111 protein-coding genes and 3 pseudogenes (2 of these 114 only partly in view) are annotated in these 115,343 nt (G+C 37.0%); 95 read left to right on the top strand and 19 right to left on the bottom strand.

Annotation, left to right across the window (positions count from 1 at the left end):
- Both E8M05_RS09645 and E8M05_RS11630 read left to right on the top strand, forming a co-directional pair.
- Positions 1-658 carry the 3' portion of an ROK family protein gene (locus E8M05_RS09645; protein ID WP_003066415.1) on the top strand. The gene continues 236 nt to the left of window position 1, outside the view, so the window shows 658 of its 894 coding nt (coding positions 237-894); the start codon falls outside the window, past its left edge; the stop codon is at positions 656-658.
- Positions 659-1,613: 955 nt separating this feature from the next.
- Positions 1,614-1,883: a DUF3173 family protein gene (locus E8M05_RS11630; protein WP_003066410.1), complete on the top strand. Its 270-nt coding sequence runs from the start codon at positions 1,614-1,616 to the stop codon at positions 1,881-1,883.
- Between the two features lie 697 nt (positions 1,884-2,580).
- Here E8M05_RS11630 and E8M05_RS09630 read toward each other — a convergent pair.
- Positions 2,581-3,627, bottom strand: a complete 1,047-nt coding sequence (locus E8M05_RS09630; protein ID WP_003066409.1) for an AraC family transcriptional regulator — start codon at positions 3,625-3,627, stop codon at positions 2,581-2,583.
- A gap of 173 nt (positions 3,628-3,800) precedes the next feature.
- Here E8M05_RS09630 and E8M05_RS09625 point away from each other — a divergent pair, with 173 nt between their 5' ends.
- From E8M05_RS09625 to E8M05_RS09590, 8 genes are all read left to right on the top strand, one after another.
- Positions 3,801-5,162 (top strand): MFS transporter, encoded by a 1,362-nt coding sequence (locus tag E8M05_RS09625; protein ID WP_003066407.1) that lies wholly within the window; start codon positions 3,801-3,803, stop codon positions 5,160-5,162.
- Positions 5,159-6,418 (top strand): MFS transporter, encoded by a 1,260-nt coding sequence (locus E8M05_RS09620; RefSeq protein WP_003066405.1) that lies wholly within the window; start codon positions 5,159-5,161, stop codon positions 6,416-6,418. The genes E8M05_RS09625 and E8M05_RS09620 overlap by 4 nt, the downstream gene beginning before the upstream one ends.
- A 4-nt stretch (positions 6,419-6,422) precedes the next feature.
- Entirely contained in the window at positions 6,423-8,003 is a 1,581-nt protein-coding gene (locus E8M05_RS09615; RefSeq protein ID WP_003066403.1) for an alpha-L-rhamnosidase-related protein, read from the top strand.
- A 3-nt stretch (positions 8,004-8,006) separates the two neighbouring features.
- Positions 8,007-8,909 (top strand): ROK family protein, encoded by a 903-nt coding sequence (locus tag E8M05_RS09610; protein ID WP_041973383.1) that lies wholly within the window; start codon positions 8,007-8,009, stop codon positions 8,907-8,909.
- 147 nt (positions 8,910-9,056) lie between these two features.
- The gene (locus tag E8M05_RS09605; protein WP_003066397.1) at positions 9,057-9,506 is read left to right on the top strand and encodes a DUF3290 domain-containing protein; all 450 of its coding nucleotides are present in this window, start codon (positions 9,057-9,059) and stop codon (positions 9,504-9,506) included.
- Between the two features lie 3 nt (positions 9,507-9,509).
- The gene (locus E8M05_RS09600) at positions 9,510-10,145 is read left to right on the top strand and encodes a DUF421 domain-containing protein (RefSeq protein ID WP_003066394.1); all 636 of its coding nucleotides are present in this window, start codon (positions 9,510-9,512) and stop codon (positions 10,143-10,145) included.
- 86 nt (positions 10,146-10,231) lie between these two features.
- A complete protein-coding gene (locus E8M05_RS09595; protein ID WP_003066392.1) occupies positions 10,232-10,636 on the top strand; it encodes a hypothetical protein in 405 nt (134 codons plus the stop codon).
- A 122-nt stretch (positions 10,637-10,758) separates the two neighbouring features.
- Complete coding sequence (locus tag E8M05_RS09590; protein ID WP_003066390.1) at positions 10,759-11,187, top strand: YjdF family protein; 429 nt, start codon at positions 10,759-10,761, stop codon at positions 11,185-11,187.
- Positions 11,188-11,379: 192 nt separating this feature from the next.
- Here E8M05_RS09590 and E8M05_RS09585 read toward each other — a convergent pair whose 3' ends face one another.
- Positions 11,380-13,794: a flavocytochrome c gene (locus E8M05_RS09585; RefSeq protein WP_003066388.1), complete on the bottom strand. Its 2,415-nt coding sequence runs from the start codon at positions 13,792-13,794 to the stop codon at positions 11,380-11,382.
- A 13-nt stretch (positions 13,795-13,807) separates the two neighbouring features.
- On the bottom strand, positions 13,808-14,407 hold the full coding sequence (locus E8M05_RS09580) for an NADPH-dependent FMN reductase (protein WP_003066384.1): 600 nt from the start codon (positions 14,405-14,407) through the stop codon (positions 13,808-13,810).
- Positions 14,408-14,642: 235 nt separating this feature from the next.
- Between E8M05_RS09580 and E8M05_RS09575 the strand changes: the two genes are divergently transcribed.
- Positions 14,643-15,848: an L-lactate MFS transporter gene (locus E8M05_RS09575; RefSeq protein WP_003066383.1), complete on the top strand. Its 1,206-nt coding sequence runs from the start codon at positions 14,643-14,645 to the stop codon at positions 15,846-15,848.
- Between the two features lie 354 nt (positions 15,849-16,202).
- Here E8M05_RS09575 and E8M05_RS09565 read toward each other — a convergent pair.
- From E8M05_RS09565 to mutY, 3 genes and pseudogenes are all read right to left on the bottom strand, one after another.
- Positions 16,203-16,475, bottom strand: a pseudogene (locus E8M05_RS09565) (GFA family protein); the annotation flags it as partial.
- 294 nt (positions 16,476-16,769) lie between these two features.
- Positions 16,770-18,431, bottom strand: a complete 1,662-nt coding sequence (locus E8M05_RS09560) for an AbiH family protein (RefSeq protein ID WP_003066378.1) — start codon at positions 18,429-18,431, stop codon at positions 16,770-16,772.
- 6 nt (positions 18,432-18,437) lie between these two features.
- Positions 18,438-19,592 (bottom strand): A/G-specific adenine glycosylase, encoded by a 1,155-nt coding sequence (gene mutY / locus E8M05_RS09555; RefSeq protein WP_003066376.1) that lies wholly within the window; start codon positions 19,590-19,592, stop codon positions 18,438-18,440.
- Between the two features lie 1,588 nt (positions 19,593-21,180).
- On the opposite strand from mutY, the gene E8M05_RS11625 reads away from it, so the two are divergent.
- The 14 genes and pseudogenes from E8M05_RS11625 (at position 21,181) to E8M05_RS09485 (ending at position 30,161) form a co-directional block, all read left to right on the top strand.
- Complete coding sequence (locus tag E8M05_RS11625; RefSeq protein WP_003066374.1) at positions 21,181-21,630, top strand: hypothetical protein; 450 nt, start codon at positions 21,181-21,183, stop codon at positions 21,628-21,630.
- 117 nt (positions 21,631-21,747) lie between these two features.
- Positions 21,748-22,374, top strand: a complete 627-nt coding sequence (locus E8M05_RS09545) for an AMP-binding protein (protein ID WP_003066372.1) — start codon at positions 21,748-21,750, stop codon at positions 22,372-22,374.
- 205 nt (positions 22,375-22,579) lie between these two features.
- The gene (ahpC, locus tag E8M05_RS09540; protein ID WP_003066370.1) at positions 22,580-23,140 is read left to right on the top strand and encodes an alkyl hydroperoxide reductase subunit C; all 561 of its coding nucleotides are present in this window, start codon (positions 22,580-22,582) and stop codon (positions 23,138-23,140) included.
- An 11-nt stretch (positions 23,141-23,151) separates the two neighbouring features.
- On the top strand, positions 23,152-24,690 hold the full coding sequence (gene ahpF, locus E8M05_RS09535) for an alkyl hydroperoxide reductase subunit F (protein WP_003066369.1): 1,539 nt from the start codon (positions 23,152-23,154) through the stop codon (positions 24,688-24,690).
- Positions 24,691-24,965: 275 nt separating this feature from the next.
- Positions 24,966-25,899: pseudogene (gene bioB, locus E8M05_RS09530) on the top strand (biotin synthase BioB).
- Positions 25,892-26,560, top strand: coding sequence for a dethiobiotin synthase (gene bioD, locus E8M05_RS09525; protein WP_003066365.1), 669 nt, complete (start codon positions 25,892-25,894; stop codon positions 26,558-26,560). Before bioB ends, bioD begins: the two are co-directional and overlap by 8 nt.
- Entirely contained in the window at positions 26,560-26,838 is a 279-nt protein-coding gene (locus E8M05_RS11620; protein WP_003066363.1) for a biotin transporter BioY, read from the top strand. Before bioD ends, E8M05_RS11620 begins: the two co-directional genes overlap by 1 nt.
- Before the next feature lie 383 nt (positions 26,839-27,221).
- Complete coding sequence (locus E8M05_RS11615) at positions 27,222-27,479, top strand: hypothetical protein (protein WP_003066361.1); 258 nt, start codon at positions 27,222-27,224, stop codon at positions 27,477-27,479.
- A 242-nt stretch (positions 27,480-27,721) separates the two neighbouring features.
- Positions 27,722-28,012, top strand: a complete 291-nt coding sequence (gene rpsF / locus E8M05_RS09510) for a 30S ribosomal protein S6 (protein ID WP_003066359.1) — start codon at positions 27,722-27,724, stop codon at positions 28,010-28,012.
- 11 nt (positions 28,013-28,023) lie between these two features.
- Entirely contained in the window at positions 28,024-28,539 is a 516-nt protein-coding gene (locus tag E8M05_RS09505) for a single-stranded DNA-binding protein (protein WP_003066357.1), read from the top strand.
- A gap of 60 nt (positions 28,540-28,599) precedes the next feature.
- Positions 28,600-28,839 carry a 30S ribosomal protein S18 gene (gene rpsR, locus E8M05_RS09500; protein WP_000068664.1) on the top strand — a complete coding sequence of 80 codons (240 nt, stop codon included), beginning with the start codon at positions 28,600-28,602 and terminating at the stop codon, positions 28,837-28,839.
- Between the two features lie 134 nt (positions 28,840-28,973).
- Entirely contained in the window at positions 28,974-29,498 is a 525-nt protein-coding gene (locus E8M05_RS09495; protein ID WP_003066354.1) for a DUF2975 domain-containing protein, read from the top strand.
- A 2-nt stretch (positions 29,499-29,500) separates the two neighbouring features.
- Positions 29,501-29,710, top strand: a complete 210-nt coding sequence (locus tag E8M05_RS09490) for a helix-turn-helix domain-containing protein (protein WP_003066353.1) — start codon at positions 29,501-29,503, stop codon at positions 29,708-29,710.
- Position 29,711: 1 nt separating this feature from the next.
- Positions 29,712-30,161: a hypothetical protein gene (locus E8M05_RS09485; RefSeq protein WP_003066351.1), complete on the top strand. Its 450-nt coding sequence runs from the start codon at positions 29,712-29,714 to the stop codon at positions 30,159-30,161.
- Positions 30,162-30,205: 44 nt separating this feature from the next.
- On the opposite strand, the gene E8M05_RS09480 is transcribed toward E8M05_RS09485, so the two are convergent.
- Both E8M05_RS09480 and E8M05_RS09475 read right to left on the bottom strand, forming a co-directional pair.
- Positions 30,206-30,862, bottom strand: a complete 657-nt coding sequence (locus E8M05_RS09480) for a DUF1129 domain-containing protein (RefSeq protein WP_013852223.1) — start codon at positions 30,860-30,862, stop codon at positions 30,206-30,208.
- 302 nt (positions 30,863-31,164) lie between these two features.
- Positions 31,165-32,109, bottom strand: coding sequence for a magnesium transporter CorA family protein (locus E8M05_RS09475; protein ID WP_003066347.1), 945 nt, complete (start codon positions 32,107-32,109; stop codon positions 31,165-31,167).
- Between the two features lie 315 nt (positions 32,110-32,424).
- Between E8M05_RS09475 and uvrA the strand changes: the two genes are divergently transcribed.
- From uvrA to E8M05_RS11605, 5 genes are all read left to right on the top strand, one after another.
- Positions 32,425-35,250, top strand: coding sequence for an excinuclease ABC subunit UvrA (uvrA, locus tag E8M05_RS09470; protein WP_003066345.1), 2,826 nt, complete (start codon positions 32,425-32,427; stop codon positions 35,248-35,250).
- Positions 35,251-35,397: 147 nt separating this feature from the next.
- The gene (locus E8M05_RS09465) at positions 35,398-36,459 is read left to right on the top strand and encodes a M24 family metallopeptidase (protein ID WP_003066343.1); all 1,062 of its coding nucleotides are present in this window, start codon (positions 35,398-35,400) and stop codon (positions 36,457-36,459) included.
- A 21-nt stretch (positions 36,460-36,480) separates the two neighbouring features.
- Entirely contained in the window at positions 36,481-36,945 is a 465-nt protein-coding gene (locus E8M05_RS09460) for a deoxycytidylate deaminase (RefSeq protein WP_009854890.1), read from the top strand.
- Positions 36,946-37,040: 95 nt separating this feature from the next.
- Positions 37,041-37,364, top strand: coding sequence for a hypothetical protein (locus tag E8M05_RS11610; RefSeq protein ID WP_003066339.1), 324 nt, complete (start codon positions 37,041-37,043; stop codon positions 37,362-37,364).
- Entirely contained in the window at positions 37,365-37,691 is a 327-nt protein-coding gene (locus tag E8M05_RS11605) for a hypothetical protein (protein ID WP_003066337.1), read from the top strand.
- Between the two features lie 452 nt (positions 37,692-38,143).
- Here the strand turns inward: E8M05_RS11605 and E8M05_RS11600 are convergent, their stop codons facing one another.
- Positions 38,144-38,299: a hypothetical protein gene (locus E8M05_RS11600; protein WP_003066335.1), complete on the bottom strand. Its 156-nt coding sequence runs from the start codon at positions 38,297-38,299 to the stop codon at positions 38,144-38,146.
- A 168-nt stretch (positions 38,300-38,467) separates the two neighbouring features.
- Between E8M05_RS11600 and efp the strand changes: the two genes are divergently transcribed.
- From efp to nusB, 3 genes are all read left to right on the top strand, one after another.
- On the top strand, positions 38,468-39,028 hold the full coding sequence (efp, locus tag E8M05_RS09445) for an elongation factor P (RefSeq protein WP_003066333.1): 561 nt from the start codon (positions 38,468-38,470) through the stop codon (positions 39,026-39,028).
- 69 nt (positions 39,029-39,097) lie between these two features.
- On the top strand, positions 39,098-39,487 hold the full coding sequence (locus E8M05_RS09440) for an Asp23/Gls24 family envelope stress response protein (RefSeq protein ID WP_012962452.1): 390 nt from the start codon (positions 39,098-39,100) through the stop codon (positions 39,485-39,487).
- Positions 39,480-39,908 carry a transcription antitermination factor NusB gene (gene nusB / locus E8M05_RS09435; protein ID WP_003066329.1) on the top strand — a complete coding sequence of 143 codons (429 nt, stop codon included), beginning with the start codon at positions 39,480-39,482 and terminating at the stop codon, positions 39,906-39,908. The genes E8M05_RS09440 and nusB overlap by 8 nt, the downstream gene beginning before the upstream one ends.
- A gap of 94 nt (positions 39,909-40,002) precedes the next feature.
- On the opposite strand, the gene E8M05_RS09430 is transcribed toward nusB, so the two are convergent.
- Both E8M05_RS09430 and E8M05_RS09425 read right to left on the bottom strand, forming a co-directional pair.
- Entirely contained in the window at positions 40,003-40,965 is a 963-nt protein-coding gene (locus tag E8M05_RS09430) for a LacI family DNA-binding transcriptional regulator (RefSeq protein ID WP_003066326.1), read from the bottom strand.
- A gap of 1 nt (position 40,966) precedes the next feature.
- Positions 40,967-42,406: a sucrose-6-phosphate hydrolase gene (locus E8M05_RS09425; RefSeq protein WP_003066324.1), complete on the bottom strand. Its 1,440-nt coding sequence runs from the start codon at positions 42,404-42,406 to the stop codon at positions 40,967-40,969.
- 187 nt (positions 42,407-42,593) lie between these two features.
- On the opposite strand from E8M05_RS09425, the gene E8M05_RS09420 reads away from it, so the two are divergent.
- Both E8M05_RS09420 and scrK read left to right on the top strand, forming a co-directional pair.
- Positions 42,594-44,531 carry a sucrose-specific PTS transporter subunit IIBC gene (locus tag E8M05_RS09420; protein ID WP_003066321.1) on the top strand — a complete coding sequence of 646 codons (1,938 nt, stop codon included), beginning with the start codon at positions 42,594-42,596 and terminating at the stop codon, positions 44,529-44,531.
- A gap of 152 nt (positions 44,532-44,683) precedes the next feature.
- Positions 44,684-45,565, top strand: a complete 882-nt coding sequence (gene scrK / locus E8M05_RS09415) for a fructokinase ScrK (protein WP_058692431.1) — start codon at positions 44,684-44,686, stop codon at positions 45,563-45,565.
- On the opposite strand, the gene E8M05_RS11320 is transcribed toward scrK, so the two are convergent.
- A complete protein-coding gene (locus tag E8M05_RS11320; RefSeq protein ID WP_152905071.1) occupies positions 45,562-45,798 on the bottom strand; it encodes a hypothetical protein in 237 nt (78 codons plus the stop codon). The genes scrK and E8M05_RS11320 overlap by 4 nt on opposite strands.
- 287 nt (positions 45,799-46,085) lie before the next feature.
- Here E8M05_RS11320 and secA point away from each other — a divergent pair, with 287 nt between their 5' ends.
- The 9 genes from secA (at position 46,086) to E8M05_RS09365 (ending at position 56,085) form a co-directional block, all read left to right on the top strand.
- Positions 46,086-48,614: a preprotein translocase subunit SecA gene (secA, locus tag E8M05_RS09405; RefSeq protein WP_013852217.1), complete on the top strand. Its 2,529-nt coding sequence runs from the start codon at positions 46,086-46,088 to the stop codon at positions 48,612-48,614.
- A gap of 96 nt (positions 48,615-48,710) precedes the next feature.
- On the top strand, positions 48,711-49,742 hold the full coding sequence (locus E8M05_RS09400) for a 3-deoxy-7-phosphoheptulonate synthase (RefSeq protein WP_003066311.1): 1,032 nt from the start codon (positions 48,711-48,713) through the stop codon (positions 49,740-49,742).
- A 3-nt stretch (positions 49,743-49,745) separates the two neighbouring features.
- A complete protein-coding gene (locus E8M05_RS09395) occupies positions 49,746-50,801 on the top strand; it encodes a 3-deoxy-7-phosphoheptulonate synthase (RefSeq protein ID WP_003066308.1) in 1,056 nt (351 codons plus the stop codon).
- Positions 50,802-50,922: 121 nt separating this feature from the next.
- Positions 50,923-51,282 carry a holo-ACP synthase gene (gene acpS / locus E8M05_RS09390; RefSeq protein WP_003066305.1) on the top strand — a complete coding sequence of 120 codons (360 nt, stop codon included), beginning with the start codon at positions 50,923-50,925 and terminating at the stop codon, positions 51,280-51,282.
- Positions 51,283-51,338: 56 nt separating this feature from the next.
- Complete coding sequence (alr, locus tag E8M05_RS09385) at positions 51,339-52,445, top strand: alanine racemase (RefSeq protein WP_003066300.1); 1,107 nt, start codon at positions 51,339-51,341, stop codon at positions 52,443-52,445.
- An 86-nt stretch (positions 52,446-52,531) separates the two neighbouring features.
- A complete protein-coding gene (recG, locus tag E8M05_RS09380; protein WP_136596465.1) occupies positions 52,532-54,547 on the top strand; it encodes an ATP-dependent DNA helicase RecG in 2,016 nt (671 codons plus the stop codon).
- Positions 54,548-54,988: 441 nt separating this feature from the next.
- Entirely contained in the window at positions 54,989-55,339 is a 351-nt protein-coding gene (locus E8M05_RS09375) for a hypothetical protein (RefSeq protein WP_003066291.1), read from the top strand.
- 50 nt (positions 55,340-55,389) lie between these two features.
- A complete protein-coding gene (locus E8M05_RS09370; RefSeq protein WP_003066288.1) occupies positions 55,390-55,869 on the top strand; it encodes a DUF2975 domain-containing protein in 480 nt (159 codons plus the stop codon).
- A gap of 12 nt (positions 55,870-55,881) precedes the next feature.
- Complete coding sequence (locus E8M05_RS09365; protein ID WP_003066286.1) at positions 55,882-56,085, top strand: helix-turn-helix domain-containing protein; 204 nt, start codon at positions 55,882-55,884, stop codon at positions 56,083-56,085.
- Positions 56,086-56,149: 64 nt separating this feature from the next.
- Here E8M05_RS09365 and E8M05_RS09360 read toward each other — a convergent pair whose 3' ends face one another.
- Positions 56,150-57,112 carry an asparaginase gene (locus E8M05_RS09360; RefSeq protein WP_003066282.1) on the bottom strand — a complete coding sequence of 321 codons (963 nt, stop codon included), beginning with the start codon at positions 57,110-57,112 and terminating at the stop codon, positions 56,150-56,152.
- A 70-nt stretch (positions 57,113-57,182) separates the two neighbouring features.
- Here E8M05_RS09360 and E8M05_RS09355 point away from each other — a divergent pair, with 70 nt between their 5' ends.
- Positions 57,183-58,586: an HAD-IIB family hydrolase gene (locus E8M05_RS09355; protein WP_003066280.1), complete on the top strand. Its 1,404-nt coding sequence runs from the start codon at positions 57,183-57,185 to the stop codon at positions 58,584-58,586.
- A gap of 76 nt (positions 58,587-58,662) precedes the next feature.
- Here E8M05_RS09355 and E8M05_RS09350 read toward each other — a convergent pair whose 3' ends face one another.
- Positions 58,663-59,115, bottom strand: coding sequence for a universal stress protein (locus E8M05_RS09350; RefSeq protein WP_003066277.1), 453 nt, complete (start codon positions 59,113-59,115; stop codon positions 58,663-58,665).
- Between the two features lie 323 nt (positions 59,116-59,438).
- Between E8M05_RS09350 and E8M05_RS09345 the strand changes: the two genes are divergently transcribed.
- The 30 genes and pseudogenes from E8M05_RS09345 (at position 59,439) to E8M05_RS09200 (ending at position 87,144) form a co-directional block, all read left to right on the top strand.
- Positions 59,439-61,205 (top strand): glycerophosphoryl diester phosphodiesterase membrane domain-containing protein, encoded by a 1,767-nt coding sequence (locus E8M05_RS09345; protein WP_003066275.1) that lies wholly within the window; start codon positions 59,439-59,441, stop codon positions 61,203-61,205.
- A 36-nt stretch (positions 61,206-61,241) separates the two neighbouring features.
- The gene (locus E8M05_RS09340) at positions 61,242-62,456 is read left to right on the top strand and encodes a pyridoxal phosphate-dependent aminotransferase (RefSeq protein WP_003066271.1); all 1,215 of its coding nucleotides are present in this window, start codon (positions 61,242-61,244) and stop codon (positions 62,454-62,456) included.
- A gap of 213 nt (positions 62,457-62,669) precedes the next feature.
- A complete protein-coding gene (gene codY, locus E8M05_RS09335; protein WP_003066268.1) occupies positions 62,670-63,455 on the top strand; it encodes a GTP-sensing pleiotropic transcriptional regulator CodY in 786 nt (261 codons plus the stop codon).
- Entirely contained in the window at positions 63,455-64,003 is a 549-nt protein-coding gene (locus tag E8M05_RS09330) for a cysteine hydrolase family protein (protein WP_061100166.1), read from the top strand. The genes codY and E8M05_RS09330 overlap by 1 nt, the downstream gene beginning before the upstream one ends.
- 122 nt (positions 64,004-64,125) lie before the next feature.
- Entirely contained in the window at positions 64,126-64,428 is a 303-nt protein-coding gene (gene gatC / locus E8M05_RS09325) for an Asp-tRNA(Asn)/Glu-tRNA(Gln) amidotransferase subunit GatC (protein ID WP_003066263.1), read from the top strand.
- Positions 64,428-65,894 (top strand): Asp-tRNA(Asn)/Glu-tRNA(Gln) amidotransferase subunit GatA, encoded by a 1,467-nt coding sequence (gene gatA / locus E8M05_RS09320; RefSeq protein ID WP_003066261.1) that lies wholly within the window; start codon positions 64,428-64,430, stop codon positions 65,892-65,894. Before gatC ends, gatA begins: the two co-directional genes overlap by 1 nt.
- On the top strand, positions 65,894-67,336 hold the full coding sequence (gatB, locus tag E8M05_RS09315; RefSeq protein ID WP_003066259.1) for an Asp-tRNA(Asn)/Glu-tRNA(Gln) amidotransferase subunit GatB: 1,443 nt from the start codon (positions 65,894-65,896) through the stop codon (positions 67,334-67,336). Before gatA ends, gatB begins: the two co-directional genes overlap by 1 nt.
- Positions 67,337-67,495: 159 nt before the next feature.
- Positions 67,496-68,404 carry a DMT family transporter gene (locus E8M05_RS09310; protein ID WP_041973337.1) on the top strand — a complete coding sequence of 303 codons (909 nt, stop codon included), beginning with the start codon at positions 67,496-67,498 and terminating at the stop codon, positions 68,402-68,404.
- Between the two features lie 145 nt (positions 68,405-68,549).
- On the top strand, positions 68,550-68,966 hold the full coding sequence (locus tag E8M05_RS09305) for a MarR family winged helix-turn-helix transcriptional regulator (RefSeq protein WP_003066255.1): 417 nt from the start codon (positions 68,550-68,552) through the stop codon (positions 68,964-68,966).
- Positions 68,967-68,974: 8 nt separating this feature from the next.
- Positions 68,975-70,363, top strand: coding sequence for an MFS transporter (locus tag E8M05_RS09300; protein ID WP_003066253.1), 1,389 nt, complete (start codon positions 68,975-68,977; stop codon positions 70,361-70,363).
- 125 nt (positions 70,364-70,488) lie between these two features.
- Positions 70,489-71,016: a YqeG family HAD IIIA-type phosphatase gene (locus tag E8M05_RS09295; protein WP_013852205.1), complete on the top strand. Its 528-nt coding sequence runs from the start codon at positions 70,489-70,491 to the stop codon at positions 71,014-71,016.
- A complete protein-coding gene (yqeH, locus tag E8M05_RS09290) occupies positions 71,016-72,134 on the top strand; it encodes a ribosome biogenesis GTPase YqeH (protein WP_003066250.1) in 1,119 nt (372 codons plus the stop codon). Before E8M05_RS09295 ends, yqeH begins: the two co-directional genes overlap by 1 nt.
- 140 nt (positions 72,135-72,274) lie before the next feature.
- Positions 72,275-72,589 (top strand): ribosome assembly RNA-binding protein YhbY, encoded by a 315-nt coding sequence (gene yhbY / locus E8M05_RS09285; protein ID WP_041973355.1) that lies wholly within the window; start codon positions 72,275-72,277, stop codon positions 72,587-72,589.
- Between the two features lie 76 nt (positions 72,590-72,665).
- Positions 72,666-73,304, top strand: a complete 639-nt coding sequence (locus E8M05_RS09280; protein WP_013852203.1) for a nicotinate-nucleotide adenylyltransferase — start codon at positions 72,666-72,668, stop codon at positions 73,302-73,304.
- On the top strand, positions 73,294-73,893 hold the full coding sequence (gene yqeK, locus E8M05_RS09275) for a bis(5'-nucleosyl)-tetraphosphatase (symmetrical) YqeK (RefSeq protein WP_003066245.1): 600 nt from the start codon (positions 73,294-73,296) through the stop codon (positions 73,891-73,893). Before E8M05_RS09280 ends, yqeK begins: the two co-directional genes overlap by 11 nt.
- A pseudogene (locus E8M05_RS09270) lies at positions 73,890-74,388 on the top strand (cysteine hydrolase family protein). Before yqeK ends, E8M05_RS09270 begins: the two are co-directional and overlap by 4 nt.
- Positions 74,389-74,742: a ribosome silencing factor gene (gene rsfS / locus E8M05_RS09265; protein ID WP_003066240.1), complete on the top strand. Its 354-nt coding sequence runs from the start codon at positions 74,389-74,391 to the stop codon at positions 74,740-74,742.
- An 85-nt stretch (positions 74,743-74,827) separates the two neighbouring features.
- A complete protein-coding gene (locus E8M05_RS09260; RefSeq protein WP_003066238.1) occupies positions 74,828-75,565 on the top strand; it encodes a class I SAM-dependent DNA methyltransferase in 738 nt (245 codons plus the stop codon).
- 105 nt (positions 75,566-75,670) lie between these two features.
- On the top strand, positions 75,671-76,765 hold the full coding sequence (locus E8M05_RS09255; RefSeq protein ID WP_003066237.1) for a nucleotidyltransferase: 1,095 nt from the start codon (positions 75,671-75,673) through the stop codon (positions 76,763-76,765).
- An 85-nt stretch (positions 76,766-76,850) separates the two neighbouring features.
- Entirely contained in the window at positions 76,851-77,573 is a 723-nt protein-coding gene (locus E8M05_RS09250) for a MerR family transcriptional regulator (RefSeq protein WP_003066235.1), read from the top strand.
- Positions 77,574-77,690: 117 nt separating this feature from the next.
- Positions 77,691-78,530, top strand: coding sequence for an SDR family oxidoreductase (locus tag E8M05_RS09245; RefSeq protein ID WP_003066233.1), 840 nt, complete (start codon positions 77,691-77,693; stop codon positions 78,528-78,530).
- 231 nt (positions 78,531-78,761) lie between these two features.
- Positions 78,762-79,478 (top strand): YebC/PmpR family DNA-binding transcriptional regulator, encoded by a 717-nt coding sequence (locus tag E8M05_RS09240; protein ID WP_003066231.1) that lies wholly within the window; start codon positions 78,762-78,764, stop codon positions 79,476-79,478.
- Between the two features lie 188 nt (positions 79,479-79,666).
- Complete coding sequence (locus tag E8M05_RS09235; protein WP_003066229.1) at positions 79,667-80,353, top strand: gamma-glutamyl-gamma-aminobutyrate hydrolase family protein; 687 nt, start codon at positions 79,667-79,669, stop codon at positions 80,351-80,353.
- 60 nt (positions 80,354-80,413) lie between these two features.
- The gene (locus tag E8M05_RS09230; RefSeq protein WP_003066227.1) at positions 80,414-80,698 is read left to right on the top strand and encodes a type 2 periplasmic-binding domain-containing protein; all 285 of its coding nucleotides are present in this window, start codon (positions 80,414-80,416) and stop codon (positions 80,696-80,698) included.
- Entirely contained in the window at positions 80,695-81,840 is a 1,146-nt protein-coding gene (locus tag E8M05_RS09225) for an amidohydrolase (RefSeq protein WP_003066225.1), read from the top strand. Before E8M05_RS09230 ends, E8M05_RS09225 begins: the two co-directional genes overlap by 4 nt.
- A 119-nt stretch (positions 81,841-81,959) precedes the next feature.
- Entirely contained in the window at positions 81,960-82,802 is an 843-nt protein-coding gene (locus E8M05_RS09220) for an amino acid ABC transporter substrate-binding protein (RefSeq protein WP_003066223.1), read from the top strand.
- 113 nt (positions 82,803-82,915) lie between these two features.
- Positions 82,916-83,815, top strand: coding sequence for a MetQ/NlpA family ABC transporter substrate-binding protein (locus E8M05_RS09215; RefSeq protein WP_136596464.1), 900 nt, complete (start codon positions 82,916-82,918; stop codon positions 83,813-83,815).
- A 208-nt stretch (positions 83,816-84,023) separates the two neighbouring features.
- Positions 84,024-85,406, top strand: a complete 1,383-nt coding sequence (locus E8M05_RS09210; RefSeq protein WP_003066220.1) for a M20/M25/M40 family metallo-hydrolase — start codon at positions 84,024-84,026, stop codon at positions 85,404-85,406.
- Positions 85,387-86,451 carry a methionine ABC transporter ATP-binding protein gene (locus E8M05_RS09205; protein WP_003066218.1) on the top strand — a complete coding sequence of 355 codons (1,065 nt, stop codon included), beginning with the start codon at positions 85,387-85,389 and terminating at the stop codon, positions 86,449-86,451. Before E8M05_RS09210 ends, E8M05_RS09205 begins: the two co-directional genes overlap by 20 nt.
- The gene (locus E8M05_RS09200) at positions 86,452-87,144 is read left to right on the top strand and encodes a methionine ABC transporter permease (RefSeq protein WP_003066216.1); all 693 of its coding nucleotides are present in this window, start codon (positions 86,452-86,454) and stop codon (positions 87,142-87,144) included.
- Between the two features lie 30 nt (positions 87,145-87,174).
- Here E8M05_RS09200 and E8M05_RS09195 read toward each other — a convergent pair whose 3' ends face one another.
- A complete protein-coding gene (locus tag E8M05_RS09195; protein ID WP_003066214.1) occupies positions 87,175-87,615 on the bottom strand; it encodes an Rrf2 family transcriptional regulator in 441 nt (146 codons plus the stop codon).
- Between the two features lie 181 nt (positions 87,616-87,796).
- On the opposite strand from E8M05_RS09195, the gene E8M05_RS09190 reads away from it, so the two are divergent.
- Positions 87,797-88,426 (top strand): NAD(P)-dependent oxidoreductase, encoded by a 630-nt coding sequence (locus E8M05_RS09190; RefSeq protein WP_003066212.1) that lies wholly within the window; start codon positions 87,797-87,799, stop codon positions 88,424-88,426.
- Between the two features lie 59 nt (positions 88,427-88,485).
- Here the strand turns inward: E8M05_RS09190 and brnQ are convergent, their stop codons facing one another.
- On the bottom strand, positions 88,486-89,859 hold the full coding sequence (gene brnQ / locus E8M05_RS09185) for a branched-chain amino acid transport system II carrier protein (protein ID WP_003066210.1): 1,374 nt from the start codon (positions 89,857-89,859) through the stop codon (positions 88,486-88,488).
- A 335-nt stretch (positions 89,860-90,194) separates the two neighbouring features.
- Between brnQ and sstT the strand changes: the two genes are divergently transcribed.
- The 5 genes from sstT to E8M05_RS09160 all read left to right on the top strand — a co-directional run bounded on the left by sstT (position 90,195) and on the right by E8M05_RS09160 (position 95,526).
- Positions 90,195-91,421, top strand: a complete 1,227-nt coding sequence (gene sstT / locus E8M05_RS09180) for a serine/threonine transporter SstT (RefSeq protein ID WP_003066208.1) — start codon at positions 90,195-90,197, stop codon at positions 91,419-91,421.
- Between the two features lie 150 nt (positions 91,422-91,571).
- Positions 91,572-92,426 carry an SAM hydrolase/SAM-dependent halogenase family protein gene (locus E8M05_RS09175; protein WP_013643373.1) on the top strand — a complete coding sequence of 285 codons (855 nt, stop codon included), beginning with the start codon at positions 91,572-91,574 and terminating at the stop codon, positions 92,424-92,426.
- Positions 92,423-92,971 carry an ECF-type riboflavin transporter substrate-binding protein gene (locus E8M05_RS09170; RefSeq protein ID WP_003066204.1) on the top strand — a complete coding sequence of 183 codons (549 nt, stop codon included), beginning with the start codon at positions 92,423-92,425 and terminating at the stop codon, positions 92,969-92,971. Before E8M05_RS09175 ends, E8M05_RS09170 begins: the two co-directional genes overlap by 4 nt.
- Positions 92,972-93,026: 55 nt before the next feature.
- Positions 93,027-94,703: an ABC transporter ATP-binding protein gene (locus E8M05_RS09165; RefSeq protein ID WP_003066201.1), complete on the top strand. Its 1,677-nt coding sequence runs from the start codon at positions 93,027-93,029 to the stop codon at positions 94,701-94,703.
- Positions 94,696-95,526: an energy-coupling factor transporter transmembrane component T family protein gene (locus E8M05_RS09160; protein ID WP_003066199.1), complete on the top strand. Its 831-nt coding sequence runs from the start codon at positions 94,696-94,698 to the stop codon at positions 95,524-95,526. The genes E8M05_RS09165 and E8M05_RS09160 overlap by 8 nt, the downstream gene beginning before the upstream one ends.
- Positions 95,527-95,579: 53 nt before the next feature.
- On the opposite strand, the gene ktrA is transcribed toward E8M05_RS09160, so the two are convergent.
- From ktrA to rsmG, 3 genes are all read right to left on the bottom strand, one after another.
- The gene (ktrA, locus tag E8M05_RS09155) at positions 95,580-96,251 is read right to left on the bottom strand and encodes a potassium uptake transporter gating subunit KtrA (protein ID WP_003066197.1); all 672 of its coding nucleotides are present in this window, start codon (positions 96,249-96,251) and stop codon (positions 95,580-95,582) included.
- An 11-nt stretch (positions 96,252-96,262) separates the two neighbouring features.
- The gene (locus E8M05_RS09150) at positions 96,263-97,636 is read right to left on the bottom strand and encodes a TrkH family potassium uptake protein (RefSeq protein ID WP_003066196.1); all 1,374 of its coding nucleotides are present in this window, start codon (positions 97,634-97,636) and stop codon (positions 96,263-96,265) included.
- A 69-nt stretch (positions 97,637-97,705) separates the two neighbouring features.
- Positions 97,706-98,419, bottom strand: a complete 714-nt coding sequence (gene rsmG, locus E8M05_RS09145; RefSeq protein WP_041973360.1) for a 16S rRNA (guanine(527)-N(7))-methyltransferase RsmG — start codon at positions 98,417-98,419, stop codon at positions 97,706-97,708.
- Between the two features lie 330 nt (positions 98,420-98,749).
- Between rsmG and E8M05_RS09140 the strand changes: the two genes are divergently transcribed.
- The 14 genes from E8M05_RS09140 to mltG form a co-directional block, all read left to right on the top strand.
- Entirely contained in the window at positions 98,750-99,298 is a 549-nt protein-coding gene (locus E8M05_RS09140) for a LemA family protein (protein WP_013852188.1), read from the top strand.
- 126 nt (positions 99,299-99,424) lie between these two features.
- Positions 99,425-100,324 (top strand): zinc metalloprotease HtpX, encoded by a 900-nt coding sequence (gene htpX / locus E8M05_RS09135; RefSeq protein ID WP_003066190.1) that lies wholly within the window; start codon positions 99,425-99,427, stop codon positions 100,322-100,324.
- Between the two features lie 138 nt (positions 100,325-100,462).
- Positions 100,463-100,999, top strand: a complete 537-nt coding sequence (locus E8M05_RS09130; protein ID WP_013852190.1) for a YceD family protein — start codon at positions 100,463-100,465, stop codon at positions 100,997-100,999.
- Positions 101,000-101,243: 244 nt separating this feature from the next.
- Positions 101,244-101,936 (top strand): response regulator transcription factor, encoded by a 693-nt coding sequence (locus tag E8M05_RS09125; RefSeq protein ID WP_003066186.1) that lies wholly within the window; start codon positions 101,244-101,246, stop codon positions 101,934-101,936.
- Between the two features lie 68 nt (positions 101,937-102,004).
- Complete coding sequence (locus E8M05_RS09120; RefSeq protein ID WP_231557397.1) at positions 102,005-103,420, top strand: HAMP domain-containing sensor histidine kinase; 1,416 nt, start codon at positions 102,005-102,007, stop codon at positions 103,418-103,420.
- Between the two features lie 189 nt (positions 103,421-103,609).
- The gene (nrdR, locus tag E8M05_RS09115; protein WP_003066183.1) at positions 103,610-104,104 is read left to right on the top strand and encodes a transcriptional regulator NrdR; all 495 of its coding nucleotides are present in this window, start codon (positions 103,610-103,612) and stop codon (positions 104,102-104,104) included.
- On the top strand, positions 104,091-105,248 hold the full coding sequence (locus E8M05_RS09110; RefSeq protein ID WP_003066180.1) for a DnaD domain-containing protein: 1,158 nt from the start codon (positions 104,091-104,093) through the stop codon (positions 105,246-105,248). Before nrdR ends, E8M05_RS09110 begins: the two co-directional genes overlap by 14 nt.
- A gap of 10 nt (positions 105,249-105,258) precedes the next feature.
- Positions 105,259-106,161 carry a primosomal protein DnaI gene (dnaI, locus tag E8M05_RS09105; protein WP_013852182.1) on the top strand — a complete coding sequence of 301 codons (903 nt, stop codon included), beginning with the start codon at positions 105,259-105,261 and terminating at the stop codon, positions 106,159-106,161.
- A 154-nt stretch (positions 106,162-106,315) separates the two neighbouring features.
- On the top strand, positions 106,316-107,626 hold the full coding sequence (gene der, locus E8M05_RS09100; RefSeq protein ID WP_003066176.1) for a ribosome biogenesis GTPase Der: 1,311 nt from the start codon (positions 106,316-106,318) through the stop codon (positions 107,624-107,626).
- A 143-nt stretch (positions 107,627-107,769) separates the two neighbouring features.
- Positions 107,770-110,859, top strand: coding sequence for a pilus expression-regulating Snf2 family helicase (locus E8M05_RS09095; protein ID WP_041973349.1), 3,090 nt, complete (start codon positions 107,770-107,772; stop codon positions 110,857-110,859).
- A 257-nt stretch (positions 110,860-111,116) separates the two neighbouring features.
- Positions 111,117-111,713: a divisome accessory protein ZapJ gene (locus tag E8M05_RS09090; protein WP_003066174.1), complete on the top strand. Its 597-nt coding sequence runs from the start codon at positions 111,117-111,119 to the stop codon at positions 111,711-111,713.
- A 33-nt stretch (positions 111,714-111,746) separates the two neighbouring features.
- Positions 111,747-113,078, top strand: a complete 1,332-nt coding sequence (murC, locus tag E8M05_RS09085; RefSeq protein ID WP_003066173.1) for a UDP-N-acetylmuramate--L-alanine ligase — start codon at positions 111,747-111,749, stop codon at positions 113,076-113,078.
- Positions 113,079-113,129: 51 nt separating this feature from the next.
- A complete protein-coding gene (locus E8M05_RS09080; RefSeq protein ID WP_003066172.1) occupies positions 113,130-113,624 on the top strand; it encodes a GNAT family N-acetyltransferase in 495 nt (164 codons plus the stop codon).
- A gap of 98 nt (positions 113,625-113,722) precedes the next feature.
- Positions 113,723-115,343 carry the 5' portion of an endolytic transglycosylase MltG gene (gene mltG, locus E8M05_RS09075; RefSeq protein ID WP_003066171.1) on the top strand. It continues 101 nt past the right edge of the window, so only the first 1,621 of its 1,722 coding nucleotides appear in the window; the start codon lies at positions 113,723-113,725; its stop codon lies off the right edge, out of view.

The raw sequence follows: 115,343 nt of genomic DNA, 5'->3' as shown, positions 1-115,343 counted from the left end.
AAATGGAGTTGCAGTTTTTCAAAACAACATTCCATGGGAGAATTTTCCTGTTGTGAAGCAACTTCAAGAAGAATTTGGAAATATTCCAATAAAAATTGACAATGATGTGAAAGTAGCGGCCTATGCAGAATATAGATTGCTTTCTCTAAAAGCAGAGGATATGTTTGGTTATATTACTATTTCTACAGGTATTGCAGCTACCAATATCATAAATAACACAATTCTAAGAGGCTCTGGCTTTGCGGGCGAAATCGGTTTTATGCCAGTTCGGAGTTTCGGAAGAACAAGTGGTCTAGAAATCTCCTGCTCAGGACCAGCTATTGAACGCCAAGGGAAGCAAATGTATGGTGAAGATTTGTCAACCAAGGCAGTGTTTGATAATTGGCGTAAAGGAGATATTACAGCATCGGCTATTATTGCTAATGCGAGAGATGGTATGGTTCAAGCGATTCATAATATGATTTGTTTACTGGATCCTAAAATAATCGTTTTGGGTGGTAGTGTCGCACAAAATAACCCAGATTTTATAGAAGATATAAAGACCGTTTTGGGATTATCTTTGCATCATGAACAGAAACATATTTTAAATAATATTATCATCTCAAAAATAGATAGTGGAAATAACGGAATAATCGGATCAGCATTCCTAGTTCAATAATAGAGACTAAAATTTCATAAAAAATGAAAGATGGCTCAATCAGAGAATTTGAGAAAGAAATTGGAACCGTTGTGGCAAATCCTTCTACGATCAGTCATGACATTTCTAACATTGGAGCAACAAAATTCAAATCTTTGTAGGGAGGAAATAAAGAGAGTTTCAAGTATGAATAGGATACGGAGCCTTCCAACTGGTCATAAAAGTATATAGCAATTGAGGAATACTATGGAATATTATTTAATTGTATGAGGGCGGAAGATTATTGTTGATAAAACGGTATACAGTGGCTACTGGAATCTAGTAAATCATCAAAATAATTTACGAAGACGTGAGATTTTATTTTCCGTACTTCCGTCTTCATTGTTTGAAAAAGAAAACTTTAGATTGGAAGATATATTGCTTGATTTGACTATAGATAGTGAAAAAATTGTCGAAAAAAATTATATTAGAGCTACTATCAGAATCACTTCCGAGACTGAATGATAGTGAGATGCTTTTGATAGAATCTATATACTTTCAGGAAAAAATATTACGCTAAGTTGCTGAAGAGTTAAAAAACAGTCCATCTAAAAGTTCTAGATTAAGAGATAAAGTTCGTAGTAAGTTAAAAAACATGCTTGAAGATTCGCATAAAGTGTGAAACAGACCGAGAACTTTTTCACTCTATGTATTCTTTAAGTCCTTCGAAAATTGAATAAATCAAGGAGGGACTTGTTTGTCAAGCAGCTGAAACAGATACACGATGGAATGAGCGGGGGAATACCGAATTCAAAAATTGACTGGAAACCAATTTTCCATGACACAAATAATGTTAACGATACTTCTGAATGTTCAGGCTCTAGTCGAAAAAGGAGCAGGTGAGACTCCTATGTTGATTTCCAAATCAACTAATGTCGTGAAACTTAGTTCTGAGTAACATGCATCCGAATAATTTCGGATAGAATAGAGGTATTCTATGAAGACAATAACTTATAAAGAATTAATGAGATTGGGTTTTGCAAAAACTACAGCTAGAAAGATAATACAGCAGGTCAAAAATATTGCAATAAAGAGATTTGAAGTAGCAGACAAAAATAGTATTAATACGGTAAAATTAAGTAAATCCCATTCGATCTTGATATGCCCCCTGTCAAGTAGACAGGTTATATCTAAAAATAGTGTTTGTTTTATAAGGTCAGTCGTACAAATAAATGTGCTACTGACCTTTTTTATGCATACCACTTAGACTTGTACTTTTCAATTCGTTTATTCTTATCGCTTGGATGACATTAACCAAGCCTACAAAGATATGCAAGACCGCAAAACCATTAAATCAATGATTGTCGTGGATTAATCATAGTCAGGAACACTTTGTTTAAAAATGTTTAGTGCAACAATTATTATTGGAGACGAGTCTGAGACAAGAGTAACTCAAAGCAAAAAGCAACAGTTTTGATGCTGTTGCTTTTTGCTTTGTAGCAAGACTATCTCATGTATCTTTACTGTAACACAAATCAAACAAACTTACCATTAGAAATTGCTTCTTGTTTGTCTACTCACAAGGGGTCTTTTCTGGACGGAAAATCGAAAAAATAATGGTTGAAAACTTGGGATGCCCTATCGAACAAGTCAACTTGTCGTCTCTTAGCGGACTATCAATCAATTTCAAGTAGTAGCTGGTATGGAAAGATAAAAGAAAACTTAAACACCGTCAGCTTAAGAAAGCAGTCAGATTTTCGCACAACGCAGAGTTGATGTGGAATCAGTCTTCGGTTAGATAAAGGCTTGTTTGGGTTATAAACGCTGTAACCTACTGAAATACAACAAGAAATTAACTAATAAAAAAGAGAAACTCACACTAAATATGACTCTCTCTTTTTTATTAGCTGAGAATTCTTCTTATCTCAGAAGTGTCTTATTTTCTAGGAAGTTTATGTAAACTATCATAATAACAACTCTTTTCTATATTGCCCAGGGGTTTTTGAGAATTTCTTTTTAAAAAGTCGATTAAAATGTTCAATGTTGTTAAAACCACATTGTGTAGCAATTTGAGAAATAGGGTAAGTAGTTGATTCTAAAAGATTTTTGGCTTTGGTAAATTTGATTGATAGAACAATCTCTGTAAAAGATTCACTAGTTAATTCTTTTATCATTCGAGAACAATAGTTACTAGAAAAATTAAAATGTTCTGCTAGTTGTTTTAGAGTGATGTCTTTAAAGTGATGCTCAATATAGGCAATCATTTGAATGATAATATGATTACCTTGGAATGGTTTATATGGAAATGAAATAGAGTGTTCATAATTTTGTAGAATGAGTGAGAAGACATGAATAATCTGTGCGTTTCTAACAAGCTCATAAAATGGTTTTTGCTCCAGGGTTTGGCCATACATATCTAAAATAATATTTTTGATTTCATTATCCTTGAGGGTGTCTATCAGCATATAACTATTTTGTTCGTAGAGATAAAGTGATTGGTTAAAAAAATCTGAAATAATATTAGACTTTCTCAAAAGATTGTAAAAAATATCTTCAAAAGTTCGTCTCCAAATAATGATATTTAAGACGATACTATCATCAAATACGCCTATACTATGTGTTGTACGAGGAGGAATTAAGCAAAACTGTCCTTCGGTTAACGTAAATTTAAAATCATTTATTTCCTCTTGGCATGAACCGGATACGCAATAAACTAATTCATAAAATGAGTGTTCGTGCTTAAAAGTTGGGGTATATCGAAAATGTTTGAGGACTGTTAGTTCTTTGATAAGGTCCCGTTGATCCATGATTTCCTCATTCATAAAAGTTGGTCTCCAGCTTCCTTTAATATCCGGGACAATAAGGCGTTTTTGATATAATTCGTTAGGGTCAAATTGACTTAAAAATGATTTTTTTGAATTGAGATTTTGTTTAGCAAGATAGTATTCTCTATAAAAAATTTCATGTTCTTCATACGTTTTAAGTTTTTGCATGATTTCCTCACGATTCATATTTCTCTCCTAAATCAAAAATAGACGATACTAACGATGCATCTGCTTACAAATATTATACTCTTTCTTCTTTGAGAAGTCATAATTAATCAATTAAAATTGATATTATATATCATTTTTATTTTTGTTTTTTTATAATATACTGAAACCATCAAAGTGAAAGGGGTTTCAATATGGAGACTGCTACTTGCAAGACTTCAAAAGTTTTTCTCTGGCGACAGAGAGTTGGATATGGTGCTGCTGACTTTGCATGTAATCTTGTATGGCAGATGATATCACTTTATCTTCTTTATTATTATACAGACATTGCTGGTTTATCTGGCTTCCAGATAGCTACTATGTTTGTTATTTGCCGTATTATTGATGGAATTACTGATTTGTTAATTGGATATGCAATTGATAAAACTCAGACAAAGTTTGGAAAATCTCGACCCTATTTTTTGTGGGGTGCAATTCCTTTTTCAGTATTTGCTTATTTAGCGTTTTCTGTGCCATTAGGTTTTAGTGTTACTCATAAATTAATATATTGTTATGTGACTTACATCGGCTTATCATTCATGTATACGGTTGTTAATATTCCAATGGCTTCTATTTTACCTGCACTGGCAGATGATGCACAAGAACGGACCAATCTGGCAACGATAAGACAATTCTTTGGTTTTTTAGGTGCGACGGTTGTGTCATCTTTAGGATTAAAATTAGTTGATTCCTTTGGGCAGGGTGATCAAGCGCTGGGGTTTAGATACGTTATGTTGCTATTTGGAGTAATCAGCACATTAATTTTCTTTTTTACTTTTTTTAGTGTAAGAGAAAATGAAGTGAAGGTAAATAAAAAAATAAGTTTTGGAGCATCTATCCGTGCATTATGGCAAAATAAGCCATGGAAAATTTTTGCTTTGAATATTTTATTTATGTTTGGTGCCTATTATCTTCAATCGGGTGCGTTAGTTTATTATTTTACTTCTGTAGTAGGAGATAAGAAGTTATCAGTAGTAGTAGCAACTATCACATCTATAGTTCCCGTATTATCAAATTTAACAGTTCCATTTCTATCAAAACTAACAATCAAGCGTAATCTATTTATGATTTCGTCTTTAATTCAAGTCTTAGGAATTCTATTAATATTATTTTCTGAAAAAAATAATATCGGTATCATTACTGGAGCAATTATTTCAGGGATAGGTATGGGAATAAAAATGTCAATTTATTTCTCAATGCAAGCTGATCCAGTTGACTATGGAATATGGAAAACAGGAATAGATACTGCTGGAAGTTTATCGGCTATTAATGGTTTTATAGGAAAAGTAGCACAAGCAGTAGCTGGTGGTCTATCAGGAATATTAATTGCTATTGGTGGTTATCAAGGTGGAAGTATGACCCAAACGGATTCAGCGTTGTTTGTAATTTCAAGTATGTATCTTTATATTCCTATGATTATGATTTTAATATCAATGTTGATTATGTCATTCTATAAACTTGACTATCTACATCCACAAATTCAAAAAGAGTTATCAGAAAGGAAGATTGTATTATGAAAGAAAAAACAGTCTCATATTATCGTCCATTACTTTATAGTGCTGGATTTGGTTCAATTTTAGGTTCAGGAATTATTGTTGGAATAGCATCAACGATTACAGTTTGGCAAAAGGTTTTAAATCTAAGTGCGGGTCAAGTAGGTTTGATTTCTAGTTTATTAACATTTTCGATTGCAGCAGGCTCTTTATTAGCAGGAAATATTAGTAAAAAATTTGGTCTTATTCGTGCATTTAACTTTTTAAATATTTTTTTTATTATAGGCACACTTTTAGTTTTATTTGCTAATAATTTTGTGATGCTTGTTTGTGGCACAGTTATTGCAGGGTTTATTTCAGGAGCAGATTTACCTATCTCTTTGACAGTGATTTCTCATGATGCTCCAAATAAAAAAATTAGCGCTGAACTAGTGTCAGGAACTCAAGTGTATTGGACAGTTGGTATGTTGGTTGCAACTATTGTAGCATTTCTCACTTCAACTTTGCCTGGCGCAATGTCTGCACAGATTGTTATGGGAGTTTTGCTTATTATTGCTTGTTTAACACTTTTTATGAGAAACAATAACGCTAAACTTAAAAAGATCCATACTGAAGCACAGTATATAGAAAAGAGTGAAGAAACAGTTAAAGAAAAAGTTTCGGTATTTAAACTTTTGTTTGGAAAAGATAAAAAATATTTAATGTTCTTTATTTGTATTTTAGTGTTTTATTGTGGCTGGAATCTATTAGCTAATACTTTTGGCCAGTTTCAAACATATATGCTAGTTAAGGCTAATGCCTCACAATCTTTTGCTACAGGGTCAGGACTCATTTTAACAATGGTTTGTTTAGTGATTGCAATGATTTTTTCTAAAATTGCTGGTGGGCATCGCAGAAATGTTGCTTTCTTCTGGGGTATTGTCATCATGGTTGCCGCTTTATTAGGTCTTGCAATGAGTGGTAGCAATTTAATAATGATTGTTGTTTGGCTTGCTTTCCAAAATATCGGATCAACGTTTGCTGGTGAAGCCATTTATAAGGTATGGACACAAGAATCTTTTCCAGATAATTACCGATCAGGTATTCAAGGATTTATTAATGGCTTTTCGCGATTATGCTGTGCCGCTTTTGCACTGATTACACCGGTACTTATTTTACCAGAGAATATTCGCAGCACTATGATTGGATTTGCGGTTTTAATTGCCGTTGCTGGCGGATTTGGTTATATACAAATTCGTTTGCAAAAGAAATACGGTTTAAGTGGACAGGAAAAGGAGTAGATATATGGCTTTTACATTTCAAATGAATCATTCAATTAAGTTTAACCATGATGAGGGATTGCTAAAGAAGGCAGAGTTACTAACCCCTCCTCTGATTAACAAAGAAAAAAAGTTGGTAAGATTGGGCGAATTGACTAAAGATATCACAAAATTTGAAGGATGGACTATCAAAACTCTTGATATGAAAATAGATGATAAAGAGTATAAAAAAGATGATAGTTTGATTTTAGATTTTGGAAATCATTATGTGGGACGATTTGCTATTGATATTAACTCTGTAGGATCACCTATGGACGCTCCACTTTATATTCGACTCCGTTTTGCAGAGGTTGCAGCAGAACTATCACATGAGTCGGAAGAATATGATGGGTGGCTAGCTAGAGGTTGGATTCAGGAAGAATTTATTCATTTAGATGAATTACCAACTCTCCTTTCACTTCCTAGACGTTATGCTTTTCGATACGTTGAAATCAAAGTATTGGATACCTCTCCAAAATGGTCAGTTGTCTTTTCTAATCCAAGATTAATAACTGAATCTTGTGTTGATAGTGATAATCTTCCTTTTCCCAAAATTGAGGATATGGAGTTAGCAGCTATTTATCAAGTTGGCTTGAAAACTTTGGAAGATTGCATGACTGATGTTTTTGAAGATGGTCCTAAGCGTGATAGGCGTTTATGGTTGGGTGATCTTCGTTTACAAGCGTTGGCAAATTATGAAAGTTTTAAACAAAATGACTTAGTTAAACGCTGCTTGTATCTTTTTGGAGCTATGACTACAGAAGATGGTCGTATTTCTGCGAATGTTTTTACGAAACCCTATCCTATTCCAGATGACACCTTTTTGTTTGAATACTCGTTATTTTTTATTAGTGTTTTGCACGATTATTTAGCTCAAGAGGATGATGAAGAGTTGTTAGGGGATTTATATCCTATTGCTAAGAAGCAAATAAATACCAGTTTGACGTACATACAAGAGGATGGTAAGGTTTGTGCTGATGAAAGTTATCCTGTTTTTGTAGACTGGTCAACTGAATTTGATAAAACAACTTGTTTACAAGCTATCATGATTTATGTTTTACGACAATTTATAGAGTTAGCTCAAAAAGCAGGAGATTTTGGTATTACTGAGTACTATGAATCTGTTTTAGATAAGCTAGTAAATTATTCTAAAAATAATTTATTTGATTCGGAAAAAAATCTATTCAAGACGGAAAAAGTTGAGTATAATATAGCTAGTCAAGTTTGGATGGTTTTAGCGGGTGTTTTTCCTAAAGAAATGAATCGGAAAATTATGATGACTACAATAGAAAAATTATTCCCAATAAAAAATATTGCGACACCGTATATGTATCATCATGTGACAGAAGCTTTGTTTGTTGCTGGTTTAAAAGAAGAAGCTACTGAGCTAATGAAAAACTATTGGGGACAGATGATTCGTCTAGGTGCAGATACTTTTTGGGAAGCTTTTGATCCGGATAAGCCTGATTATTCACCATATGGTAGTCCGATTATTTCTAGTTATTGCCATGCTTGGAGTTGTACACCGGTTTATCTGATTTCGAAATATTTACATAGGGAGGAATAAGTGATGACAGAATATTTGACAGTAGATGTTGGTGGAACGGATATTAAGTATGGGGTGATGACCGCAGATGGCCATCTAAAAGAGAGTAAGAAGCAATCAACACCAGATAATTTAGCTGAATTCACACAACTTATTCAGTCCTTGATAGATCAATATTATGAGCAAGTTTGTGGCTACGCTTTTAGTGTTCCGGGAAAAATTGATACTAAAACAGAAACGATTTATTTTGGGGGAGCTCTAACTTATTTAGATGGTTTTTGTGTTGAAAGCGAATTAGAAACTTATGGTAAACGCATTTCAGTTCAAAATGATGGTAAAGCAGCAGCATTGGCAGAACTTTGGCTTGGAAATCTTAAAGGAATTGACAACGGTGTGGCAATGATTTTAGGAACTGGTGTCGGTGGAGGAATTATTCTAGACGGTCAACTTCGTATTGGACCACATTTCCAAGCAGGAGAGTTTAGCTTTATGTCATCTGATTATAGTGCTGATGACTATTCATGTGCTGGTTTTACAAGCTCTGCTGTTGGTATGGTTGAGCGTATTAATACTATGCTTGGAAATGATAATATAACAGATGGCAAGGCAGCCTTTGAAGCTATTCATGGTGGTAATAAACAAGCTATTTCAATTTTTGAAGATTATTGCTATGTTATCGCTAATCAAATTCTTTCCATTCAAGGAATCTTGGATGTAAAACGATTTGTTATTGGTGGAGGAATTAGTGCTCAAAAAATTCTGGTTGAAGAAATCAATCGTCAATTTAATACTATTATTAAGTCTAATCCTATCCTAGAAGTTAATATACCAAAAGATATTGAGATTATGGCAACGAAATTTGGTAATGATGCTAATCTCTATGGTGCTCTGTATAATTTTTTGCAAAAAGTAGAAAATCGTTATTAATTAACTGTTAAATACCGAATAAAGCTGGTTTTTAAAATAATTTTAAAAACCGGCTTTATTGTTTAAAAGACAAACATACTTCTTTATTTTGACAATTAGAAATAGTATAATGATGAACTAAGTTAGAGATAGTTAAGGATAAGAAGTATGAATTTTTATAATTTGGAGTATATTACACAAAATCAATCATTTAATCTAGTGTTTCGTTCGGTAGTTTTGATTATGTTACTTGTGATTGTCATGCTTACAAGTCTCCATTATATGCGTAATCGACTTAAGACGCGTTTGCGAGATATTAGTATCGGAATTGTGGTTTTAATGTTAGTTCTTTTAGGTATACAAGTCGAAGACTATATGCAAAATAATCATGATTTTTCACAATCGCAGGTTTTGGTGAAATTTATTGAAAGTGTTGCTACCGATAATGATATTTTGCCAGAAGATATTTTAGTTAATTCTACAGTATTAAAGGATGGTATTATTGTACGTTACAATAAGGAGGACTACACTGTTCATCTTAATAACGATAATAATTCTTATACACTTGAATGCACACATGTGATTGATCATCATGTCTATATTAACGGAGGAAGATAATTGATGAATATGTATCTCTTAGTAAGCATTAAATTTCTTTTGGGGATTCTTGTCATGATTTTACAAATTAACATTTTAGGAAAATATGAATTTTCGGTAAACACTCCACTGAATCAGATTCAAAATTATGTTCTTGGTGGCATTATTGGTGGGGTTATCTATAATAATTCTATTTCAATTTTAACTTTTCTCATTATTTTATTGATTTGGTCGTTGGTAGTAATTATTGTAAAACTGCTAATTAATAATAAAATAATCAAAGCTATTGTCGTTGGAAATCCTGTGATTTTGATAAAAAATGGTAAGGTTAATGTTGAAAATTGTGCTCAAGTTGGCTTATCAGCAGATCAACTGATGCTTCATTTGAGAATGGAAGGTGTGAACTCTACCAAGGATGTTAAAAGTGCTATTATGGAACCAAATGGTAAGTTAACAATTTTAGATAAAAATTCTGAAACTCCTAAATTTCCACTTATCAGTAATGGACGTATTAACTATGATGTTCTTGAATTGATTGACCATGAAGAAGAGTGGTTATTTAAAAAACTTAATAAGCAAGGGATTAAATCCCCAAAGGAGATTTTTTTAGCAGAATATCAAAACAAGGAATTATACTTAGTACCTTATTCAGAAGAATAAACTTACCAAATTTGGTGAGTTTTTCCTCCCGAAATTTTTCGGGAGGTTTTTCTTTCTTTTTTCGAATAAATAGGTAGGAGGGAAAAATGAGAGTAGTGAGTGTGTTGGGGTTGTTACTCCTATCTTTTTTATTTTATTGTGGTGATGTTAAGGCTGAAACGGCTGATAATATTTGTTTTGTTACGCTTGATGCGGTGAAAGAAAAAATGGCGGCTAAAGAGGAATTTTTCCTTTTTGTTGGTCGTTTGGATAATGTGGATACGCAGAGAGGTTTGGAACGGCTTGAGGCTGTAGAACAAACAATTTATTTTCTTGATACTAAGAAAATTGATTATGTTGCTTATAAGAAATTTGCCAAGAAATACAACATCAGAACCATGACACATTTGGGACATTTTAAAGGGAAATATCAATTTGTGGTGGCTAATGTCTTTACGGTAGATTTGCCAAGTTTTCTAGGTTATCAAGGTATTCTCTTTCAAAATCAGTAAAATCTGATATACTAAAGCTGACATAAAAACACATCGCAGTTGGTAGTCTGTGAGTACAACATGTATCAGTAACCTTCCCCTTCCGAGGTCGTCCATTGTCAATTTTTTAAGGAGGGGCTGTTATGAAAATGACAGTATATTTTGATGGGGCATTTTGGTCGGCTTTGATTGAATTTACGGATTCGAAGAAACGTTACAAGGCTTTTCGTTACGTGTTTGGCCAAGAACCAAAGGATGATGATATTCTAAACTTTATTGATGTTTCTTTGGGAAAATGGCTGCGCAGGTATGATAAGGTCGAAGTAAGCTCTGAGTTTTCAGCGCCAGCTATTTCACAGAAAAAACGAAATCCAAAACGAGTGCAACGTGATATCAATAAGGCAAAGTGTAAGCCTGTGGTGTCAACGAAAGCTCAGCTTGCTATGCAGGAAATGCGTGAGGAAGTCAAGAAAGCTCAAAAGTCTAAGCAAAAAGTGAAGCGTGAGCTAGAAAAGGAACGAAAATACTTGCTTAGGCAAGAAAAGCGTCATCAGAAAAAGCGGGGACATTGAAAAGAAAAAAGTTTAAGTTTTCTGTAAGAAAAAATTTAGGTTTAGTTAAGCAAGCGGCTCTATACTATAAACAATCCTAATAAACTTTCTTTTTCATAATCTCCTAGAGAGCCCTAGCTTGAAGAAGCTGGGGTTTTCTTTTGTTATCTGAAAATAAAAAACAAGATGAGAAATTCTCACCTTGTTTTTAGCTTAACCAAGATATTCTACGATAGCGGTGTCGGTTGCGATGCGACCGAATGTGAAAATGTCTGTTAGAGAATTTCCACCGAGGCGGTTACCGGCGTGGAGTCCGCCTGCAACTTCGCCAGCTGCAAAGAGCCCTTTAATCGTTTTCCCGTTTTCGTTAATAACATGGGCTTTGGTATCAATTTTCAAACCACCCATGGTATGGTGAACGGCTGGTTTGCGTGGTGTCGCGTAAAATGGTGCTTTTTCGACTTTGAGGTCGAAGGCACCTTTGTCAAATTCGGGGTCATGACCAGCATCAACGTATGAATTGTAATTGGTGATTGTTTCTACCAGAATGGCTGGGTCAATATTGATTTGCTCTGCTAATTCTTCCAAAGTATCAGCGCGGAAAAGCGTTCCAGCTTCTACTTGAGCATCAATTTTTTCTTGGCTTGTATTATAAGCTGTTTCTTTGATATTTTCATCAGCAATCAAGTAGAAAAGTCCACCATTATCAATTGCCGCTTGGGACAATTGGTCACGGCTGCCGTATTCATCAACGAATCGTTTTCCTTTGGTATTGACCATGATAAAGTTAGCTGGTGGAACTTGGAGACCTGAGAAGAGAGCACCAGTAACTGGGTCTGATACGGGCATCATTTGGCTGAATCCCATTCCAACCAAGTCAGCACCGACGGATTGACCAAGTAAAATGCCGTCACCAGTGGCTGCTGGGGTATTAGACGTGGCAATGTCGTCATCAATTTCTGACCAATAAGTATTGTACTGTTGAAGCATTTTAGTATTTGCCCCAAAACCACCTGTTGTCAGAATGACAGCTTTCCCGTTTACGGTAATGGTTTGACCATTGCGTCCTGTTCCCTTAACACCTGTGACAATATCATCTGTAATAAGCAATTCTTTGACTTGTGTATCTGTTAAAATAATGCCACCATTTTTTAAAACAAAGTCTTTCAAAACAGAAATAAAGGCAACGCCCATTGGAACTTTTGGTTTATGACCGCGGCGCCAGAGAGCTCCAACTGGCATGGTGACTTCGTCACGGACAAATTCAACACCGATATTTTCCAGCCAGCGGACAGATTCGAGAGCTCGCTCGGTTAAAATACTGATTAATTGATAATTTCCGTGAATTTCATTGCCTTTAAGGTCTTTTCGTTTACCGCCAAGATAAGTTTGGATACGGTAGAGTAATTTTGAATCAAAGAGATAAGTGGGGTTTTTGAGGTATTCTTCGATTTCAACTTTTAAAGCACGGAAGTCATCGATAAATTCAGGGTCGATTGTTGCTTCGTCAATGTCATGCAATTCCTGAAGCGTATTAGCTTCACCAGGGTTAGCAGCAAATGTATTTTGCCAAGCAGGGTCAGGAGCATTCATTGGTCCACCGGCACGAACAGTGTTTCCACCAACAGATGGGAATTTTTCAACGACAACTACTTGTTTACCAGCTTGAAGGGCGCGAGCTGCAGCAGCAAGTCCTGCTCCGCCACCACCGACAACAACGAGTTCAGTATTGTAAGTTTTATCTTCTTTATCAAGCGCTGATGGTGCTTTTGGACGTGAGCGGAGCGCATCTGGATTGGCCCCTGCTTGTCGAACAGCACGAGCAACTCCGTCAAGAACACCATTTGATGTCACCGAAGCACCTGACACCGCATCGACATTTAAAGTTTGTCCCTCAATAATTTCACTTGGGATACGAGTAAAGACAACGTCAGCAATTCCACCTGTTTCACCAGAAGAATCAATGTCAATAGCTTCAATACGTTCTTCTGAAAGGGTTACGGACATTGGCAAATCTCCGTTGTGCCCAACTGTCGTGACTTGATAAGTACCAGGTTCAAAACGAACTTCTTCTGGTTCATTGAGTTGATTGGCAATGGTTGCAAAGCGAAGGAATCTGAAGAAACATGATTCTAGAAAATCAATAGTTCCTTGGTCTTTAAGGTCACCATTTTCATCAAAAGCAGTTTGGACACGTCCTAGTAAAAATTCACTTCCTGGCATGACAGTAGCATTAACACCTGGTGCATCCAAAATTTGGCGGAGATGCAATTGCGCACGAGATGAGCCTTGAATGTCATAAGAGGCTCCAACAATCATGGTTGGCTTGCCAGCTAAAGGATGAATGTTGAAAGAAAGCCACTCAAGAAGGCTGTTTAAGCTTGAAGGAATCGTGTGGTTGTGTTCAGGTGTGGCAATGATAACACCGTCCGCTTCTGTGATTTTGCTATTAAATTCTTGGATAATGGCTGACTCGGTCTGGTCATCTGTTTCATTGAACATTGGTACATCTGTGATTTCTAAAATCTCGATGTCTGCCTTTTTGGCAAAATGTCTTGCCATGTATTGTAATAGCAGTCGATTATATGATTTTTTGGCGTTAGTTCCGACAATAGCGACTAATTTCATAACTTGTCACCTCCTATTTGGCTTCCCAAGCAAATGCTCTTTTGCGGTCTGTGTCTGCTTGGCTAACGATTTGATTACTAATCTCAACAAATGATTGGAATTCTTTGAAATTGTCTTCAAGTTCGGCGACTTTTTCAGGGTTATTGAGATTAAAATCATCATCTAAAACTTGTTCAGAATGTCCGAGGAAGAATTCTGTTCCTGGCATGATGCGTGCTTTTAATTCAGGGGCATCAAGGATTTGACGGAGATGAGCTTGTGCGCGTGAAGTACCGAGAGCACCAAGAGAAGCCCCAACAATCATGGTTGGTTTATTGATAAGCACACGGCTAGTGTAGGCAATCCATTCAAGTGCAGAGGCAAGTGGCGCAGGAATCGTATGGTCATATTCTGGAGTTGCGATAATGACACCATCTGCGCTAGCAATTTTTTGAGAAAAATCAGCGACAGGAGCAGGAGCTAGCTTATCTTCTGGTTCGTTGAAAGCTGGCAAGCCCTTGATTTCAAGGATTTCAATATCAGCTGAATCAGAAAAATGCTTCGCCATAAATTTTAATAATTTTCGGTTGGTAGAACGGTCTGAATTCGTTCCAACGATAGCAACTAATTTCATATAGTTTACCTCTTTTACACAAATAATTACCTATATCATACTCCTTTTTTAAACAAAATGTAAACGTTTTTATAGATAACCTATGATAGTATCAGATTTCAATGCTATAATACAATTCTCTGATTTTTTTAGTATTTTAGTATTATTTTTTATAATGTAAGCGTTGACATTTTGAGGCGATTTTGTTATTATCTTTGTCAAAATAAGGCAAATATAATCTAAAAGGAGGTTCCTTATGGATAAAAAAATAAATCGTTGGCTAGTGCTGGTAGCCTCGACTACTATCTTGCTATGTACGGGTGCAGTTTATGCTTTTTCAACTTTTGCGCAGCCTTTGAGTGAACAGACAGGCTGGACAATGCCCCAAATCATGTTAGCTTTTTCCATTAATTCAGCTATTGGTCCGATTCCGATGATTTTAGGCGGATATTTTGCGGATAAAGGCTGGGTGAAGTGGTCAATTGCGATTGGTGCGATTCTTTTTGCTAGTGGTTTTTATCTCACTGGTACGGCAACTAGTTTAGCGCAGTTGTATATTTACTACGGTTTGATTGCAGGGCTCGGTCAAGGTTTTGCTTATTCTGGTTGCTTGTCCAATACCTTACGACTGTTCCCAGATAAGCGTGGCCTAGCTTCTGGGATAATAACAGGCGGTATGGGTTTAGCGGCTGTTTTTGCTTCACCGATTGCTAATAGCTTGATTTTATCTCATGATGCTCAGTACGCCTTTCGGACAATTGGTCTAGCTTATATTGTCATCGTTCTTGTGGCAAGTGTCTTTGTCCAAAAAGCACCTGCAGGATATAAGCCTGACGGTTGGAATCCACCGACTTCGTCAGCGCAAAATGTGGTTAACAAAACATGGATTGACATGCTAAAGACACCAGTTTTTTACGTTGTTATTGCGATGTTTTTTGTCGGAGCTTTTTCAGGACTTATGATTGCTTCAAATGCTCGGACGATTGGCACGTCAATGTTTGGGCTTTCGGCAACGGTCGCCGCTCTTTATGTATCACTCTATTCAATTGCTAATTCGAGTGGACGTTTTATCTGGGGAACTGTTTCAGATAGGATTGGGCGTTCAAATACCCTCTATATTATTTTCACCGTTATTGTCTTAGCGCTCGCGGTTCTGGCATTTGTTCCAGGACAAGCTGGTTTTGCTGTTGGTATTATTGGGCTTGGCATTTGTTTTGGGGGTGTCATGGGAGTTTTTCCGTCAATTGTTATGGAAAATTATGGTCCCGCCAATCAAGGTGTAAACTACGGTATCGTGTTTACAGGATATTCAGTAGCAGCTTATTTTGCACCAAGTATCGCTTCAAATATAGCAGTAGCAAATAATGGCAGCTTCTCAATTGCATTTTACATTGCTATCATATTAGCACTTGCAGGGCTCTTGCTCAATTTCCTATACGGGAAAATTAGCCAAAAAGCTTAAATAAAAATAAGGCTGAGACAAAAAGTGCTCAGCTTCTTTGGTTATATAGTTATTATTTACAAGACGCAGTGGTTGAGTGGGTTCTAATGTGCTAATAAATCAGCTTTTACAACCCTTTTGACATCAAGCTGCACTTGACTTCATTTCCAACCTCAAAAGGTTCCCCAAACCTTTTGAGCCATGCGGGGGTGGGAGTAAAACAGTTCAGTGAACTGTTTTAGGTCAGCAACAAGAAATTAAGACTTGCTGAGAAATCAAGTTTCTGTGAAACTACTGATTCGCTTTTTAATTTTTAGGCTCATGAATAAAGTCTCCACTGGAGATTTTATTTGTTTCACTTCCATTTTGTTTCAATCATTCAAGCCATGGGAATTTCTGGCTGTTGTGAATGTGTTTGCGTTCGAGTAAGGTTAAGTCTTGTTCGCAACGGTCAATTGTTTCCAGTTTTAAAGTAACTTTATCTGGCATATCATCTTTGATGTGGTAAATTTGGCTGTGATAATTCTTGCAATAATAGCGGTATTTTCCTTTAGAGGATTCATAAGTCACAATCTCATCTGCACCAAATAAGATTTGAAAATCTTCAACGTTGACCAAAGAATTAACCGAAAAAGCCGATGCCGAAGCTTTTTGGCAGGCGGTAAGTCAGAAATCTATGATTTCGTTGACACACCCCCGTCAGGATGATTAGGATTGTCATAGTCCAAGGGACGAAGAGAATCCAATCAGCTACGACGTTAAGAACAGTGGCAACAAACGATAGGTCCTAACAGTTTTTTGGTTTGGTAAGTGACAGTGTAACAGAGACAGGAACCAGTAATCATTTTATTTCTCCATTTTCAGATACTCTTTTAACATTTTCTTTTGTGGGGTTGCCATGGGGGATTGTGATAATATTTCGTGAAAAGCGGTGTCAAGGGTCTAGAATGTATTTATTTGGGTGCGCTTTTTAGATTCATATATAATTGTTTCAATTTCGTCCAATTTAGAGGCATCTATAAAATGTACAAGATTGTTAGCAGTTAATTCAATTAACTTATCTTTTCCTAAGATAGCGGATAAATTACGAACTTTTGATTTTAAATCTATAGTAGATTGTATCTCTGTCTTGCCGTAGTGTAGAATGATTATTTCCATACGTAATGGGGATGAGGAAGTGTTTGTAATGTTATCTAATTCATCAAATATTTTTTTGAAAATTTCTTGATCTAACACATCTAGTGAATGACCATAAATTATAACACGAACAAGATTATTAGAATGATCTAAATTGAAAAATGAACGATATTTTGAACCTGTTTTTTTAACGATTCTTTGAAATGTTTTTTGAAAATCTATTAGATCATCATCAATGATATTATGGTCAATATCTTCAATTCCAAGTACCAAGTTTGATGTCTCAATTGTATCTTTAGTGAAATTTAGCTTTCCGTGAATGTAATGAATGTTATTATCTGGAATATTATAAAGTTGTTGAGCAGTATCGGTATAATTAAATGTTAGTATATCATCGACTTGTTCAAAAGGTGATAAAATTTTTGGAATTTCAAATTTACTTTCGTCCTCAATTTTATCAAGGTATGTTAAATATAATTCAAGTAGAAATGTGAAAGAATTTAGCGCTTTAACTAGTTTACTATGATATTCTTCAAAAGCAGTGGTTAGGTTGCTGTGCATAGGCTGTGGTGGCTGATAATTGCTGTTGGGTCTTAAATTGGGATGAAATGTATATCCAATGTCTTTAATTAAAAAGTTGATATGAGTACTGTTTGGCAAAAAAGAAAAGTGTTTTTCAATTTCTTTGGTAAGTGTCTTGAGTTCGTTATCGGTAAGGTAATTGTCAATAAATAGTTTGGTATACTCTTCTTCTAACTCTTCAATTTTTCCTTTTAATTCTACAAAGCCATTAATTAAATGAGAAATATGTTGTTCGAGACTTGACCAGTTATCGAGGGAATCTCTATTGAGCAATATAAAGTCTAAAATAGGATTTTTAAATTTTAAAAAGAATTCATAGTAAGATAAACTGATTATGTAATCGGATTTTGAAGCCATTTTTTTAAATCCACTATTAGTTTCCACTACATCTAAAAGGGCACTAAGGTTAATAGGATTACATTTTTCAATTTCTTTTTGAAGTTTTTCTTCTAGGGATTTTATAAATAACTCTTCAAATGACTCACCTGGTGGGTACTGAATGCCATGTCCGTAAAAGGAGTTATACAAGTTATTAAATGTTTTTTCTCTTCCTTGGAAAGAAACTTCACATTGAAAATATTCGTAGTACTTATCCAAATATTTTAACTTTTCTTCGGTAAGATTACGTAAATTATTTTGTTCACTATATTTTTTTACTAAAAAATTAATAAATTCTAAAACAAGATTTTTTTGAAATAGTTCATATTGATCGATAAAAGATTCTTTACCATATAAGGTATAGTTATCGCACAAAGAATGAGAAATTGATTCATTGGGAAATCCTGTTATTTGACAAGCAAACTTAATAAAATCTTCATAGCTGGTTTTACGCTTGATTGCAAGGTCAAAACCATTACCGATTACTAAAATATTTTTTATTTCCAATTCTGTCTAAGTCTCCTTTCCTAAATACTCTTTTAACATTTTCTTTTGTGGGGTTGCCATGGGGTAGGTGGAAAGTTGGTCTTGTGCGACCCAGCGGAGTTCCTTATCTTTGGTAAATTCATTTGAGTTGACTGAGCCTTCGATGAGTTCGATTGTCCATTTTTGGTGGCTAAAGGTATGCTTGACGTGATTGAAGGTTTTATTTGTCCAAGTTGGGTTTAGTTGATAATCTTCCTTAAATAACGTTTTTTGCGACGTTGTTTTGAGAGTGTTTTTGGCATTATCTGTTTCAAATAAATCAAGCTGTTGCCCAATAAAATCAGTTTCCATGATTGGAAATGACCAGAAACCACCGAGCAAGCGTCCGTCAGTATTCTTTTCTAATAGGAAATCACCTTTGCTGTTGCGAATGATAAAAGCTTGAATTTGCAACGGTTTTGGCTTTTTCTTTGGCAATTTGATAGGGTATTTGTCATAAGTGCCGTGTAAATAAGCTGCGCTGAAAAAGCGAATTGGTGATTCATCTGGGCGAGGATTTTTAGCAGACTCAATATCTGTGCCCAAATCCATAAGTGCTTGATTGAAATCCCCAGGGCGTTCAGGGTCAATGAGCACTTCCATAATAGCTTGAAAAATTTTGCGATTTTTAGGGTCACCAATATCATAATTGACCTCAAAAAGCCTTGCCATAACACGCATGACATTGCCGTCCACAGCTGGTTCGGGAAGGTCAAAAGCAATGCTTGCAATCGCACCAGCCGTATAAGGTCCAATTCCTTTTAAGGAGAGAATATCATCATAAGTGCTAGGAAATTCGCCATTAAAATCGTCCATGATTTCTTGCGCAGCTTTTTGCATATTGCGCACGCGTGAATAATAACCTAAGCCTTCCCACGCTTTAAGTAATTTTTCTTCAGGAGCTTTGGCGAGAGCGTCAACGGTTGGAAACCAAGCTAAAAAGCGTTCATAGTAGGGAATAACAGTAACAACTTGTGTTTGTTGCAACATGATTTCAGACACCCAAATGTGATAAGGATTTTTGGTTCTGCGCCAAGGCAAATCCCGTTTTTCATTGTCATACCAAGCAAGCAGCGTGCGACGAAAAGAAGCAATTTTCTCATCATCCCACATCTCAATGCTATAATCAGTAAAATTAATCATAACTCTATTTTAGCAAAGAATGATTTCTTTGAATAACAAAAACGCTTATTATTTTATTTCATCAAAAATGAGATTTTTGACTATTTTTTAGAAAAATGAGTATTTAGGTATTGACAAAAGTAAGCGGTTACATTATAATAAAGGTGTAAAGAAGGATGACAAAAGTAACGAAGTAAGGAGGTAACAGTTCTTATGATGAAACCACATGTCGCTCGGTACAAAAATGGTGATTGGTCTCCTAGTCGGGGTAAGTAGGCACAGTTGACTTTACGGAGGTGGCGCTTATGTTAGCTTTTAACTTAGGACGCTATAAAGATGGTGATTAAGCATCTTGTTTAGCCTTGAAAACCAAATCTTGTAACAAAGTACATCGGAGGAACGCCTTATGTTGATGTTTAATGTAGGTCGTTACAAAAATGGAGACTAACGACTTGTTGTAGAAAATAGCGATAAAGGAGTGATGTCACATTTTAGGTGAAAAAATATTATTGGAAGTAAGCGGTTAGAAATGGCTAGTGCAAGAAATATTGTCGGTTGATCTTGTTGCTAGTAACAGTAGTAATCGAAAGGGCTTCTAATCATGTTGCTTCCATGTTTAAAAAAAGCTTTTAAAGAAAGTTGTGATAGATATGAAAGCAATCAATGTAGGCCGTTACAAAAATGGAGACTCTAAACAGATATGGCGACGAGCCAGTCGCTGTATCAATCAAACAACAGAAAAATAAATTAAAAATTAGGTGATTATTATCGTTGTTATGTGAGTATTTTCAGATTAATGGAGGTATCTTATGAACGTAGCAAGATATAAAAATGGTGATACCTTAGCTAGTTGCAGAAAATAGCTAAAGGAGTGAAACCAATGTAAAAAGTAGTGATAAAAAAGTCGTGGAGGTATGTACAATGCTGAAAATGAATTTAAGTCGCTATAAAAATGGAGATAATAATCCAACAGCCTAACTCCTTATGAGATTGGTATGTTGGTAAAACATACGCAATATTTTTAAAAGGATCTGGAACACTTAAGTGTTCCAGATTTTTTGTTTTTTCTAGCTTATTTTTAAAGGAAAATTCGTAGTGACTAATATTCTAATCACTTTTTTCTTTTGCCGGGCCTAAGATAGACTTAAGTTTTTAGGTGGATAATGGTTGCCAAGTAAATTTAACAGAAGGAGTAGCTATTTTACCAACAGAAGCGAAAAAAGAAGAGCTATCTTTATGAGGTTGACCTCACGCGCTGTATTTTTATTTTTGGAGTGCTGATTAATCAAGTTAGTTCTCTATTTACCAACGCCGTAAAAGTTCAGGAGCTTATGAATTATTCACTTAGTGCCCCATTTTACACGTATGCGGTTTATGTTTGTCACGGGACTTGTGCGATTTTTAGGAAATTATAAAAGGGCCATTTGGATATTGTACCTTATTTTTGCAATCATGCTTTGGTTGTATAATCAATTTGTGAATCGACGTAACTTTATTATTTCCATTTCAGCACTTATTCAGTGGCTTTTCTTTTTTATATCAAATACATTTTCTCACATTAAGACCATACGAATTGGCTATATTTTTCCCGTTCTTACGGAATGTTTGTTTGGACTTATCAATTTTACTTTATGGCTATTACTTATGTCATTACGATAAAGTCATGACATTTTTGGTGACTTATCAAAAGCGAATTTATGCGATAACCGCTTGTCTAAGTCTGGGGACGATAGGGCTTTATTATTACAATACAAAGATTCTTGGGTTAAGTCGTCATTATGCGCATTTGGTTCATCAGTCTTACATGATGATTTATGCGATTTTCATGATTGTAACGATATTTGCGCTTAGTTTGCATTACGCTAAAAGTCGTGAAAAACCAAGTCTCCAATGGTTACGTCGCTCAGTTGATTTGTCGTCGAAATTATCATTTGGGATTTATCTGACGCAAACAGCCTCTCTTGCCATTTATGGCTTAGTGATTGATTGGATTAATCCGTATTTGAGTGATGTAGTTTTCCATTGGGTTATCTTTTGGTGTTGGGTGGTGCGTGGCTAATTTCTTATTTTTGCTACAAAGTATCGCCGTTTGGCATTTTAATTGGTCGTCCAAATCATATAAAGAAAGGAAATTAAGATATTCATGACATAGTTAGTTGATGATTTAAAGGCACGTTTGTTGGAAAATGCGGAGCGTGACTTTTTTAAAGCTATCTCTCTTAATTACTGGTTTACGGGGCAAGATGTGGAAGATGATATTGCTATTTTTCAAGAGGCTTTTAGGCGGAATGGTCTTGGAAAAGATGATGTCGTTTTTATGGCTCTGGAAAATTCAGCGGTTTATATTCCGATGAATCAGGCAATGTGGCGTTATGGGATTACCGCACATTCTGTAGCAAGTACAACACCGATTGCAGAATTGGTAGCCGATTATGATGAGAATCAGTATCTTGCTATGATTTTCAATCAGGAAAAAGCAGCTGCTTTCAAAGAAAATGCTGAATTGCACTACGAAGTGTCACATCTTAAAACATTTCCAGATTTGGTCTTGCTAAGTCGTAAGGACAATGATAATACGTATAAAGAAATGACACCAACTGAAGATACCTTAGGCTGGATTTTGAATACGTCTGGGACGACAGGAAAGTTTAAGCAAGTTGGACTTTTACACCGTTTTATGCGCTTAGCTGGTGAGGATAATTTTGTGTTGCACCGCATGACAAAAGAAGTTGATGAGCTTTTAAGCCTTGTTGGTTTATCGGATTTTGCGAATCATTCTCCAGATCATTTGTCAGGAGGGTGAAAATATCGATTGATTTTCTCAGTTTTTTGTTTGGAATTGAAATTAATAGATATTTGGTATCACTTATAAAATTGTTATACAACTATAGAACATATTGTTGGACATTGTGCAAAGGTTTACATATAATGTAGGGGATTGAAAGTGTTTAATTATTTTAGACATTTTTAATCAACTATAATGAATAAAATAATAGGAGGACTAGCACATGTCACTTATTGGAAAACCTATCGTTGAATTTTCAGCAGATGCTTATTATAATGGAGAGTTTATCAAGGTATCAAATGATGATTTACAGGGAAAATGGGCGATTTTTTGTTTCTATCCCGCTGATTTCTCATTTGTTTGCCCAACGGAACTTGGTGATTTACAAGAACAATATGCAGAGCTTCAAAAACTTGGTGTTGAAGTGTATTCTGTTTCAACAGATACGCATTTCGTTCATAAAGCTTGGCACGATGATTCTGATGTTGTCGGAACAATCACTTACGCTATGATTGGTGATCCAGCCCATGTTTTATCAGAAGGCTTTGAGGTTCTTGGTGAAGATGGTTTGGCACAGCGCGGCACATTTATCGTGGATCCTGATGGTATTGTTCAAGCCGTTGAAATTAATGCCGATGGCATTGGACGTGATGCAAGTACTCTTTTAGATAAAGTGCGTGCTGCACAATATATCCGAAAACATCCAGGAGAAGTTTGTCCTGCAAAATGGAAAGAAGGAGAAGACACATTAAAACCAAGTTTGGATTTAGTAGGTAAAATCTAAGGAGGTTTTATATGGCATTAGATGCAGAAATCAAAACACAATTGTCGCAATATCTTGCATTAATTGAATCTGATATTGTTTTTCAGGCTAATCTTGGAACAGATGAAAATTCTAAAAAAGTCAGAGATTTCATTGATGAAATCGTCTCAATGAGTGATAAGATTGGTTTTGAATCAAAGAAGCTTAGTCGTATGCCTGCTTTTCGAATTGCTAAAAAAGGACAAGAATCTGGTGTTGAATTTGCCGGCTTACCACTGGGACATGAGTTGACTTCATTGATTCTGGCACTTTTACAGGTTTCTGGACGACCACCAAAAGTAGATGAGGAAGTCATCAACCGAATTAAAGCTATTGATACTCCTCTTCATTTTGAAACTTATGTCAGCCTTAGTTGTCATAATTGTCCGGATGTTGTACAAGCTTTTAATATTATGGCTGTGATTAATCCGAATATTAGCCATACCATGATTGAGGGAGGTATGTTCCAAGATGAGGTCAAGGCTAAGGGGATTATGTCCGTTCCAACCGTTTTTCACAATGATGAAATACTGACTTCAGGACGTACCAACATTGAGCAATTACTTGATTTGATTGCAGGACCAGTGTCAGAAACGACATTTGCAGATAAGGGAATTTTTGATGTCTTGGTTATTGGTGGCGGACCGGCTGGAAATAGCGCAGCTATTTATGCTGCACGAAAAGGAATCAAAACAGGCTTATTAGCTGAAACGTTTGGTGGACAAGTGATGGAAACCGTCGGAATTGAAAATATGATTGGAACACCTTATATAGAGGGACCAGTGCTTATGTCCCAAGTAGAAGAGCATACCAAATCATATGATGTCGATATCATGAAAGCTCAAAAAGCGATAGCTATTCATAAAAAGGATGTTATCGAGGTTACGCTAGCTAATGGTGCGATTCTAAAATCTAAAACAGCCATTCTATCTCTTGGTGCCAAATGGCGTAATATTAATGTTCCGGGAGAAGTTGAATTTAGAAATAAGGGAGTCACTTACTGTCCTCACTGTGATGGACCACTCTTTACAGATAAAAAAGTAGCTGTCATTGGTGGTGGTAATTCAGGGCTTGAAGCTGCCATTGATTTAGCAGGACTTGCTAGCCATGTCTATATTCTTGAATTTTTACCAGAATTAAAAGCTGATAAAGTCTTACAAGATCGTGCAGAAGCACATGATAATATTACTATTTTGAAAAATGTTGCCACAAAAGAAATTTTGGGTGATGAGCAGGTTACTGGACTAATTTATACGGATAGAGAAACTGGCGAGGACAAAACACTTGACTTAGAGGGAGTCTTTGTTCAAATTGGTCTCGTTCCCAATACTGACTGGCTAAAAGATTCTGGAATTGACCTTAATAATCGTGGTGAAATTATTGTGGATAATCAAGGGAGTACAACTGTTTCAGGTATTTTTGCAGCTGGCGACTGTACAGATCAAGCATACAAGCAAATTATTATTTCTATGGGAAGCGGAGCTACTGCAGCCTTAGGGGCATTTGACTACCTTATCAGAATGAATGATTAATTTTTAGGTTGAAGAAAAATCCTATTTTGGATTATTTTCTTCAATCTTTTTTATCTTATAATCAAAAAATATAAACTTTGGCGATATTTCTGTTGTAAGGATTATAAGAATTTTGTTATTGGTAACTAATGTCTACTAGTTTTAAAGGTTTTTATTTTATCATAGTTTAATGTTATAAAAGATTAATAATGTCGCTACAAGATGAAAAGAAAATTTTGTTAGAAAACAGTTAACTCAAATGTCATAATTGATTAACTGTTTTTAGGAGGTTTTCTATGATTTCAAAAAGAGACTGTTTAAATATTTTACAAAGTGACAGAAATTGGTGGGAATATTATGCGCAAGCTATTGTAGTGAAAAAGTAGATCAGGGAATTGGATTAGACTAAATACTCTACTGAATGCTAAAAGTGGTTTGTGCGCTGAGGATTGTGGCTATTGCTCTCAGGCTAAAGGTAGTAAGTCAAACATTGAGCGTTATGGATTATTACCTAAAAATCAAATTATTAGACAAGCTATTATTGCCAAACGAAATAATTCCAGCGTTTTTTGTATTGCATTAAGTGGTACAAGACCAACAGATAAGGAAATTTCTATATTATGTGATGTTATATCGGAAATAAAGCGTATTATGACTATTGAAATTTGTCTATCTATTGGTTTAGTTCGTGATGACCAACTAGTAAAATTAAAAGCAGCTGGTGTTGATAGAATTAATCATAATTTGAATACGCCACGAGATAATTATCCTAAAATTACGACGACACATACTTATCAAGATCGTTTAGATACGCTAGAAGTTTTAAGAAGAAATAATATCAATACTTGTTCGGGATTTATTTGTGGAATGGGAGAAACGGATGAACAGTTAATAGAGTTGGCTTTTGATTTGAAAAGTCAAGAACCTTACTCGGTTCCAGTAAATTTCTTGTTGCCTATTAAAGGAACGAAATTAGAAGGAAGAAATGAATTAACTCCTATGAGGTGTTTAAAGATTCTAGTGATGTTGCGTTTGCTTTTTCCAGATACCGAATTGCGTATTAGCGCTGGTCGTGAATATCACTTAGGGGAGATGCAGCAATTAGCAATATTAATTGTGGATTCTATTTTTCTGGGAAATTATTTGACAGAAAAAGGAGCAAAAATTTCTGAAGATCAAAAACTAATTCAGGGTTTAGGATTAACAGTAGAAGGTGAATGTAATGGATAATCAATTTATAATTTGTGGAATAGATACTGATTGTGGGAAATCCACAGCGTCAGTATTACTACATCAATATTTCAAAGAAAAGTTGAATAAGAATTCTATCATCATTAAACCTCTTCAAACTGGTAAAACTTTAGATACTGATTTTTATACTTCTTGCGGGATTCCACAGGAAAATATTATTAATTTTGAAACCTATAGATCAGAAACTTCACTTCATCTAGCTGCATTGCTTGAGCAAAAAAATATTCAATTAGAACACATTGTTCAACAGATTATAAAACAAGTAGAATCTCATAGTTTATCACCTGTTATTATAGAAATGGCAGGTGGGATAATGTCTCCAATTAATCAAAAACAATCAATGTTAGACATTGTTAAAGCTGTTAATCTTCCTGTTATTTTAGTAGTATCTTCATACCTTGGGTCACTGAATCATACTTTACTAACATTAAAAGTTTTACAATCTGAAGGGATTGATATTTTTGGAATAATATTTAATCAAGTGAGGACAGTAGAAGGGATAATCACAGATAGCAATGAATATATAAAAAATTTAACTGAGTTGCCGATATTAGGATACATACCCTATTTGAACGATTATAAACAAAGAATGAAGTCAGAAAATGACAAGAATAGACTCATAAAAAATTGGAGAGTGTGATGAAAACAAAAAAAGTTGTTTTGATGTCAATTATGCTTGCTTTACTAATAATTAGTTCAAAGCTAATTATTCCATTGCCGTTGTTAGATTTTATTTCAATACAGATAATTATTGTGTATATGTTATATCCTATTTTAGGAAAATACCATAGTTTCTTAACTCTTTTTATTTATCTTTTGTTAGGAATATTCGGCTTACCTGTTTTTGCATCGGGTGGTGGTATATTATATATTTTGAGACTAAGTTTTGGAAATTACCATTTATTCAAGCTGAAGTAGAGAAACTATTAGGAAAGAAAGTAGTAACCTTTGCTAATATGTTTATACAGAATTTGATATGATTGTTATTTATTTACTTATTCGGCTTAACATACAAAACACTTATTCTTTTAGTATCTTATGGAAAATTTGAAGTTTTTCACGATATACTATTTTTTAGTTCACTTGTTGATTTTTTTAGTAGATTCGGATCTAACTGTTATTATAACTTTAATGATGATAAAACTAAGAAACTATCATTTTAATAATTAACTCTTTTAGTTTAAGATGACTTTCATTATAGTCATTCTAGAGTAAGAAGATGTGTTTGATAGAAAATATTACTTTAACAGGAATTTAACTGATTTTCGTGTTATAACACTCAAAAAATATGTTAAAACAATTTGAATATTATATTAAAAGTTAAAGACAAGACAAAATTTTTTTACAATTTATGCTATAATGTATCTCAAACTAGCGAAAAGCGAGGTAGGGATATGTGGGTTGTTCGGAAAATGTATTGGCGTAGTGGTCAACAATATGTACAAGCACAGAAAATGTTTGAAACCCGCGAAGAAGCGGATAATTTTAGAAAAGGCTTAGAGATTGCAACAGAGCTTTATGAAACGAATCTCCCTGTCTCTAATAAAGGTGAATTTTAATTTAATTTTTATATAGAAAGCACGGCTGTGCTTTTTTATTGTCTTATTCTACATAGTAGATAATGTTAATTTTTTAAAATGTCATTTTAACAATGTACATAATGGACAAATAAAATCTTTCTGTAATGCATAAATCTCTTGCGTATTCGCTCTACGTATAGTATAATAATTTATTGTGAGTATCCCTCACTTACTCGTGACGAGGGTCACGGGTCATTAGACCAAAAGGAGGAAAAATATCAATGGCTAAATACGAAATTCTTTATATCATTCGTCCAAACATTGAAGAAGAAGCTAAAAACGCTTTGGTAGCACGCTTTGACTCTATCTTGACAGACAACGGTGCAACTGTTGTTGAATCAAAAGATTGGGAAAAACGTCGTCTTGCGTACGAAATTCAAGATTTCCGTGAAGGACTTTACCACGTTATCAACGTTGAAACAGAAGATGCAACAGCTCTTAATGAGTTTGACCGTCTTTCAAAAATCAACGGTGACATTCTTCGTCACATGATCGTTAAACTTGACGCGTAAGAAGGTATTTTATGATTAATAATGTAGTACTTGTCGGTCGTATGACTCGCGATGCAGAACTCCGTTACACACCATCTAATCAAGCTGTTGCCACATTTACACTTGCTGTAAATCGCAACTTTAAAAATCAAAATGGTGAACGTGAAGCTGATTTTATTAACTGTGTGATTTGGCGCCAACAGGCAGAAAATCTGTCTAATTGGGCTAAAAAAGGCACATTGATTGGTGTTACAGGTCGTATCCAGACTCGTAATTATGAAAATCAACAAGGTCAACGTGTTTACGTAACAGAGATTGTTGCAGATAATTTCCAAATCTTGGAAAGTCGTGCTACACGTGAAGGTCAATCAGGTGGTTCATATAACGGTGGATTCAACAATAACAATTCATCATTTGGTGGCTCATCAAACGACGGTGGTTTCTCATCACAATCTTCACAATCACAAACACCTAACTTTGGTCGTGATGAAAGCCCATTTGGCAATTCAAATCCAATGGACATTTCAGATGACGATCTTCCATTCTAATGGATATGGACAACTCAAGTGAAAAACTTGAAACAACAATAATATAAAGGAGAATAAAACATGGCTCAACAACGTCGTGGCGGATTCAAACGCCGTAAAAAAGTTGATTACATCGCAGCTAACAAAATTGAATATGTTGATTACAAAGATACTGAGCTTCTTAGCCGTTTCGTTTCAGAACGTGGTAAAATTCTTCCACGTCGCGTAACTGGAACTTCAGCTAAAAACCAACGTAAAGTAACAACAGCTATCAAACGCGCTCGCGTTATGGCTCTTATGCCATTCGTAAACGAAGACTAATTCGTTACTTTAAATAAGAAAAAATGACTCCGCGAGGGGTCTTTTTGTGTATGCAAATACTTTACAGAGTAAAATTATTGTTTTATAATAATTTTGAAGAGATAATTATTGTAAAACAATAATCGAGGTGTAAAATGAAACAGATTGTTTTTAAGGTTAGTAGGGAAGTTGTCAAAATTATACGCTATTTAGCAATTATTGGAATTATTGTCATGTTTTTAGGTATTCTAGGTGTTGTTCTTGACGGCTGGAATCAAAATGGAATGTTGACACTAGATTATAACTCGCAAATTGCTCAAGTGCCGATTTGGTTTCCGATGCTTATATTGCTATTAGCGGCTGCTATTTTTTATATGGTCGTTATGATTATGCGAGCGTTAGACAAACTACTAATGAATTTTCAGAAAGACTCTTATTTCAATTCTGAAAATATCACTTATCTTTCTAAAACATTGCGTTGCTTGCTGATTGCGACAGGTATTCAGTTGGCTGTTAACCTTATTTTTAATTTTTTGAATCTTGAACATGTTAGTGATTTATTTGAGCTATCATTGAAAGATTATTGGCTCAACATTGTATTACTTGTTGTCAATTATATTGGTATCCTTGTGATAAAACACGGCGTTCAACTTCAAAAAGATTATGATGAGATTATTTAGCTATGGCAGAAATACAAGTACATTTAGATAAAATGCTCAAGTTGAGAAATATAACCTCCAAAGAATTGGCTGAAAAAATTGGGATAACTGAGGCAAATTTATCGATTTTAAAGACTGGAAAGGCAAAAGGTGTTAGGTTTAATACGTTGATGAATATTTGCCGCGAATTAGACTGTCAACCAGGAGATATTTTAAAATATAGGAGAGACTAAGATGAAAAAGAGAAAATTTTTGCTAGGACTGTCAGTGCTGTTGCTAACTATTTTGGCAGGATGTGGTGCTGATTCAGAATTAACTGATGTGTCGCAAGACATTCAAACGGAGATTAACAAAGATTATTCATCAGAGTTGTCAGAAATGAATATTATGGATATTATTTCAGTTGAGAGCGATGAGGAACAACAATTATCAGCACAGTTTTCGGGTACTCTTTATATCATGGCTACCAAAGAGGACTTGCAGAAGTTATCTTCTGATGTCGATTTTGCTTTAAATGACGTTCCATTTACGGCTGTTAAAGAAAATAGTGACGATGATTTTAACATTAGGTATAACAATAAGACGTATTTTTCGGTTAAGAAAATTGATGTGACAGATATTGATAAGGTGAAAATTACATCAGATTGGTCAAAGAAAATTATCGTGGCATTGCGTAATGCCTAAAAAAGTCCTGCTAGGTTACCTAGCAGGACTTTTAATGTTTGAAATTATTGTTTCGGTGTCATGGCATTAAGGATATTATATTTCTTTTGAAGGAAATGACGTCCAAGAAGTGCAGCTGCACCAATGATTAACATAACGATGGCTGGTAATTGTGGGTTGATAACTGCTGGCAAGAATGCTGTTCCAGTGTAAAGGAGGACCCAACCAAGCATTGCCAAACCAAGCACCAAGATAGTTTTGGTCCAACCTGGACGTTCGCTTTTTGGTTTACCAGAGTGGCGATAGATGAAGTGATAAGTGGCATACATAGCAGCACCACCACCAAAACCAAGGGCAAGCAATGAAAGCAACCCAGAACTTGTTGTCGTTGAATTGAAGAAATCAATGACAGTATTAAGGAGGGCAACAATACCGATGAAAAGAAGTGATGTATCAAGCCACATTAACCAAGGATTGTCATTTTTATCAGTTTGCTCAGCATTCTTATCTGAATCTTTTTCAGTAAATGAAGCAGCCCAAACGGTAGGGGCACCGAAAAGAGCACGTGCAGTCAATCCTTTTTTCTGATTTTCAACAATTGTTGGTAAAACTTCTTCTAAAATCGTTTTGATTTCATCATCAGATTTGCCATCTTGAATTAATTGATTAGTAGCAATGTGAATAAATTCTTGATTCTTTTTAGTAAGTTTAGTTAAATCCATAATATATAGTCTCCTGTTTTTGTGAAATAGAAGTGTTGCTAAGAACATCCAGTAAAGCCCATGATTAAGATGAATTACTAGTGAGAGAAAATAAAACAGTTACTTTCTCTAATTAATAATCACCATAAATACACTGCCGATAAAATATTAAACTTCCGTTACTTAACATATCAAATGTCATAATGCAAAAACATTGGCTTGATAATAGTCACCTTTCAAACTAGTAAGCTGCCTAGGAAGAATCCTAATAGGATTCTTCCGTAATTCTGTTAGCGACCTTAGTCGCAACAGAATTTGGCAGGTTAAAACCACTTCTTCCTAAAGAAATAGATAACAACGAAGGCGCTCATAGCAGCGGCGATAAAAACAATGTACCAAAAGGCGTGTGGTAGACCATTTAGTGGCAACCAGTTATTTTGGAAGTTCATGCCATAAGCTGAGAAGATAACAGTTGGAATATCCAAAGCCATGGTCATCAATGCCAAGGTTTTCATGATTGTATTCTGATTGTTGTTGATGATTGAAGCAGTTGTTTCTGTCATGGCGTTCAAGACATTTTCATAAATGCCAGCCATCTCAATCGCCTGTTGCGTTTCAATCAGAGTGTCTTCAAGCAAATCTTCATCTTCGATATATTTTTTCAAAGAGCTGGTGCTACTTGAAAGCTTTTTAACGATACGTTCGTTGAATTTCAATGAGGCTTTCAAATAGACGATAGATTTTTCCAACTCCATCATGTCAATTAATTGCTCATTACGTGTGGCGTTTTCCAATTCAGCTTCGATTCGGTCGCTTTGGCGGTCGATAGAACGAAGGGCTGTTAGGAATAGTTCTGCATTGCGATAAAGCAATTGGAATACAAAACGTGTTTTCATGAATGTGTAAAAGTTTTTCACACGACGATTGAAAAAATTATCAAAAAGCGTCAATTCTTGCAAACACGTTGTGATAACAGCATTGTCTGTCACGATAATACCGAGCGGAATAGTGACATAGTAACTTTTGTTATTACGTTCTTCGTAGGTTGGCACATCGACGATAATCAATGTATAATCATCTTCAACGGCAATACGTGATGTTTCTTCAAGGTCGAGTGGCGCACGAAGGTCTGTAATATCGATATTGAATTGCTCAGATAATTTGACAGATTCTTCCTGGGAGGGGTTGACCAAATTAATCCAAGCGCCGGGCTCGAATGTATTGATTTCTTTAAATTCTAACGCTGTTGATAGAAACATTTGTTCCATAAAAACAACCCCTCCTTTTACTCTAAGATACAAAATCTAGTTAAACGTATAACATTGGATTTTGTTCCATTTATTTTTGCTGTATGTCATATTAAAATCCTTAGCTTGATATTTTCAAGAGGAGAAAATTTTACATACTAATCTATTATACTACAATTAGCAGTTTTTTGGGATAAAGAATAGTAGAAAATTTGTTATAATAAGGTAAGAATCTTAGAAGTAGCTATGAAGAAAGGACTAGGACATTGGTAAAAAGTGAACCTATCGGATGAAGGATCATCAATATAGGTTATTCATTTTGCTGATGAATAGATTATGCAAGATAAATTAATTATTCGTGGGGCACGTGCCCACAATTTAAAAAATATCAATGTTGACATTCCGCGGGATAAGTTGGTTGTTGTGACTGGTTTGTCTGGTTCGGGAAAGTCAAGTTTGGCATTTGATACGATTTACGCAGAAGGGCAACGTCGTTATGTAGAAAGTTTGTCAGCTTATGCGCGTATGTTTCTTGGTAATATGGAAAAACCAGATGTTGATTCGATTGAAGGTCTCAGCCCTGCTATTTCCATTGACCAAAAAACAACTAGTAAAAATCCTCGCTCTACGGTAGGGACAACGACAGAAATTAACGATTATCTGCGTCTTTTATATGCTCGCGTGGGGACGCCGTATTGTATCAATGGGCATGGTGCCATTACGGCATCATCTGTTGAGCAAATTGTTGACCAAGTTTTGGAATTGCCAGAACGGACGCGAATGCAGATTTTAGCGCCAGTTGTGCGTCGTAAAAAAGGACAACACAAGACGATTTTTGACCGTATTCAAAAAGATGGTTATGTGCGTGTGCGCGTGGATGGCGAGATTTTCGATATTTCAGAAGTTCCTGAGTTATCTAAGAGCAAAATGCACAATATCGAAATCGTTGTTGACCGTTTGATTAATAAAGACGGTATCCGTTCGCGCTTGTTTGATTCGGTGGAAGCTGCGCTTCGATTGGCTGATGGTTATGTGATTATTGATACTATGGATGGTAATGAATTGCTCTTTTCAGAGCATTATTCATGTCCTGTTTGTGGTTTTACCGTTCCAGAATTGGAACCACGTCTTTTTTCATTTAACGCACCGTTTGGTTCATGCCCAACCTGTGATGGCTTGGGAAGCAAATTGGAAGTCGATTTGGATTTGGTGATTCCTGACCGTAGTAAAACGCTTCGTGAAGGGGCTTTAGCACCGTGGAATCCAATCTCATCTAACTATTACCCAGCCATGCTAGAACAAGCCATGACTTCTTTTGGTATTGATATGGATACACCATTTGAAAATTTGACAGAAGAAGAACAAAACTTGGTCTTGTATGGCTCAGGCGAGCGTGAATTCCATTTCCACTATATCAATGACTTTGGTGGTGAACGTAATATCGACCTTCCGTTTGAGGGAGTCGTCAATAATATTGACCGCCGTTATCATGAAACAAATAGTGACTTTACACGTAATGTTATGCGTGGTTACATGAATGAATTGCCATGTGCAACTTGTCATGGTTATCGTTTAAATAATCAAGCACTTTGTGTTCGTGTTGGTGGCGAAAATGGCTTAAATATTGGGCAAGTGTCTGATTTGTCAGTTGCTGACCACTTGGAACTTTTAACTCACCTAGAACTCTCTGAAAATGAAAAGACGATTGCAATGCCGATTGTTAAGGAAATCAAAGACCGTCTGACCTTCTTAAATAATGTTGGCTTGAATTATTTGACCTTGTCGCGTTCTGCGGGGACTTTATCTGGTGGTGAAAGTCAGCGTATTCGCTTGGCAACGCAAATTGGTTCAAACCTATCAGGTGTCCTTTATATTTTGGATGAACCTTCGATTGGGCTTCATCAACGTGACAATGACCGTTTGATTTCAAGCTTGAAAAAAATGCGTGATTTGGGCAATACCTTGATTGTCGTTGAACACGATGAAGATACCATGCGCCAAGCTGATTGGCTCATTGATGTCGGACCAGGTGCAGGTGATTTTGGTGGGCAAATTGTTGCCTCTGGAACGCCAGAAGATGTTGCCAAAAATAAAAAATCAATTACAGGGCAATATTTGTCTGGAGCAAAAGAAATTCCTGTGCCACTAGAACGTCGTAAAGGAAATGGGCGCGTGCTTCGTGTCAAAGGTGCTTCTGAAAATAACCTGCAAAATATTGATGTGACTTTCCCACTTGGTAAATTCATTGCGGTGACAGGTGTTTCGGGTTCTGGAAAATCAACCTTGGTTAACAGTATTTTGAAAAAAGCTGTTGCTCAAAAATTAAATCGCAATTCTGCCAAACCTGGTAAACACAAGGCACTTGAAGGTATTGAGAACATTGAACGCTTGATTGACATTGACCAAAGCCCAATCGGCCGTACTCCGCGTTCAAATCCTGCAACTTACACAGGTGTTTTTGATGATATTCGTGACCTTTTTGCTAAGACCAATGAAGCTAAGATTCGTGGTTACAAAAAAGGACGTTTCTCATTTAACGTCAAAGGTGGACGTTGCGAGGCTTGCTCTGGTGACGGAATTATCAAGATTGAAATGCACTTCTTGCCAGATGTTTACGTACCTTGCGAGGTTTGTCATGGCACACGTTATAATAGTGAAACGCTTGAAGTTCATTACAAAGACAAAAATATCGCTGAAATTCTTGATATGACAGTCAATGATGCGGTTGAATTCTTTGCACCAATCCCTAAAATCGCACGCAAATTGCAAACTATCAAAGACGTTGGACTTGGTTATGTTACTCTCGGACAACCAGCCACAACGCTGTCTGGTGGTGAAGCACAGCGTATGAAATTGGCGAGTGAACTTCACAAACGCTCAACTGGTAAGAGCCTTTATATCCTTGATGAACCAACGACAGGACTTCACACAGATGACATTGCTCGTCTGCTTAAAGTCCTTCAACGCTTCGTGGATGATGGAAATACCGTGCTTGTCATTGAACACAATCTTGATGTGATTAAGACAGCTGACCACATTATCGACCTTGGACCAGAAGGCGGTGTCGGTGGTGGACAAATCGTTGCCACAGGCACACCAGAAGAGGTCGTCAAAGTCAAAGAATCCTTCACAGGACAATATTTAAAAGACAAATTGAAATAAAAAATACACTCCGAAATCTGGTTTTCGGGGTGTTTTTCATCAACTTTCCTTCACCGCTTAAGCTTTTTTGGAAAAAGTCGGTAGAATACGATTGTCTTGGTGTTTTTTTGGTATAATAATTTTAAAATATCTACTAAGGAGAGTTGTATGCTAGCGAGAGTTGAGAGGTTTGAGGCTAAGTTGAATCAATCAGAGGTTGATGCGTTTTTGGTGACTGGTCAAAATAATATTTATTATTTGACAGGGTTCTGGGGAACGTCAGCGACTGTTTTTATTTCTAAAAGTCGTCGGTTGTTTGTGACGGATGCTCGTTATACCTTGATTGCTAAACAGTCTGTTCAAGGATTTGACATCATTGAAAGTAGAGATGCTCTCCAAGAAATTGCTAAGGTGATTCAGGCGGATAATCTAAAGAAAATTGGTTTTGACAGCCAAGTATCTTTTGCTTATTACCAGACTTTACAAGGCGTGTTTGCAGGTTATGATTTGGTAGCTATGACGAATTTTATGGAAGAATTGCGCATGATTAAAGACTCTTCTGAGATTGCAACGATTCGTAAGGCTTGCTCGATTTCCGACCGCGCTTTTGCTGACATGCTTGATTTCATCAAACCAGATCAGACAACAGAATTACAAGTGGCGAATTTCCTTGATTTTCGTATGCGTGAATACGGTGCTTCTGGTGTGTCTTTTGAAACCATTGCAGCTTCTGGTTACCGCTCTGCCATGCCTCACGGCGTAGCCAGTGAGAAAGTCATCCAATCTGGTGAAACTTTGACGCTTGATTTTGGTTGCTACTACAACCACTACGTCAGTGATATGACACGTACCATTCATATTGGTGAGACAACTGATGAAGAGCGTGAAATTTATGACGTGGTTTTACGTGCTAATCAAGCGGTGATTGATTCGGTCAAAGCAGGAATGACACGCCGTGATTACGATAAATTGGCGCGTGATGTGATTGCAAAAGCGGGATATGCTGAGCAATTCACGCACGGTATTGGACACGGCATTGGGCTTGATATTCATGAAATTCCGTTCTTTGGCAATTCAGATGAGTTGGTTGAAGTTGGTATGACTATTACGGATGAACCAGGAATTTACCTTGATAACAAATACGGTGTCCGTATCGAAGATGATTTGGTTGTGACAGAAAATGGCTGCGAAGTCTTAACCTTAGCACCAAAAGAATTGATTGTGTTGTAGAGTTAGATAAGGAGGAAAATGATGACTGATAGACTTTCTTGGCAAGATTATTTTATGGCAAATGCGGAGCTGATTTCCAAGCGTTCGACTTGTGACCGTGCTTTTGTTGGTGCTGTTTTGGTGAAAGATAATCGCATCATCGCGACTGGTTACAACGGTGGTGTGTCAGAAACTGACAATTGTAATGAAGTTGGGCATAAAATGGAGGACGGACATTGTATCCGTACCGTTCATGCTGAAATGAATGCGCTTATTCAGTGTGCTAAGGAAGGTATTTCAACCAAAGGTACAGAAATTTACGTCACACATTTTCCATGTATCAACTGTACCAAGGCGCTGCTTCAAGCGGGAATTAAAAAAATTACTTATAAGACTGCCTATCGCATGCATCCATTTGCTATCGAATTAATGGAACAAAAAGGTGTTGAATACGTTCAACATGACGTTCCAGAAGTTAAATTGGGAATGGATGAATCGGAAGATTAATGAAGTTTAGGGAAAATGATTTATGAAAAATAAGGGAATCATTCTTGCAATATTAGGGATTTTAGTTTTATTCTTTAATCTCTCTCAACCAGTCTATGCAGGAGTTGACAATACTGGAAAGTAGGGGTAGTGTCACGACTGACGGAGGCTTTGGCTCTTTTGGTGGTTTTCGAGTGGTCTCTAGCGTTTCAAGCTCGAGCAGTAGCATGCCAACATCTAGTGGAGACGGCGATTTATTCGGCGTTGTATGTTTACTTGTCATGCTCTATGTATTCAGGAAAACAGGCAATGATGGGAAAGTAGAGCCTGAAAATGACGAGAAAGCCATTGAAGTTATCAAATTGGTTCATCCAGATTTTGAAGAATACGATTTTATTTCATACACTAAAGAATTGTATTTAGAATTGCAAAATGCGTGAATGGACAAAGATTGGGAACGCGTTCGGCATTTAGAAATAGAGAGTCTTTTCCATCAGCATAATATGCAGTTGAAAGAGTACATTGATAATCACATAGCTAATCATTTGGATAGAGTTTGTGTTGACCGAGCTGTCATCAAATCATTTAAGAGGTCAGATGACCATGATGTGATTAAAGTGATTTTGTCATCGTACATGTATGATGACATCAGAAATGATGGCACGGGTGAATTAATTCAAGGTGACTCAACAGCACACCTCTATACTGTTTACAATATGGAATTTATTTATGAAGAAGATGATGTTTCTGACTCAAATCCTTATTAACATTGGAAATGAAATACCTATGAAGTAGTGGACGGAGATGAATTTTATTTGTTAAAAAACGCGCTCATCATTTGAGTGCGTTTTTTAGAGTGTGGACAAACCCACTATTACCTCAAAATAAATTATAAATAATTGTTGACTCTGTTCGATTTTAGATAACACTCCACTGGGCTGTTAGAGCTGCTGAATGGACTTAAGAAACAAATGGATAGTTTGAGGTCCGAACCTATAAATTGAAAAGTGAGGAACCCAGAGGAAGTATCAAAAAGCCTTTTTTCTTCAGCCTAAAAATGAAATTTTTTATCTCAATTTATCATTTAAAATTTTGTCATCAATTTCTGAAGCAGGCCCAACCCTTGCTAGCAAATCGTTGATATAAAAATTATTATATAAAACAGCAAAGGCGATGTTAAGAACAAGACTGGCATTAGCATCAATATTGAGAGTTGTCGTTACAAACCTGCAATGATTGAGTCAATTACAATTTCCAGCCATTTCCAATCCTTGCGAAACAATGGCACAAATAAGAAAAAGAAAAGTGTTGTCCAGATAAAGCCACCTTTGACTTCCTTGATTGGACTGCTTGCATTTTTAAGTCTTACTGTCATCCATAAATCTTCGTTAGAATAAATAATTGATAATTCATTTTAGCAGAGTGAAATTTCTTTGACAAGAAAGATGTAGTAATGCCTTTTCAAAAGATTAAAAACATTTGAGCCATAGCGTATTTTATGGTAGAATGAAGTGATAAATAATTTATAAGAGGTAATTAATAAATGATTGAAGCAAGTAAGCTTAGAGCAGGTATGACCTTTGTAACATCTGATGGAAAACTCATCAAAGTTCTCGAAGCAAGTCACCACAAACCAGGTAAAGGTAATACTGTTATGCGTATGAAACTTCGTGATGTACGTACTGGTTCAACCTTTGATACTACTTATCGTCCAGAAGAAAAATTTGAACAAGCAATCATCGAAACACGTGCTGCACAATATCTTTACAAAATGGATGACACAGCATACTTCATGGATACTGAAAGCTACGAACAGTATGAAATCCCAGTTGTTAACGTAGAACAAGAATTACTTTACATCCTTGAAAACTCTGAAGTTAAAATCCAATTTTACGGTACAGAAGTTATCGGTGTAACTGCTCCTACAACAGTTGAATTGACAGTTACTGATACTCAACCATCTATCAAAGGTGCTACTGTTACTGGTTCAGGTAAACCTGCAACTCTTGAAACAGGTCTTGTTGTTAACGTACCAGACTTTATCGAAATCGGTCAAAAATTGGTGATTAATACGCAAGAAGGTACTTACGTATCACGTGCTTAAGCTTGCTAGTAGAGAGAGCATCGTTCTCTTTGCTTTTATCCTTATATTTTAATTTAGAAAGGAATGCTTATGACAACTGAAAATATCGGTGATATTGTTATTTCACCACGAGTACTAGAAGTTATCACAGGTATTGCTGCAACAAAAGTCGATGGCGTTCATTCACTTCGTAATAAAGCTATGACAGATAGTTTCAGCAAAACAGTTTTAGGTAAAGGAGTTTACCTTCAAACAGAAGAAGACGGCACAGTTAATGCAGACATTTACGTTTATCTTCAATATGGTGTTAATGTTCCTGCTGTCTCAATCGCAATCCAACAAGCTGTGAAAGCAGCTGTTTACGATATGGCAGAAGTAACAATTTCATCTGTTAATATTCACGTTGAAGGTATCGTTCCTGAAAAAACACCAAAACCAGATTTGAAAGCATTATTTGATGAGGATTTCTTGGATGACTAATAATTTTACAAATTCGAGACGAGACCTTCGTGAACGTGCTTTCCAAGCGCTCTTTAGCCTAGAATTTGGTGGAGAATATTTAGCAGCCGCACAGTTTGCCTATACTTATGACAAGACAATCGAAGAAGACGATACTATTGATGTTCCTGTCTTTCTTTTAAATCTTGTTAAAGGCGTACAAGATTTAAAATTTGAAATCGACCAACAAATTGAGACACATTTGAAGTCAGGTTGGTCATTAGAACGTTTGACACTAACTGATAGAGCCTTGCTTCGCTTGGGGCTTTACGAAATCAAATATTTCGAAGAAACTCCAGGACGTGTAGCGGTAAATGAAATCATCGAAATTGCTAAAAAGTATTCAGATGACACTTCAGCAAAATTTGTCAATGGCTTGTTGAGCCAATTTGTCGTAGAATAATAAACAGAGTGAAAGTTATAGGCTTTCGCTCTGTTTCAATAGAAATCATTAGTAAAATCACCAGCTATCTTTGTGATAGTTGGTGATTTTATATCTAAATACTTCCGCCAGGCAGAAGTGATATTGGTAGAATGTAATCTTTGCTCGCCTTTTCGCCTTTGATTTTCTTTAACAGAACATCCACGATTAGGCTTGCAATTTCATCAATCGGTTGTCGAATGGTTGTCAATTGTGGGAAGAAATTCTCAATAAATGATGTCCCGTCATAGCCGATAATTTTTAAGTTATCAGGAATCTTCAGCTCAAGCTGATGTGCAATTTTCATGGTAAGGATTGCTGTTAAGTCATCTGAAACAAAGATGCCATCTGGTTTATTACTTGCAATGATTGACTTGATTTCCATTTCACGACGAATTGTGGATAGGGTGTTAGGAACTTTAAAAATCTTGCCTTCTGGGATTTGGAAAGAAAAACCAAGAGCGCGTAAGCCTGTGGGTGAATCTGTGTTATCATTTCCTGTAATCATAATGATATTTTGGCAGCCATTTTTTTGTAATGTTTTAGCGGCTAATTTACCCCCTTCAAAGTTATCAGAAGAGATAATAGGGATATTGGGAGCTAAATTTCTGTCAAAAGCAATAATAGGAGCTGCAACACGCTCGTAATCATCAATTCCTAAATTATGACTAGATGAGATGATACCATCAACTTGATTAGCTTCAAGCATTTCAATGTATTCACGCTCCTTAGCAGGATCATTTTGGCTGTTACAAATAATCACCTTATAACCATGTTTGAATAATTCAATTTCAAGATATTCAATTAGTTCAGAATAGAAAATGTTGCTGATATTAGGAAAGATAAGTCCAATAAGTTGGGCTGATTTACCTTGAAGTCCGCGAGCTAAATTATTAGGCTTGTAACCCAGAGTCTTCATAGCTTCTTGAACTTTTTGTTTGGTTTTTTCTGATAAATAACCTTTATTATTAATGACACGAGAGACGGTTGTTGGACTTACTCCAGCTAATTCTGCGACATCCGTTAGTTTTGCTATCATGTTAGTATTTTAATTCAAAGTACGTTCCACTTGCTTCGCCTGATTTGATTTTAATACCATTTTGTCCTTCTTCAGGGAACACGCGGCTAGTAAATACTTTTTCTCCTTTGTTGATAAAGATTTCAATAATCGAATTATCTACAAAAATATTAGCACTTGTTTCTTTTGTATCAATCGAACATTCACGACTTGTACCAAATTCTGTAGCATATTGAACACCGGCTTTACTGCGGTCAAGGATAATTTTACCGTCTTTAGTATCTACAGTCAAGCTAAGTCCATTGCCTTTCTCATCTGCAAAAAGAAGAATTTCAGATTTTTGATTTTCGGGGAAAATCAATTCTAACTCATAAGTATTAGTGGTTTCGGATTTGTTAGCAAACGTTTCAGAAGCCGCACGAAGGGACGTGATAGCTTCTACAGGGTACTGATAGAGTTTTCCGTTTTTGATAGAAAGTTCTTTAACAAGACTCATTGCTCCTTGATAATCGTATTTATCTGTTGGATAATCAATATCAGGAAGTCCAATCCAACTAATAATTAAAGCACGTCCATCAGGAGCATTAAATCCTTGAGTGGCATAGGCTTCAAATCCATAATCAAGGTTTTGGATTTCAGAAGCATCAACAAGTTTTGCATGTTTAGTGTCAAACGATTGACATATTTTGTAAGTATTCGGAAAAATATTACTATAATCTAGCTCTGTTTTATCAAGACCTTGTGGACAATAAAGCAGAACAGGTTTATCGTCTACGAAAACAAGGTTTGGGCATTCAATCATATATTCTGAGCCTGTACCACCAAAATCAAGGTTACCAACTTCTTCCCAATTTTCAATATCGTTATTAACAGCTTTATACAATTTAATGAAGCCTGATTCATTAAGATTTTGAGCTCCAAGGATTGCGTAAAATTGACCTTTGTAGTTAAAGAGCTGTGGATCACGGAAGTGATCGGTTACATCATTAGCTTGGTGAATAAGAACATTTTCACACTTTGTAATATTGTAGTCCTTATCCATCCAAGCACCGATTTGAAATGGGTAGCGTACCCAATTTTCGTCACGGACATTTCCAGTGTAGAATAAGAAAAGCTTCCCATCTATTTCATAGGCAGAGCCAGAATAAGCGCCATGGCTATCGCGTTTGGTGTCGGGACGAAGCTCAGTACCAGTTTCATAAAAGTGAACTAAATCATCTGATTCTGTATGAACCCATTCTTTTAAGCCATGAGCCGCTCCAAATGGCCAATTTTGATAGAAGAGTGTGTATTTGCCGTTAAAGAAAGAAAAACCATTAGGGTCATTTAATAATCCAGTTTTAGGTTCAATATGATAGCTAGCATGCCAAGGAGATTGTTTTACATTTTTATTGATTGTTTCTCTCTCCTCTTTGCTCCAATCAGCATAAGCACGATATCGTATTTTTCTAGGTAAATCCATAATTTTCTCCTTTTATTTATCTATATACAAATAATATAGTAAACGTTTTCTTCTTAAAAATCAATCATTTTACACAAAAAAATAAAAAATATGATAAACGCTTGACATATATCTAAAATGTGTTAGAATGTAAATGTAGTTAAGTGAAACGCTTTCACGAAAGAAAATTATAAAAGGAGTTACTGTAATGGATTATGGTAAGGTAGCTTCCGACGTTGTAAAAGCAGTCGGAAAAGACAATCTTGTTGCAGCTGCGCATTGTGCGACACGACTTCGTCTCGTACTAAAGGATGATACAAAAGTTGACCAAAAAGCATTGGATGAAAATCCAGATGTGAAAGGTACATTTAAAATTGATGGCCAATATCAAGTTATTATCGGTGCTGGTGATGTTAACTTTGTTTATGATGAACTTATTAAAGAGACTGGTCTTTCAGAAGTTTCGACGGATGATTTAAAACAAATTGCTAGCAGTGGTAAAAAATTCAATCCAATTATGGCATTGATTAAATTGCTGTCAGATATTTTTGTACCAATCATTCCTGCTCTTGTTGCAGGTGGTCTATTGATGGCATTGCGAAACTTTTTGACATCTGCTGGACTTTTTGGACCTAAGTCAATTGAAGAAATGTATCCTGCTATCAAGGGTATTTCTGCAATGATTCAGCTTATGTCAGCTGCACCTTTCATGTTCTTACCAATCTTAGTTGGAATTTCAGCTGCGAAACGTTTTGGAGCAAATCAATTCCTTGGTGCTGCGATTGGTATGATTATGACAACACCAGATCTTGGTGGTTCGACGGAATATTGGAATATTTTTGGTTATCATGTTGCTCAAACGAATTATGCTTATCAAGTTATTCCAGTGTTAGCCGCTGTTTGGTTGTTATCAGTATTAGAGAAATTCTTCCACAAAAAACTACCGTCATCTGTTGACTTTACATTTACGCCATTATTATCAGTAATGATTACTGGTTTCCTAACTTTCACAGTTATTGGTCCTGTAATGTTATTGGTATCTAATGGAATTACAGATGCAATTGTTTGGTTGTATAATACAACTGGATTTATTGGAATGGGTATCTTTGGTGGTACTTATTCACTTATTGTTATGACTGGGCTTCACCAATCTTTCCCAGCGATTGAAACACAACTGCTTTCAGCATGGACAAATGGTGTGGGATATGGTGATTTCATATTTATAGTTGCTTCTATGGCAAATGTTGCTCAGGGTGCCGCTACATTTGCAATCTGGTTCTTAACTAAAAATTCTAAGACAAAAGGTCTTACTTCATCTGCAGGGGTATCAGCGCTTCTTGGTATCACCGAACCTGCGTTATTTGGGGTTAACTTGAAATATCGTTTCCCATTCTTCTGCGCTTTAATTGGTTCAGGAGTTGCTGCAGCGGTGGCAGGTTTACTTAAGGTAGTTGCTGTCTCACTTGGTTCAGCAGGTTTCCTTGGTTTCCTTTCTATCAATGCAACATCCATTCCATTCTATGTATTGTGTGAATTAATTAGCTTTGCGATTGCTTTTGCAATCACTTACTTCTACGGTAAAACAAAAGCTGCAGGTGTCTTTGAAGCGGAAGCAGCTGCTGAACAAATAGCAGTTGAAACTCCATCCACTAAAGAAGCAGAAGTTGCCGCTGAATCAGCTCAACCTGGTGTGTCTGCTGAAACAATTGTTAGCCCACTCGCTGGTGAAACAGTTCCTCTTACAGCAGTAAATGACCCGGTATTCTCATCAGAAGCTATGGGTAAAGGTATTGCTGTGAAACCAAGCGGAAATACAGTTTACTCTCCAGTTGATGGTATAGTCCAAATCGCTTTTGAAACTGGTCATGCTTATGGTCTTAAATCTGACAATGGTGCTGAAGTTCTTATTCATGTTGGTATCGACACAGTATCAATGAATGGTAAAGGATTTGCACAAAAGGTTACTGCTAATCAAAAAGTTAAAAAAGGCGATGTTCTTGGAACATTTGATACTGCAGCTATTGCAGCAGCGGGTCTTGATGATACAACAATGATTATTGTGACAAATACTGCTGACTATTCAGAAGTGACTTCAGTTACAGAAGGTACAATTGAAGAAGGTGCAGATTTACTTAAAGTCAAATAAATATATATGTATATTTTTGGAGGTGGATATTCACCTCTTTTTATATAGAGAGAAGCTTGATTTTACAAGGTTTTAAGCTGTTTTTACTATTGCGTTATCGCTTTCTTTTGTGTATAATATTGAGTATAAAATTAGTAATTGAGGGAGAAAAAATGACTAAATTATACGGTAGTGTAGAAGCGGGCGGAACCAAATTTGTTTGTGCCGTTGGAGATGAAAATTTCCAAGTTGTTGAAAAAGTACAATTTCCAACAACAACCCCTTATGAAACCATTGACAAAACAGTAGCATTCTTTAAACGTTTTGAAGCTGATTTGGCAGGAATTGCTATTGGTTCTTTTGGTCCAATCGATATTGATGAAAATTCAGAAACTTACGGCTATATCACAACCACTCCAAAACCACATTGGGCTAATGTTGACTTGGTTGGATTGATTTCAAAACACTTTAAGGTGCCAATGTATTTCACAACAGATGTTAACAGCTCTGCTTATGGTGAAACAATTGTTCGTAAAGGTGTTAAGAGCCTTGTCTATTACACAATCGGTACAGGTATCGGTGCTGGTGCAATTCAAAATGGTGAATTCATCGGCGGTATCGGTCATACAGAAGCTGGTCACGTTTATGTGGCTCCACATCCACAAGACGTTGCGAACAACTATACTGGTTTCTGTCCTTTCCACAAAGGTTGTCTAGAAGGCATGGCAGCAGGACCATCACTAGAAGGCCGTACAGGCATTCGTGGTGAATTGATTGAGTTGAATTCAGAAGTTTGGGACGTTCAAGCTTACTATATCGCACAAGCTGCAGTTCAAGCTACTCTTCTTTACCGTCCACAAGTTATTGTCTTTGGTGGTGGTGTTATGGCTCAAGAACACATGTTGAAACGCGTTCGTGATAAATTCACTGCTTTGTTAAATGGTTACGTACCAGTTCCAGATGTAACAGAATATATTGTGACACCAGGTGTTTCTGAAAATGGTTCTGCTACTCTTGGTAACTTTGCTTTGGCTAAAAAAGTATCTGAACGCTAATTATTAATGTCTAATAAACCATTGAGATTGAGGGAATCTAAGGAAGCTTTCTTCAATCTTTTTTTATCTGAAATCTTATGAAGTTGATTTAATGTGTTTTCTTGTTGTTGAGGCAAAAAAAGGGTATAATCGTAGCGAGTCAAAACTGTAAAAATAGGAATCATTAAATTAAGACTAGACAAAGCTACTTTTTTTCCTAAAATACGCTTTAATTTTATATTAATCTCGTTCAATTTTGGGAGCAAAGCGAGCATAAAAAAACAATACTTTTCTGTTGTAGTGAAAGTGGCTGAATACTGCTTAATTCAGCCACACGGAAGTTTTGAGACAAACCTAGTTATGTCCTCCAACAGTCCATTGGACTGTTGGACATGCCGTCTGCATTACTTATAAGGAAAGTATCAAAAAAAGAATTTTTACTGATTTTGAGCCTGTGAGCTCATTGCTTCAACGGTGAATTCTTGAATTCAAGCGCTTTTTGTGTTAAAATGTGATGATAAGTTTATCGAAAGGAATTGGGATGGCAAATATTCTACGGACTGTTATCGAAAACGATAAAGGTGAATTAAGAAAATTAGAAAAAACTGCAAAGAAAGTTGAGTCATATGCTGACGCTATGGCAGCTTTGTCTGATGAAGAATTGCAAGCAAAAACACCAGAATTTAAACAAAGATATCAAAATGGTGAAACATTAGATCAATTATTACCGGAAGCTTTCGCAGTTGTCCGCGAAGCAGCAAAACGTGTATTAGGACTTTATCCATATCGTGTTCAAATCATGGGTGGTATTGTTATGCACAATGGTGACGTTCCTGAAATGCGTACTGGTGAAGGTAAAACATTGACAGCGACAATGCCTGTTTACCTTAATGCCCTTGCTGGCGAAGGAGTACACGTTATCACAGTTAACGAATACCTCGCAACACGTGACGCTACTGAAATGGGTGAAGTTTACAGCTGGCTTGGATTATCTGTTGGTATTAACTTGGCTGCTAAATCACCATATGAAAAACGTGAAGCATACAATTGTGACGTGACCTATTCAACAAACTCAGAAGTTGGTTTTGACTATCTTCGTGACAACATGGTTGTTCGTCAAGAAGATATGGTACAACGTCCATTAAACTTCGCATTGGTCGATGAAGTTGACTCTGTTTTGATTGATGAAGCAAGAACGCCATTGATTGTTTCAGGTCAAGTAAGTTCAGAAACAAGCCAACTTTATATTCGTGCGGATCGCTTTGTAAAAACACTGACAAGTGTTGATTACGCTATTGATGTACCTACAAAAACAATCGGTTTGACTGATTATGGTATTGATAAAGCAGAAGAATACTTCCACTTGGAAAATCTTTATGATTTAGAAAATGTTGCTCTAACGCACTACATTGATAATGCTCTTCGTGCTAATTACATCATGCTTTTAGATATTGATTATGTGGTTAGTCAAATGGGAGAAATCTTGATTGTTGACCAATTTACAGGTCGTACAATGGAAGGACGCCGTTTCTCTGATGGTTTGCACCAAGCTATTGAAGCCAAAGAGGGCGTGGCTATCCAAGAAGAATCTAAAACAAGTGCTTCAATTACTTACCAAAATATGTTCCGTATGTACAAAAAATTGGCTGGTATGACAGGTACTGCAAAAACAGAAGAGGAAGAATTCCGCGAAGTTTACAATATGCGTGTCATTCCAATCCCAACTAACAAACCTGTGGCACGTATTGACCATTCAGACCTTCTATATCCAACACTCGACTCTAAATTTAGAGCTGTTGTTGCGGATGTCAAGGCTCGTCATGAAAAAGGTCAACCGGTCTTGGTTGGTACTGTTGCGGTGGAAACATCAGACCTTATTTCTAAGAAATTAGTTGAAGCTGGTGTGCCACACGAAGTTTTGAATGCGAAAAACCACTTCAAAGAAGCACAAATTATCATGAATGCTGGTCAACGTGGCGCTGTTACAATTGCGACAAATATGGCTGGTCGTGGTACCGATATTAAACTTGGTGAAGGTGTTCGTGAACTTGGTGGGCTTTGTGTCATTGGTACAGAACGTCATGAAAGCCGTCGTATTGATAATCAACTTCGTGGTCGTTCAGGTCGTCAAGGTGACCCAGGTGAATCACAATTTTACCTTTCACTTGAAGATGACTTGATGCGTCGTTTTGGTTCAGACCGCATCAAGGCTTTCCTTGACCGCATGAATCTTGAGGAAGAAGAAGCAGTCATCAAATCTAAAATGTTGACACGCCAAGTTGAATCAGCTCAAAAACGTGTTGAAGGTAATAACTACGATACTCGTAAACAAGTCTTGCAATATGATGACGTGATGCGTGAACAACGTGAAATTATTTATGAAGAACGTCGTGATGTTATCACAGCAGACCGCGACTTAGCTCCTGAAATCAAAGCTATGATTAAACGCACAATCAATCGTGCCGTTGATGCTCACAGTCGTGCAGACCGCGAAGAAGGTATCCGAGCAATCTTGAACTTTGCCAAAGTGAATCTGGTTGCTGAAGATTCAATCAGCTTATCTGATTTAGAAGGTTTGGACTTTGAGGCAATCAAAGAAAATTTGTATGAACGTGCTTTGAAAGTTTACGATACACAAATTGCTAAATTACAAAACCAAGAAGCTGTTATCGAATTCCAAAAAGTTTTGATTTTGATGGTTGTTGATAATAAATGGACTGACCATATCGATGCTCTAGATCAATTGCGTCAATCAGTCGGTTTGCGTGGTTATGCCCAAAATAACCCTGTTGTTGAATACCAAGCTGAAGGTTTCCGTATGTTCCAATCAATGATTGGAGCGATTGAATTTGATGTCACACGTACCATGATGAAAGCTCAAATTCACCAAAAAGAACGTGAACATTCATCACAACGTGCAACAACAATGGCAGAAAAGAATATTGCGGCGCAAACTGTTCGTGCTCAAGCTGATAGCGATATTGATTTTTCTAAAGTTAAACGCAATGACTTGTGTCCTTGCGGTTCTGGTAAAAAATTCAAAAATTGCCACGGTCGTAAACAATTTTAAAAAGTCGATAGAAAATTCTGAAAAATCAATTGAAAACCCACCTGAAAATGGTATAATAGAAAAAATCTAAAGTTTCTATTCAGGAGAGGAAAATTCATGTCATTTAAAGCAACAAGTAAAAAGATTAATTTCGATTCTCTCAAGGAAGAATCTGCCTTAACAGGTGACGTTTTAGTTAAAAAAGAAGCACGGGATCGTGAGCTAGAAGCTATTATTAAAGGTGAAGATGACCGTGTTCTTTTGGTCATCGGTCCTTGCTCATCTGATAATGAAGAGGCTGTTCTTGAATATGCACACCGTTTGGCGAAACTTCAAGAAGAAGTTAAAGATCGTGTCTTTATGGTTATGCGTGTCTATACAGCAAAACCGCGTACAAATGGTGATGGCTACAAAGGCTTGATGCACCAACCTGATACGTCAGAAGCACCAAGCTTGATTAATGGTATCAAAGCTGTACGTAACCTTCATTATCGTGTTATTTCAGAAACAGGATTGACAACAGCGGATGAAATGCTTTATCCTGAAAATCTTCCGTTGGTTGATGACTTAGTTTCTTATATTGCTATTGGCGCGCGTTCTGTTGAGGATCAACAGCACCGTTTTGTAGCATCAGGCATCAGCGTTCCAACAGGAATGAAAAACCCAACATCAGGTAATTTGAATGTTATGTTCAATGGTATCTATGCTGCACAAAACAAGCAATCTTTCCTATTTAATGGCGAAGAAGTTGAAACATCAGGTAACCCATTAGCGCACGTAATCCTTCGTGGTGCAACTAATGAGTATGGTAAAAATGTACCAAATTATTATTATGACAATGTTATCGATACGATTGAGCAATATGAAAACATGGGCTTAGAAAATCCTTTTATCGTTATTGATACAAATCATGATAATTCAGGTAAACAATATTTAGAACAAGTTCGTATCGTCCGCCAAACATTGATTAACCGCGATTGGAATGAAAAAATTAACAAATATGTTCGTGGTTTCATGATCGAATCTTACTTAGAAGACGGTCGTCAAGATTCGCCAGAAGTATTTGGTAAATCTATCACAGACCCATGTCTTGGTTGGGAAAATACAGCACAACTTGTTCACGAAATTTATGACACATTAGGTAAATAATATATGGGAATACATCAAAAAAGTGCAAAAATTGATATTGCACAAGTAAAAGAACTTTCAAAATTAGAAGGTGATTTTCTTGCTAAGAAAGCTGCGCGTGATGCAGAATTGGCAAAAATCATCACAGGTGAGGACAATCGTATCCTTTTGGTTATCGGTCCTTGTTCATCTGATAATGAAGAGGCTGTTCTTGAATACGCTAACCGCTTAGCGAAACTTCAAGAGGAAGTTAAAGACAAAATCTTTATCGTTATGCGTGTTTATACAGCAAAACCACGTACAAATGGTGATGGTTACAAAGGATTGATGCATCAACCTGATACCTCAAAATTGCCTGACCTTATCAATGGTATTGCTGCGGTTCGTCATCTTCATTATCGTGTTATCACGGAAACTGGCTTAACAACAGCGGATGAGATGCTTTACCCAGCAAATCTTCCATTGGTAGATGATTTGGTTTCTTATCATGCTATTGGTGCACGTTCTGTTGAGGATCAAGAACATCGTTTTGTGGCATCAGGTATTGATGTTCCGACAGGTATGAAAAATCCGACTTCAGGTAACTTGAACGTTATGTTTAACGGTATCTATGCCGCACAAAATAAACAAAACTTTATTTATCACAGCGCTGAAGTTGATACTGACGGAAATCCATTGGCACACGCGATTCTTCGTGGAGCAACGAATGAACACGGCGAAAATGAACCGAATTATTATTATGATGATTTGTTGAAAGCTATTGATCTTTATGAGAAAATGAGCTTAGAAAATCCATTTATTGTTGTTGATACAAATCATGATAATTCAGGGAAAAATTATCTTGAACAAATTCGTATCGTTCGTCAAACATTGATTAATCGTGATTGGAATGATAAAATCAATAAGTACGTTCGTGGTTTCATGATTGAATCTTACTTAGAAGATGGTCGTCAAGACGCACCAGAAGTATTTGGTAAATCTATTACAGATCCATGCCTTGGCTGGGAAAAAACAGAACAACTTATTCGTGAAATTCATGCCACACTAAGTCGTGATTCGTTTGAAGAATTGCTATTCTAATAATTGAATAACCTATGGGGCTGGGGAATTTTCTCAGCTCCTTAGTTTTGGAAATCATTAAGTGATTAAGCAGATAAAACGTTTGAATTGGTAAAAAAATCGTTTTTCATAAAGGAGACGTATGATTATTGGTCACGGCATTGATTTGCAGGAAATTGATGCAATCAAGCGAGCCTATGAGAAAAATAACAGATTTGCTAAGCGAGTGTTGACAGACAAAGAGTTCCAATGCTTTTCAGAGCAAAAAAGTACGAAACGGCAGATGGAGTTTTTGGCGGGACGCTGGGCGGCAAAAGAAGCTTTTTCAAAGGCAATGGGGACTGGAATTGGAACACTTGGTTTTAAGGATATTGAAATTTTAAATAACCAATTAGGTGCGCCTGTGATTACCCAGTCACCTTTCTCAGGGAAGTGCTTTATTTCACTTTCTCATACAGGAAACCTTGTTCAAGCCAGTGTTATTTTGGAAGATAATACCTGAACAATGAAATTGAAACAAAAACATTCAAAAAATTTTCTAGCTTTGGAGGAGATAAAATGATTTCAAGTTTACACAGACCAACAAAGGCAGTCATTGATTTAGATGTCATTTGTCAAAATATTGATGCGGTTAAAGCCAATATACCACAAGATAAAAAAGCTTTTGCAGTTGTTAAAGCTAATGCTTATGGGCATGGTGCCACAAATGTAGCGCACGCTATTCATCATCTTGTGGATGGATTCTGTGTGTCAAATATTGATGAAGCTTTGGAATTACGTGAAGCAGGTATTGAGGAAACAATCCTTATTTTAGGTGTTATTATGCCTGATGAGGTGGCTTTGGCGCGTGATTACCATGTTACTTTGACGGTTGCTAGTCAAGAATGGCTTGATTTGGCAAATGAACAAGGTATTAGCTTAGCTGGTTTGGACGTTCACTTGAAAGTGGATTCTGGTATGGGGCGAATCGGTGTGCGCAGTCTTGATGAAGCAGAAAATGTGATTGCGAATTTGAAAAAAGCTGGGGCTAACGTTGCAGGTATCTTTACGCATTTTGCAACAGCAGACGAAGCTGACGATACGAAATTCAATGAACAGTTGGAATTCTTTACGAATTTGGTTGACAATTTAAGTGACAAGCCTGCCATTGTCCATGCCAGTAATTCAGCAACAAGTATTTGGCATAGTGAAACCATTTTTAACCTTGTTCGACTTGGGATTGTCATGTATGGATTGAATCCAAGTGGAACAGAGCTTGACTTGCCTTATCCGCTAAAGCCAGCGCTTAGCTTGGAATCATCATTGGTTCATGTTAAGACGATTCCTGCTGGGGCAACGGTTGGCTACGGTGCTACCTATACTGCTCAAAAAGAGGAATATATCGCGACTGTTCCAATCGGTTACGCAGACGGTTGGACACGTGATTTACAAGGTTTCTCAGTGCTTGTGAATGGCGAATTTTGTGAAATTGTTGGACGCGTGTCAATGGATCAAATTACCATTCGCTTGCCAGAAAAACTTCCAATCGGAACGAAAGTTACTTTGATTGGTCAAGAGAGCGACAAGGTTATTTCAGCGACAGATTTGGCTCAAAAACGTGGCACAATTAATTACGAAGTTCTTTGTCTATTGAGTGACCGTATTCCACGTGTTTATTCAAAATAAATGATAAAAAGATTCTAACTTGCTGTAAGAAACTTGCGGCGATTTAGAATCTATTTTTTGTTATAATAGTAGCAAAGTGAGGTTATATGAATTTACAATCATCAATTGTGGAATTAAAAGGAATAGGGGCTAAGTCGGCGGAAAAATTTTATAAGTTAGATATTTATACCATTGAAGATTTACTGCTGTACTATCCTTTTCGATATGAAGATTTTAAGAGTAAGAGTGTTTCAGAGCTTGCTGATGGGGAAAAAGCTGTCATTACGGGAACGGTTGTGACACCTGCAAATGTGCAATATTATGGTTATAAGCGTAATCGTTTGTCGTTTAAAATCAAGCAGGGCGAAGCGGTTATTGCGATTTCTTTTTTTAACCAGCCTTATTTAGCTGATAAAGTCGAGATTGGCAGCGATATCGCGATTTTTGGAAAATGGGATGCCCTAAAATCAGCGGTGACTGGTATGAAAATTTTAGCGCAAGTTGAAGATGATATGCAGCCAGTTTACCGTGTTGCTCAAGGTATTTCACAAAATGCACTAGTCAAAGCTATCAAATCAGCTTTTGAAATTGGTGCTCAGAATTGGTTGCCTGAAAATTTACCGCAGGTGCTTTTGGACAAGTATCGTTTGTTAGGGCGTGCTCAAGCAACGGCTGCTATGCACTTTCCGAAAGATTTAGCAGAGTATAAACAAGCACTTCGTCGGATAAAATTTGAAGAACTGTTCTATTTTCAAATGAATTTGCAAGCTTTAAAGGCAGACAATAAATCAGAAGCTAATGGTTTGGCGATTGCTTATGATGAGCAAAAAGTTGCTGATAAGATTGCAGCTCTGCCATTTACCTTGACGGGTGGTCAAAGGCGGAGTCTTGATGATATTTTGGCGGATATGCGTTCTGGTGGTCATATGAATCGTCTCTTGCAAGGGGACGTTGGTTCTGGTAAGACGGTTGTGGCTAGTCTTGCCATGTATGCTACTTATACGGCAGGTTTTCAATCAGCTTTGATGGTGCCAACGGAAATTTTGGCGGAGCAGCATTTTGAAAGTTTGACCCAGCTTTTTCCAGATTTGTCCATTGCAATTTTAACATCAGGGATGAAAACAGCAGCCAAACAAGCGGCACTTTCGGCGATTGTGGATGGTTCGGTAGATATGATTGTTGGTACGCATGCGCTGATTCAAGATGCGGTAACTTACCACCGCTTGGGGCTTGTCATTACTGATGAACAACACCGTTTTGGTGTCAATCAACGTCGTGTTTTCCGTGAAAAGGGCGAAAATCCAGATGTGCTCATGATGACTGCAACACCAATTCCACGGACACTTGCTATTACGGCATTTGGTGAAATGGACGTTTCGATTATTGATGAATTGCCTGCAGGACGCAAACCGATTATCACGCGTTGGGTTAAACATGAACAGTTGGAAGTTGTGCTTGATTGGGTCAAAGAAGAATTGCAAAAAGGGGCACAAGCCTATGTGATTTCACCTTTAATTGAAGAATCTGAATCACTTGATTTGAAAAATGCTGTTGCCTTGCACGAGGAATTGTCAGCCTATTTTGCGGATAGTGCAACCGTAGCGCTCATGCATGGTCGCATGAAAAATGACGAAAAAGAAGCTATCATGCAAGATTTCAAGGCACAAAAAAGTCAGGTTTTGGTATCGACAACCGTCATTGAAGTTGGTGTTAATGTCCCAAATGCGACCATTATGATTATTATGGATGCTGACCGATTTGGGCTTAGCCAGTTGCATCAGCTTCGTGGACGAGTTGGGCGTGGAGATAAACAATCTTATGCTATTTTAGTCGCCAATCCCAAAACACAAACAGGAAAAGAGCGCATGAAAATCATGACAGAAACAACGGATGGTTTTGTTTTAGCAGAAGCCGACCTTAAAATGCGTGGTTCAGGTGAGATTTTCGGCACACGCCAATCAGGAATTCCAGAATTCCAAGTGGCAGATATTGTCGAAGATTACAATATTCTCGAGGAAGCTAGACGCGTTGCAAGTCAGATCGTTTCCAAAAAAGATTGGCAAAACAATCCACAATGGCAAATTGTTAGCCAAAATCTCAAAGACAAAGGAACTTTTGATTAAGGTTTATGAAAGTTTTCTGCAAGGATAGGTTAAGCTTTGCTTCTTATAATGGCCCTATCAAATGAAACGAGAGGTAAAGCTTATGACAGTAAAAGTAACCTACAAAAAGTATTTTGCCAAAAAAATTCATGTGAAACCAGCTTACGGAAAGTAAGCTGAAAAAAGAGTACTCTTTTTTGATAAATCGCTATGGCAGTAGGGTAAAATCCCATGATAAGACACATAAGACCATAGAAAATATCGAGCTCAGCTGATGATGGCTGGGCTTTTTGGGTGCTTTTAAAGTTAATTTTTAGCTCAAAAAGGTAAAATCCTGCAAAAAAATAAAAAATATCGAAAAACAATAAAATATTTTCGAAAAAGAATAATTACATATTGTAAAACGGATTTAAAAACTGAGCTCACAATAAATTCAAGAAAACAATTTTTAGGAGATTTATCATGAATACAAAAACTATCGGAAACCTTATCAAAACAGTCGCTAAAGTCGCTATCAATCTTACAACTATCGTTCTAGCTTTAACTATTATTGCTGATTTGGTTTCACATATTTACGGTTATGATACTGTCCACGTTGGTCACTATGGTGTCATTGATTGGTCAATCGGTAAGGAAACAAAGACATGGTTGTTGACTGCTTTAACCATTCTAACAAACAGTGTTATTATCTATGGTCTTGCGCAATTAAAAGCATTTATTTCAGAATTCACTATTAAGGAAGTTTTAGCTGACAAAACAGATTTAGCGACTTTGGCAGTTAAATACTTCCGCACACGTCGTTTAGCTCAATAAAAAAAGATACGATTAAAGGAGAATATCATGAAAAAACAAACTATAAAGTCTTGAAAATTGCTAATATTTTTATCAATATTGTGATTGCTGTTATTGTCATATCAACGATAATCGCTATTGGACTTTCGGTGACTCAATCACATTTAGCTTTGACTAATCAAGTAGGCAATGGCATCGTATTTGATATTAACATTCCAGAAAAACTGTTACATTCGCCAGCTTTTATTGGATTGACCGTTATTGTTTCTGTTCTTTGGATTGCTTTGCTTGTTTGGGTTAAAATGTTCTTTCAAAATATTATTGATAATCGCATTTTTACTCAAGACAATGTTAAACTAGCGCGTTATGTTGAATATAATTTTATCGCTTTGGCATTTTTGGATAGCTGGTTCCAAAGTTTATGTTCTGGTTCGGAGGTGCTTAACCTTGTTAATGTAGCATACTTGGTGGCTGCTTTTGTAGTCTGGGTATTCTCAATGATTTTAAAAGAAGCAAATATCATCGCTGAAGAAAACGAATTTACGATTTAAAGGAGGAAGCATATGATTCGAATTAATCTTGATGTTGAGCTGGCAAAGCGGAAAATGAAATCTGGGGAATTGGCGGAACGTATTGAGATTACGAATGCTAATCTCTCTATTCTTAAAACAGGAAAGGCTAAAGCTGTTCGGTTAACGACTTTAAATGCCATTTGCCGTGAATTGGGTTGCCAGCCTGGGGACATTTTAGAATATATTCCTGATTAATAAAAAATCTGAGACACTGTCTGTCAGTTTGGCAGAATCAATGTTTCAGATCTTTTTGTATTAATTAACCTTCAATGTATTCTTTGAGGGCTTGTCCTTTTAAGCCAGCGTTTAAGGCAATGAGCAATTTCAAGCGTGCTTTTTGGGCGTTGAGTTCTTTGACAAACATGACACCAGCTTTGGCGAGTTGAACACCGCCACCTTCATAAGCATAAACAGGTTCGGCAATACCGTTGAAACAACGTGAAACGAGAACAACAGGTACCCCTTGTTTGATTAAATCAACGATTTCTTGAGCTGCGCGTGGTGGCACATTTCCAGCGCCAAGGGCTTCGACAACAACGCCACAGACATTGCTAGGATTTAGGAAACTGATAATGCCGTCTCCCCCCATACCAGCGTAAGCTTTTACAATAGGAACTGTCCCTGAAATATCCTGCAAATCAAAACGGACACGTGGGTCAGCCGTTCTAAAGAAAAGAATGTCATGTTTTGTAATCAGACCAAGTGGACCGTGAATTGGTGTTTGAAAGGTTGAAACGTTAGTAGTATGCGTTTTTGTGACGTATTTGGCTGCGTGAATTTCATCGTTCATGACAACGAGAACACCTTTTCCGATAGCTTGGTCATGACTAGCCACACGAAGGGCACTAAGATAATTATAAACACCGTCACTACCAAGCTCGTTTGATGAGCGCATAGCACCCGTTAGGACAATAGGAATATTGGGAATTTCCATTGTATCAAGAAAATAAGCCGTTTCCTCTAGGGTATCTGTGCCATGAGTGATGACAATGCCGTCATAGTTATCAGCGTTTTTCTTAATCTCTTGGTAGAGTTTTAGCATATGTTTAGGTGTAATGTGCGGGCTTGGAACATTAAAAAAATCAAGTGCCGTCACTTGAATGTTTTCAAGATTAATCCCAACATGATTCATTGGGTTATCGGTATCTGGGCAGACATTACCTGCTTCATCAGCATGCATAGAAATGGTACCACCAGTATGCAGAACAAGGATTTTTTTCATTATTATAAAACTTCCTTTAAAAATGTGTTATAATCTATTTTAACATAAAGATGGAGGGCAAGGAAACGATTTGGCGATAAAAGCAGTCTTTTTTGATATTGATGGAACTCTTTTAAATGACCGAAAAAATGTGCAACAATCAACACAAAAAGCCATTAAAAGTTTGAAAAAACAAGGAATTTTTGTTGGTCTGGCGACAGGTCGCGGACCAAGTTTTGTACAACCGTATCTTGAAAATCTTGGCTTGGATTTTGCGGTAACCTATAATGGGCAATATATTTTTACACGTGACCAAGTGCTTTATCATAATCAATTACCTGTTTCAACCATTTATCGTATTATTCGTTATGCGAATGATAGGCGCCGTGAAATTTCTCTGGGAACGGCATCTGGTTTAGTTGGTTCACGTATTATTGATATGGGAACTAGCCGTTTTGGACAAGTGGTTAGCACGATTGTCCCAAAACGTTGGGCAAAAGCGGTGGAGCGCAGCTTTAAGTATTTGATTCGTCGTTTCAAACCGCAAAATTTGAACAATCTGTTAACCATTATGCGCCAGCCGATTTACCAAATCGTTCTTGTTGCAACTGAAGGTGAGACTGATAAGATTCAGGAAGCTTTTCCTTATATCAAAATCACACGTAGTAGCCCTTATTCTGCGGACTTAATCTCAAAAGAACAATCAAAGATAAAAGGGATTGAGCGTGTGGGTGAGATGTTTGGCTTTGAATTAGCTGAAGTCATGGCATTTGGTGATTCTGATAATGATATTGAGATGTTATCAGGTGTCGGTATTGGTGTGGCTATGGGAAATGCTAAAAGTTCGGTTAAAGAACTCGCTCACTACACAACTGACAGCAATAACAATGATGGCATTTCAAAGGCTTTGGCTCATTACGGCTTAATTCATTTTGAAGTTGAAGAAAGTTTTGAAAGTCAAGACGAGAATTTCAATAAAGTTAAGGATTTTCATCATCTTATGGACGGTGAGACTTGCGAAACACCACGATTGTACGGCAGTGAAGAGGCAACACATCGTTCTGATTTTAAAGTGGAAGAAATTGTCGAATTTCTACATGCGGCAAGTAAGGGGAATCCAGAAACGTTTGAAAAATCAATATCAAATTTGCATGTTGCCATTGATAAGGCAGTAAATAAAGTACGAAGTAAAGAACATCTAGAAACACCGCTGGTTGGTCAGGTAGATGCTTTGACGGACTTGTTATATTTGACCTATGGTTCATTTGTTTTGATGGGAGTTGACCCAAAACCGTTTTTTGATACGGTTCATGAAGCCAATATGGGAAAAATCTTTCCTGACGGAAAAGCGCATTTTGACCCTGTAACACATAAAATTTTGAAACCGGATGACTGGGAAGAACGGTTTGCGCCTGAACCTGCTATCAAACGTGAACTTGACCGTCAAATTCAAAAATCATTAAATCGTAAAAAAAGAAACCAAGCTAGTCATTAAACTAACTTGGCTTTTTTTGTAATTATAGAAGATTGATTAAAAATTATTATTAAAGAGTATCGATATGGCGCAAGACTTAGAAAGTCTTTTCGCTATCACGAACAACTAGCAAATCGACTTTTGCATGACGCATGATATATTCTGATGAAGACCCGATAAGAAGTCGTTCAAATGTATTGAGACCAGTTGCCCCAACCATAATCAAGTCAACTTTTTCTTTGTCAGGAATATCTCGTGCTAGGAGAGTTTTAGGATTACCAAATTCGATAACTTGTTTGACTTTCGTTAATCCTTTTTCGCGTGCTTGTTGCTCATAATTGTTCAATACATCTTTTGCTTCCTGTTCGAGCTTTTCATAAATGTAAGTGTCGAAAGTAGCAACGCTTTGAAGTGCGCGTGTATCAATAACGTGTGTTAGTAGCAACTCAGCATTATTGCGTAGTGCAATGTTTACCCCTTTTTCAAAAGCCAACTCTGATTCATAAGAACCATCAATCGCAATTAGGATTCGTTCATAATGATGTGACATAACTGCCTCCTCCTTAATTATGCTAGCAAGAGCGTAAAAGTGACCGAAAATGTAGGATTAATAAGAAATCTTGGTTTTAGTGACCTAAGGTTAGTTATCCGTGTGCTATTACATCAGGTAAAAGCATCCCGCATTCCAAACTTTCAGCCCATATCAATAAGTTTAATAAGCTAATTGCGGGATGAACAAGTAGCGTTAAACGCTTACAATTATTGTTAAAACATCCCTAAACTTATTATACTCTTTTTATGTAAAAAATGAAAGCGTTTGAAGTATTTTTCTGAATATATTTTGCTATAATAGAAAAAGTGAGGAAAAAAGTAATGAGAAAAGATATGATAGCTGTTTTAAAAGATTTGTATCGTCATAAATACACATACATTTTACGAGCAACGATTTTACAACTCCTAATCACGACAGTTGGGGCTTATGTCCTGTCACTGTTAATTAGGGTTGTTTTGGTTGGTTCTGACATTCCAGGAATGACAACCGACAATATCTTTTCTTTTTTAACCAATCCATTAACATTAAGTGTTTTGGTGATTTATCTTTTTTTGCTAGCTTTTTTAGTTTACCTAGAATTTTCGCTTCTCGTTGAAATTGTTCGGCATAAGGAAGCAAAATTACGGTTGACTTGGATGCGGTTAAAAGAAGAAGCAATTTACTTTTTTAAAGCCATTTCAGGCTGGCACTTCTTAGCCTTTTTGGTTTATCTTATCTTAACGATTCCGTTTTTGAATGTGATGTTTTCATCAGCTTTGTTAGAAAATCTCTATATTCCGAAATTTATCTCAGGTGAGCTTTCGAAAACGGCAAATGGAAAACTACTCTATTATGGGCTTTACCTTGTTTTAGGCTACCTAAATCTTCGATTTTTATACACCTTGCCCTTGACGGTGACTGGAAAAGGTGAACGTTTTGGACGTCATATGGCAACATCTTGGCAACTAACACGTGGTAAGAAAATTTTTAAATTATTTGGGCTTGCTATTGTTTTGATTAGTGTTATAGCTGTTGTTGCTGTGTTTAGTTTCCTTGGCATCAGTTTGGCGGCTTTGGTTGATGGTGTAGATAAATCGTTTTGGTTTGAAACTTTATTCTTATCCTTTGTTTGGGGAGTATTGTTTGCAGGGCGACTGCTGTTCAAATTAGCATCGATTTCCTACTTATTACAAGTGATAGAAAATAGCAGTAGCACTTTAGCACCCGCTAATCAAGGAAATAGGCGACATCGTTTGTTAGCTTTGGCTGGACTAATTCTGGTCATTGGTGGTATGAATTATATATACAATGTTTTGAAAGTGTCTGGCGAACCTGTAGAGCACCTAGAAGTGATTGCACATAGGGGAATGGTTTCGCAAGGGGTTGAAAATTCTCTGGAGGCTTTGGAAGGTGCGGCAAATGCTGGCGCTGACTATGCTGAAATGGATATTATTTTATCAAAAGACCAGCAATTTATCGTTAGCCATGATGATAATCTTAAACGCTTAACGGGCAAGGATATCACGATTTCACAATCTAATGCTAAAGACGTCATTGGTTTGAAAACAAGTCAAAATGGATACCAATCGCAAATTATTTCTTTCGAGGATTACGTCGCTAAGGCAAAGCAACTCGGTATTAAATTGTTAGTCGAGTTAAAACCAACAGGCAATGAACCTGCAAATTATGAACAATTGTTTGTTGATAAAATGAAAGAGCTGGGTGTTGAGAAATCTTATATGACCATGTCTGCGGACCTAAAGACAATTGAAACGGTTGAAAAACTTGACCCAGCAATCAAAACAGGTTATACCATTTCTTTGCAAATTGGAAATTTCACCAGCCAGAAAGTGGATTTTTATGCGATTGAGGACTTCTCATATAATGAGCTCTTAGCACGTACAGCGCATAAAAATGGCAAGAAGATTTACGTCTGGACGATTAATTCAACTGATGATATTGAAAAATACGTCAAAACCAGTACAGACGGGATTATTACCGATTATCCAGATTTGGTGAGAGATATTGAAGTATATTTAGCAAACGATAATAGCTATCTTGACTATTTTTTGCGTCTAACTAACCTTTCTTGGATTGAAAATTTGTAGGGGAAAGTTTATAATATCTAAAACGAGGTAAAATCTATGAAAATATTTGATAAATCTTCAAAGCTAGAACACGTTTCTTATGACATCCGTGGACCAATTCTTGACGAAGCCACTCGTATGATTGCTAATGGTGAAAAAATCTTGCGTCTTAATACTGGTAACCCAGCTGAATTTGGCTTTACAGCACCAGACGAAGTCATTCGAGATTTGATTGCCAATGCTCGCAATAGTGAAGCTTATTCAGATAGTAAAGGGATTTTTTCTGCGCGTAAGGCAATTATGCAATATTGTCAGCTAAAAGGGTTCCCACATGTGGATATTGATGATATTTATCTAGGAAATGGTGTATCTGAATTGATTTCAATATCTCTTCAGGCGCTTCTTGATGATGGCGATGAGGTCTTAGTACCAATGCCTGATTACCCATTGTGGACAGCTTGTGTTAGCTTGGCGGGAGGCAATGCTGTTCATTATCTTTGTGATGAAAAAGCCAACTGGTATCCTGATATTGATGATATCAAATCAAAAATCACTTCTAACACAAAAGCGATTGTTGTGATTAACCCTAATAACCCAACGGGAGCTTTGTATCCTGATGAGCTTCTTAAAGAAATTGTTGAAATTGCTCGTCAAAATGATTTGATTATCTTTGCTGATGAAATCTATGATCGCTTGGTAATGGATGGCAAAAAACACACAGCAATTGCTAGCTTAGCACCAGATGTTTTCTGTGTGTCAATGAATGGTTTATCAAAATCTCACCGAATCTGTGGTTTTCGTGTTGGTTGGATGGTCTTATCAGGTCCTAAAAATAATGTTAAAGGCTACATTGAAGGGCTTAATATGTTGGCAAATATGCGTCTTTGCGCTAATGTTTTAGGTCAACATGTTGTTCAAACATCACTTGGTGGCTACCAATCAGTTGATGAATTGTTGATTCCTGGTGGTCGAATCTATGAACAACGTAACTTTATCTACAAAGCTGTTAATGAAGTTCCAGGGCTTTCAGCTGTAAAACCAGATGCAGGACTTTACATTTTCCCTAAAATTGACCGTGACATGTATCAGATTGATGATGACGAACAATTCTGTTTGGAATTATTGAAACAAGAAAAAGTTATGTTGGTTCCTGGTAAAGGATTCAATTGGAATGAACCGGACCACTTCCGTATCGTTTATCTACCACGCGTGGAAGAATTGGCAGAAGTTCAAGAAAAGTTAACAAGAGTATTAAATCAATATCGACGCTAAGGAAAAAGCTATTAAAATGTTGGAAGTTTACAGTTTGATTGAAAAATCAACTTTAAAACCCGAACGTTTTAATGCTTTTTTTAATTAAAATCCGCCTAAAAAGAATGCGTTTACAAAAAATGTCAGAAGATAAAGGAATTTTCAGATAATTGTTTGCAAAATAAGAATTCCTTTGATATAATTGTAACGCAAATAACGCAAAGGAAGTAGAAAATGCCGAATTTATTAGAAAAAACACGAAAGATTACATCAATTTTGCAACGCTCCGTTGACAGCTTAGACACTGAATTGCCATATAATACAATGGCTGCTCAATTAGCTGATATCATTGATTGTAACGCTTGCATCATTAATGGAGGGGGTAACCTTCTTGGTTATGCAATGAAGTATAAAACAAATACTGACCGCGTAGAGGAATTCTTTGATGCCAAACAATTCCCAGAAAGCTATGTTAAAGCGGCTAGTCGTGTTTACGACACAGAGGCAAATTTGTCTGTGGATAATGAATTGACTATTTTCCCAGTAGAATCAAAAGACATCTATCCTGATGGCTTGACAACTATTGCACCAATCTATGGTGGCGGTATGCGTCTAGGTTCTCTTATCATTTGGCGTAATGATAAAGAATTTTTAGAAGATGATTTGATTCTTGTTGAAATTGCCTCAACAGTAGTTGGTATCCAATTACTTAATCTTCAAACTGAAAATCTTGAAGAAACCATTCGTAAACAAACAGCTGTTAATATGGCTATTAACACGCTATCTTACTCAGAAATGAAAGCTGTATCAGCTATTTTGGGTGAATTAGACGGTACAGAAGGTCGCTTAACTGCATCAGTTATTGCTGACCGCATTGGTATTACACGTTCAGTTATTGTCAATGCCCTACGTAAATTGGAATCTGCAGGGATTATCGAAAGCCGTTCATTGGGGATGAAAGGAACTTACCTTAAAGTCATCAATGAAGGTATCTTCGATAAATTAAAGGAATATAATTAATGAAAAAAGCTCTTGTTTCAATTGACTATACCTATGATTTTGTAGCAAATGATGGCAAGTTAACGGCTGGAAAGCCAGCACAAGCTATTGAAGAAGCTATTACGCGTGTCACCAAAGAAGCCTATGAAGCGGGGAATTATATCTTCTTTGCCATTGATGGTCATGATGAGGGTGATGATTTTCATCCAGAGACAAAATTGTTCCCACCTCATAATATCAAGGGAACAAGCGGTCGTGATTTATATGGTCAGTTAGCTGATTTATATGCAGAAATCAAGGAAGATAGCAAAGTTTTTTGGTTGGATAAACGTCATTATTCAGCCTTTTCAGGGACGGATTTGGATGTTCGATTGCGCGAACGTCGTGTGACAACTGTTGTATTGACAGGTGTTTTGACGGATATTTGTGTCTTTCATACAGCTATTGACGCTTACAATTTAGGATATGACATTGAGATTCCGGCGGAAGCAGTCGCGAGCTTAACAGAGGAAAATCATCAGTTTGCACTAAATCATTTTAAAAATGTCTTAGGTGCAAAGATTGTTTAAAAGTTGGAAGAAGTGGGAGACTACTTCTTTTTTTCATGTTAAAGAGGCTTAAAATATGGTATAATTTTAAGGACTGTATTGTAATTTAAGTTACGATTTAATTTAATCAAGGAGAGATAGAGATGAAAATTTCTGAAGAAGAAGTTCGTCATGTGGCTGATTTGTCAAAATTGTCCTTTGCTGAAGAAGAAACAGCAGAATTTGCGACAACTTTGTCTAAAATTGTAGATATGGTAGAACTCTTGAATGAAGTTGATACAGAGGGTATCCCTGTAACGACAACAATGGCAGACCGTAAGACTGTTATGCGTGAAGATGTGGCAGTAGCTGGTGATGACCGTGATGAGCTCTTTAAAAATGTGCCTCAATCTGAAAATTACTATATTAAAGTTCCTGCTATCTTAGAGGACGGAGGAGATGCCTAATGTCATTTAATACAAAATCAATTGATGAGTTGCATAATCTTCTTGTCAATAAAGAAATCTCAGCGGTTGAATTAACCAAAGCAACACTTGAAGATATTAAAGAACGTGAAGCAGCTGTTGATTCTTTCATCACTGTTTCTGAAGAAGCAGCTCTTGCACAAGCGGCAGCCGTTGATGAGAAAGGAATTGATGCTGATAATGTGATGTCAGGGATTCCTTTGGCTGTTAAAGATAATATTTCAACACGTGGTATTTTAACAACAGCAGCGTCTAAAATGCTTTACAACTATGAACCAATTTTTGATGCAACTGCGGTTGAAAAACTTTACGGTAAGGATATGATTGTTGTTGGTAAAACAAACATGGACGAATTTGCCATGGGTGGTTCAACTGAAACATCATACTTTAAGAAAACAAAAAATGCTTGGAATCATAGCAAAGTTCCTGGTGGATCATCTGGTGGTTCTGCGGCAGCTGTTGCCTCAGGTCAAGTTCGTTTGGCATTAGGTTCTGATACTGGTGGTTCAATCCGCCAACCGGCAGCCTTTAATGGTGTTGTCGGTTTGAAACCAACTTATGGACGTGTGTCACGTTTTGGTTTGATTGCATTTGGTAGCTCACTTGACCAAATCGGTCCATTTTCTCAAACAGTTAAAGAAAATGCACAATTGTTGAATGTGATTGCTGGTCATGACGCTAAAGATGCGACATCTTCTGACCGCGAAGTGGCTGATTTCACAGCTAAAATTGGTCAAGATATTAAAGGCATGAAAATTGCTTTGCCAAAAGAATACCTTGGAGAAGGTATCGATCCAGAAGTGAAAGAAACAATTCTTAAAGCGGCTAAACACTTTGAAAAACTTGGTGCAACAGTTGAGGAAGTTAGTCTTCCACACAGTAAATATGGCGTAGCGGTTTACTATATCATTGCATCATCAGAAGCTTCTTCAAATTTGCAACGTTTTGACGGTATTCGTTACGGTTACCGCACTGAAAACTACAACAATCTTGAAGATATTTATGTTAATACACGTAGCGAAGGTTTCGGTGATGAAGTGAAACGTCGTATCATGCTTGGTACATTTAGTTTGTCATCAGGTTATTACGATGCTTACTTCAAAAAAGCTGGTCAAGTTCGTACATTGATTATTCGTGATTTTGAAAAAATCTTTGCGGATTATGATTTGATTTTAGGTCCAACTGCTCCAAGTGTAGCCTTTGGTTTGGATACCCTTAATCATGACCCTGTTGCTATGTATTTGGCAGATATTTTGACAATTCCTGTCAACTTGGCTGGGCTTCCAGGGCTTTCAATTCCTGCTGGATTTGCCCAAGGGCTTCCAGTTGGTATGCAATTGATTGGTCCAAAATACAGCGAAGAAACTATCTACCAAGCTGCAGCAGCCTTTGAAGCAACAACTGATTATCATAAACAACAACCGATTATTTTTGGAGGTGACAAATAATGAACTTTGAAACAGTCATCGGGCTTGAAGTCCACGTTGAGTTAAATACAAATTCAAAGATTTTTTCACCGACATCAGCACATTTTGGTAATGAACAAAATGCCAATACAAATGTTATCGACTGGTCATTCCCAGGTGTTCTTCCTGTGATGAATAAAGGTGTTATTGATGCTGGTATTAAAGCAGCCTTGGCACTTAACATGGATATTCACCAAAATATGCACTTTGACCGTAAAAACTATTTCTATCCTGATAATCCAAAAGCTTACCAAATTTCACAATTTGATGAGCCAATTGGCTACAATGGTTGGATTGAAATTGAGCTTGAAGATGGGTCAACTAAAAAAATTCGTATCGAACGTGCTCATTTGGAAGAAGATGCTGGTAAAAACACTCACGGTACTGATGGTTATTCTTATGTTGACCTTAACCGTCAAGGTGTACCGTTGATTGAAATCGTCTCAGAAGCTGATATGCGTTCCCCGGAAGAAGCTTATGCTTACTTAACAGCTCTTAAAGAAGTCATCCAATACACTGGTATTTCTGACGTTAAAATGGAAGAAGGTTCTATGCGTGTGGATGCCAACATCTCTCTTCGTCCATATGGTCAAGAAGAATTTGGTGTGAAAGCTGAATTGAAAAACTTGAACTCATTTAACAACGTGCGTAAAGGGCTTATCTATGAGCAAAAACGCCAAGCACAAGTTCTTCGTTCAGGTGGTCAAATTCAACAAGAAACACGTCGTTATGATGAATCGACTGGTGAAACAATTTTGATGCGTGTTAAGGAAGGGTCATCAGATTATCGTTATTTCCCAGAACCAGACCTACCACTTTACGAAGTGTCAGACGAATGGATTGAATCAGTTCGCAAAACATTGCCAGAATTTCCAAAAGACCGTCGTGCCAAATACGTCACTGAATTTGGTTTGACAGCTTACGATGCTGCGCAATTGACAGCAACGAAAGCAACATCTGATTTCTTTGAAAGTGCAGTTGCGCTTGGTGGTGATGCTAAACAAGCTTCTAACTGGTTGCAGGGTGAAGTTGCTCAATTCTTGAACAGCGAAAATAAGACACTTCCAGAAATCTTGTTGACACCTGAAAATCTTGTTGAAATGCTTGCTATCATTGCTGACGGTACGATTTCATCAAAAATTGCCAAGAAAGTCTTTGTTCATTTGGCTAAAAATGGTGGTTCTGCGCGTGAATACGTTGAAAAAGCTGGTTTGGTTCAAATTTCTGACCCTGCTGTGCTTATTCCGATTATCCACCAAGTTTTTGAGGATAATGAAGCTGCTGTTGCTGACTTCAAGTCTGGTAAACGTAATGCCGATAAAGCCTTCACTGGATTTTTGATGAAAGCTACAAAAGGTAAAGCTAACCCACAAGTTGCGCTTAAATTGTTGGCACAAGAGTTGGCAAAATTAAAAGAAGACTAATAATAAGTAAAATCATCCTTCGGGGTGATTTTTTGTACAGCAGGGCAGAATTTTTAGAAAGATTATTTGACAAAAGTATCAGAAGTGGTGTGTTTTCTTTGATTTAAATATGTTATACTGATAGCTGAATTTACTTTTGATGTGTTGAATGGAGTTAAGATGAATAAGAATTTAAAGGGAACAATTATGGTGCTTATGGCAGGTATTGCTTGGGGGATTTCTGGCATCTCAGGGCAATATCTTATGACACATGGGCTGAACATTAACTTGCTGACAAGCATGAGATTAATTGTTTCTGGGCTTTTGTTGACTGTAATGGCGATAATTTCGCAACCACAGCATTTTTTTCGTGCAATAAAACAGCTGAAAGTTTTAGGCGGTATCGCTGTTTTTGCCATTATTGGGCTTTTGATGAATCAATATGCGTATTTGATGGCAATTCACTACACGAATGCTGGTACGGCGACGGTTTTACAGTATGTGGCACCGATTATTATTTTGGCTTACGTGTCGTTGAAAAATAAGCAACTACCGACATTGTCAGAATTCTTTGCGATTCTCTTTGCGATTTTAGGTACCTTTATCATTGCAACACATGGTCATTTTGACGGTTTGGCAATGACTCCGAAAGGCTTTTTCTGGGGGATATTTTCAGCAGTAACTTATTCTTTTTACATTGTTTTGCCTGTCAAATTAATTCGTAAATTTGGAAGTTTTACGGTGATTGGACTTGGCATGCTTATGGGAGGCATCGTTTTTCCAATCATGACACGCTCATGGCAGTATCCGCTAGTGTTAACATCAGGTAATTGGTTAGCTTTATTTGGAATTATCATTATCGGAACTGTCTTTGCTTATACTTTTTTCTTAAAAGGGACGACGATTATTGGGGCTGTGAAAGGGAGCCTGCTTGCAGCGGTAGAACCAGTCTCATCAGTCTTTTTCTCGGTAACCATTATGCATGAAATTTTCTACCCAATGGATTTTGTGGGAATGATTTTCATCATCGTAGCTGTTTTAACGGTTTCTCTCCATGACTTAATCGCTGTGCGTAAACAATTGCATTAATCACAATATCAAAGAGTTATGGTTGAGCAAATTTGCTTGCCATGACGTTTTTTGTTTTGTCCCTTGACATTTTTATAAAATAGGCTTAAACTATAATTTGTTAGCTTTCTAATAATTAGCTAACTAACAAAAATGAGGAAACGTTATGGAAAAAAATATCGGACGTTTGGTCAAAAAGGCAAGCAATCAATTGGGGCGAGAGTTTGACCAATTCGCAAAACCGTTTGATTTGACTGGTATGCAGATGTCTATCATTGATTTTTTAAGTCAAGGTGTAAAGGAAGAATATTTCCAGCAAGACATTGAAAAAGAATTTAACATTCAGCGTTCAACGACGACGGTACTTTTGCAACGAATGGAGAAAAAGGTACTAATTTATCGTCAAGTATCGCAACAGGATGCCAGACAAAAATCCGTTTATTTAACGGAGAAAGCTCAAGGTTTAGTGGAAGAATGTCGCTCTTACTTCAGAAATCAAGAAAGAGAGTTGGAAAAAAACTTTTCAGAAGAGGATATTGCCATTTTTGAGAAAATTTTAAAGTATTACATGAAAGAAAAATAGGAGGACACATGTCAGAAGAAAAAATTTCACCTAAAGTCATTAGAGCCGTTGTTGGTGCGGGAATGTTATCATTTTGTGGTGTGGTTGTCGAAACAGCTATGAATATCACATTTCCAACCTTGATGACAGAATTTGGAATTAATACCTCAACGGTTCAATGGATGACAACGATTTACCTTTTGGTTGTTGCGTCAGTTGTGCCTTTGTCAGCTTATTTAAAACGTTCATTTAAGACAAAATCTGTCTTTTTAGCAGCCAACTTGTTGTTTATTTTGGGGATTCTAATCGATACTATTGCGCCAAGTTTTGCCCTCCTTTTATTTGGTCGTGTGGTTCAAGGGATTGGTGTCGGAATTGCTCTCCCTTTGATGTTTAATATCATTTTGGACCAAGTGCCAATGAGTAAAATTGGTACAATGATGGGAGTGGGAACGTTGATTACAGCGGTCGCTCCAGCAGTTGGGCCAACATTTGGTGGTCTGGTCGCTTCAAACTTAGGTTGGCGTTTTATTTTTGTTCTGTTAATTCCGCTGTTATTAATTTCTTTGGCATTAGGTGTGACGTCTATTGAACAAAAAGATGAAGTAGCGCGTGAAAAATTAGATATTCTTAGCGTGATTGCGATTCTTTGTGCCTTTATTGGTTTGATTTTAGGAATTAATAATCTTGCTGATTACGATTTTCTTAGCTTGCCTGTTCTAGGCAGTTTATTTGTTGGTATAACAGGGCTTGTCGTACTTGTGAAACGTTCAGCTCAATTAGTTGTGCCGATTGTTGAGCTATCCGTTTTGAAAGATGGAAAATTTGCAGGACACGTCGTGGCATTTTTCCTTTTCCAAATTGTTAACTTGGGACTATCATTCTTGATTCCAAACTATATTCAAATGGTTAATCATTCAACATCAACAGTAGCAGGTCTTCTGGTTTTTCCAGGAGCGTTTATTGGTGCTTGTTTTGCTCCATTTAGCGGAAGTATCTTAGATCGTTTGGGAGCTAAAAAGCCAATTATTTTTGGGGTAAGCATGCTTGTTTTTGCTCTTTGTCTTTATAGTATTTTTGGCTTGCATTTATCAAATACTTGGTTGACAATTTTCTACATCCTATCAATGGGTGGAACTGGAATTGCTTTTGGTAATGTCATGACAAGTGGTCAAAAACAAATAGCACTTAAGGAGCGTGCAGATGCTAATGCTATTTTTAATACACTACAACAATTTGCTGGTGCTGTTGGAACAACAATCGCTTCACTGGTTGTAGCCTTAAGCCAAACAAACAGCAGCCTTAGTTACTCTGCAGCAACAGCCCAAGGTTCACGCAACGCTTTTATCGTCTTGCTCATTCTAGCAGCTGTCGAACTTGTTATCTTACTACGAGTTGTTGACGGAAAAGAAAAATAAGTTTATAGAGAGTGGCTTGCTGCTCTTTTTTCATTAAATTTCCTTATGTGGGAATGGTTTTCAATTCGCCATATTTTGGCAAATATGTTAAAATAAATAGTAAAATATATTTTTTGGAGAAGGATTTGAGTATAGACGATTATAGGCCGACCTTCGTGGTTGAGGCAGTTTATGATTTAAGAGCAGATGATTTATTACGACGTGGGATTCATGCCGTGTTAGTGGATTTAGATAATACCTTAATCGCATGGAATAATCCTGATGGAACGCCTGAAGTGCGTGCATGGTTAGATGAGATGACTATGGCGGATATTTCAGTTGTGGTCGTATCAAATAACAAGCATTCTCGTGTGAATCGTGCGGTTTCGCGATTTGGTGTGGACTTTGTTAGCCGTGCTATGAAACCTTTTACACGCGGTATCAATATGGCAATCAAACGTTATGGTTTTGATCGTGATGAGGTTATCATGGTCGGTGATCAGTTAATGACGGACATTCGTGCGGCACACCGTGCTGGTATTCAGTCTGTTTTGGTTAAGCCATTAGTGACTTCTGATGCTTGGAATACAAAGATTAATCGTTGGCGCGAACGCCGTGTTTGGGCTAAACTTGAAGAAAAATACGGAAAAATTCAATATCAAAAAGGAATTTAATGGAAGAATTATTATGTATTGGCTGTGGAGCTAAAATTCAAATAGAAGATAAGGAAAAGGTAGGATATACCCCAAAAGCTGCTCTTGAAAAAGGTTTAGAGAGTGGCGAATTGTATTGCCAAAGATGTTTTAGATTACGTCATTACAATGAAATCACCGATGTGCACATCACTGATGATGAATTTTTGAAACTTCTACACGAAGTTGGAGATAGTGATGCTCTTGTGGTTAATGTTGTGGACATCTTTGATTTCAATGGTTCAGTTATCCCTGGCTTGCCACGTTTTGTTTCTGGCAATGACGTCTTACTTGTCGGAAATAAAAAGGATATTTTGCCAAAATCAGTTAAGGATAGCAAAGTGACACAATGGCTGACAGAACGTGCGCATGAAGAAGGGCTTCGTCCAGTTGATGTCATTTTGACGAGCGCCCAAAATCATCAGGCTATCAAGGACTTGATTGAAAAAATTGAAAAATTACGTCGTGGGCGTGATGTTTACGTCGTGGGTGTTACAAACGTTGGTAAATCAACCCTTATCAATGCTATTATCAAAGAAATAACAGGTGAAAAAGATATTATTACGACATCTCGCTTCCCTGGAACAACCCTTGATAAAATCGAAATTCCATTGGACGACGGTAGTTATATTTTTGATACACCAGGGATTATTCACCGTCACCAAATGGCACATTATCTTGGGGATAAAAATTTGAAATACATCAGTCCTAAGAAAGAAATTAAACCGAAAACTTATCAGCTCAACCCTGAACAAACGCTGTTCTTGGCCGGTTTGGGACGTTTTGATTTTATCTCAGGAGACAAGCAAGGTTTTACAGCTTATTTTGACAATAATTTGAAATTGCACCGTACCAAATTAGCTGGTGCTGATGCTTTCTATGACAAACACGTTGGTAGTCTTTTAACACCACCAATAGACAAGGAATTAGCTGATTTTCCAAAATTAGTCCGTCATGAATTTACCATTAAAGCTAAAATGGATGTGGTTTATTCTGGGCTGGGTTGGATTCGCATTAAAGCTTCGCAAGATAGCTCTGTTAAAATTGCTGCTTGGGCGCCCGAAGGGGTGGCAGTATTGCTTCGCAAGGCATTGATTTAAAAGAATAAAAAGAAAGGAAGTTCAGGTCAATTTTGAGTGACTTGAACAGAGGCGGAAAATTTACTGAAAAGCCGACTGAACAAATTAAGATTTTTTGTTGAGTGTGTTTTTAGTGGATTTTTATGCCTGATATGATAATTATGTTAACATCAAAACAACGTGCTTTTTTGAAATCACAAGCACACTCAATGAAACCAATTGTGCAAATTGGGAAAAATGGTCTTAATGACCAAATTAAAACAAGTGTCCGAAATGCTTTGGATGCGCGCGAATTGATTAAGGTAACGCTTCTTCAAAATACCGATGAAGATATTCACGAAGTTGCTGAAATCTTAGAAGATGAAATTGGTTGCGATACTGTTTTGAAAATCGGACGTATCCTTATTCTTTATAAAGAATCGTCTAAAAAACAAAACCGTAAAATCTCACCAAAAGTAAAAGAATTGAATCGATAAAGTCAAGTTTACGAATTGACAATGTCGTTTAAAGAGTTAGTCGTTTAAGAAGTCGCCTGGCTTGGAGGTAGTCAATATGGCATTAGAATTGTTAACTCCATTCACCAAAGTTGAATTGGAGAAGAAAGAAAAAGATAAAAATCGTAAGCAGATTGGAATTCTAGGAGGTAATTTCAATCCTGTTCATAATGCACATCTCGTCGTTGCAGACCAAGTTCGCCAACAATTGTGTTTGGATAAGGTTTTTCTTATGCCCGAATACGAGCCACCACACGTTGATAAGAAAAATACAATCGATGAAAAACATCGCTTGAAAATGCTTGAATTAGCCATTGAAGGTGTTGATGGTTTGGGGATTGAAACCATTGAATTGGAACGTAAAGGCATCAGCTATACTTACGATACAATGAAGCTTTTGATTGAAAAAAATCCTGATGTTGATTACTATTTCATCATTGGCGCAGACATGGTGGATTATTTGCCAAAATGGCATAAAATTGAGGAATTGATTAAAATGGTGCAATTTGTCGGTGTTCAACGTCCTAAATACAAAGCTGGAACGTCTTATCCAGTGATTTGGGTTGATGTGCCGCTGATGGATATTTCATCTAGTATGATTCGTCATCATTTTGAAAATGGTTGCCGTCCGAATTTCCTAATGCCACAGACAGTTATTGACTACATTGAGAAAGAAGGACTTTATCATGACTTATGAGGCTTATACCGCGGGAATTGAACGTGCTGAGCTTTTAGGCAAAGTTGCATCAGTTATGAGTGAAAAACGTTTTAACCATGTCCTTGGCGTGGAAAAAACTGCCATTGAATTGGCAGAGCGTTATGATTATGATACGGAAAAAGCTGGACTGGCTGGACTAATCCACGATTATGCCAAAGAGATTTCAGACCAAGAATTTTTAGATTTGATTGATAAGTATCAGCTTGACCCAGAACTAAAAAAATGGGGCAATAATGTTTGGCATGGCATGGTCGGTATTTATAAGATTCAAGAAGATTTGGGCGTGACGGACAAGGAAATCTTGCGTAGTATTGAGACTCATACCGTTGGTTCAAGTGATATGTCTTTGCTAGATAAGATTGTTTATGTGGCAGACTATATCGAGCCAAATCGCCGTTTTCCCTTGGTGGAAGAAGCGCGCGTGATTGCTAAAGAATCGTTAGATAAGGCGGTTGCCCACGAAACTGTTCATACCGTAGAACATCTAGCGCACCAAGCCTTTCCTATCTTCCCACAAACCATTGAGACTTATAATGCGTATGTTGGGTTTATGAAAGATGACAAATGAAAACAGCTCTGTTAGTGGTTGATATTCAAACAGCCTTGATAGAGGCTAAACCGTATGCTGTTGATAACTGCTTGTCTGTCTGGCAAAAAGCAATCGCCACTTGTCGTGAGAAAAACATTGAGGTGATTTACGTCCGCCACAATGACGACGAACTACTAACAGGAAGTCATGGCTGGGAAATTTACGAAGCTATTGCTCCAGAAGTTGACGAGAAAATCTTTGATAAGCATTATAATAGTGCTTTTAAAGAAACTCATTTACAGACTTATCTGGATAGCCAAGCTATTGAGCGGCTGATTATCATTGGCATGGCAACGAATTATTGCATTGATACGACTGTTAAGGTGGCGTTTGAGTTTGGCTATAATTTGGCAGTTATTAAAAATGGCACGACTACCTTTGCTGAAAGAGAAATTAATACAGCATTATGAAAGCACTTGGAATGGACGTTTTGCCCAAGTGGCTGATTTAGAAGAAATTTTAAAAGAGGATTAAATGGATAAAAAAGAATTACTAGAATTGGTTGTCAAGGCAGCTGATGAAAAACGTGCAGAAGACATGGTTGTCTTAGACCTTTATGGATTGACTAGTGTGACAGATTATTTTGTAGTGGTTAGCGCTATGAACACACGTCAACTGGACGCTATTGCAGAAAATATTCGTGAAAAAGTTAAAGAAGCTGGTGGTGATGCCAGTCATGCTGAAGGTGATAGTCGTACAGGTTGGGTACTTCTTGATCTTAATGATGTTGTTGTCCATATCTTCTCAGAAGACGAACGTGAACACTACAACATTGAAAAACTTTGGCACGAAGCACCAATGGTTGACGTATCAGAATACCTTGCTTAATTTTGTAGCATTATTCTTATAATCTGGGGCACTTGTCTCAGATTATTTCATTCTAAGAATGATAGAAGTTTGATAGGACAAAACAATGAACAAAAACTACGAAAAATTTGCATCGGTTTATGATGCTATCATGGATGACTCCCTTTATGATAAATGGACTGACTTTTCGCTCCGCCATTTTCCAAAAAATAAGAAAAAACTCTTGGAATTAGCCTGTGGAACTGGGATTCAGTCAGTACGTTTTGCCAAAGCTGGCTTTGACGTGACAGGGCTTGATTTGAGTGAGGATATGCTTGAAATCGCAAGAAAACGTGCAAAAGCAGCTAGCGAAGCTATCGAGTTCAAACAAGGTAATATGCTCGATTTGTCGCAAGCAGGAAATTACGATTTGGTGACCTGTTATTCAGATTCTATCTGTTATATGGCTGATGAAGTTGAAGTTGGTGATGTCTTTAAACAAGTTTACGACTGTTTGAATGAGGACGGAGTATTCATCTTTGACGTGCACTCAACTTACCAAACTGATACCGTTTTTCCTGGTTATTCTTACCATGAAAACGCAGAAGAATTTGCCATGGTTTGGGATACCTATGCTGATGAGGCACCACATTCTGTTGTGCATGAATTGACTTTCTTCCTGCAAGACGAGGATGGACGCTTCACACGCTATGACGAAGTTCATGAAGAACGCACTTATGAAGTCCTAACTTACGATATCCTCTTGGAACAAGCAGGCTTCAAATCACTCAAACTCTACGCCGACTTTGAGGACAAAAAGCCACGCAAAAAATCAAACCGCTGGTTCTTTGTCTGTCAGAAGTAGAGGGGAATCCGCTCATTAATTCGCGCACTTTTTTACTAAAAATGAGCGGATTTTTGAGAGAATTAGGGAAAAGTTGATTGAATTAGACTTAAAAAGGAGCACTCCATGACTGTTACTGGTATTATTGCTGAATTTAATCCTTTTCATAATGGGCATAAGTATTTGCTGTCGCAGGCTGAGGGGGTCAAGATTGTTGCTATGTCGGGGAATTTTGTCCAACGTGGTGAGCCTGCGATTGTGGATAAGTGGACACGCGCGGAAATGGCGCTGCGAAATGGCGCTGATTTGGTGGTTGAATTGCCATTTTTGGTGGCTGTTCAGTCAGCGGATTACTTTGCACAAGGTGCGGTGGATATTTTAGAGCGTTTAGGTGTGGATAAGTTGGCATTTGGCACGGAAGAAAATCTGGATTATCAACACTTTTCACAGATTTATGAGGATAATCAACAGAAAATGGTGGATTACTTGCAAAGTTTGCCAGATAATTTGTCTTATCCACAGAAAACGCAGAAAATGTGGGAGACTTTTGCTGGTGTGAACTTTACTGGAAATACCCCGAATCATATTTTAGGGCTTTCTTATGCCAAAGCTTGCGCTGGAAAAGCTATTCAGCTGACTCCAATCATGCGTCAAGGAGCAGGTTATCACTCGCTTGAGACAGAAACACCATTTGCGTCCGCGACAAATTTGCGTGTCCACAGAAAAGACAAAGCTTTTGTGGATAAATTCATGCCAAATGCGGACCTTTTCCTAGGCGCCTCTCAGGTGACTTGGGATGATTATTTCCCTTTGCTCAAATATCAAATCCTGACAACTGCTGATTTGACTGGGATTTTCCAAGTTAATGAAGAACTAGCTAGCCGTATTCGCTCTGCTATTAGGAGCGTAGCGACTGTGGACGAGTTAGTGGATAAAGTTGCCACGAAACGCTACACAAAGGCGCGTGTGCGCCGTATTTTGGCTTATATTTTGGTGGGAGCTGTGGAAAAGCCCTTGCCAGAAGCTGTTCATGTGCTGGGATTTACGCCAAAAGGGCAGGAACACCTCAAAACGGTGAAAAGATCTGTGGATATCGTGGCTCGAATTGGTGCAAAACCGTGGGATGTGGTAACGCAACAAGCCGACCAAGTCTATGCATTAGGAAATCCACATATTCAAGAGCAAAACTGGGGAAAAGTTCCAGTGAGAATAAAGAAGTAAGCGATTATAAGCAGAAAACTTCATTTTTTCTCTTGACCCTAACGTAACGTTATAGCCTATACTTATCATCGAGAGGAGCTAGTACATGAAAACAGTAAAAGAGATGAGTCAGATATCAGGCATTAGCGTGCGAACGTTGCATTATTATGATCAGATTGGTCTTTTAACTCCTTCTTTTATTGGGGAAAATGGCTATCGCTTTTATGATATGGACGCATTTGAACGCTTGCAAGAAATTCTTCTGTTTCGTGAGCTAGAATTTCCTCTTAAAAAAATAAAGGAAATCCTGTCGGACCCAAGCTATGACAAAGAAGAAGCTTTATGCGAGCAGATAAAATGGCTCGAATTGAAAAAAGAGCATTTGGAAAAAGTTATTTGTCATGCCAAGTCCTTGCAGGAAAATGGAGGAAACATGATGACATTTACGGCTTACGACAAGTCAGAGTTGGAAGCTTTTCAAAGAGAAGCTAAAGAACGTTGGGGAACGACGGAAGCTTATCAAGCATTTGAAAAAAATCCACAGACTGATTTTTCGGTCATTACGGAAGAAATGGCAGCGATAATGAGAGACTTTGCAAAGCTAAAAGAGCATTCTCTTTCTGATAGCAAGGTTCAAAAACAAGTTGAAACTTTACAAAGCTATATTAGTGAGCATTTTTACCCATGTGATATGGAGATTTTGTCAGGTCTGGGGCAAGTGTATATTGAGGATAATCGTTTCACAGCTTTTATCGATAAAGCGGCAGGTCAAGGGACAGCTAGTTTTGTCAGTTCTGCCATTGCAGAATATGTTAAAAATAACGGATAATTTATAAGTAGCCCAAGCTTTTAAAAAGCTTGGCTTTTCATTTTCAAACTAAATGTCAGCAGTTTTTGTGAGCTCATGCTAAAATGAAGGTGATTAAAGCTAACGGAGGAAAAAAACATGACGACATTAGCGATTACTGGTGTGACGGGTCATTTGGGTGGTTTTGTCGCCAAGGAATTATCAGAAGCAGGTGTTGCGGCACGTCACTTGGCGCGTTCGCCAGAACGTGCTCCCAAACTGGCAGGGGCAACTGTGAAAAAATGCAGTTATGAGTATTCTGATGAAGCTATCGCGGCTCTTTCAGGAATTGATGTGCTTTTTATGATTTCAGCCAAGGAGAATCCTGAACGTTTGCAACAACACATAGCTTTTATTGATGCTGCTAAAGCGGCTGGTGTTAAGCATATTGTTTACACTTCGTTTTACAATGCTAGTCCAAGTTCAACCTTTACTTTGGCACGTGACCATGCGGCAACGGAGCAATATATTAAGGAAAAAGGATTGACTTACACTTTTTTGCGTGATAATTTTTATGTTGATTTTTTTGTTGATATGGCACGCCAATACGGTGAAATCAAAGGTCCAGCAGGTAATGGAAAAGTTTCTGCTGTTGTGCGTTCGGATGTTGCCGATGTGGCGGTAGAAATTCTTAAAAATCCTGAAAAGTGGGCAAATCAAACCTTAAATATGACAGGACCAGAAGAATTGACATTATCGGAAATGGCAGAGCAAATCAGTCATTCTCTTGGAAAAACGGTGACGTACGTTGAAGAAACTGTTGAGGAAGCTTACGACTCTCGCAAAATTTGGCAAGCCGAGCAATGGGAATACGATTCTTGGGTGTCAACTTATACCGCAATCGCTAAAGGGGAACAAGCAGGCTTATCAGATGATATTAAGTGTGTGCTAGGAAAAGCACCAATGTCCTTGGCACAATATTTGCGAGATTTGAGCTGATTTTTAATCATTTATGTGCCGTAAAAAGGCTTCTTTTTCCAAAAAATGTTCATTTAGCCAATTGTAAGGAATTTAAACTCCCCATTTTACACAGCCTCGTCAAAGTGCTATAATATTAAGGATTACGAATTTAGCTTTGCTAGTTCAGTAGTTCAATGATTTGGAGATTTACGGTGTCCAAATCAATTAATCATGCTAAAATAAAAATAATCTTTACAAAGGAGACTACCCATGGGACGTAAGTGGGCCAATATTGTTGCCAAAAAAACTGCCAAAGATGGTGCTAACTCTAAAGTTTATGCGAAATTTGGTGTCGAAATCTATGTTGCTGCTAAAGAAGGTGAACCAGATCCAGAATCAAATTCAACTTTGAAATTTGTACTTGAACGTGCAAAACAAGCGCAAGTACCAAAACACGTTATCGATCGCGCAATCGATAAAGCAAAAGGTAATACAGACGAAACTTTCGTTGAAGGTCGTTACGAAGGATTTGGACCAAATGGTTCAATGATTATCGTGGATACTTTGACAAGTAATGTGAACCGTACTGCTGCTAACTTACGTACTGCATTTGGTAAAAACGGTGGTAACATGGGAGCATCTGGTTCTGTATCTTACATGTTCGATAAAAAAGGTGTTATTGTCTTTGATGGTGATGACGTAGATAGCGTTTTTGAACAATTGCTAGAAGCTGATGTTGATGTTGAAGACGTTGAAGCAGAAGATGGTGTTGTTACTGTTTACACAGCTCCAACTGACCTTCACAAAGGTATCGAAGCTTTGCGTGCTAACGGTATTGAAGAATTCAAAGTAACTGAACTTGAAATGATTCCTCAATCAGAAGTGACACTTGAAGGTGAAGACCTTGAAGTCTTTGAAAAACTTGTTGATGTTCTTGAAGATGACGAAGATGTTCAAAAAGTTTACCATAACGTATCAGATTTCTAATATCAGATATCGTTGATAAAATGATGGGATATTCAGCCTTTTTGAGCTGAGTATCCTTTTTATTTTTGGTGATAAGCTAAGGCTATCTTGGTGATAAAAAAAATCTATTGGCAATTAGTGCGAATTTAGGATAGAATAAATTTATCACAGTAAAGCAACCTTAAAACTAACGAAAGTGAGGACATCAAATGAAACAAGTCATTGTTGGGATTACAGGAAATATCAAAGAAATGCCAGCTATGTCAGGAATGTATTTTGATGCGGTTTCTCGTCATTTATCAGATGGTGTTAAGGTAGCTGGAGGGGTTCCAATTATCATTCCTGTGGGAACACCAGACCTTGCTAAAACCTATATCAGTATGATTGATAAATTAGTTTTATCAGGTGGACAAAATGTTACGCCAGAATTTTACGGTGAAGAAAAAGAAGTTGATAGTGACGATTACAGCTTAGAACGTGATGAATTTGAATTTGCTTTGGTGAAAGAAGCCATTCGTCAAAATAAACCGATTTTTGCAGTCTGCCGTGGTATGCAATTGCTTAATGTTGCTTTGGGTGGCACACTTAATCAAAAGGTTGATAATCATTGGCAAGATGATATTTCGGGTACATCTCATAAAGTGGAAATTTTGCCGAATAGTCGCGTTAGCCATTTGGTGAAGTCAGGTTCATGGATTAATTCGTTTCATCATCAAAGTGTCAAAGATTTGGCACCTAATTTGATTGCGACAGCGCGTGATGTTCGTGACGGGACAATCGAAGCTTATGAAAGTAAACATGGTGCGCCAATTTTGGGAATTCAATGGCACCCAGAACTTCTTCTAGAAAAAAGTGAAAGTCGTTTGCTGTTCAATTATTTGGTAAAAACATTATAAGATAGATAAAGCTGATGTCAGTCAGTTTTTTTGGTATCCAGATATTTAGGAGAACTGAAAATGGGAAAAGTTTTATTGGAATTGGCAGTTTTATTGATTTTTGATAAAATCTCAGTTGAAACGATTATTAAACAAAAGAATCTGGATTTGACGAGTATTGAGCTGAATACAGATGATAATCCGGATAACTACATTATCTTTTCAAGTGATAGCCAATATCTACAAACAGCTTTTAATAAAGTTGTGAAGAAATTGTATAACAATGGGACTCTGGACAAATTGAGTCAAAAATATTTAGGTGGTAGCTATTTACCAGAAGCATCAGCATTAGAGGTGAACAAATGACAGCAGAACTTTATGAAAAATTAACCAAAATTCGTCGTGATATTCATCAACATCCAGAGGTGTCTGAACGTGAATTTAATACGACAGAATTTCTGAAAAATCATATTTCCAATCTTGGAATTCGCATTGTTGAAACAGGTTTAAAAACAGGATTTATTGCCGAAATTGGCCAAGGTGAGCCAATTATTGCGCTTCGAGCTGATATTGATGCTCTGCCGATTCGAGAAGCCAATACGTTTGATTACGCAAGTAAAAACGGTGCAATGCATGCGTGTGGACACGACTTTCACCAAACAAGTTTACTGGGAGCAGCTGAATTATTAAAGGCAAAAGAAGCTGAGCTTAAGGGAACCATCCGCTTGATTTTCCAGCCAGCTGAGGAAGTGGGGACTGGTGCTGATGCGGTGATTGAAGCAGGTGGTATTGAAGGAGTGTCTGCAATTATAGGCTACCATAATAACCCTCATCTTAAACCGGGGCAAATTGGCTTGCGCTCTAAAGCAATTATGGCTGCGGTTGAAAAATTTAAGGTTACGGTAACTGGTGTTAGCGGTCACGCTGCGCGTCCAGATTTTGGCATTGATACAATTTTGACCATTACGACCATTGTAAATAATTTGCAGGCGATTATCAGTCGAACGGTTTCGCCATTTGATGCGGCAGTGTTATCGGTGACACATATTGATGCTGGGACGACATGGAATGTTTTGCCGGATTCAGGCTATTTTGAAGGGACGATTCGATCATTTACGCCAGAAAATCGTCAGCATTTGCGTGAGCGATTTACCAAAATTGTGAAAAATACAGCCGAGCAATTTGGCGCACAAGTCACTATCGAGTGGGGAAAAACACCAACGGTGACTTATAACGACGAGACGTTGACCCCGCTTATTTTTGAGCATTCAAAACAGTTTGCGGAAGTTTTAGAAGTTGCTCCATTAACAGGAGGAGAAGACTTTGCGACCTACCAAGAACATATTCCAGGCGTTTTTGCCTTGATTGGCAGCAACGGTGATGACAATGCAGCAGATTTACATCATGATACCTTTACTGTAAAAGATGAAGCCCTACCAACAGCTGTTAATTATTATGTACAAAATGCTCTGTATCTACTAGACTATTACCGTTCTAAAAAGGATTAGCCGTGTGTGATAAGTTTTATTTATCACTGTGATAGATTTTAAGTATTTGTTAAGTGAGCTTGGTGATGTTAAGATGTAAGCATACCTTTGAAAGGGAGTTTCAAAAATAGGAGACAATTATGACATTAATGAAAAAAATCCTTGGTGTAACAGGTGTTGCACTAGCCTCTACAACCTTTTTAGCAGCTTGTTCATCAAGCTCATCTTCATCATCTAGTTCTTCAGGAAAGGAAGAAGTTGTCTTTGCAACAGTTGGAACAACGGCTCCATTTTCATATGAAGAAGACGGTGAATTGACAGGTTATGATATTGAAGTCGCAAAAGCAGTCTTTAAAGATTCAGATAAATACGAAGTAACATTCAAAAAAACAGAGTGGTCTTCAATCTTTACTGGACTTGATTCAGGAAAATATCAAATGGGTGGTAATAACATCAGCTATACTGAAGAACGCTCAGCAAAATACCTTTTCTCATATCCTATCGGTTCAACACCGTCAGTACTTGTCGTGCCAAATGACAGTGATATAACATCTTACGATGATATCGGTGGTCATTCAACACAAGTTGTTCAAGGAACGACAACCGCTGCTCAATTGGAAGAATATAATGAAGAAAATGCAGATAATACTGTTGACATCAATTATACAAATGAAAACATCACTCAAATCTTGACAAATTTAAATGATGGCAAATATGATTTCAAGATTTTTGATGCCCCAACTGTTAATTCTGTCATTAAGAATCAAAGTTTGGATAATTTGAAAACCATTGATTTGGAATCAGAAGAGCAACCATACATCTATTTCATCTTTGGACAAGACCAAGAAGATTTACAAGAATTTGTTAATAAACGTTTGAAAGAATTGCAAGAAGACGGTACATTGACAGAACTTGCTGCAAAATACCTTGGTGGAGATTACATACCTTCTGCCAATGATTTGAAAGTTCCAACATCAGATTAAAAAGTGTTGGTTATAGTTTTAAACTATAAGAAAACCTTGTTAATAACAATTTGAAACCTAGAATCAAATAGGATAAAATAAAAACACTTATTAAAACGAAAGAGGACATATCTATGAAATTGAAAAAATTATTTGGATTAGCTAGTGTAGCTTTGGCGTCAACTGTTTTGTTGGCAGCGTGTGGAGGTTCTTCAGATTCATCATCTTCTGATGATAAAACACTTAAAGTTGGTGTCATGACTTTAGATGATGCAACAGAACCACTTTGGGATAAAGTTGAAGAATTGGCAGAAGAAAAAGGTGTTAAGATTGAACTTGTTGAATTTACAGACTATAATCAACCAAACGAAGCCCTTCAAAATGGCGAAATTGATGTCAATGCTTTTCAACACAAATATTTCTTGAGCAACTGGAATTCTGAAAATGATGGAACTTTGGTAGAAGTTGCTGATACGCTTCTTAGCCCAATTCGTCTCTTCTCAGGAACTGACAGCGACGGCGATGCAAAATACACTGACGTTAGTGATATTCCAGATAAAGGGACTATTTCAATTCCTAATGATGCTTCAAATGAAAGCCGTGCCCTCTACCTAATTCAATCTGCAGGTTTGATTGAATTAGACGTTTCTGGTGATGAATTGGCTACAATTAAAAACATTTCATCAAATCCGAAAAACTTAGATATTAAAGAAGTTGATGCTGCTCAAACTGCTTCTACATTGACATCAGTTGACGCTGCAGTTATTAACAACTCTTATGCACAATCTGCTGATGTTGACTATGACACAACACTCTACAAAGAAGCTGTTGATGAAAACTCAAATCAATGGATTAACGTTATTGCAGCCCAAAAAGGTTGGAAAAAATCAGACAAAGCTGATGCTATCAAGACTTTAGTTTCTGTTTACCAAACAAACGAAGTCGGAAAAATCATCGAAGAAGCTTCAGATGGTGCTGATATTCCTGCATGGGATGGCGCAACACCATCTTCATCATCTTCTGATGACGATTAATATAGCCTATTGAAAATGAAAAATTAGAGGCTGGGATAACTTCCCAGTCTCTAAAGCATTATTTCATATTTTATGGAGAGTTAATAACTTCTAAATTGCTTCTTTGTCGGGAGTGGATTTTAAAATAATTAGCAATATGGTAGAATAGTAACTTGGAGAGTTTTCAAAACTGTGCTACCGATGTGTTTTGAATTTTGAGAGGTAGAAAATGGTAGTAAGTGATAGTAATCAGTTGCAGAAGTTTGGAAATGATGACATTGCTCAATATTATTTTGAGATTTTACGTCAGTTAATTGCTAAAAAATCGATTTTTGCACAGCAAATTGGGTTAGCAGAAGTAGCAAATTATCTAGGCGATATTTTCACTGAAGCTGGTGCTGAGGTGACGATTGACGATACTTGTACGGCTCCGTTTGTTTTAGCACGTTTTAAGAGCAATAGACCTGATGCTCAGACGATTATTTTTTACAACCATTATGATACTGTGCCAGCTGATGATGACCAGCCTTGGTCGTCAAATCCGTTTGAATTAACCGTCCGTGATGGCTACATGTATGGACGTGGTGTTGATGACGATAAAGGGCATATCACAGCACGCTTGACAGCCGTTCAGAAGTATCGCCGTGAGTTTGGAGATTTTCCAGTTAACATTATATTTATTATGGAAGGTTCGGAAGAATCAGCTTCTGTGGGTCTTGAAACCTATCTTGAAAAATACGCTGATGAGCTCCGTGGCGCGGATTTATTGGTGTGGGAGCAAGGTATTTCAAATGCCAAAGGTCAGATTGAAATTTCTGGTGGAACAAAAGGTATTGTCACCTTTGATATGATTGTTGATTCTGCTAAGGTTGATATTCATTCGAAATTTGGTGCGGTCATTGAGTCAGCATCATGGTATTTGATTAATGCAATTGCTAGCCTTCGTGATGAAACTGGTCGCATTTTGGTTGACGGGATTTATGACCAAGTCATTGAGCCAAGTGAGCGTGAGTTGTCACTTATACTAGAACATGCCAATCTTGATGCTGATAACCTAAAAACACTATATGGTTTGAATTTGCCGATGTTGACAAGGGATAAGGAAAAGTTAGTTCGAACGCTTTTCTTTGAACCAGCTATCACGATTGAAGGAATTTCAACAGGATATCAAGGGCAAGGTGTCAAAACAATTCTACCAGCTAAAGCTCAGGCTAAAATGGAAGTTCGTTTGGTTCCTGGGCTTGTGCCAAGAGATGTTCTTCAGAAGATTGAACAACATTTGCAACAATATGGCTTTGAGCAGGTGGAGTTGGTTTACACATTGGGTGAAAAGGCTTATCGTAGTGACATGTCTGCCCCAGCTATTCTCAATGTGATTGAGATTGCAAAGGTATTTTCACCAAATGGTGTTTCAGTTTTACCTACGACTGCTGGTACTGGACCAATGCACCAATTCTTTGAAGCATTAGAAGTTCCGATTGCTTCTTTTGGTATTGGCAATCCAGATAGCCGTGACCATGCTGGAGATGAAAATGTTAATTTGGCGGATTATTACACCCACATTGAAATGATTGAGGAGTTGATTAAGAGTTATGACAAAACCGATTATTAATTTAGAACATATTGACATTACGTTTTATCAGAAAAAACGTGAGATAGAAGCAGTAAAAGACGTTTCTATTACGATTGATAAAGGTACAATTTATGGAATTGTTGGTTATTCTGGAGCAGGGAAATCAACCTTAGTCCGTACGATTAACCTATTGCAGGCACCAACTTCTGGGAAAATTACGATTGGTGATGATGTGACATTTGACAATGGTAAGGTGCAGTTAAAAGGCGCAGCTTTACGTCAAAAACGTCAAAAAATTGGAATGATTTTCCAACATTTTAATTTAATGGCACAAAAAACAGCGCGCCAAAATGTGGCTTTTGCGCTTCGTCATTCAAAATTATCAAAAGAGGAAAAAGATAAGAAAGTTGCTGATTTGCTTGAATTAGTAGACTTGTCAGATCGTGCTGAAAATTATCCTGCTCAATTATCAGGTGGGCAAAAACAGCGCGTTGCGATTGCGCGTGCTCTTGCAAATGACCCAGAAATCTTGATTTCTGATGAATCAACATCTGCCCTTGACCCTAAAACGACAAAACAAATTTTAGCTTTACTGAAAGATTTGAATCAAAAGCTTGGTTTGACTGTGGTTATGATTACGCACGAAATGCAAATTGTTAAAGATATCTGTCACCGTGTTGCTGTTATGCAAAATGGGCACTTGATTGAAGAAGGTTCTGTATTGGACATTTTCTCAAATCCAAAAGAACCATTGACGCAAGAATTTATCAAAACAGCTACTGGTATTGATGAAGCTTTGGTTAAAATTGAAAAGCAAGCTCTTGTGCAACATTTGCCAAAAGACGATTTGCTTGTTCAATTGAAATACGCAGGAACATCAACAGACGAGCCTATTTTAAATCAGATTTACAAACAATTTGAAGTAACAGCGAATATCCTTTATGGAAATATTGAAATTCTAGACGATACACCAGTTGGTGAAATGATTGTTGTACTATCTGGTGAAGCCGATGCGCTTGCTGCTGCCCAAACAGCTATTCTTGAAGCTGGAATTGAATTAACTGTATTGAAACGAGGTGCCTAAATGATTGAATGGATTGAGACAAATTTACCAAATGTTTACCGCATTGGTTGGGAAGGAACGAATTCTTGGTCAGATGCCTTTTCAGCAACGCTTTATATGACTGGCTGGTCATTTGTGATTGGTGGCATTTTAGGACTTTTAATGGGATTATTTTTAGTTCTAACTGGACCAAATGGTGTGCTTAGCAATCGTATTGGGTTTAAAATTTTAGATATTTTCACGTCAATTGTTCGTGCCATTCCTTTCATCATTTTGTTGGCTATTTTGAAAGGTTTCACCTATGCTATCGTTGGAACCAACCTAGGTCGAACAGCGGCGCTAATTCCGCTATCAGCAGCGACATTTGCCTTCTATGCTCGTCAGGTTCAAGTTGTCTTTTCAGAAATGGATAGAGGTGTTATTGAAGCCGCACAAGCTTCAGGAGCTACCCTTTGGGATATTATTAAAATTTACCTTAGCGAAGGTTTGCCAGAACTTATCCGTGTCTCAACAGTAACGCTCATCTCACTTATCGGTGAAACAGCTATGGCGGGTGCGATTGGAGCAGGTGGTCTTGGTTATATTGCCATTTACTACGGTTATAACCGCTCAGCAACAGATGTCACTATCGTTGCAACAATCTGTATCCTTATCCTAGTCTTTATTATCCAATTTATCGGAGACTTCCTCACTAAAAAACTAAGTCATAAATAGAAAAAAGCACTTCTGTGAAAACAGAAGTGCTTAATGATTGTTTTGTGCTATTTTATTGTCCATGTCTGTAATGAGACTAGCAAGAGTGATATTCTCGAGAGAAGCTTTAAAATTTTCTTGAACCTCATCAATACGTGGTTGTAAAACGGAGTTCACCACGCGACCAACTGGGCAATTGGGGTTGGTATCATCATTAGCTTTAAAAATAGGCTTGTTTTTATCTTCGACTGCTTGAAAAATATCCCAAAAAGTGAGTTCTTGAGGTGCTTTTGTCAAATGCGCTCCGCCAACACCAGCTTCTACCTTTACGAGTTCAGCTTTTTGTAATTTCCCCAATAAATTTCGGACAATCACAGGATTGGTCTGGATACTGTTAGCGAGAAAGGTAGATGTCACTTTTTCTTTATTTTCAAAATGATAAATAGCTAATAGGATATGGACAGAAGTCGCTAATCGTGCAGAGTAAGGCATTTTTTCTCCTTGTACTAATCTAATTTGTTAAGAGTATTATAGCATATTTTTGTTGTAATTAAAAAACTTACAACTTTTTAGTTGTAACTATTGACATTACATCTGAAGAAGAATATACTATAGATATAGTTGTAATTGAATATATTACAACGAAAATTATTTATATTTTGGAGGAATCATTATGAAAATTGCAGTAGTTGCCGCAAATGGTAAAGCAGGTCAATTAATCGTTGAAGAAGCGCTTAATCGCGGACATGATGTCACAGCAGTTGTTCGTAGTTCTAATAAATCAAAAGCTCAGAAAGTTATTGAAAAAGACTTATTTGACTTAACAAAAGAAGATCTGGCTGGCTTTGATGTGGTTGTGGATGCTTTTGGGGCTTGGACAGAAGACCAACTTCATCTTCACAGCGATTCACAAAAGCATTTAGCAGATTTGTTGTCAGGAACAGATACACGCTTGATGATTGTTGGTGGTGCAGGAAGTCTTTATGTCAATCCTGAACATACCGTGCAATTGGTTGACACACCAGAATTTCCTGCTGTTTTCAAACCATTGGCTAATGCGCAACGTCAATCATTGGCAGAAATTCGTGAACGCAATGATGTCAAATGGACATTTGTTAGCCCAGCAGCAGATTTTCAAGCTGACGGTAACCGTATAGGGCAATATATTCTTGCTGGTGAAGAATTAACTACAAACGATAAGGGTGAAAGTATTATCAGCTATGCAGACTATGCTATTGGCTTTGTTGATGAAATTGAAAATAGCAAACACATCCAAGAACGCATTAGTTTGCTTGGAAAATAAGATAACAAAACACACCAAACTCATTTGAGTTTAGTGTGTTTTGTTAGTAATCATATTATCTATGCTTTTTTGACTTTTGTGATAAATATGCTAAGAATGAAGCCGACGAGGGCAAAGCTAATCCACCCCATTGAGAATTGTCCGAATGGAACAATTGTTGTGAAGAATTCAACGAAGCTCGTTGGAAGTGTGAATAAGCCAGTCATTGTAGATAATGTTGAAAAGGCATCATATAGTGCTGGAATAACAGTGAAACCAATGGTTAAGCGATAAACAATTGGACTATTATTGAAGAATTTATCAAGGAGTACCAAAAGAACAATCACGACTGTAAGTGGGTAGAGAAGGTAAAGAACTGGCAATGACCATTTAATCAACTCAGAAAGACCACCAAAGTAGAAGAATAAAGCAATCAAGGTAAAGATACTTGCCCAAGCAACGTGAGACAATTTTGGTTGTAGTTTGTGGAAATATTCTGCGCAGGCTGTGATTAGCCCTGTTGCTGTCGTTAAGCAAGCAAGGAAAATTGCTGCCGCAAGAACTGCTCGTCCAGTGTTTCCAAGATAGAAATAAGCTGCTTGTCCTAAAACGTTTCCACCATCAATAGCAGCGCCATTAAATGTAAATTGTCCGTTAGTAAGTGTAAATAAGCTTTGTGATGTTGCACCGATACGAGACACAAAAATGTAAATAAGCGCAAGCAATATGGTTGCAATGATACCAGATTTGAAGGTCAAAAGAGCGACTTCTGACTGATTTTTGGCACCGTGTTGTTTACTAGCATTGATAACGATAATGGCAAAAGCAAGGGAGGCAAGGGCGTCCATTGTACCATATCCTTGAATGAGCCCCGCAACAAAAGGGACGTCTTTAAAGGCATTACTAATATCGTTAGCGGCGTTATAAGCAGTACCAATGTCACCAGCTGGTTTGACAAAGGAAGCAATCACCAAGATTGCAAGAATGATAAGAAGCGCAGGTGTCAAATATTTCCCAATACGATCAGCAATCTTGCTTGGTTTAATGGCTAAAATGTACGAAAGACCAAAAAAGAGCAAACCGTAAGCAATTTTTACACCAATGCTATCACCTAAAATTGGTTGAATCCCAATCGAGAATGAAGTAGCACCTGTCCTTGGAATCGCAAAGAAAGGTCCAATTGACAAATAGAGGGCAATCGAAAATAACAAGGCATAGTGGCGTGAAACAGGGCGTGCAAAATCCTCGACGTCGCTAGCACCAGAATAAGCAACAGCAACGACTCCAAGCAATGGCAAAGTGACGCCTGTCAAGCAGAAACCAAGAATAGCCAAGGTTAAGTTACTTCCAGAATAAATGCCTAAAAAGGCAGGGTAAATAAGGTTACCCGCTCCAAAAAATAGAGCAAATAACATGAAACCGATAATGACATAAATATTTTTAAATGGTTTCATATGTCCTCCTAATAATGAAAAATGCTTACAATTACTTTTTAATTGAGTAAAATTGTATGACAAATATTATAGCGAACCGACAAGCTGTCGTCAATAGAAGAAAAGTTCAAAAATGATAAACAAATGCTCATAAAAAGCTGGCAATCCGTGTCCTAAAGCCGCAAAATACGGTAAATAATGACAAAAGAGGTATCATCAAAAAATTTAAATTGTGAAAATATTTGGGAAATAGTGTATTTAAGTGCTGTTATTTAACAAATCTTGTGAGAAGGATGTTTGACGAAGTAGCGGTTTTGTATTATTATAAAAAAGTTATTACTATATGAGGAGTTACTATGAGACATTTTATTGGGGTTTGGAATAGAACTAGCCTAATCAAACGTATCATTATGGGAGTGATCCTTGGTTTAATTCTGGGAGTATCCTTTCCAAAATTATCAGGAATCGGCATTTTGGGAGATTTATTTGTAGGTGGTCTTAAAGCTGTGGCACCATTACTGGTTTTTGTTTTGGTTGCCAATGCTTTATCACAACATGAAGCAGGACAAAAGACTAATATGTCAACAGTTGTCGGCCTTTACCTTATTGGAACATTGGCTGCAGCGCTAGTAGCAATATTAGTTAACTACATTTTCCCGTTAAAATTGACATTAGCCAATGTAGCAGAATCGGATTTATCAGCACCAGAAGGGGTAGCAGAAGTTTTCAAAGACCTCTTACTCAAAGTTGTGGATAACCCTGTCAATGCTATTGCATCTGCTAACTATATTGGAGTGCTGGCCTGGGCAGTTGTCTTTGGGCTTGCGATGCGCAATGCCAGCCAACAAACTAAAGACTTACTACAAACTATGGCAGAAGTAACGTCGCAGGTTGTGCGTTGGATTATTAATTTAGCGCCATTTGGTATTTTAGGTTTGGTCTTTAACACTATTTCTGATAATGGAATCGGAATTTTAGCTAATTATGGTTTCTTGATTGTAACTCTAGTTGGAACAATGTTTTTTGTGGCTCTGGTGGTTAATCCATTAATTGCGTTTGTGATGATCCGTCAAAATCCCTACCCACTTGTTTTTCGTTGTTTGAAAGAATCTGGTTTGACAGCTTTCTTTACGCGTAGTTCAGCGGCAAATATCCCTGTCAATATGAAACTCTGTGAAGATTTAGGCTTGAATAAAGATACTTATTCAGTATCTATTCCTCTTGGAGCAACAATCAATATGGCTGGTGCAGCGATTACGATTAACGTCTTAACACTCGCTGCGGTTAATACCCTCGGAATTAGTGTTGATTTTCCAACAGCTTTCTTATTGAGTGTGATTTCAGCAGTATCTGCTTGTGGTGCTTCTGGTGTGGCAGGTGGTTCTCTCCTATTGATTCCAGTTGCGTGTAGTTTATTTGGTATTTCAAACGATATTGCTATGCAAGTTGTTGGTGTTGGGTTTATTGTTGGTGTTGTTCAAGATTCTTGTGAAACAGCGCTTAACTCATCAACGGACGTTCTTTTTACAGCAGTAGCTGAAAAATCCGTCTGGGGTAAAAACAAAAAAGCAAAACATAACTAATCACCGTAGTTGGGCAAATTGCTCAGCTATTTTTTATATTAAAACCCTTGCTATAACCTGTATTTATAACTAGTTCAAGAAATAAGCTTCTTTAAATTGAACCTTATTTATGATAAAATAAAACAACATCAAAAAGGAGGAAATATCATTTTGAGCAATCATTTACTTGTTTTACAATCGGATTTTGGTTTGGTTGACGGGGCAGTTGCTGCCATGGTTGGAGTTGCCTTGCAGGAAGAGCCAACTTTAAAAATTCATAATTTAACTCATGATATTACTCCTTATAATATCTTTGAGGCCTCTTATCGCCTTTTTCAAACGGTGGAATATTGGCCAGAAGGAACCACTTTTGTTTCAGTGGTTGATCCAGGAGTTGGTTCAAAGCGAAAAAGTGTTGTTGCTTTAACAGAGAACAACCAGTTTATCGTGACACCTGATAATGGCACTTTAACCTATATCAAAACACATGTTGGTATCAAGGCAGTCCGAGAAATTTCAGAGGTTAAAAATAGACGCAAGAATACAGAGTATTCTTATACATTCCACGGACGTGATGTTTATGCTTATACAGGAGCAAAACTAGCTAGCGGTCATATTTCATTTGAAGAAGTGGGACCAGAATTACCTGTTGAAGCTGTTTTGGAATTGCCTGTCGTTGAGACAGAAATTCTGGAGAATGCTGTGCGTGGGGCAGTCGATATTTTAGATGTTCGTTTTGGGTCATTGTGGACATCAATTAAACGTGAAGAGTTTTATACGTTATCGCCTGAATTTGGTGACCGTTTTGAAGTGACCATTTTTAATAACGATATGTTGGTTTACCAAAATCAAGTGACTTACGGAAAATCATTTGCAGATGTGCGAATTGGTCAGCCGATTATCTATATTAACTCACTTTATCGTGTTGGACTTGCTATCAACCAAGGGTCATTTGCCAAGGCTTATAATGTTGGGGTCGGATCTAATTGGCGCATTGAGATTAAAAAATTAGGAGTATCATTATGAAAAATAATTCGATAAAAACCGTTGTTGCGACAGGAATTGGCGCAGCCTTGTTCATTATCGTTGGAACTTTGATTAACATTCCAACACCTATCCCAAATACCAATATTCAATTACAATATGCCGTAATTGCTCTTTTTGCTGTGATTTATGGTCCGACGGTTGGTTTCTTTTCTGGTTTTATTGGACATGCCCTGAAAGATGCCCTTCAATATGGTTCACCTTGGTGGACATGGGTGCTTGTTAGTGGCTTGATTGGTTTGGCTATTGGCTTATTAGCTAAGAAAATCAATATTGAAAAAAGTCCTTTGACAGTAAAAGATTATGTTTGGTTTAATGCTGTACAGATTATTGCTAATGTTGTTGGTTGGGCTTTGATTGCCCCTTATGGTGATATTTTGATTTACAGCGAACCAGCAAGCAAAGTTTTTGCTCAAGGTATTTTATCAGCAGCTATCAACAGTTTGACAATCGCTATTGGTGGTTCCCTCTTGCTTGCAGTATATTCTAAAACACGCACGCAATCAGGTAGCCTAACCAAAGATTAATACATAAGTAGAAGCAGGGGTTCCCTGCTCCTAATCATTTTTTAGGAGAATAGTCATGAAGCCCTTTATTCAATTTAAGGATTTCACTTTTAAATATGATATTCAAGCAGAACCAACGTTAGAATCTCTTAATTTAACGATTGAAAAAGGACAAAAGGTACTCATCATAGGTCCATCAGGTTCTGGAAAATCAACAATTGGTCACTGTCTTAATGGGATTATCCCTAATATTTACCATGGGGAGAAATCTGGGCAGTTTACTATTGATGGTAAAGAAGCATTTGGCTTGTCTATTTACGACAAGTCTCATTTGGTTTCTACGGTTTTACAAGACCCAGATGGTCAATTCATTGGATTAACTGTGGCAGAGGACTTGGCTTTTGCGCTTGAAAATGACTGTGTTTCTTTGGAAGAAATGCAAGAAAAAGTTGCTCATTGGGCAAAAAGGCTTGATTTAACAGAGTTTTTAGACAATCGTCCGCAAGATTTGTCAGGTGGACAAAAACAACGTGTTAGTTTAGCGGGGGTTCTGATTGATGAGAGTCCGATTTTACTTTTTGACGAGCCCCTTGCCAATCTAGACCCAAAATCAGGTCAAGAAATGATTGATTTGATTGACCATATTCATCATGAAGAAAAGGCGACGACGATTATCATTGAACATCGTTTGGAAGATGTGCTCTATCGTCATGTGGATAAAGTCGTTTTGGTGAATGATGGTCAGATTTTATTTGATGGTCATCCAGATGAGCTATTACGGACAGAGCTTTTGATTCAAAATGGCATTCGTGAGCCACTTTACGTAACGGCTTTAAAAGATTTGGGTGTTGATGTGACATCAATGGAACATCTGTCAGATCTAAGTCAAGTTGATTTGACAAATATTACTGTAATGGCGCCTAGTTCAATTCAAGAAGAAGTACCGCAGGATAAGCTTTTAACGGTTGAGCAGCTACATTTTGCTTATCAAGAGAATCGTTCTATTTTGAAAAATATCAATTTTGAGATTAATCAAGGTGAACGGATTGCCATTGTGGGAAAAAATGGTGCTGGCAAGTCAACTTTGGCAAAAGCTATCTGCCAATTTATCACGCCAGAAGGTGATATTCGTTATAGAGGACAATCGATTATGATGGAGTCTATCAAAGAGCGTGCCGAAAAAATCGGTTATGTTCTTCAAAATCCAAATCAGATGATTAGTCAGACGATGATTTTTGATGAGGTGGCGCTTGGACTTCGTTTGCGTGGAGTAGCTGAGCAAGACGTTGAAAAACGCGTGTTGGAAACGTTAAAAGTTTGTGGTTTATATGAATTCCGAAAATGGCCTATTTCTGCGCTGTCTTTTGGTCAGAAAAAACGAGTGACAATTGCTTCGGTTCTGGTAATGAATCCTGAAATCATTCTTTTAGATGAACCGACAGCAGGTCAAGATAAGCGAAATTATACTGAAATCATGAATTTCCTTAATCAGCTCAATAAAGCAGGGCATACCATTATCATGATAACCCATGATATGCAGTTGATGTTGGAGTATTCTGACCGCAGTATTGTAGTGAGCAATGGTGAAATCATTGCGGATTGTTCGCCAGTGGCATTATTCAATCAAAATACTATCCTAGAAAAAGCTAACTTGAAAAAGACTAGCTTGTTTGAATTAGCAGAAAAATTAGCAGTTGACCCAATTGCCTTGACGCATTATTACATTGAAAAAGAGGGAGGTATTCATGGCTAGTCATCTTATTGGTTATCAGAGTGGTCGTGGTTTCCTTTATCAATTGTCAGGTGCCAGCAAATTAATTTTCTTTGTTTTGGTATCGGTTGCTTGTATGACAACCTATGATACGCGTTTGATAGCAGCAATTGGTATTGCTTCCCTTGTTTTGTTTAAAATAGCAGGCATTCGTTGGCAGCAAGTTTCTTTTGTCGTCAAATTTATTGGCTTTTTTGCTTTTTTAAATGTGGTCATGGTGTATTTGTTTGCGCCGAATTATGGCGAAACAATTTATGGAACTAAGACCATTTTGCTACAAGGCTATGGGCGATTTTATCTTACCAGTCAAGAATTATTTTATCTGTTTAACCTTGCTTTGAAATATTTTTGCACGGTTCCGTTGGCTGTCTTATTTCTTATGACAACGCAGCCAAGTCAATTTGCTTCAAGTCTGAATCAAATCGGTGTGTCTTACAAGGTCGCCTATGCAGTTAGTCTGACCCTACGCTATATTCCTAACGTGCAAGAAGAATTTTACATGATTCGAATGTCACAAGAAGCGCGTGGACTGGAACTATCACAAAAAGAAAAACTAATGAAACGTATCAAAGGAAACCTCCAAATTGTCATTCCCTTGATTTTCAGCTCACTTGAGCGAATTGATACGGTGTCAACAGCCATGGAGCTACGTCGTTTTGGAAAAAATAAAAAGCGTACTTGGTACACTTATCAAAAATTCACAACAGCGGATTTGTTGACTATTGTGGTTGCTATTTTACTAGTCATTATTAGTTTGTGGCTTTTCCATCTTAACCAAGGACGTTTTTACAATCCTTGGCATTAAAAAAACGTATAACCCAGAACAATTAGCTGTTCAACGGTTTATACGTTTTTTTCTTATTTCAAATAACCAAGATAATCAAATTTTTCAAACGTATTGTCATTTGCAATGGCAACGACTTCAGTATTGGCTTCAAAAGCTTGGTTGGGATTGATAGGGGTATCAAGACTTGACGTTGATTTTTTACGAATACCGATTAAATTAAGATCGTATTTGTGTCGAAGGTCCAGCTGAACTAGACTTTTTCCAACCCAAGAATCAGGAATAGAAAATTCAATCATAGCAATATTATCCTCGATGTGAATAATATTTTTAATATGGTGTCGAAGCATATTTGAAGCAACTCTTTTTCCAGAGTCGCGTTCTGGTGTGATAACTTTAGTCGCCCCAATGCCGTAAAGCACTTCTTCATAAGTTGCATTTTTGGCTTTGGCCAGAATAGTTTTTACCCCTAATTTTTTACAGTGCATAATGGCAAGAACTGAAGATTCCAGGGTGTTTCCAGTTGCAATTACGACAACATCACATTGCGCAATGCCGACGGCTTTTAAAAATTCAATATCTGTCATATCACCAACAGCTGCCTTAGTTGCCATATCAGCCACATTTTGAACGAGATTTTCATATCTATCTAAAGCAATGACCTCTTGCTCGAATTTATTTAATTCTTCAACAACAGTACGTCCAAAAATTCCTAATCCAAGAACTCCAAAAATCTTTTTTGTCATAATAATTTCCTCTAACCAACATTAATATTTGTTTGTGCGTAGCGAATATCTTTTTCCTTCTTTTGCAAAAGACTAAGTAGTACAGTAATCGGTCCAACACGTCCGATAAACATAAGTGTCATGATGACAAATCGCCCTGCTTGCGATAATTTAGGCGTTAAATCCATGGAAACTCCGACCGTAGCAATCGCAGAAATGGCTTCAAACAGCAGAGCTAATGGGTCATGAAGTGGTTCGAATTCCAAAAGTAACAGATAGCCGATAGTTAAAATAGTAAAGAAAAAGATTAACACGGTAAGTGTTTGTTTTATAGCTTTATTGGCAATAACACGGTGGCGGAAAGTGACCTCATTTTGCCCTGCAAGTTCGGATTTGAAAAGCAAGAAGGCAATTGCAACTGTTGTCACTTTAACACCGCCAGCCGTACCACCAGGAGCACCACCGATAATCATTTGAATCATATAAAGAACATTCGTTGCTGAATGCGTATCAAGATAAGAAATCGTTGCAAATCCAGCCGTCCGCATGGTTACTGATTGGAAAAAGCAGACCATGATCTGTTGAAAAAAGGTGTAGTGCCCAATTGTCTTAGCATTTTTAAATTCAATTAGCCACGTCAATGCTGTTCCAAGCAGTAAAAGTATTCCCGTTGTAGCAAGCACTAAACGTGTCTGATTGCTTAATGAGCGAGAAAATGCAGAGAAGCGATAAGGTTTGTCTTTGATAAAGTGTTTGATAGCTTTTTTTAAATCCATCCAAACAGCAAACCCGATTCCGCCAGATATGATTGCAGTGGTAACCGCCAGATTAACCAAGGGCTTTAGAGCGAATTGTTTAAGGCTAGCATCGCCAAAATTATCAAACCCAGCATTACAAAAGGCAGAGACAGCAAGAAAAATAGCATTAAAAATACCGTGCCCCAAGCCAAAACGTGGAATAAAATCAAAGAGCAATACAATAGCAACCAAGGACTCAATAATAAAAGTGATTTTGTAAGCATTAAAAAGGTAATGTCTAAGGTCATTGTTATTGTCATAGCTAAGCGCTGATTGCAGCAAACTCTGCTCTGATAAATTCATGCGACGACGTAAAAGGTAGGTACTGATTGCAATTAAAGTAACCAATCCTAGTCCACCAATTTGCATGAGACACATTGCAATCACTTGACCGAGTCCATTATAAACACTTGCGACAGGAACGACTGATAATCCCGTCACACAAACCATTGAAACCACATTGAACAAGTGGTCAAGGTAAGTAGTGCTAGGAGCATCGGCATAGTGAACTATCGGGAGTGAGAGTAACAAACTCCCAATAAAAATGACGATGACAAAACTAAACGTTAACCGTCGCGTACTTGTTAAAGATTTAAAAATGCTATTCAAAGAGTATTCCTCCTAAACTCCAAAACGGTTTTCAAAGCCTTCTAAAAGAGCCTTACGGCTCATAACATATTAAAGAGGTTTTTTATTTGGCATCCCAGCCTTACGTGGGTATTTATTTGGTGTTTCTTTTTTCTTTTCAAGAATTGTGATTTGGCGACTATCGCCATTTGGCAATTCATAATGATAATTGTCTATGAGTTTTGAAAAAAGAATTGTCATGGCATTTTTGGCATCTGCCAATTCTTCTTCGGCAGCAGAAGCTTTAAGAGCAATTAATTGCCCACCAACTTTTAAAAATGGGATTGTCAATTCGGTCAATACTTGGAGACGAGCAACAGCTCGTGCTGTTACAATATCATAGCTTGCGCGGAAATGCTTATCTTGACCAAAATCTTCAGCACGTCCATGGTAAAAATGAACGCCCTCTAAGCCAAGTTCATCTGCCAATAAATTAAGAAAATTAATACGCTTATTTAGCGAATCAATGATAGTAACATCAATATCAGGGCATAAAATCTTGATAGGAATACTTGGAAAACCGGCTCCAGCTCCAATATCTAGCAAACAAATCGCTTGATTTGTTATTTTTCCTTGAAGAACGGGAGCAATAGAATCATAAAAATGTTTCAAATAAACCCCCTCTTCATCCGTAATAGCCGTCAAATTAATCTTTTGATTCCATTCAACCAAAAGCTCAAAATAACGTTCAAATTGCTTTTTTTGTGTATCTGTCAACTCAAAACCTTGTTGACTAAGTTTCTTATAAAATTCTTCAGGTGTCATGATTATCAGTAAAGAAAGCATTAGCAGCCTGCAAAACACAAACCACCACAACTTTCTTTAATATCCTTTCAATTCCAATATATGTCATCTTATTTTACCATAAAATCCCATCCAATAACATTCTTAGAAATAGTTATAACATCCGAAAAACTAATTTTCCCCCAGCTTCTTATGTAATCACTTTAAGAATTAAAAGAAAACTGATATAATAAGCCTAGAAAGTATATTTTTATCTATTTATTTTAGTAGTTTATCAAAAGCTTTTGTGTAGCGGTAGGTTACAAAAAGCAACTGATTTTGGAAGGGTATGTCATACCCAAGGAGGAATTTATGATTTTTGTTATTATCGCTATTATTGTTTTAGTAGTTTGGATTATTGCTGTCTATAATGGTCTTGTTAAAAGTCGTATGCAAACTAAGGAATCTTGGAGTCAAATTGATGTGCAACTCAAACGTCGTAATGACCTCATTCCGAATTTGATTGAGACTGTAAAAGGCTACGCAGCTTATGAAGAAAAAACATTTGCTAAGATTACAGAATTGCGCAGTCAAGTTGCTCAAGCAGAAACACCAGCAGAAGCAATGCACGCGTCAAATGCTCTTACCAAACAACTCTCAAGCTTGATTGCTGTTGCTGAAAATTATCCTGAACTTAAAGCTAATAACAGCTTTATCAAGTTGCAAGATGAATTGACAAATACAGAAAACAAAATTTCTTATTCACGTCAGTTGTTCAATACAACAACAGCAAATTATAATGTTAAATTAGAAACTTTCCCAAGTAATATCATCGCAGGTATGTTTGGCTTTAAACCAAGCCAATTCTTGGAAACACCTGAAGATGAAAAAGAAACACCAAAAGTATCATTTGACTTTTAAAAAATGGTGTTTTGAGAAGTTGTTTTAAAGCAACCTTTAATAAAGAAAGGAATAAAATGGAAGGTCTCTTGAAATGGTTGGTGACTTTAACAACTCAAAGAGACTTTCTATTTTCTTAATAAAATCATGTTATACGATCAAATTTCTAGTAACAAGCGAAGAACGGTTGTTTTGATTCTTGTTTTCTTCTTGATTTTGTCAGCTATTGGTGCCGCAGTAGGCTATCTTTGGTTAGATAGCCTAGAATTCGGTGTGGTTATCGCCTTAATCATTGGTGGAATCTATGCTGCTAGTATGATTTTTCAATCTACAAATGTTGTCATGTCAATGAACAATGCGCGTGAAGTCAGCGAGGAAGAAGCCCCAGAACTTTATCATATTGTAGAAGATATGGCAATGGTGGCACAAATTCCAATGCCGCGCGTGTTTATCGTTGAAGATGATTCTTTAAATGCGTTTGCGACAGGTTCGAGTCCTGAAAATGCTGCCGTCGCAGCCACCACAGGATTGTTAGCTGTGATGAATCGTGAAGAATTGGAAGGTGTTATCGGACACGAAGTTAGTCATATTCGTAATTACGATATCCGCATTTCTACCATTGCTGTCGCCTTAGCCAGCGCAGTGACTTTGATTGCCAGTATTGGTAGTCGCATGATGTGGTTTGGTGGGAACAGTCGTCGCCAATCAAATAACCGTGATGAGGGTGGTCTTGGTATTTTGATGCTTCTCTTTTCGATTTTATCGTTAATTTTAGCACCACTTGCTGCAACTCTTGTTCAATTAGCGATTTCACGGCAACGTGAATACCTTGCTGATGCCAGTTCTGTTGAACTCACTCGCAACCCTGAAGGAATGATTAAAGCACTTCAAAAACTGGAGCAATCTTCTCCAATGCATCATCCTGTTGATGAAGCAAGTGCGGCACTCTATATTAATGACCCTATCAAAAAAGAAGAAAGAACAACATCATTGTTCAATACACATCCATCTATTTCGGATCGTATTGAACGTCTTCGTCAAATGTAAGTATTTTTCTCCTTCACACGCTTGTGTGAAGTTTTTTGTTGCTACGTTATTCAATAAGCTTTATTATTGGTAGTAATATGTACAGACAATACTGTAAAAAGTTGGTATAATAGTAAAGAAATTTTAAAAGAGGTAATAATGATGTTTTCAATTTCGGAAATAAAAAAGAATTCAGATGGAATTAGTTTTAATTCTGTTTTAGAAATTAAAGAAAAATTAATAGAACGTACTAAAGATGTGCTAGATGTTAAAGAGATTTTTGTACAAGGAACTATTTCCTACGATGATGGCTTATATCTGTTAAATTATACACTTGATTATACGATTACGTTACCATCAAGTCGCTCAATGTTGCCTGTAGATGTACATCAAGTTGAAGAAGTCTCAGAAATTTTTATTGACGCAGCGGATATTCATGCAAAAGAAGATCTTGTTAGAGAAAATCTTGTCTTAGTACTTGAAGAAGATTATATTGATTTAGAAGAGAGTGCTATTGATAATATTTTATTAACGATTCCAATGCAAGTTTTAAGCGAAGAAGAACAAAATTCTGACACAATGCCATCAGGAAATAGCTGGTCAGTTTTGACAGAAGAACAATATAATGCCCTGCAGAATAAGAAGAAAAAAGAAAATAGTCCGTTTTCTGCTTTAAATGGATTGTTTGAAGATTGATAATATTTTTATTAAAAAAATAAAGTATTCTTGAATTATTGTTAACACTTTGATATACTTTTAAAGTGTTATAGTATACTTATCTTTAATATTTGCTTTGATGATATTATAACAAATCAGCAATAATGCTATAATATTTTTTTAATCAATAAACAAAGGAGGCGCTCTGTATAAGAGTGTATACTTTAGCAAAATAGAGATTTTATAATTTTTAGAATAATAAAATAATAAAAGGTTGGTGACAATGAGTAAAAAGATTTTAATTATTGAAGATGAAAAAAATCTTGCACGCTTTGTGTCTTTGGAATTACAACATGAAGGTTATTCAGTAGTTGTAGAAACAAACGGGCGTTTAGGGCTTCAAACAGCTCTTGATGATGATTTTGACTTGATTTTGCTTGATTTAATGCTTCCAGATATGGATGGATTTGAAATTACGCGTCGTCTTCGATTGGAAAAAGAAACTTCTATTATTATGATGACAGCTCGCGACTCTATTATGGATATTGTTGCTGGGCTTGATCGTGGTGCAGACGACTATATTGTCAAACCATTTGCAATTGAAGAACTCTTGGCTCGTGTTCGTGCCGTTTTTCGTCGGCAAGATGTTGAATTTAAACGAGAACAGGGTAATCAAGGAAAAGAAGGATTGCTTGGTCTACGCTTAAATCCTCAAAATCGTTCAGCGGTTCGAGGTGATGATGAAATTTCGCTTACAAAACGTGAGTACGATTTGTTAAGTGTTCTTTTGTCGAATGTTAATCGTGTAATGACACGTGAAGAACTGTTAGCCAATGTTTGGAGATATGATACTGATATTGAGACAAATGTTGTTGATGTTTACATTCGTTACCTTCGCGGAAAAGTCGATATTCCAGGTAAAGAATCTTACATTCAAACAGTTCGTGGAATGGGCTACATTATTCGAGAAAAATAATGATAAAATGGGAAGAAAAGTCTTTATCTAGAAAAATATCGATTTTCTCTTTGCTTCGGATTCTCCTTGTGTTAACTATTTTTAATCTAATCGTTTACTTTGGGACTACCCAAATCTTTTTAGCACGAGAACGTTACGATGTTGAGCAAGGTGCCGAAGTAGTGAGAGATTTTTTGTCTCAAGAAAGTGCACTGACAGTTGATAATCTTTTGGAGCTGTTGGATGAATATAATGCTACGAGGTCACTTGTTGAGGAAGATGGTACCCAATATATCCTAGATAAAAGTGGTGGTATTGATGATTTGACTTCTGATAATCAAGATGTCGCCATTTTTAACAAGGATAAGCAATTAGTTTTAACGACTGATAAGTCAGTTGCAAATTTTAAAACAGGTACAGTTGGCAAGATAAAAATCTACCGTGCACCTGCTTTTACAGGTTACTATTCAACGGCGAAAGTTTACTCCAAAAACACAAAAGAAGTTATTGGCTATGTGACGCTTTTTCAACACTTTAGCTCCTACTATCGGATGCGATATTGTCTTGTAGCAATCCTTTTGATTACAGAGTTGGCTGAGATGGGGTTAATTTCACATGTTCTTTTCTCTTCGACAAAACGCTTTTTACGTCCGTTGGAAGAATTTCAAGGAGTTGTTAGTAATATTGCCGAAACCCCTGGTGATTTGACTGTCCGTAGTGCTATTCATTCTGGAGATGAAATTGAAGAAATTTCTGCTAACTTTGATAAAATGCTAGACCAAATTGAAGGGTATACTAAAAGACAAGCGCGTTTTGTTAGTGATGTTAGTCATGAATTACGAACACCGATTGCAGTTATTAAAGGACATCTTGGTTTACTGAAACGTTGGGGGAAAGAAGACCAACATATTCTTGAAGAAAGTTTAGATGCTGCTTATCATGAAACGGATCGAATGTCCATTATGGTTAATGAAATGCTAGATATGGTTCGTGTTCAGGGAAGTTTTGATTTACACAAAGGTGAAAAAACAGATTTGAAAAAATCAATTGAATTTGTTTTGGGAAATTTCCGTATTTTGCACCCAGATTTTAATTTTCAATTTTCAACAAGTGTGGAAGAATGTGTCTTTGCAGAAATTTACAAAAATCATTTCGAACAGGCAATTTTGATTTTAATTGATAATGGCGTAAAATATTCTTCTGGAAGTAAAATAATACATGTGACTTTGGACGTCCAAGGAGATGATGCTATTATCAAAGTTCAGGATGAAGGAGAAGGTATTTCTCAGGAAGACCTAAAATATATTTTTGAACGTTTTTATCGAACAGATAAATCACGTAATTGTGTTTCGACACAAGGAGGTCTTGGGATTGGTTTAGCTATTCTTAAGCAGATTGTTAATGCTTATGAGATCAATGTTAGCGTTAATAGTGTTGTTGATGAAGGCACGGAGTTTACATTGGTTATTCCGATAATTAAGGCAAAACAAGATAAAACAGACTGAGTTTTTCTCTCGGTCTGTTCGTTTTTCTAATAAAGCATAATTGAACGGTCAATTTTTTATTAGAAAAGGGACAAGGTTTAAAAAATGGGAAAAGTTTTGGCTGATATGGTCAAACTGGTATTACTTTCCTAATGATTGATTTTATGTTAGAATAAAGTATTAAATTAATTGGTAAAATGGGGTGTTTGCATGCGTTGTCCAAAATGTAATTATAATAAATCAAGTGTTATTGATAGTCGCCAAGCTGAGGACGGAAATACCATTAGACGTCGTCGCGAATGTGAAAATTGTCATACACGTTTCACGACTTTTGAACGTGTTGAAGAATTGCCCTTACTAGTCATAAAAAAAGATGGAACGCGTGAACAATTTTCTCGTGAAAAGATTTTAAATGGTATTTTCCAAAGTGCTCAAAAACGTCCAGTATCAAGCGATGATATTGAACAAGTTGTCTCACGTATCGAGCAAAAAGTTCGTAGTGAGTACGAGGGTGAGGTTCCGAGTACAGCCATTGGTAACCTTGTCATGGATGAATTAGCTGAACTTGATGAGATCACTTATGTGCGTTTTGCCTCTGTTTACAAATCGTTTAAGGACGTTGATGAGATTGAAGAACTTCTACAACAAATTACCAAACGAGTTCATAGTAAGAAGAAAAGAAGTAATTTAAATGAGACCGATTGATGAGTTTTCTTATATCAAAAATAATAAGGTTTTATTAGATTCTGATAGTCTTAGCCAGTTGTATCACCCAGTGATTGGAAATCACGCGGTTTTGCTTTACGATTATTTATTGGCATTTTTTGATAATGGTGTTAAACGTCATAAATTTAGTGAGATTCTCAATCATTTGCAATTAAGCATGCATCAGGCGGAAGAAGCTTTTGCAATTTTGACTGCTGTTGATTTGCTTGTTTTGTACCAAACACGTGATGCTTATGTTTTAAAATTACAGCCAGCTTTGAATCGTGAAACTTTTCTTAGCAATCCTATCTATCGTCGTTTGTTAGAGCAGGAAATTGGAGATGTTGCAGTGGCGGAATTGGATATTAAAATTCCGCAAGAGGCTAGAGATATTTCCAAAAAATTCTCGGATATTTTTTCAGCAGAGGGGACACCAAAGCCAAAAGCAAATGTGTCAAAAAATCATTTTGATTTGGATAGCTTTGAGCGTTTGATGTTGCGTGATGGCCTGCAATTTAAAGATGAAAAAGCAGATGTTGTTTCGATTTACAGCCTTGCTGACCAATACACAATGAATTGGTTTGATACCTATCATTTGGCAAAAAGCACGGCTATTAATGGTAAAATTTCACCACAACGAATGACTGTTCAGTTGGAACAACAAAAAAATACGACATCACAAGATCAAAGCAAAGAGCAATTTGATGCCAAGGAACAAGTGATTATTCGTGAAGCTAAGCAAGCTAATGCAAGAGAATTTTTGGAGAAAATCAAAGCACCACGTCGTGCAGTAGTTACCGAGAGTGAGCGAAAATTATTGGAAGAATTAGCCAACATGAGCTTTTTAGATGAAGTAATTAACGTTATGGTGCTTTATACTTTAAGTAAAACACAGTCAGCTAATCTCAATAAACCTTACATTATGAAGGTAGCAAATGATTTTGCCTATCAAAATATTACGACTGCTGAAGCTGCTGTTTTGAAAATGCGTAGCTTTACCCAACGCAATAAAGACCGTAAAACACAAGCAAAGGTTGCTAAAAGCAATGTCCCTGAATGGACAGCAAAAGAATACAAGCACGTTGCTACTGCTGAAGAAAAGGCAAAATTGGAAGAACTCAAACGTAGCATGTTAGAAGATTAAGGAGCGAATGATGGAAAAAATCGGACAAACCTTGGCTAAACAGCTTCGCCAAAGTCACACAGACCTTAATGAATTGACCCAAGTTATTTTAGCAGATAAGGAAATTGCTGATTTTATCACGTCAAATGGCTTGACTCAGAAGCAAATTAACCGTAGCTTACCTAAGTTTAATCAATTCATGGTGGAGCGTGAAAAATTTCAAAATCAGGATAAATCCTATATTGCTAAAGGTTACAAGCCTGCTCTTAGCATGAATGAGGGCTATGCAGATGTCATTTATTTGGAAACACGCGAGTTAGTCGAGGCTAAAAAACGTCAAGATATTAAAAATCGTGTGACTTTGATTGGTTTGCCAGCTAGTCTCAAACACATTTCAACAGATGATCTTGATTTAGGAGACCCAAATCGTATTGAAATTTACAATTATTTGAACGATTACCAAAAAAATCTTGAGACTGGAACTCAAAAAGGGCTTTACGTTTTTGGAAATTTTGGTGTTGGGAAGTCTTATTTGATGGCTTATCTAGCAAATCGTTTATCTGCCAAGTACGGCAAGTCAACGACCTTGCTTCATTTTCCGACTTTCTGTGTTGATATTAAAAATGCTATCAATACAGGAACGGTGAAAGAGCAAATTGACCAAATCAAACAATCTGAAATTTTAGTTCTTGATGATATTGGGGCAGAGCAACAAAGCCCATGGATTCGTGATGATGTTTTGCAGGTTATTTTACAATACCGCATGCAAGAAAATCTCTTGACATTCTTTACATCAAATCTTGATGTTAAAGGACTTGAAGAACATTTTGCGGCATCACGTTCAGGTGATGAAACATGGCAAGCCAAGCGTGTCATGGAACGTATTCGTTATTTGGCTCGTGAAATTCATTTACAAGGTGATAATCGTCGCTAATCGTAAATCATTAAAAGTGATAAAATAGATAAAAGAATTTGAAAGGAATAAATTCGACAAAGGGATTCTTGAGAAATCAAAATGTCTTTCGTGTGGAAAAAAATCCACTTAAAATAGTTTAGACTGTTTTAACGAAGCTGGTACTAGAAGAATTATGGCTTTACCTACAGTTGCTATTGTCGGGCGTCCAAATGTTGGAAAATCGACTTTGTTTAACCGTATTGCCGGTGAGCGCATTTCAATTGTGGAAGATGTCGAAGGTGTTACACGTGACCGCATTTACACAACGGGTGAATGGCTTAACCGCAAGTTTTCATTGATTGATACTGGTGGTATTGATGACGTTGATGCACCATTTATGGAACAAATCAAACACCAAGCTGACATTGCGATGACTGAAGCAGATGTTATCGTGTTTGTGGTTTCAGGAAAAGAAGGCGTTACAGATGCTGATGAATATGTTTCAAAAATCTTGTATCGTACTAATAAACCAGTGATTTTAGTGGTCAATAAAGTTGACAACCCTGAAATGCGTAGTGATATTTATGACTTTTACTCACTTGGTCTTGGGGACCCATATCCAGTATCATCTGTTCACGGTATTGGTACAGGGGATGTCTTGGATGCTATCGTTGAAAATCTGCCTGTTGAGGAAGAGGACGAAAATCCAGATATTATCAAATTCAGTTTGATTGGTCGTCCAAACGTTGGTAAATCAAGTTTGATTAATGCGATTCTTGGTGAAGAACGTGTGATTGCAAGCCCAATTGCAGGGACAACACGTGATGCTATCGACACAAACTTTACGGACAGCGACGGTCAAGAATACACAATGATTGACACCGCAGGTATGCGTAAATCTGGTAAGGTTTATGAAAATACTGAAAAATATTCAGTAATGCGTTCAATGCGTGCCATTGATCGTTCAGACATCGTTCTTATGGTTATCAATGCCGAAGAAGGAATTCGTGAGTACGATAAACGTATTGCAGGATTTGCTCACGAAGCTGGTAAAGGAATCATTATCGTTGTTAACAAATGGGATACAATTGAAAAGGACAACCATACAGTTGTAAAATGGGAAGAAGATATTCGTGATCAATTCCAATTCTTGTCATATGCACCAATTGTCTTTGTTTCAGCGGCGACAAAACAACGCTTGAACAAATTACCTGATATGATTAAGAAAATTAGCGCAAGCCAAAACAAACGTATTCCGTCAGCTGTGCTTAATGATGTTATCATGGATGCTATTGCTATCAACCCAACACCAACAGATAAAGGGAAACGTTTGAAAATCTTCTACGGCACACAAGTTTCTGTTAAACCACCAACGTTTGTTATCTTTGTTAACGAAGAAGAACTCATGCACTTCTCATATATGCGTTTCTTGGAAAATCAAATCCGTGCAGCTTTCGGCTTTGAAGGCACACCAATCAATTTGATTGCCCGCAAACGTAAATAAGATTTAAAAGCACCGTTTGTGGTGCTTTTTTTGCTGCATTTGGAAAATATCGCTAAAAATAAAATTAAAAGGATTATTTTTTCAAGCTAAAGAGGGCTGAATTTGATATAATAAAAGGATAAGGAAAAAGGTGGTGGCTAAGAGTGGGTAGAATGATTCCAGGTCGAATTCGCAATCAGGGAATAGAACTTTACGAACAAGGTTTGGTTGATATTGTTAGTAAACAAGAAGAAGTAATTCAAGCGAAAGTTGGTGTACATCATCTTCAGTATGCTTTAGAAGATGAACAAGTGAGATGTGATTGTGATCTGTTTGCCAAGAAAAAATATTGTGAGCATTTGGCGGCTTTAGAGTACTTCCTAAAGAATAATACAGAAGGCAAAGAGTTGTCAGATGAGCTTAGTTCACATCAAGAAATTCAGCAAGAAACGAAAAAAGTAACCTCATTTGGTAGTGTCTTTCTGGACGGCTTGGTTATCAACGATGACGACACAACAAAATACCGTTTAGCAGCTTATGGTAATCAGAGCCCCTATTCATCAGATTATTGGTGGACGTTAAAAATTAATCGTTTGCCTGATGACCGTGCTTATGTTGTCCGAGACATTAAAGCCTTTTTAGCGATTATTAAAAGCGAAGGCTATTATCAAATTGGGAAAAATTATTTTGAACCTTTGTCTTTGATTCAATTTGATGAGGCTAGTAAAGACTTAATTCAATTTTTATGGCGTGTCTTGCCAGATAGTGACCGTGTTGATTTGGAGTATATTTTGCCAAATCACGGTCGAAATCTTGCGTTGACAAGTGGGACATTTGAGGAAGGCATTTCATTGTTAAACGCGCTTTATGATTTCTCATTTGAACACAATCATCAAAATTATGGGCAACTGGTTTTTAGACCATTAGATGCCTCAGAAGGGCTGTTGTCATTTAAAGTCATGGTTCACCGTCAATCAATTGAACTAATTATTACAGAAAAAACATTTCAGCCACTTTTTGACAATACTTTCTTATTTACAAATGGTATGATTTACGGTTTGAATTTGAAACAACAAAAAATCTTAGCCGCTGTTCGTAGTCTGCCGATTGAGTCTGATTTAGCGAAGCATTTGTTCTTTGATTTGGATGACCAAGCAAAATTAGCTGCTAGTTTGCTTGATTTTAAAGAGCTTGGAGTGGTTGAAGCTCCGAAAAGTTTTGAAATTCATGACTTTGTACCTTCTTTCCATTTAATGTTAAATGAATACCAAGAGATTGCTTTAAAGGTGACTTTTGATTATGGTACGGTTAAGGTCAGTAGTAAACGTGAACTCGAAGACTTACCATTTGCTAGTCATTTTAAGCATGAAGAACGTGTGTTTAGGACTTTAGAAGCAAATGGCTTTGCTGCCTCGTTTTCATCTTACCATGCACCTTTGGCGAATGAAGATTTATACGACTTTTTTACCAATACTTTGGAACAATTGGAACGTTTAGGTAAGGTAATCCTGTCTGATGATCTTGAGGAAATGCGTCAGTTTGAGCGCCCACAAGTTTCTGTTCAAACAAATGGTGGTTTGTTGGATATTTCTTTTGATTTTTCAACTATTTTTGAAAACGATATTGATGCTGCCTTAGAAGCACTCTTTAAAAATCAACCCTATTTTGTGAATGATGCTGGTAAATTAGTTGTTTTTGATGAGGAAACACAACGTGTCAGCAATGCTTTGCAAAAATTACGAGCTAAGCAGCTGAAAAATGGGCATTTACAATTAGAAGCCATTTCAGCGTTCCAAATTTCAGATTTATTCCAAGACAATGATCGTGTGACATTTTCAAAAGAAGTTGAACAATTGGCACACGATTTGAGACACCCAGAAAATTTTGAGGTTACGATTCCGGAATTAAACACGCAGTTGCGAGATTATCAGACGACTGGTGTTCGTTGGTTATCTATGCTTGACCATTACGGATTTGGTGGTATTTTAGCTGATGATATGGGACTCGGTAAAACCTTACAAACAATTGCTTTTCTAACCTCTAAATTAACGCCAGAAACACGCATTTTGATTTTATCGCCGTCAAGTTTGATTTACAATTGGCAGGATGAATTTACCCGCTTTGCACCAGAAATTGATGTCGTTGTGGCTTACGGTTTAAAAGCAGTGCGTGATGATATTATTTCGCAAAATCATCAGGTTGTGATTACTAGTTATTCCTCTTTCCGTCAAGATTTTGACGAATATAGTCAATTGAATTTTGATTATTTGATTTTGGATGAAGCGCAAGTGATGAAAAATACACAAACGAAGATTGCTCATTATTTGCGCCAATTTAAGGTTAAAAATTGTTTTGCTCTTTCTGGAACACCGATTGAAAATAAATTATTGGAAATCTGGTCAATTTTCCAAATTGTTTTACCAGGATTATTGCCAGATAAAAAACGTTTCCTCAAAATGGAAGCTAAGCAAGTGGCACGTTTTATTAAGCCATTTATCATGCGTCGCCGTAAAGAAGAAGTTCTTCCAGAATTACCAGATTTGATTGAAATTAATTATCCTAATGAGCTTGATCATAAGCAAAAAGCGATTTATTTAGCACAGCTTCGACAAATGCAAGAAACGATTGCAGGAGCATCTGATGCCGATATTAATCGTCGTAAGATTGAGATTTTATCAGGTATTACGCGTTTGCGGCAAATTTGTGACACACCAAGTCTCTTTATGGATTACAATGGTGAAAGTGGCAAACTAGATAGTCTTCGCACTCTCTTGATACAAGTTAAAGAAAATGGACACCGTGCTCTTATCTTTTCACAATTTAGAGGGATGCTTGATATTGCAGAAAAAGAAATGGAAGAGCTTGGTTTAACTTCCTACAAGATTACAGGGTCAACACCAGCGAATGCCCGTCAAGAAATGACACGAGCTTTTAATAATGGCTCAAAAGATACCTTCTTAATTTCTTTGAAAGCAGGTGGTGTAGGACTTAACTTGACTGGTGCCGATACGGTTATCTTGATTGACCTTTGGTGGAATCCAGCTGTTGAAATGCAAGCCATTAGCCGTGCTCATCGTATTGGTCAAAAAGCAAACGTCGAAGTTTATCGCTTAATTACACGCGGAACCATTGAAGAAAAAATTCTAGAAATGCAAGAAAGCAAGAAAAATCTTGTAACAACGGTACTTGATGGTAATGAAACTCGTGCTAGTATGACCATTGAAGACATTAAAGAAATTTTAGGTGTCGATTAATAATCTTAACGTCAGTTTTTCAGCTATGAAAGACTGACTTTCTTTTGTGAAAACTTTGAAAAAATACCTGAATTAGTTTATAATAAAAATGCTACAAAGTTGGGGTTTGATTTGAGCTAATTTTGGTTTCTAACTTTATTTTGAGATGGAATCTTTGAGTTACTAGGACGTAGGTCATGATAGTGACTATTTGCCTTGACTTCTTAGTGAGTGATGATAAGTAATTGGCATAGTGTGTTGAGAAAGGAAGTGATGCTGTGAGTAAAACTGTAAGACGCTTTCCCTTAGTTGCTGATGGTGAGCCAGTAAGTAATCCATCAAAAGCAATGGCTTTATACGAAAATGAAGATTTAATTACCAATATTCATGGAACTTATCATGAAAAGGACTACGACAACGTCACTAGAGACGATAACTTTGTTGGAAATATAAAAAATGATGCAGAGCGCATAAAAACAGTTAGCGAAGGTAAATCTTATGCGGAATTAGCGCGCGATGAAGCGAGACGAGATATTAAGAAAAAGCGTCAAGCTTACTTATCTAACGACGTTAAAAAGATGCCGTCAAAAGCAACTTTTCAACAACAACTAAAGGCTACTTTACCTAAAACTCCTGCTAAACCGACTAATAAACTTAGTCATTTAACAGAAAAAATGCATCAAGAAGACTATATCTTGGCAGAAATTCCCGTAACGTATAAAGAGCCAGATAATTCTTCTGTACCAAAACCAAAGAAAAACAACTATGATTTCTTGAAACGTAGCCAAATTTACAATAAGGAAGCTCAACAAAGCCAAAGGGAGCATAAGGTTGCTCAAGAGTTAAATTTGACACGCTTTGATGACGCTAATTAAACTGCCTAGCAGTTATTAAATAGAGGAGAAAAAATGTCTAAAACCTATCATTTTATCGGAATTAAAGGATCTGGTATGAGTGCCCTTGCCTTAATGTTGCACCAAATGGGACATAAGGTTCAAGGGAGTGATGTTAGTAAATATTACTTTACACAACGTGGTTTAGAACAAGCAGGCATTAAAATCTTGCCATTTTCTGAAGACAATATCACATCAGACGTTGAATTAATTGCCGGTAATGCTTTCCGTGAAGATAATAATGTTGAAATTGCCTATGCCGTTAATAATGGCTTTAAATTCAAACGATATCACGAATTCCTAGGTGATTTCATGCGCCAATTCACAAGTTTTGGTGTTGCAGGTGCACACGGAAAAACATCAACTACAGGTTTGTTGTCACATGTATTAAAAAATATTACAGATACCTCTTATTTGATTGGTGATGGTACTGGTCGTGGGTCAGCTAACAGCAACTATTTTGTTTTTGAGTCTGATGAATATCAACGCCATTTCATGCCTTATCACCCAGAATATTCTATTATTACAAATATTGACTTTGACCACCCTGATTATTTCAAGAGCATCGATGATGTTTTTGATGCATTTAATGACTATGCAAAACAAGTTCAAAAAGCTTTGTTCTTGTATGGTGATGATGCTTATCTTCGTAAAATCACGTCAGATGCTGACATTTACTACTATGGATTCAAAGATACAGATGACTTTGTTGCCTATGATATTGTTCGCACAACAAACGGTTCTGTTTTCAAAGTGAGACACGGTGATGAAGAACTTGGTTCATTCCATCTTCCAGCGTTTGGTCTCCACAATATTTTGAATGCGACTGCCGTTGTTGCCAATCTTTATATCGCTGGTATTGATATGGAATTGGTAGCAGAGCATATGAAGACATTTGCAGGGGTTAAACGTCGTTTCACTGAAAAAGTAATTAATAACACGACTATTATCGATGATTTTGCACACCATCCAACTGAAATCATTGCGACACTTGATGCTGCTCGCCAAAAATATCCAAGCAAGGAAATTGTAGCGATTTTCCAACCACACACCTTCACACGTACAATTGCCCTTTTGGATGAATTTACGAATGCTTTGAATCAAGCAGATTCTGTTTACTTGGCACCAATCTATGGTTCAGCACGTGAAGTTGACCACGGTGATGTTAAAGTTGAAGATTTAGCTAGTAAAATCCAAAAATCAGCTAAGGTGATTAGTCTTGAAAATGTATCACCACTACTTGACCATGATAGTGCCATTTATGTTTTTATGGGGGCTGGTGATATCCAAATGTATGAACGTGCTTTTGAAGAATTGTTAGCAAATTTGGCTAATAATACGCAATAAAAAATGTGGTGAAAAGGAGCAAAGAGCTCTTTTTCTTTTGAGGATGATTCTATGATGATAAGGAATGTATGTCTTGAGGATTTACAAGATATTATAGATATTGAACGCAAGAATTTCTCTGCAGAAGAAGCAGCAAGCCTAAAAGATATGAAGGAACGCATTCTGACTATTCCAGATACTTTTTTAGTAGCTGAGATTGACGGAAAGATTTGTGGCTATGTTGAAGGACCTGCCATTTTTCAACGCTATTTAACAGATGATTTATTCCATCAGGTTGTTTCAAATCCAGTTGACGGAGGATTTATTGCAATCACAAGCCTTTCAGTGGCTCCTGATTTCAAAGGACAAGGTATTGGAATGGCTTTACTGGCGACAATGAAAGATTTAGCAATTGCTCAAAAACGTATAGGGATTACACTTACTTGTCATGAGAATTTAATTTCTTACTATGAAAGAAATGGTTTTAGCGATGAAGGTGAATCAGAATCTACCCATGGTGGTTCTAGTTGGTATAACATGGTCTGGGAATCACCAATGATTGAGTGATGACATTATTAAGAATAGATAACAAACCACCCCCGTCAGTTGATTTTGCGCTATTTTTAGGTTATAATGGCGATTGATTAAGATTAGGAGGATAAGCTTTGACCGAATTTAACGACGATAAGCCAAAAACTCAAAAAGAAAAAAGTTTCAAGGAGCAAATTTTAGCTGAGTTAGAGGAAGCCAGACGTTTGCGTAAGCAACAAGATTTAGAACTTCAGCAGAAAGAAAGAGAAGCAGAGGAATTTGCACGTAAGACCGCAGAATTAATGGCAGAATACGAAGCTGAGGAACGAAAAGAGCGCCAAGAGGCGGAAATTCATGAAGAAAAGCACCGCCTTGAAGAAAAAGCTCAAACAGCTATTGCTGAAAACCAGATTGAAACGACGATAGATGACAAAGAGATTAATGATGTTTTGAAAACTATTAATCAAACTTTTAATCCCAACAGTTCAGTTTCAGAGGGGAGTGCTGAAAACGAACAGGAAAGTTATCTTGTCCGAGCAACAGATGGTGTTGGTTTTGCTGGTATTCCAGATATTCCTGAAGAAATTACAAGTGATGATTCTCAAGTTGCTGATTCTAATATTCAAGCCGATGAAAACGTTCAGGCTGCAGAAAGCATTACGGATAGCTCAGCAGAGACTAATATAGACTTGGAGAAAAACGTGGGAACAAAACGCAAAAGAAAACGCCAAAAAACCGATAGTTTGGCACGACGTATTGCCTTGTTCTTGATAACAGCTATTATTATTGCTTTATTGGCAACTGGTTTTTTTGTTTATCGATATGTTGATAGCGCTGTCGGAGCACTTGATAGCACATCAACAGAGTACGTTACCGTTGAAATTCCAGAAGGTTCAGGAAACAAATACATCGGACAAATTCTAGAAAAATCTGGTGTTATCAAGAGCGCAACTGTCTTTAATTACTATACAAAATTCAAAAATTATAGTAATTTCCAAAGTGGCTATTATAACTTACAAGCTAGTATGGATTTAGAGGAAATCTGTAAACTTCTTAAACAAGGTGGGACCGCAGAGCCAGAAGAACCTTCTCTAGGAAAAATTCTGGTGCCAGAAGGCTATACCATTAAACAAATTTCAGAAGCTGTTACAAAAAATACAGCGGATGATGATTCATCAACATCTTTCACAGCAGATGACTTTTTGTCGGTTGTTCAAGATGGATCTTTCATTTCAAAAATGGTTGAAAAATATCCGAAATTATTAGCGAATTTACCAAGTGCAGATGAGGCGACGTATCAATTAGAAGGTTACCTTTTCCCAGCTACTTATAGCTACTATGAAGATACAACCATGGAAGATTTGGTTGAGCAAATGATTTCAACAATGGATTCGTATATGTCTAGTTACTATGATACGATTTCTGAAAAAGGTATGACTGTCAATGAAGTGCTTACGCTAGCCTCATTGGTTGAAAAAGAAGGTTCAACAGATGATGACCGTCGCAATATTGCAAGTGTCTTTTACAACCGTTTAAATGCTAACATGGCTCTTCAAAGTAATATTGCTATTTTGTATGCTATGGGCAAACTTGGTGAAGAAACGACATTATCAGCGGATGCAAGTATTGACACATCCATTGATTCACCGTATAATGTTTATACCAATACTGGTTTGATGCCTGGTCCAGTTGATAGTCCAAGCTTGTCAGCTATTGAGGCGACTATTAATCCCGCTTCAACGGATTACTACTATT

This window comes from Streptococcus pasteurianus (genome assembly GCF_004843545.1).
Classification (GTDB): Bacteria; Bacillota; Bacilli; order Lactobacillales; family Streptococcaceae; genus Streptococcus; species Streptococcus pasteurianus.
This window is presented reverse-complemented; position numbering and strand designations above follow the sequence as displayed.

Coding starts and splice junctions, on each gene's coding strand:
- codY (WP_003066268.1), top strand. CDS start 62,670: ATGCCGAATTTATTAGAAAAAACACGAAAGATTACATCAATTTTGCAA.
- dnaI (WP_013852182.1), top strand. CDS start 105,259: ATGGAAAAAATCGGACAAACCTTGGCTAAACAGCTTCGCCAAAGTCAC.
- nrdR (WP_003066183.1), top strand. CDS start 103,610: ATGCGTTGTCCAAAATGTAATTATAATAAATCAAGTGTTATTGATAGT.
- E8M05_RS09460 (WP_009854890.1), top strand. CDS start 36,481: ATGACTGATAGACTTTCTTGGCAAGATTATTTTATGGCAAATGCGGAG.
- E8M05_RS11605 (WP_003066337.1), top strand. CDS start 37,365: ATGGACAAAGATTGGGAACGCGTTCGGCATTTAGAAATAGAGAGTCTT.
- E8M05_RS09215 (WP_136596464.1), top strand. CDS start 82,916: ATGAAATTGAAAAAATTATTTGGATTAGCTAGTGTAGCTTTGGCGTCA.
- E8M05_RS09345 (WP_003066275.1), top strand. CDS start 59,439: ATGAGAAAAGATATGATAGCTGTTTTAAAAGATTTGTATCGTCATAAA.
- E8M05_RS09280 (WP_013852203.1), top strand. CDS start 72,666: ATGGCATTAGAATTGTTAACTCCATTCACCAAAGTTGAATTGGAGAAG.
- gatC (WP_003066263.1), top strand. CDS start 64,126: ATGAAAATTTCTGAAGAAGAAGTTCGTCATGTGGCTGATTTGTCAAAA.
- E8M05_RS09600 (WP_003066394.1), top strand. CDS start 9,510: ATGAATATGTATCTCTTAGTAAGCATTAAATTTCTTTTGGGGATTCTT.
- bioD (WP_003066365.1), top strand. CDS start 25,892: ATGGATAATCAATTTATAATTTGTGGAATAGATACTGATTGTGGGAAA.
- E8M05_RS09590 (WP_003066390.1), top strand. CDS start 10,759: ATGAAAATGACAGTATATTTTGATGGGGCATTTTGGTCGGCTTTGATT.
- E8M05_RS11620 (WP_003066363.1), top strand. CDS start 26,560: ATGAAAACAAAAAAAGTTGTTTTGATGTCAATTATGCTTGCTTTACTA.
- E8M05_RS09210 (WP_003066220.1), top strand. CDS start 84,024: ATGGTAGTAAGTGATAGTAATCAGTTGCAGAAGTTTGGAAATGATGAC.
- E8M05_RS09615 (WP_003066403.1), top strand. CDS start 6,423: ATGGCTTTTACATTTCAAATGAATCATTCAATTAAGTTTAACCATGAT.
- yhbY (WP_041973355.1), top strand. CDS start 72,275: ATGTTAACATCAAAACAACGTGCTTTTTTGAAATCACAAGCACACTCA.
- E8M05_RS09110 (WP_003066180.1), top strand. CDS start 104,091: ATGAGACCGATTGATGAGTTTTCTTATATCAAAAATAATAAGGTTTTA.
- E8M05_RS09375 (WP_003066291.1), top strand. CDS start 54,989: ATGAATACAAAAACTATCGGAAACCTTATCAAAACAGTCGCTAAAGTC.
- E8M05_RS11600 (WP_003066335.1), bottom strand. CDS start 38,299: ATGACAGTAAGACTTAAAAATGCAAGCAGTCCAATCAAGGAAGTCAAA.
- E8M05_RS09300 (WP_003066253.1), top strand. CDS start 68,975: ATGTCAGAAGAAAAAATTTCACCTAAAGTCATTAGAGCCGTTGTTGGT.
- E8M05_RS09395 (WP_003066308.1), top strand. CDS start 49,746: ATGGGAATACATCAAAAAAGTGCAAAAATTGATATTGCACAAGTAAAA.
- E8M05_RS09495 (WP_003066354.1), top strand. CDS start 28,974: ATGAAACAGATTGTTTTTAAGGTTAGTAGGGAAGTTGTCAAAATTATA.
- E8M05_RS09260 (WP_003066238.1), top strand. CDS start 74,828: ATGAACAAAAACTACGAAAAATTTGCATCGGTTTATGATGCTATCATG.
- E8M05_RS09595 (WP_003066392.1), top strand. CDS start 10,232: ATGAGAGTAGTGAGTGTGTTGGGGTTGTTACTCCTATCTTTTTTATTT.
- E8M05_RS09205 (WP_003066218.1), top strand. CDS start 85,387: ATGACAAAACCGATTATTAATTTAGAACATATTGACATTACGTTTTAT.
- E8M05_RS09240 (WP_003066231.1), top strand. CDS start 78,762: ATGGGACGTAAGTGGGCCAATATTGTTGCCAAAAAAACTGCCAAAGAT.
- rpsR (WP_000068664.1), top strand. CDS start 28,600: ATGGCTCAACAACGTCGTGGCGGATTCAAACGCCGTAAAAAAGTTGAT.
- mutY (WP_003066376.1), bottom strand. CDS start 19,592: ATGATTAATTTTACTGATTATAGCATTGAGATGTGGGATGATGAGAAA.
- yqeH (WP_003066250.1), top strand. CDS start 71,016: ATGGAAGAATTATTATGTATTGGCTGTGGAGCTAAAATTCAAATAGAA.
- E8M05_RS09440 (WP_012962452.1), top strand. CDS start 39,098: ATGACAACTGAAAATATCGGTGATATTGTTATTTCACCACGAGTACTA.
- E8M05_RS09340 (WP_003066271.1), top strand. CDS start 61,242: ATGAAAATATTTGATAAATCTTCAAAGCTAGAACACGTTTCTTATGAC.
- E8M05_RS09310 (WP_041973337.1), top strand. CDS start 67,496: ATGAATAAGAATTTAAAGGGAACAATTATGGTGCTTATGGCAGGTATT.
- E8M05_RS09160 (WP_003066199.1), top strand. CDS start 94,696: ATGGCTAGTCATCTTATTGGTTATCAGAGTGGTCGTGGTTTCCTTTAT.
- E8M05_RS09430 (WP_003066326.1), bottom strand. CDS start 40,965: ATGATAGCAAAACTAACGGATGTCGCAGAATTAGCTGGAGTAAGTCCA.
- uvrA (WP_003066345.1), top strand. CDS start 32,425: ATGCAAGATAAATTAATTATTCGTGGGGCACGTGCCCACAATTTAAAA.
- E8M05_RS09230 (WP_003066227.1), top strand. CDS start 80,414: ATGGGAAAAGTTTTATTGGAATTGGCAGTTTTATTGATTTTTGATAAA.
- E8M05_RS09365 (WP_003066286.1), top strand. CDS start 55,882: ATGATTCGAATTAATCTTGATGTTGAGCTGGCAAAGCGGAAAATGAAA.
- E8M05_RS09610 (WP_041973383.1), top strand. CDS start 8,007: ATGACAGAATATTTGACAGTAGATGTTGGTGGAACGGATATTAAGTAT.
- E8M05_RS09425 (WP_003066324.1), bottom strand. CDS start 42,406: ATGGATTTACCTAGAAAAATACGATATCGTGCTTATGCTGATTGGAGC.
- E8M05_RS09400 (WP_003066311.1), top strand. CDS start 48,711: ATGTCATTTAAAGCAACAAGTAAAAAGATTAATTTCGATTCTCTCAAG.
- E8M05_RS09250 (WP_003066235.1), top strand. CDS start 76,851: ATGAAAACAGTAAAAGAGATGAGTCAGATATCAGGCATTAGCGTGCGA.
- murC (WP_003066173.1), top strand. CDS start 111,747: ATGTCTAAAACCTATCATTTTATCGGAATTAAAGGATCTGGTATGAGT.
- E8M05_RS09580 (WP_003066384.1), bottom strand. CDS start 14,407: ATGAAATTAGTTGCTATCGTTGGAACGAATTCAGACCGTTCTACCAAC.
- E8M05_RS09225 (WP_003066225.1), top strand. CDS start 80,695: ATGACAGCAGAACTTTATGAAAAATTAACCAAAATTCGTCGTGATATT.
- rpsF (WP_003066359.1), top strand. CDS start 27,722: ATGGCTAAATACGAAATTCTTTATATCATTCGTCCAAACATTGAAGAA.
- E8M05_RS09080 (WP_003066172.1), top strand. CDS start 113,130: ATGATGATAAGGAATGTATGTCTTGAGGATTTACAAGATATTATAGAT.
- E8M05_RS09130 (WP_013852190.1), top strand. CDS start 100,463: ATGATGTTTTCAATTTCGGAAATAAAAAAGAATTCAGATGGAATTAGT.
- acpS (WP_003066305.1), top strand. CDS start 50,923: ATGATTATTGGTCACGGCATTGATTTGCAGGAAATTGATGCAATCAAG.
- E8M05_RS09360 (WP_003066282.1), bottom strand. CDS start 57,112: ATGAAAAAAATCCTTGTTCTGCATACTGGTGGTACCATTTCTATGCAT.
- E8M05_RS09195 (WP_003066214.1), bottom strand. CDS start 87,615: ATGCCTTACTCTGCACGATTAGCGACTTCTGTCCATATCCTATTAGCT.
- brnQ (WP_003066210.1), bottom strand. CDS start 89,859: ATGAAACCATTTAAAAATATTTATGTCATTATCGGTTTCATGTTATTT.
- E8M05_RS09245 (WP_003066233.1), top strand. CDS start 77,691: ATGACGACATTAGCGATTACTGGTGTGACGGGTCATTTGGGTGGTTTT.
- gatB (WP_003066259.1), top strand. CDS start 65,894: ATGAACTTTGAAACAGTCATCGGGCTTGAAGTCCACGTTGAGTTAAAT.
- E8M05_RS09235 (WP_003066229.1), top strand. CDS start 79,667: ATGAAACAAGTCATTGTTGGGATTACAGGAAATATCAAAGAAATGCCA.
- E8M05_RS09350 (WP_003066277.1), bottom strand. CDS start 59,115: ATGTCACATCATTATGAACGAATCCTAATTGCGATTGATGGTTCTTAT.
- E8M05_RS09485 (WP_003066351.1), top strand. CDS start 29,712: ATGAAAAAGAGAAAATTTTTGCTAGGACTGTCAGTGCTGTTGCTAACT.
- htpX (WP_003066190.1), top strand. CDS start 99,425: ATGTTATACGATCAAATTTCTAGTAACAAGCGAAGAACGGTTGTTTTG.
- E8M05_RS09480 (WP_013852223.1), bottom strand. CDS start 30,862: ATGGATTTAACTAAACTTACTAAAAAGAATCAAGAATTTATTCACATT.
- E8M05_RS09220 (WP_003066223.1), top strand. CDS start 81,960: ATGACATTAATGAAAAAAATCCTTGGTGTAACAGGTGTTGCACTAGCC.
- recG (WP_136596465.1), top strand. CDS start 52,532: ATGAATTTACAATCATCAATTGTGGAATTAAAAGGAATAGGGGCTAAG.
- E8M05_RS09625 (WP_003066407.1), top strand. CDS start 3,801: ATGGAGACTGCTACTTGCAAGACTTCAAAAGTTTTTCTCTGGCGACAG.
- E8M05_RS11630 (WP_003066410.1), top strand. CDS start 1,614: ATGAAGACAATAACTTATAAAGAATTAATGAGATTGGGTTTTGCAAAA.
- rsfS (WP_003066240.1), top strand. CDS start 74,389: ATGGATAAAAAAGAATTACTAGAATTGGTTGTCAAGGCAGCTGATGAA.
- E8M05_RS09420 (WP_003066321.1), top strand. CDS start 42,594: ATGGATTATGGTAAGGTAGCTTCCGACGTTGTAAAAGCAGTCGGAAAA.
- E8M05_RS09620 (WP_003066405.1), top strand. CDS start 5,159: ATGAAAGAAAAAACAGTCTCATATTATCGTCCATTACTTTATAGTGCT.
- ahpF (WP_003066369.1), top strand. CDS start 23,152: ATGGCATTAGATGCAGAAATCAAAACACAATTGTCGCAATATCTTGCA.
- E8M05_RS09165 (WP_003066201.1), top strand. CDS start 93,027: ATGAAGCCCTTTATTCAATTTAAGGATTTCACTTTTAAATATGATATT.
- E8M05_RS09465 (WP_003066343.1), top strand. CDS start 35,398: ATGCTAGCGAGAGTTGAGAGGTTTGAGGCTAAGTTGAATCAATCAGAG.
- gatA (WP_003066261.1), top strand. CDS start 64,428: ATGTCATTTAATACAAAATCAATTGATGAGTTGCATAATCTTCTTGTC.
- ahpC (WP_003066370.1), top strand. CDS start 22,580: ATGTCACTTATTGGAAAACCTATCGTTGAATTTTCAGCAGATGCTTAT.
- E8M05_RS09475 (WP_003066347.1), bottom strand. CDS start 32,109: ATGGAACAAATGTTTCTATCAACAGCGTTAGAATTTAAAGAAATCAAT.
- E8M05_RS09140 (WP_013852188.1), top strand. CDS start 98,750: ATGATTTTTGTTATTATCGCTATTATTGTTTTAGTAGTTTGGATTATT.
- der (WP_003066176.1), top strand. CDS start 106,316: ATGGCTTTACCTACAGTTGCTATTGTCGGGCGTCCAAATGTTGGAAAA.
- E8M05_RS11610 (WP_003066339.1), top strand. CDS start 37,041: ATGCAGGAGTTGACAATACTGGAAAGTAGGGGTAGTGTCACGACTGAC.
- ktrA (WP_003066197.1), bottom strand. CDS start 96,251: ATGACAAAAAAGATTTTTGGAGTTCTTGGATTAGGAATTTTTGGACGT.
- E8M05_RS09125 (WP_003066186.1), top strand. CDS start 101,244: ATGAGTAAAAAGATTTTAATTATTGAAGATGAAAAAAATCTTGCACGC.
- scrK (WP_058692431.1), top strand. CDS start 44,684: ATGACTAAATTATACGGTAGTGTAGAAGCGGGCGGAACCAAATTTGTT.
- E8M05_RS09630 (WP_003066409.1), bottom strand. CDS start 3,627: ATGAATCGTGAGGAAATCATGCAAAAACTTAAAACGTATGAAGAACAT.
- rsmG (WP_041973360.1), bottom strand. CDS start 98,419: ATGACACCTGAAGAATTTTATAAGAAACTTAGTCAACAAGGTTTTGAG.
- efp (WP_003066333.1), top strand. CDS start 38,468: ATGATTGAAGCAAGTAAGCTTAGAGCAGGTATGACCTTTGTAACATCT.
- nusB (WP_003066329.1), top strand. CDS start 39,480: ATGACTAATAATTTTACAAATTCGAGACGAGACCTTCGTGAACGTGCT.
- E8M05_RS09575 (WP_003066383.1), top strand. CDS start 14,643: ATGGATAAAAAAATAAATCGTTGGCTAGTGCTGGTAGCCTCGACTACT.
- E8M05_RS09255 (WP_003066237.1), top strand. CDS start 75,671: ATGACTGTTACTGGTATTATTGCTGAATTTAATCCTTTTCATAATGGG.
- yqeK (WP_003066245.1), top strand. CDS start 73,294: ATGACTTATGAGGCTTATACCGCGGGAATTGAACGTGCTGAGCTTTTA.
- E8M05_RS09605 (WP_003066397.1), top strand. CDS start 9,057: ATGAATTTTTATAATTTGGAGTATATTACACAAAATCAATCATTTAAT.
- secA (WP_013852217.1), top strand. CDS start 46,086: ATGGCAAATATTCTACGGACTGTTATCGAAAACGATAAAGGTGAATTA.
- E8M05_RS09330 (WP_061100166.1), top strand. CDS start 63,455: ATGAAAAAAGCTCTTGTTTCAATTGACTATACCTATGATTTTGTAGCA.
- E8M05_RS09200 (WP_003066216.1), top strand. CDS start 86,452: ATGATTGAATGGATTGAGACAAATTTACCAAATGTTTACCGCATTGGT.
- E8M05_RS09505 (WP_003066357.1), top strand. CDS start 28,024: ATGATTAATAATGTAGTACTTGTCGGTCGTATGACTCGCGATGCAGAA.
- sstT (WP_003066208.1), top strand. CDS start 90,195: ATGAGACATTTTATTGGGGTTTGGAATAGAACTAGCCTAATCAAACGT.
- E8M05_RS09305 (WP_003066255.1), top strand. CDS start 68,550: ATGGAAAAAAATATCGGACGTTTGGTCAAAAAGGCAAGCAATCAATTG.
- alr (WP_003066300.1), top strand. CDS start 51,339: ATGATTTCAAGTTTACACAGACCAACAAAGGCAGTCATTGATTTAGAT.
- E8M05_RS09170 (WP_003066204.1), top strand. CDS start 92,423: ATGAAAAATAATTCGATAAAAACCGTTGTTGCGACAGGAATTGGCGCA.
- E8M05_RS09585 (WP_003066388.1), bottom strand. CDS start 13,794: ATGAAATTAGTCGCTATTGTCGGAACTAACGCCAAAAAATCATATAAT.
- E8M05_RS09190 (WP_003066212.1), top strand. CDS start 87,797: ATGAAAATTGCAGTAGTTGCCGCAAATGGTAAAGCAGGTCAATTAATC.
- E8M05_RS09490 (WP_003066353.1), top strand. CDS start 29,501: ATGGCAGAAATACAAGTACATTTAGATAAAATGCTCAAGTTGAGAAAT.